At 65.6% G+C, this 114493-nt stretch carries 100 protein-coding genes and 1 pseudogene (2 of these 101 only partly in view); 50 read left to right on the top strand and 51 right to left on the bottom strand.

Annotation, left to right across the window (positions count from 1 at the left end; genetic code table 11):
• From WI560_RS27155 to WI560_RS27130, 6 genes and pseudogenes are all read right to left on the bottom strand, one after another.
• Positions 1-1045, bottom strand: the 5' portion of a protein-coding gene (locus WI560_RS27155; protein WP_375305658.1) for an efflux RND transporter periplasmic adaptor subunit. The gene continues 62 nt to the left of window position 1, outside the view; 1045 of the gene's 1107 nt are visible here — the first part of the coding sequence; it begins with the start codon at positions 1043-1045; its stop codon lies beyond the left edge, outside the window.
• Between the two features lie 86 nt (positions 1046-1131).
• On the bottom strand, positions 1132-1995 hold the full coding sequence (locus tag WI560_RS27150; RefSeq protein WP_375305657.1) for a class I SAM-dependent methyltransferase: 864 nt from the start codon (positions 1993-1995) through the stop codon (positions 1132-1134).
• A 151-nt stretch (positions 1996-2146) separates the two neighbouring features.
• Positions 2147-2215 (bottom strand): annotated as a pseudogene (locus WI560_RS27145) (hypothetical protein); the annotation flags it as partial.
• A gap of 64 nt (positions 2216-2279) precedes the next feature.
• Positions 2280-3197: an alpha/beta fold hydrolase gene (locus WI560_RS27140; protein ID WP_375305656.1), complete on the bottom strand. Its 918-nt coding sequence runs from the start codon at positions 3195-3197 to the stop codon at positions 2280-2282.
• Positions 3198-3335: 138 nt separating this feature from the next.
• On the bottom strand, positions 3336-3713 hold the full coding sequence (locus WI560_RS27135; protein ID WP_092188432.1) for an antibiotic biosynthesis monooxygenase: 378 nt from the start codon (positions 3711-3713) through the stop codon (positions 3336-3338).
• 58 nt (positions 3714-3771) lie between these two features.
• Positions 3772-4668, bottom strand: a complete 897-nt coding sequence (locus WI560_RS27130; protein WP_375308923.1) for an NAD(P)/FAD-dependent oxidoreductase — start codon at positions 4666-4668, stop codon at positions 3772-3774.
• 375 nt (positions 4669-5043) lie between these two features.
• Between WI560_RS27130 and WI560_RS27125 the strand changes: the two genes are divergently transcribed.
• On the top strand, positions 5044-5727 hold the full coding sequence (locus WI560_RS27125) for a TetR/AcrR family transcriptional regulator (protein ID WP_375305655.1): 684 nt from the start codon (positions 5044-5046) through the stop codon (positions 5725-5727).
• A gap of 291 nt (positions 5728-6018) precedes the next feature.
• On the opposite strand, the gene WI560_RS27120 is transcribed toward WI560_RS27125, so the two are convergent.
• From WI560_RS27120 to WI560_RS27100, 5 genes are all read right to left on the bottom strand, one after another.
• Complete coding sequence (locus WI560_RS27120) at positions 6019-6975, bottom strand: hypothetical protein (RefSeq protein ID WP_375305654.1); 957 nt, start codon at positions 6973-6975, stop codon at positions 6019-6021.
• Between the two features lie 131 nt (positions 6976-7106).
• Positions 7107-7580: an isoprenylcysteine carboxylmethyltransferase family protein gene (locus tag WI560_RS27115; RefSeq protein ID WP_092193479.1), complete on the bottom strand. Its 474-nt coding sequence runs from the start codon at positions 7578-7580 to the stop codon at positions 7107-7109.
• Between the two features lie 420 nt (positions 7581-8000).
• Complete coding sequence (locus WI560_RS27110) at positions 8001-8816, bottom strand: oxidoreductase (RefSeq protein WP_375305653.1); 816 nt, start codon at positions 8814-8816, stop codon at positions 8001-8003.
• Between the two features lie 94 nt (positions 8817-8910).
• Entirely contained in the window at positions 8911-10017 is a 1107-nt protein-coding gene (locus tag WI560_RS27105; protein ID WP_375305652.1) for an alpha/beta fold hydrolase, read from the bottom strand.
• Between the two features lie 155 nt (positions 10018-10172).
• Positions 10173-11069 (bottom strand): NAD(P)/FAD-dependent oxidoreductase, encoded by an 897-nt coding sequence (locus WI560_RS27100; RefSeq protein WP_375305651.1) that lies wholly within the window; start codon positions 11067-11069, stop codon positions 10173-10175.
• 111 nt (positions 11070-11180) lie between these two features.
• Between WI560_RS27100 and WI560_RS27095 the strand changes: the two genes are divergently transcribed.
• A complete protein-coding gene (locus WI560_RS27095; protein WP_375305650.1) occupies positions 11181-11864 on the top strand; it encodes a TetR/AcrR family transcriptional regulator in 684 nt (227 codons plus the stop codon).
• Positions 11865-12171: 307 nt separating this feature from the next.
• Here the strand turns inward: WI560_RS27095 and WI560_RS27090 are convergent, their stop codons facing one another.
• Positions 12172-12582 (bottom strand): hypothetical protein, encoded by a 411-nt coding sequence (locus WI560_RS27090; RefSeq protein ID WP_375305649.1) that lies wholly within the window; start codon positions 12580-12582, stop codon positions 12172-12174.
• A 136-nt stretch (positions 12583-12718) separates the two neighbouring features.
• Between WI560_RS27090 and WI560_RS27085 the strand changes: the two genes are divergently transcribed.
• Both WI560_RS27085 and WI560_RS27080 read left to right on the top strand, forming a co-directional pair.
• Positions 12719-12952 (top strand): helix-turn-helix domain-containing protein, encoded by a 234-nt coding sequence (locus tag WI560_RS27085; RefSeq protein ID WP_375305648.1) that lies wholly within the window; start codon positions 12719-12721, stop codon positions 12950-12952.
• A 411-nt stretch (positions 12953-13363) separates the two neighbouring features.
• On the top strand, positions 13364-13729 hold the full coding sequence (locus WI560_RS27080; RefSeq protein ID WP_375305647.1) for a helix-turn-helix domain-containing protein: 366 nt from the start codon (positions 13364-13366) through the stop codon (positions 13727-13729).
• Between the two features lie 35 nt (positions 13730-13764).
• Here the strand turns inward: WI560_RS27080 and WI560_RS27075 are convergent, their stop codons facing one another.
• Positions 13765-15150 (bottom strand): tyrosine-type recombinase/integrase, encoded by a 1386-nt coding sequence (locus tag WI560_RS27075; protein WP_375305646.1) that lies wholly within the window; start codon positions 15148-15150, stop codon positions 13765-13767.
• A gap of 253 nt (positions 15151-15403) precedes the next feature.
• Here WI560_RS27075 and WI560_RS27070 point away from each other — a divergent pair, with 253 nt between their 5' ends.
• Positions 15404-15937: a 2'-5' RNA ligase family protein gene (locus WI560_RS27070; RefSeq protein ID WP_375305645.1), complete on the top strand. Its 534-nt coding sequence runs from the start codon at positions 15404-15406 to the stop codon at positions 15935-15937.
• A 61-nt stretch (positions 15938-15998) separates the two neighbouring features.
• On the opposite strand, the gene WI560_RS27065 is transcribed toward WI560_RS27070, so the two are convergent.
• Positions 15999-16952, bottom strand: coding sequence for an alpha/beta hydrolase (locus tag WI560_RS27065; protein ID WP_375305644.1), 954 nt, complete (start codon positions 16950-16952; stop codon positions 15999-16001).
• 198 nt (positions 16953-17150) lie between these two features.
• On the bottom strand, positions 17151-17579 hold the full coding sequence (locus tag WI560_RS27060) for a UPF0158 family protein (RefSeq protein ID WP_375305643.1): 429 nt from the start codon (positions 17577-17579) through the stop codon (positions 17151-17153).
• Positions 17580-18436: 857 nt separating this feature from the next.
• On the opposite strand from WI560_RS27060, the gene WI560_RS27055 reads away from it, so the two are divergent.
• From WI560_RS27055 to WI560_RS27045, 3 genes are all read left to right on the top strand, one after another.
• Positions 18437-19597: an alpha/beta hydrolase family protein gene (locus tag WI560_RS27055; protein WP_375305642.1), complete on the top strand. Its 1161-nt coding sequence runs from the start codon at positions 18437-18439 to the stop codon at positions 19595-19597.
• A gap of 232 nt (positions 19598-19829) precedes the next feature.
• Complete coding sequence (locus WI560_RS27050; RefSeq protein ID WP_375305641.1) at positions 19830-21320, top strand: amidohydrolase family protein; 1491 nt, start codon at positions 19830-19832, stop codon at positions 21318-21320.
• Between the two features lie 4 nt (positions 21321-21324).
• Entirely contained in the window at positions 21325-22254 is a 930-nt protein-coding gene (locus WI560_RS27045; protein ID WP_375305640.1) for a CobW family GTP-binding protein, read from the top strand.
• Positions 22255-22302: 48 nt separating this feature from the next.
• Here the strand turns inward: WI560_RS27045 and WI560_RS27040 are convergent, their stop codons facing one another.
• From WI560_RS27040 to WI560_RS27030, 3 genes are read right to left on the bottom strand one after another with little or no spacing between them, the layout of a single operon-like run.
• Complete coding sequence (locus tag WI560_RS27040) at positions 22303-22461, bottom strand: hypothetical protein (RefSeq protein WP_375305639.1); 159 nt, start codon at positions 22459-22461, stop codon at positions 22303-22305.
• Complete coding sequence (locus WI560_RS27035; protein WP_375305638.1) at positions 22448-22921, bottom strand: hypothetical protein; 474 nt, start codon at positions 22919-22921, stop codon at positions 22448-22450. Before WI560_RS27035 ends, WI560_RS27040 begins: the two co-directional genes overlap by 14 nt.
• Positions 22922-22932: 11 nt before the next feature.
• Complete coding sequence (locus WI560_RS27030; RefSeq protein WP_375305637.1) at positions 22933-23433, bottom strand: hypothetical protein; 501 nt, start codon at positions 23431-23433, stop codon at positions 22933-22935.
• A 284-nt stretch (positions 23434-23717) separates the two neighbouring features.
• Between WI560_RS27030 and WI560_RS27025 the strand changes: the two genes are divergently transcribed.
• From WI560_RS27025 to WI560_RS26995, 7 genes are all read left to right on the top strand, one after another.
• Positions 23718-25400 carry a methyl-accepting chemotaxis protein gene (locus WI560_RS27025; protein ID WP_375305636.1) on the top strand — a complete coding sequence of 561 codons (1683 nt, stop codon included), beginning with the start codon at positions 23718-23720 and terminating at the stop codon, positions 25398-25400.
• 286 nt (positions 25401-25686) lie between these two features.
• Positions 25687-28992 carry a carboxyl transferase domain-containing protein gene (locus tag WI560_RS27020; RefSeq protein WP_375305635.1) on the top strand — a complete coding sequence of 1102 codons (3306 nt, stop codon included), beginning with the start codon at positions 25687-25689 and terminating at the stop codon, positions 28990-28992.
• 271 nt (positions 28993-29263) lie between these two features.
• Entirely contained in the window at positions 29264-31123 is a 1860-nt protein-coding gene (locus WI560_RS27015) for a sigma-54-dependent Fis family transcriptional regulator (protein WP_375305634.1), read from the top strand.
• 398 nt (positions 31124-31521) lie between these two features.
• A complete protein-coding gene (locus WI560_RS27010; protein WP_375305633.1) occupies positions 31522-34602 on the top strand; it encodes a hypothetical protein in 3081 nt (1026 codons plus the stop codon).
• A gap of 167 nt (positions 34603-34769) precedes the next feature.
• Positions 34770-35018: a hypothetical protein gene (locus WI560_RS27005; RefSeq protein ID WP_375305632.1), complete on the top strand. Its 249-nt coding sequence runs from the start codon at positions 34770-34772 to the stop codon at positions 35016-35018.
• 629 nt (positions 35019-35647) lie between these two features.
• Positions 35648-36535: a LysR family transcriptional regulator gene (locus tag WI560_RS27000; protein WP_375305631.1), complete on the top strand. Its 888-nt coding sequence runs from the start codon at positions 35648-35650 to the stop codon at positions 36533-36535.
• 362 nt (positions 36536-36897) lie between these two features.
• Positions 36898-38085 (top strand): FAD-binding protein, encoded by a 1188-nt coding sequence (locus WI560_RS26995; RefSeq protein ID WP_375305630.1) that lies wholly within the window; start codon positions 36898-36900, stop codon positions 38083-38085.
• A 30-nt stretch (positions 38086-38115) separates the two neighbouring features.
• Here the strand turns inward: WI560_RS26995 and WI560_RS26990 are convergent, their stop codons facing one another.
• Both WI560_RS26990 and WI560_RS26985 read right to left on the bottom strand, forming a co-directional pair.
• Positions 38116-38670 (bottom strand): flavin reductase family protein, encoded by a 555-nt coding sequence (locus WI560_RS26990; RefSeq protein ID WP_375305629.1) that lies wholly within the window; start codon positions 38668-38670, stop codon positions 38116-38118.
• A 57-nt stretch (positions 38671-38727) separates the two neighbouring features.
• Positions 38728-39825, bottom strand: coding sequence for an LLM class flavin-dependent oxidoreductase (locus WI560_RS26985; RefSeq protein WP_375308922.1), 1098 nt, complete (start codon positions 39823-39825; stop codon positions 38728-38730).
• Positions 39826-40069: 244 nt separating this feature from the next.
• Here WI560_RS26985 and WI560_RS26980 point away from each other — a divergent pair, with 244 nt between their 5' ends.
• The 3 genes from WI560_RS26980 (at position 40070) to poxB (ending at position 43474) form a co-directional block, all read left to right on the top strand.
• Positions 40070-40984 carry a 2-dehydro-3-deoxygalactonokinase gene (locus WI560_RS26980; protein ID WP_375305628.1) on the top strand — a complete coding sequence of 305 codons (915 nt, stop codon included), beginning with the start codon at positions 40070-40072 and terminating at the stop codon, positions 40982-40984.
• A gap of 13 nt (positions 40985-40997) precedes the next feature.
• Entirely contained in the window at positions 40998-41630 is a 633-nt protein-coding gene (locus tag WI560_RS26975) for a 2-dehydro-3-deoxy-6-phosphogalactonate aldolase (protein ID WP_375305627.1), read from the top strand.
• Positions 41631-41737: 107 nt separating this feature from the next.
• The gene (poxB, locus tag WI560_RS26970) at positions 41738-43474 is read left to right on the top strand and encodes a ubiquinone-dependent pyruvate dehydrogenase (protein WP_375305626.1); all 1737 of its coding nucleotides are present in this window, start codon (positions 41738-41740) and stop codon (positions 43472-43474) included.
• A 6-nt stretch (positions 43475-43480) separates the two neighbouring features.
• Here poxB and WI560_RS26965 read toward each other — a convergent pair whose 3' ends face one another.
• The gene (locus tag WI560_RS26965; RefSeq protein WP_375305625.1) at positions 43481-43837 is read right to left on the bottom strand and encodes a hypothetical protein; all 357 of its coding nucleotides are present in this window, start codon (positions 43835-43837) and stop codon (positions 43481-43483) included.
• A gap of 67 nt (positions 43838-43904) precedes the next feature.
• The gene (locus WI560_RS26960) at positions 43905-44813 is read right to left on the bottom strand and encodes a PaaI family thioesterase (protein ID WP_375305624.1); all 909 of its coding nucleotides are present in this window, start codon (positions 44811-44813) and stop codon (positions 43905-43907) included.
• 141 nt (positions 44814-44954) lie between these two features.
• Here WI560_RS26960 and WI560_RS26955 point away from each other — a divergent pair, with 141 nt between their 5' ends.
• On the top strand, positions 44955-45275 hold the full coding sequence (locus tag WI560_RS26955; RefSeq protein ID WP_257178188.1) for a hypothetical protein: 321 nt from the start codon (positions 44955-44957) through the stop codon (positions 45273-45275).
• Between the two features lie 41 nt (positions 45276-45316).
• On the opposite strand, the gene WI560_RS26950 is transcribed toward WI560_RS26955, so the two are convergent.
• On the bottom strand, positions 45317-46786 hold the full coding sequence (locus WI560_RS26950; protein ID WP_375305623.1) for an amidase: 1470 nt from the start codon (positions 46784-46786) through the stop codon (positions 45317-45319).
• A gap of 609 nt (positions 46787-47395) precedes the next feature.
• Between WI560_RS26950 and WI560_RS26945 the strand changes: the two genes are divergently transcribed.
• The 5 genes from WI560_RS26945 (at position 47396) to WI560_RS26925 (ending at position 55923) form a co-directional block, all read left to right on the top strand.
• The gene (locus WI560_RS26945) at positions 47396-49735 is read left to right on the top strand and encodes a Tex family protein (protein WP_375305622.1); all 2340 of its coding nucleotides are present in this window, start codon (positions 47396-47398) and stop codon (positions 49733-49735) included.
• Between the two features lie 374 nt (positions 49736-50109).
• Positions 50110-51234 carry a hypothetical protein gene (locus WI560_RS26940; RefSeq protein ID WP_257232180.1) on the top strand — a complete coding sequence of 375 codons (1125 nt, stop codon included), beginning with the start codon at positions 50110-50112 and terminating at the stop codon, positions 51232-51234.
• Between the two features lie 57 nt (positions 51235-51291).
• Entirely contained in the window at positions 51292-52485 is a 1194-nt protein-coding gene (locus WI560_RS26935; RefSeq protein ID WP_375305621.1) for a hypothetical protein, read from the top strand.
• An 11-nt stretch (positions 52486-52496) separates the two neighbouring features.
• A complete protein-coding gene (locus WI560_RS26930; RefSeq protein ID WP_375305620.1) occupies positions 52497-55046 on the top strand; it encodes a hypothetical protein in 2550 nt (849 codons plus the stop codon).
• A 145-nt stretch (positions 55047-55191) separates the two neighbouring features.
• On the top strand, positions 55192-55923 hold the full coding sequence (locus tag WI560_RS26925; protein WP_375305619.1) for a DsbA family protein: 732 nt from the start codon (positions 55192-55194) through the stop codon (positions 55921-55923).
• Between the two features lie 21 nt (positions 55924-55944).
• Here the strand turns inward: WI560_RS26925 and WI560_RS26920 are convergent, their stop codons facing one another.
• Both WI560_RS26920 and WI560_RS26915 read right to left on the bottom strand, forming a co-directional pair.
• Positions 55945-56316, bottom strand: coding sequence for a response regulator transcription factor (locus WI560_RS26920; RefSeq protein ID WP_375305618.1), 372 nt, complete (start codon positions 56314-56316; stop codon positions 55945-55947).
• The gene (locus WI560_RS26915) at positions 56313-57179 is read right to left on the bottom strand and encodes a S1C family serine protease (protein ID WP_375305617.1); all 867 of its coding nucleotides are present in this window, start codon (positions 57177-57179) and stop codon (positions 56313-56315) included. The genes WI560_RS26920 and WI560_RS26915 overlap by 4 nt, the downstream gene beginning before the upstream one ends.
• Before the next feature lie 177 nt (positions 57180-57356).
• On the opposite strand from WI560_RS26915, the gene WI560_RS26910 reads away from it, so the two are divergent.
• Complete coding sequence (locus WI560_RS26910) at positions 57357-58325, top strand: VOC family protein (protein WP_375305616.1); 969 nt, start codon at positions 57357-57359, stop codon at positions 58323-58325.
• Positions 58326-58329: 4 nt separating this feature from the next.
• Here WI560_RS26910 and WI560_RS26905 read toward each other — a convergent pair whose 3' ends face one another.
• On the bottom strand, positions 58330-59466 hold the full coding sequence (locus tag WI560_RS26905) for a diguanylate cyclase domain-containing protein (RefSeq protein WP_375308921.1): 1137 nt from the start codon (positions 59464-59466) through the stop codon (positions 58330-58332).
• 176 nt (positions 59467-59642) lie between these two features.
• Here WI560_RS26905 and WI560_RS26900 point away from each other — a divergent pair, with 176 nt between their 5' ends.
• From WI560_RS26900 to WI560_RS26890, 3 genes are all read left to right on the top strand, one after another.
• Positions 59643-60518, top strand: coding sequence for a dihydrodipicolinate synthase family protein (locus WI560_RS26900; protein WP_375308920.1), 876 nt, complete (start codon positions 59643-59645; stop codon positions 60516-60518).
• Positions 60519-60683: 165 nt separating this feature from the next.
• Positions 60684-61790: a S1C family serine protease gene (locus WI560_RS26895; protein WP_375305615.1), complete on the top strand. Its 1107-nt coding sequence runs from the start codon at positions 60684-60686 to the stop codon at positions 61788-61790.
• A 129-nt stretch (positions 61791-61919) separates the two neighbouring features.
• Positions 61920-64244 (top strand): xanthine dehydrogenase family protein molybdopterin-binding subunit, encoded by a 2325-nt coding sequence (locus WI560_RS26890; protein WP_375305614.1) that lies wholly within the window; start codon positions 61920-61922, stop codon positions 64242-64244.
• Positions 64245-64447: 203 nt separating this feature from the next.
• Here the strand turns inward: WI560_RS26890 and WI560_RS26885 are convergent, their stop codons facing one another.
• From WI560_RS26885 to WI560_RS26875, 3 genes are read right to left on the bottom strand one after another with little or no spacing between them, the layout of a single operon-like run.
• Complete coding sequence (locus WI560_RS26885) at positions 64448-65644, bottom strand: acyl-CoA dehydrogenase family protein (protein WP_375305613.1); 1197 nt, start codon at positions 65642-65644, stop codon at positions 64448-64450.
• Positions 65645-65659: 15 nt separating this feature from the next.
• Positions 65660-66799: an acyl-CoA dehydrogenase family protein gene (locus tag WI560_RS26880; RefSeq protein WP_375305612.1), complete on the bottom strand. Its 1140-nt coding sequence runs from the start codon at positions 66797-66799 to the stop codon at positions 65660-65662.
• A gap of 5 nt (positions 66800-66804) precedes the next feature.
• Complete coding sequence (locus tag WI560_RS26875) at positions 66805-67656, bottom strand: enoyl-CoA hydratase (RefSeq protein WP_375305611.1); 852 nt, start codon at positions 67654-67656, stop codon at positions 66805-66807.
• 266 nt (positions 67657-67922) lie between these two features.
• On the opposite strand from WI560_RS26875, the gene WI560_RS26870 reads away from it, so the two are divergent.
• The 6 genes from WI560_RS26870 (at position 67923) to WI560_RS26845 (ending at position 73188) form a co-directional block, all read left to right on the top strand.
• Positions 67923-68531, top strand: coding sequence for a LemA family protein (locus WI560_RS26870; protein ID WP_375305610.1), 609 nt, complete (start codon positions 67923-67925; stop codon positions 68529-68531).
• 134 nt (positions 68532-68665) lie between these two features.
• On the top strand, positions 68666-69559 hold the full coding sequence (locus tag WI560_RS26865; protein WP_375305609.1) for a TPM domain-containing protein: 894 nt from the start codon (positions 68666-68668) through the stop codon (positions 69557-69559).
• Positions 69560-69564: 5 nt separating this feature from the next.
• Entirely contained in the window at positions 69565-70062 is a 498-nt protein-coding gene (locus WI560_RS26860) for a TPM domain-containing protein (protein WP_375305608.1), read from the top strand.
• 347 nt (positions 70063-70409) lie between these two features.
• Positions 70410-71384, top strand: coding sequence for a hypothetical protein (locus WI560_RS26855; RefSeq protein WP_375305607.1), 975 nt, complete (start codon positions 70410-70412; stop codon positions 71382-71384).
• Positions 71385-71476: 92 nt separating this feature from the next.
• Positions 71477-73000, top strand: coding sequence for a hypothetical protein (locus tag WI560_RS26850; RefSeq protein ID WP_375305606.1), 1524 nt, complete (start codon positions 71477-71479; stop codon positions 72998-73000).
• A gap of 23 nt (positions 73001-73023) precedes the next feature.
• Positions 73024-73188, top strand: a complete 165-nt coding sequence (locus WI560_RS26845; RefSeq protein WP_375305605.1) for a hypothetical protein — start codon at positions 73024-73026, stop codon at positions 73186-73188.
• Positions 73189-73376: 188 nt separating this feature from the next.
• Here the strand turns inward: WI560_RS26845 and WI560_RS26840 are convergent, their stop codons facing one another.
• The 3 genes from WI560_RS26840 to putA form a co-directional block, all read right to left on the bottom strand.
• Positions 73377-74024 (bottom strand): glutathione S-transferase family protein, encoded by a 648-nt coding sequence (locus WI560_RS26840; RefSeq protein ID WP_375305604.1) that lies wholly within the window; start codon positions 74022-74024, stop codon positions 73377-73379.
• A gap of 186 nt (positions 74025-74210) precedes the next feature.
• Positions 74211-75416 (bottom strand): CaiB/BaiF CoA transferase family protein, encoded by a 1206-nt coding sequence (locus WI560_RS26835; RefSeq protein WP_375305603.1) that lies wholly within the window; start codon positions 75414-75416, stop codon positions 74211-74213.
• A 117-nt stretch (positions 75417-75533) separates the two neighbouring features.
• The gene (gene putA, locus WI560_RS26830) at positions 75534-78545 is read right to left on the bottom strand and encodes a bifunctional proline dehydrogenase/L-glutamate gamma-semialdehyde dehydrogenase PutA (protein ID WP_375305602.1); all 3012 of its coding nucleotides are present in this window, start codon (positions 78543-78545) and stop codon (positions 75534-75536) included.
• Positions 78546-78658: 113 nt separating this feature from the next.
• On the opposite strand from putA, the gene WI560_RS26825 reads away from it, so the two are divergent.
• Entirely contained in the window at positions 78659-79120 is a 462-nt protein-coding gene (locus tag WI560_RS26825) for an Lrp/AsnC ligand binding domain-containing protein (RefSeq protein WP_257197898.1), read from the top strand.
• A 172-nt stretch (positions 79121-79292) separates the two neighbouring features.
• On the opposite strand, the gene WI560_RS26820 is transcribed toward WI560_RS26825, so the two are convergent.
• The 4 genes from WI560_RS26820 to WI560_RS26805 form a co-directional block, all read right to left on the bottom strand.
• Complete coding sequence (locus WI560_RS26820) at positions 79293-79493, bottom strand: cold-shock protein (protein WP_008563500.1); 201 nt, start codon at positions 79491-79493, stop codon at positions 79293-79295.
• A gap of 209 nt (positions 79494-79702) precedes the next feature.
• Positions 79703-80011 carry a cytochrome c gene (locus WI560_RS26815; RefSeq protein WP_375305601.1) on the bottom strand — a complete coding sequence of 103 codons (309 nt, stop codon included), beginning with the start codon at positions 80009-80011 and terminating at the stop codon, positions 79703-79705.
• Positions 80012-80023: 12 nt separating this feature from the next.
• Entirely contained in the window at positions 80024-81223 is a 1200-nt protein-coding gene (locus tag WI560_RS26810; RefSeq protein WP_375305600.1) for a molybdopterin-dependent oxidoreductase, read from the bottom strand.
• Between the two features lie 311 nt (positions 81224-81534).
• Entirely contained in the window at positions 81535-83268 is a 1734-nt protein-coding gene (locus tag WI560_RS26805; protein WP_375305599.1) for an adenylate/guanylate cyclase domain-containing protein, read from the bottom strand.
• A gap of 385 nt (positions 83269-83653) precedes the next feature.
• On the opposite strand from WI560_RS26805, the gene WI560_RS26800 reads away from it, so the two are divergent.
• Positions 83654-85219, top strand: a complete 1566-nt coding sequence (locus WI560_RS26800; protein WP_375308919.1) for a glycosyltransferase family 39 protein — start codon at positions 83654-83656, stop codon at positions 85217-85219.
• Positions 85220-85339: 120 nt separating this feature from the next.
• Here WI560_RS26800 and WI560_RS26795 read toward each other — a convergent pair whose 3' ends face one another.
• Both WI560_RS26795 and WI560_RS26790 read right to left on the bottom strand, forming a co-directional pair.
• Positions 85340-86368 carry a YcjF family protein gene (locus WI560_RS26795; RefSeq protein ID WP_375305598.1) on the bottom strand — a complete coding sequence of 343 codons (1029 nt, stop codon included), beginning with the start codon at positions 86366-86368 and terminating at the stop codon, positions 85340-85342.
• Positions 86365-87834: a YcjX family protein gene (locus WI560_RS26790; protein ID WP_375305597.1), complete on the bottom strand. Its 1470-nt coding sequence runs from the start codon at positions 87832-87834 to the stop codon at positions 86365-86367. The genes WI560_RS26795 and WI560_RS26790 overlap by 4 nt, the downstream gene beginning before the upstream one ends.
• Positions 87835-88012: 178 nt before the next feature.
• Here WI560_RS26790 and WI560_RS26785 point away from each other — a divergent pair, with 178 nt between their 5' ends.
• Positions 88013-88708, top strand: coding sequence for a hemolysin III family protein (locus WI560_RS26785; protein WP_257178162.1), 696 nt, complete (start codon positions 88013-88015; stop codon positions 88706-88708).
• A gap of 66 nt (positions 88709-88774) precedes the next feature.
• Entirely contained in the window at positions 88775-89569 is a 795-nt protein-coding gene (locus WI560_RS26780) for an SDR family oxidoreductase (RefSeq protein WP_375305596.1), read from the top strand.
• A 143-nt stretch (positions 89570-89712) separates the two neighbouring features.
• Here the strand turns inward: WI560_RS26780 and WI560_RS26775 are convergent, their stop codons facing one another.
• Complete coding sequence (locus tag WI560_RS26775) at positions 89713-90174, bottom strand: MarR family winged helix-turn-helix transcriptional regulator (protein ID WP_375305595.1); 462 nt, start codon at positions 90172-90174, stop codon at positions 89713-89715.
• 76 nt (positions 90175-90250) lie between these two features.
• On the opposite strand from WI560_RS26775, the gene WI560_RS26770 reads away from it, so the two are divergent.
• Positions 90251-91027: an SDR family NAD(P)-dependent oxidoreductase gene (locus tag WI560_RS26770; RefSeq protein WP_375305594.1), complete on the top strand. Its 777-nt coding sequence runs from the start codon at positions 90251-90253 to the stop codon at positions 91025-91027.
• 170 nt (positions 91028-91197) lie between these two features.
• Here WI560_RS26770 and mdlC read toward each other — a convergent pair whose 3' ends face one another.
• From mdlC to WI560_RS26750, 4 genes are all read right to left on the bottom strand, one after another.
• The gene (gene mdlC / locus WI560_RS26765; protein ID WP_375305593.1) at positions 91198-92820 is read right to left on the bottom strand and encodes a benzoylformate decarboxylase; all 1623 of its coding nucleotides are present in this window, start codon (positions 92818-92820) and stop codon (positions 91198-91200) included.
• A 167-nt stretch (positions 92821-92987) separates the two neighbouring features.
• Positions 92988-93839, bottom strand: coding sequence for a MaoC family dehydratase N-terminal domain-containing protein (locus WI560_RS26760; RefSeq protein ID WP_375305592.1), 852 nt, complete (start codon positions 93837-93839; stop codon positions 92988-92990).
• 14 nt (positions 93840-93853) lie between these two features.
• Positions 93854-94957 (bottom strand): CaiB/BaiF CoA transferase family protein, encoded by a 1104-nt coding sequence (locus WI560_RS26755; RefSeq protein ID WP_375305591.1) that lies wholly within the window; start codon positions 94955-94957, stop codon positions 93854-93856.
• Positions 94958-94966: 9 nt separating this feature from the next.
• On the bottom strand, positions 94967-96136 hold the full coding sequence (locus tag WI560_RS26750) for an acyl-CoA dehydrogenase family protein (RefSeq protein ID WP_375305590.1): 1170 nt from the start codon (positions 96134-96136) through the stop codon (positions 94967-94969).
• 125 nt (positions 96137-96261) lie between these two features.
• On the opposite strand from WI560_RS26750, the gene WI560_RS26745 reads away from it, so the two are divergent.
• Positions 96262-97182: a LysR substrate-binding domain-containing protein gene (locus WI560_RS26745; protein WP_257178154.1), complete on the top strand. Its 921-nt coding sequence runs from the start codon at positions 96262-96264 to the stop codon at positions 97180-97182.
• A 291-nt stretch (positions 97183-97473) separates the two neighbouring features.
• On the opposite strand, the gene WI560_RS26740 is transcribed toward WI560_RS26745, so the two are convergent.
• Positions 97474-98748: a cytochrome P450 gene (locus WI560_RS26740; RefSeq protein WP_375305589.1), complete on the bottom strand. Its 1275-nt coding sequence runs from the start codon at positions 98746-98748 to the stop codon at positions 97474-97476.
• Positions 98749-98927: 179 nt separating this feature from the next.
• Entirely contained in the window at positions 98928-100190 is a 1263-nt protein-coding gene (locus WI560_RS26735; RefSeq protein WP_257196465.1) for a cytochrome P450, read from the bottom strand.
• Positions 100191-100482: 292 nt separating this feature from the next.
• Here WI560_RS26735 and WI560_RS26730 point away from each other — a divergent pair, with 292 nt between their 5' ends.
• Both WI560_RS26730 and WI560_RS26725 read left to right on the top strand, forming a co-directional pair.
• Entirely contained in the window at positions 100483-101637 is a 1155-nt protein-coding gene (locus WI560_RS26730; RefSeq protein ID WP_375305588.1) for a DUF898 family protein, read from the top strand.
• Positions 101638-101640: 3 nt separating this feature from the next.
• Positions 101641-102753: a M48 family metallopeptidase gene (locus WI560_RS26725; protein WP_375305587.1), complete on the top strand. Its 1113-nt coding sequence runs from the start codon at positions 101641-101643 to the stop codon at positions 102751-102753.
• 12 nt (positions 102754-102765) lie between these two features.
• On the opposite strand, the gene WI560_RS26720 is transcribed toward WI560_RS26725, so the two are convergent.
• From WI560_RS26720 to WI560_RS26705, 4 genes are all read right to left on the bottom strand, one after another.
• On the bottom strand, positions 102766-102978 hold the full coding sequence (locus WI560_RS26720; RefSeq protein WP_375157100.1) for a hypothetical protein: 213 nt from the start codon (positions 102976-102978) through the stop codon (positions 102766-102768).
• 78 nt (positions 102979-103056) lie between these two features.
• The gene (gene upp / locus WI560_RS26715; RefSeq protein WP_375305586.1) at positions 103057-103686 is read right to left on the bottom strand and encodes a uracil phosphoribosyltransferase; all 630 of its coding nucleotides are present in this window, start codon (positions 103684-103686) and stop codon (positions 103057-103059) included.
• Positions 103687-103821: 135 nt separating this feature from the next.
• The gene (locus tag WI560_RS26710) at positions 103822-105060 is read right to left on the bottom strand and encodes a URC4/urg3 family protein (RefSeq protein ID WP_375305585.1); all 1239 of its coding nucleotides are present in this window, start codon (positions 105058-105060) and stop codon (positions 103822-103824) included.
• A 7-nt stretch (positions 105061-105067) separates the two neighbouring features.
• Complete coding sequence (locus tag WI560_RS26705) at positions 105068-106324, bottom strand: GTP cyclohydrolase II (RefSeq protein ID WP_375305584.1); 1257 nt, start codon at positions 106322-106324, stop codon at positions 105068-105070.
• 317 nt (positions 106325-106641) lie between these two features.
• Here WI560_RS26705 and WI560_RS26700 point away from each other — a divergent pair, with 317 nt between their 5' ends.
• Positions 106642-107766: a pyridoxal-phosphate dependent enzyme gene (locus tag WI560_RS26700; protein ID WP_375305583.1), complete on the top strand. Its 1125-nt coding sequence runs from the start codon at positions 106642-106644 to the stop codon at positions 107764-107766.
• 180 nt (positions 107767-107946) lie between these two features.
• On the opposite strand, the gene WI560_RS26695 is transcribed toward WI560_RS26700, so the two are convergent.
• Positions 107947-108762 carry a DUF2927 domain-containing protein gene (locus WI560_RS26695; RefSeq protein WP_375308918.1) on the bottom strand — a complete coding sequence of 272 codons (816 nt, stop codon included), beginning with the start codon at positions 108760-108762 and terminating at the stop codon, positions 107947-107949.
• A gap of 206 nt (positions 108763-108968) precedes the next feature.
• A complete protein-coding gene (locus WI560_RS26690) occupies positions 108969-109466 on the bottom strand; it encodes a L,D-transpeptidase (RefSeq protein WP_373569409.1) in 498 nt (165 codons plus the stop codon).
• A 377-nt stretch (positions 109467-109843) separates the two neighbouring features.
• Here WI560_RS26690 and WI560_RS26685 point away from each other — a divergent pair, with 377 nt between their 5' ends.
• From WI560_RS26685 to WI560_RS26655, 7 genes are all read left to right on the top strand, one after another.
• Complete coding sequence (locus WI560_RS26685; protein WP_375305582.1) at positions 109844-111391, top strand: acetolactate synthase large subunit; 1548 nt, start codon at positions 109844-109846, stop codon at positions 111389-111391.
• 40 nt (positions 111392-111431) lie between these two features.
• A complete protein-coding gene (locus WI560_RS26680) occupies positions 111432-111950 on the top strand; it encodes a hypothetical protein (RefSeq protein ID WP_257196454.1) in 519 nt (172 codons plus the stop codon).
• 33 nt (positions 111951-111983) lie between these two features.
• Positions 111984-112106: a hypothetical protein gene (locus WI560_RS26675; RefSeq protein ID WP_375305581.1), complete on the top strand. Its 123-nt coding sequence runs from the start codon at positions 111984-111986 to the stop codon at positions 112104-112106.
• 76 nt (positions 112107-112182) lie between these two features.
• The gene (locus WI560_RS26670) at positions 112183-112524 is read left to right on the top strand and encodes a hypothetical protein (protein ID WP_375305580.1); all 342 of its coding nucleotides are present in this window, start codon (positions 112183-112185) and stop codon (positions 112522-112524) included.
• 185 nt (positions 112525-112709) lie between these two features.
• On the top strand, positions 112710-113195 hold the full coding sequence (locus WI560_RS26665) for a hypothetical protein (protein WP_375308917.1): 486 nt from the start codon (positions 112710-112712) through the stop codon (positions 113193-113195).
• A gap of 58 nt (positions 113196-113253) precedes the next feature.
• Positions 113254-113736, top strand: coding sequence for a transcription elongation factor GreA (gene greA / locus WI560_RS26660; RefSeq protein WP_375305579.1), 483 nt, complete (start codon positions 113254-113256; stop codon positions 113734-113736).
• A 97-nt stretch (positions 113737-113833) separates the two neighbouring features.
• Positions 113834-114493, top strand: the 5' portion of a protein-coding gene (locus WI560_RS26655; protein WP_375305578.1) for a hypothetical protein. The gene runs 18 nt beyond the window's last position; 660 of the gene's 678 nt are visible here — the first part of the coding sequence; it begins with the start codon at positions 113834-113836; its stop codon lies off the right edge, out of view.

Here is a 114493-nt window from a genome sequence, read left to right as displayed (position 1 = left end):
GGGCGACGATCTTGGCGCCCTCTTCCACACCGCCGGTGATGATGACGTCGCTGCTGTCGTAGGACTTCACCACAACCGGCCTCAAGGTGAGCGCCCCGTTGTCGTCGACAACGTAGAAGGAGGGCTTGCCGCCTTCGTTGAACAGCGCCGACAGCGGCAGCCGCGCGACGCGCTCGGTCGCGGCGTCCGACAGCGTCAGCGTCGCCGTCATGCCGAGCGAGACCTTGTCGTCGGCCTCGGGCAGCGAGAATTTCGCAAGATAGGTGCGCGTGGCCGGATCGGCCGTCGGCGCGATCTCGCGCAGCTTCGCGGTATATTTCTTGCCCGGCTCCGACCAAAGAGTGACGCTGGCGGCGCCCGACTTGGCACGTCCGACCAGCGTTTCAGGGATCGCGACGACCGCTTCCTTCTCGGCAAAGCGGGCGACACGGATCGAAGCCTGGCCCGCGGCGACCACCTGGCCGGGCTCGATCAGCGTTGCGGTGACGACGCCACGGGCATCGGCAACCAGTGTCGCGTAGGAAAGGGAATTCTTGGTCAGCTCGACCGAACGGATGGCGCGGTCGAGACGCGCACGGGCCTCGTCGGCGGCGGCGCGGCTCGAATCCATCGCCGCATCGGTGGTCCAGCCTTTGGCCTTCAAATCCTTGGCGCGCTGCTCGGCAGCGGCGGCCTGGGCCAGCACGCCTGTGGCAGCCGTCTGTTCGGCAACCGCCTGTTCGGCCTGGAGCTTCAGATCGACTTCATCGAGGGTCGCGAGCGGCTGGCCGATTTCGACGGTCTGGCCGACTTCGACGAGGCGCTTGGCAACCTTGCCGGCGACGCGGAAGCTGAGGTCACTCTCAATCCGCGGCTTGATGGTGCCGACGAAGCTCCGCTCCGGCGTCTCGGAATCATAATGCACGGTCGCGACCAGAACCGGCCGCGGCGGCTCGGCCTTCTCGGCCACGGTGTCATTGCAGCCGGCCAGCGAAGCGGCCGTCAGGGCCAGCGACACGCCTGTCAACAGCCTGGAATAGGTCAACAAAACCGACCGGACGAACATCGAAGAACACTCCTGCGTCTCGAATGAGAAGACTGTCGACTAATCAAAAAAAGTGCTTGCTCTCATGGCCGCCGATCTAATCCCTGTCAGCTTGTGGGATTGCGCGCCGTGACGATCCACGTCGCTCTGTCGATCATCACCGATCGCTCGCCGGGGCAGCCCGCAAAGGCGGCACGAACCGCGGCCAATGCGCGGGCCCGGATGTCGTCGGGCTGGTCAGCCAGCAGGCGCGACAGCGGGCCGACCTCGAACGTCATCTTCACAGCATCGTCGATCGCCGCGTCCCGCGTCGCGCCCTCGCCAAACGGGATGGAAGCATCGAAGGGCGCGAAAGCGATATCGGTGAAGCCGGCCGCCGTCAGGATGCGAGCCACCCGCGCCCGGTCGCCGAACGAGAATGGGCCGGGCGCTTCGGGATCGGGCGGCGCCATCGGCGGGACGATGCCTTTGATCGCGTCCATCGGCAGGCGCACCCAATCGTTCTCGGCCAGGCCACGCCAGCAGACGAAAGCGACCCGCCCGCCCGGCTTGAGCGCACGGCGCATATGAGCGAACGCCGCCGTAGGATCGTCAAAGAACATCACTCCGAAGCGTGAGAACAGGATGTCGAACGCGCCCTCGGGCAGCTCGGCGCTGCTGGCGTCGGCCACCTGGAACTGGACCGGTGTATCCTGTGGCGCCAGCGCGCGCGCTCGGCCGATCAGCGCTTCGGATATGTCCACGCCCAGCACATGGCCCCCCGCGCCGACGCGGGCGGCCAGAGCCAGACTCGACGCGCCCGCGCCGCAGCCGACGTCCAGCACGCGCTCGCCCGTCGCGGGCGCGGCGGCTTCGATCGCGGTCTGGCCGAACACCGCCGCCATGGCGTCGAGCCGGGCCTGGTGGGCGACCCAGCGCTCCCCGCTTTGGCCATTCCAGTCGGCCACCTGATAAACTTTCTTCTCTGCCATGCCACAATCCTTGTTCTGATTTTGGTCTTAACTCGGAATCCTTTGATCGAGACGAGGGGTCCGGATCGCTGCCAAAGCGCGCATCATCTCGAATAGATGCGATTACGCTGACGATCTTCTTGCCACGGGCCTCTATCGCACCACCGCTGATCTGCTGGCTTATGCGCTCCGCCAACAGAAACGCGCTGCCAAGACCGATTTCGCGCAGCAACACCACAAACTCCTCGCCCCCAAAACGCGCGACGTTGTCGACAGTCCTGACTTCGGCCTGGACGAGTGATCCTCTACTCGGCCCATGCCGCGATCCGTTCGGCGATCACCTCGGGGGCCTCGATGTGCAGGAAGTGACCGACGTTGGGGACGACCTCCATCGCGCGCCAGGCGGCGAACCGATGTCGGTCATCGACTTGCGCAGGGAGGATGCAGCCGTCGTTGGCACCGTGAAGCTGCAACATGGGCACCGTGATCGGCCGAGACATACGGCGCGTCGCCCCAAGCATGCCAGGCCGCAGCATCGCCCGGTAGTACTTCAGAGGCGCGGGCATGCTCGCCCGCAGGTGCTCGTGTAGCTCCGCCTTGAGAGCGGGATCGAGCGAGAAGCCGGGCGACCACTGTTGCCAGAGGCGGTCGATGAAGGCGAGATCGCGGGCGGTGGCGATCCAGCCGCTTCCCGGCAGTTGAAAGAGCCCCATGTAAGAGCTCCGGCGCAGCTGAGCGGGGTCCGTCAGCCGGCTCATGAAGGTGAGTGGGTGCGGGATTGCGAGCGTGACCGCGCGTTCGATCCGCTCCGGCGCGGTGACGCAGGCATCATATGTGATCAGCGCGCCCCAGTCGTGGCCAACCAGCTCCACGGCTCGCCCCGGAGACCAGCGGTCGATCAGCGCGAGCACGTCGCCGGTGAGGGCTGCGAAGTCGAACGGTCCCGCCGTCGGGGACGGCGCGTAACCGCGAAGCCAGGGTGCGACGACGTGACGGCCACGGCGGCCGAGCTCGGCAAGGAAGGGCTTCGCGGTCGGCGGATGGTCCGGGAAGCCGTGCAAGACGATCGTCGGTTCGCCATCGGGATCACCACCCTGCAACGCGTGAAAGGTGCCGTGTGGCAGGTCGAAGGTGACGTGTTCGAACTCCATGCGTGGGGCTTCTCCAACAGCGGTCGGACGAGAGATGCCGATGCTGGCTTCGGTGTTTCTGGTTTTGGACACGTGCATCTCCTCAGGCGTCAGGTGAACTGCGGGGTCAACCGGCCACTCGGTTCTCGATGACACCGGTTCTGTGCTCTCAACCCAGCATCGACTGCTGGGCGAAGATACCCGCCATCGCGCCGTGCCATATTTCCGGAGTCAGGCCGTGCAAAAGCCGGGGACGGCGACCTTCTGGAACAGGTGCGGGGTGGCTACGACGGATGGTGGATAGGCCGAAACCTTCGCGACGAATTCGGGACGGGAGAAGGCTTCGCGGAGCGTCTCTGTGGATTCCCACACCACATAGTTCAGGAAGATCGGGCTATCGCCGATCGCTCGGTGCAGTTGGGTAGAGATGAAGCCACGCTGCTTCTTCAGGGTTTCGCCAGCGGCTATAAAGGCGTTTAGGAAGCCCTCTTCGTCACCGGCACCGACCGTGAATATGTTGATGAGCACGATTGGCGCGGCCGAGATGCCAAGTTGGCGCTCAAGCGGGAATTCATCGTTTAGCGGCTTGAATTTCTTTAGGACTTCCATGTGGAGTATCCCCGTCTGATGTGAAAAACGAAACTGGCGTGTTCGATGCTGCTTGCTCTCAAACCACCATCGACTGCTGGGCGAAGATACCCGCCATCGCGCCGTGCGATGATGCCAGGGTGACCGATGGCGGCGTGATGGGATTGGCAAGGTCGCCGGCGGCGTAGATGCCGGGCATGCTGGTTTCGCGGCGATCGTCGACCTTGAGGATGATGCCGAGGGGGGTTTTGACCGTGGCGAGGCCCAGTGATTCATGCAGGCTTGCGGACGGCTTGTTGCGCGGGTGAGCGAACAGGATGTCGACCGCGACATCGGGGCCCGCATCGAGCCTGACGGTGGCGTTATGGGCCCCGCGTTGGGCGATCCCGGTGATCCGGCCATCGACGACGGGTACGTTGCGGCGCGCCAGATCGGCCCGGATATCGGGCGGAATGTCGTGACCATCGGCGAAGAGGGTCAAATTGTCGGTCCAATCGCGGAACAGCCTGACCTGGTTGTGCGACTGCGGGCCGGACCAGACGAGGCCCCAATGCTGGCCGGCGACTTCAAAGCCGTCGCAATAGGGACAGGGCACGATGGACGTGCCCCAGCCTTCGGCAAAGCCCGGAACAGCAGGCATCTGGTCAGTGAGGCCATAGCTCAGGATCAGACGGCGCGCTCCAAAGCTTTTGCCATCGGACGTGAGGACGGAGAAATTGTCGATGGCGCCGGAGATGCTGTCGGCCCGGGCACTGACCAGCTTGATCGTGGGATAACGCGCCAGCTGCCGTCGCGCCTCGGCCAGGATGTCCAGCGGCGGCTTGTGATCGTGGCCGAGCAGGCCGTGCGAGTGGCCGGCGAAGCGGTTGCGCGGCAGACCGGTATCGAGAACGGTGACCTTGCGGCGGGCGCGGCCGAGCTGAAGGGCGCCGGCGAGACCGGCAAAGCTGCCGCCGATGATGATGACGTCATCCATGGTGATACGCTCCGTGTTGTGGGTGGAGGGGGTCGGCTGGGGCCCGTCGGTGGCCTGGGCGCGGGGGAGGCCGATGGTGGAAAGCGCGGCCAGCTTCAGCAGGGTCCGTCGTTGCATGGGATCTCTCGTGTCAGGTCGGCGCAATATCGTCAGACGATACGCGCTCGAGACGGGCAGCGAGCAGGGCTTCGGCTTCGCCGAGAAAGTCGCCCATCACTGTGTTGGCCGGCCGGACAATGCCGCATTCGAGATCGCCGGGCGCCCGGGAAGCTTGATTTGGAGGACAAGTTGAAACCTACCCATTGGCTTGCACATTTAGGATACTTCATAGTATCGTAATTCTGAATTAGAATACTGTCAAGTACCGGAATTGCCGTGACCGAAAACAAACAGGGCCGGCGCGGCCGGCCCGCCAACGAGGCGCTTGGCCAAACGATCGTCGACGCCGCGCGCGAACTCTTTGTGGAATTGGGTTTTCAGGCGACGACATTGGACAAGCTCGCCCGGCGGGCGAAGATATCCAAGCTCAGCATCTACAGGCATTTCGAGAACAAGGAGGCGCTGTTCAGCGCGGCCATCGCGGCCGGCTGCCATCAGTCGTTTACACCACAGATCCTTCTTGAGGGCGGCGACGGTTCGGTCGAAGATCAGCTCATGGCGGTGGGATCATTGCTGCTTCGCACGCGGTTGAGACCGGACGTCCGCAGTGTCGAAGCCATGGTCATGGCCGACAAGACGAACCAAAAGTCGTTAAGCAGGCTCCATTTCGAAGCCGGCCCCGCCCATGTCATCGCCCAAACCGAGGTCCTGTTGCGCCAGTTGCACGCGAAGGCGGTTCTGAACGTGCCCGATCCTCACCGGTCCGCCCGCTTGTTTGCCGCGCTTTTCAAGGGATCCGATCTCCCGATGATCGGACGCTTCGATGAGGCGAGAGCAGAGGACGACAACGAAATCGAATCCTATTGCCGGTCGGCCGTCGCCATGTTCATCGCCGCGCACGGTGGCAACGACCGCGCGGGCGGATGTTGGCCTGCCCCGAGCTCAGAAGACAAAATGTGAATCGTGCGTGACCGATGTGGTCAAAACAACCGCGACCGGTTTGAAAATCATTGAGGCGCGCGGCAAGCTCCAGCAGGCGACGCCGTCTGAAGGGTCTGCCTTTCGGCAATGACCCGAACGCGCTATGCAAAACGTTGGTAGAATTCCAGCTCCATGACGCCCGCCCCCGCTACATCACTGCGGCCCAGCGCTGTGATGCTGCGGAAATAGTCCTGGATCGCGGGCGTGTTCAAGCTGCCGCCCGCGAAATCCGTCTCGATCGCGCCGGGCGCGACGAGGGGCTCGTGTCGGTCAGGGAGCGTCGATTGACCGCAGCTGGAAGGTCGGCGTCTGGCCCTTCTTGGAAGGATCCATGAGGTAGCCAATCTGGCCTTCAGCTACCCAAAGCTTGTCGCCGACGCGCGCGACGCCTGTTGGTCCAGCGAATTCCTTGATCGTTTCGATTTGGGCCCTGTCCCCGACGATCGTGACCTTAGATAGCGGACCGGCGCCTTCAACCATCACAAATCCGGTCTTGTCTGCCCTAAGACCGTCCGGAAACTTGATCGGGCGTGACGTCTCAAGCTTCGTGACGGCACCCGCGACTCCCGATTTGGATTCGATGCGGAAGAGTTCGCCGCTTTGGAAGGTGTTGACGTACAAGGCGCCATCCGGTCCGAACGCAATCCCATCAAGCCCCCCCTTCAGCTTGTCGTCCTGGACCCAGACGTCCAGCTCGGAATATCCCTTCTTCAAGCGGAGTATCTGTGGCTGCAGAGTATTCGTGACGTAGAGAGCGCCGTCCGGTCCAATCGCGAGATCGTTGCAGAGCGAAGGTTTCGCGGGCAGTTGGGCACTGATTTTTCCCTCCCCGGTTTTGAGGTCAAATCCCTTAACGAACGAGCCTTCGATCGTGTTTGGACCTTTGACGCCGAGCGGGGTGGCATCGTTCGAACAGACCCAAAGAAGCCCTGACTTCTCATCGGCGAGAACGCCGAACGTCGATCGCGTATCGAATGTCCCCGGCTTGATCCAGGCTTCGGCCTCGGAGGCGCCCGGCTTGACGCGCGCGATTCCGCCGTTCGTCAGGCTGCTGGCAAAGAGCGTTCCATCCGTTGTGGCTGCCAGACTTTCCGGGAACGGCGATCCTGATAGGATCACGGTCTGCGATCGGGCCTCACTTGCAACCGAGGCCGCGACTATGCCTACCACCGCTGCGATGACCAGGCGGGACAGGTCTTGAAATAGGTCTGATTTGTTAGCGCGCATGCGTTCCTCCAAGCTGATTATATGGTCGACGTCACTTCTGAGGGATGTTGAGCCACTCAATCAAAGATTGTCATCTTGCGAGAGGGAAGACGGTGGTGCTCGGGCAAGCACCGCAAGCAGCGCCGGAATAGTCAGAGCCAGCGGCGAACCTCGGCCTTGTAGCGGCGGTAGTCGTCGCCGAACTTCGCTTCGAGATAGCGCTCCTCGCGGGCGATCACCTGCGTCTGGATCGCGATCAGAACCAACGGGAGCAAGGCGAAGGCGATCGGCCCGTCGAAGCCGATCGCAAGGCCGGCATAGATGAGCGCCATGCCGAGATACATGGGGTTGCGGGTCCACCGATAAGGACCGGTGGTTGCGAGGAGGGTCGTTGGCTGCGACGGCCGAGCGTTGGTGCCCAGCCGCCGGAACAGCCCCGCCGCTGCAAGCATCATCGCCGCGCCGGCAACGAACAGCAGCGCGCCCGTCGCGACCAGCAACCGCCAGTCGATGCCGAAAGAGCGCAGGGTGACGAACCGCTCCGCCGCCAGCCCCAACAGCAGCGCTCCCAGATAGACGAAGGGCGGAGGGAAGCGCACACCCGCGCTGTCCGGTTCGACGGCCATGCTCATCTCCAATCCGTGCTCTCAAACCAGCATGGTCTGCCGGGTGAAGATACCCGCCATCGCGCCTTGCCATGATGCCTTCAGCACAAACCTGTTGACCTGTAGGGCTTGGACAGACCCTAGATCGTCTCTCTGACGCGCTGTTTCTCCAAAGCTGATGACTTCGTCGACTTAGTACGCTTCTCGCAAGTGTCCTTGCTGAACGACCTTTTGCTCCCGAAGCTGACGACATTCCGAAATTTCGTTCGGGGTAGTGAGTGGTCCAACGCACAAACGCGTCGGCCTGGCAAAAGCGGAAGTGACTGTCACACATCTCCGCTTCCCCGACGGGCCAATTCCGGACAAAGACTGCGCTGACCAATCCGGGCCCAAGCCCATCCTTTGCCCAACCGACGCTCGCGCCGCCGTCGCATGGATGCCTCAGACCGGCAGCTCGTTCTGCTTCCGCAGGCTTTTGTCGAAAGCCGACGCGGGGACGAAACGGCGCAGCAAACTGACCTGTTTCGCCATTTTTCCCGCTGCATAGCGTCTTCTCGGAACGGCAGCGGTCGCTGCCTTCAAGATCGTCTCGGCGACGACTTCGGGAGCATCTCCTGCTTCTATCGCTTTTCGCATGGTCGCATTCATGCCGGCTCGCGCGGAGTCATAGATGTCTAGCAACTGATCCGGCTTGGCGAGATTTTCTTCAAACGACGTGCGCGTATAGGCGGGCTCGACCAACACAACGCGAATTCCAAATGTCCGTAGCTCGTGATCAAGCGATTCGGAGTAGCCTTCGATGGCGTGCTTGGTCGATGCATAGAGTGCGGAATAGGGAGCCGGGATCAGGCCGAGCACCGAACTCACATTGACGATTCTGCCGCTGCTTTGGCGTCGCATTGCCGGCAAGACCGCGTTGGTCATGCGGAGAACGCCGAAGACGTTGACATCGAACAGCGCCTGAGCCTGTGCAGTCGAAGACTCTTCCGCGCCACCGATCAAGCCGATGCCGGCATTATTGACAAGCAGGTCGATACGCCCGGCCTTACCCAGCACTTCATCGACAAGTTTCGCGACGGACACATCATCGGTCACGTCGCAGGTCAGCATGGTAATGCCGTCGGCTCTTCCGGAGGCGGCGCGACGGCTGGTGCCGACCACGCGATATCCCGCGTTCTGCAGGGCTTTGGCTGTTGCGTATCCTATGCCGGAGGATGCGCCTGTCACCAGGGCGACGCCGGAATTGGTCTTGTTCATGGAAATCACTTCCATCTTTGTGTTGAAAGGGTATTCACCCCACCCTGATGGGGTTTCCGCTGGACGAGACGGTGCTAGGTGCCTCGGCACGGCGTTACGGTTTCTCGGCAAGCCACGCGACGAAGTTGCGTGCGTGGTCGGCCCAAAGAGCCGGACGTGTCATCGAGAGGTGGCCGGCCGATCCATCGGAGACGTCACGTACGACGAACCGCCCGCCGGGGACGATGCGGATGTCGTGCTGAAGCGTCTGAAGGCTGTCTCGATAGAACTCATCGTCGGCAAAGTTCACCGCAAGCACCTTCGCCTTCACGCGGCTCAATCCAGGCCGGGTGTCAAAGTCGCGCGATGCTTCCAAGGCGTACATCACATCGTTGGCATCGACCGGGACGGCTTGCTCTCTCACGCTGCGAACGAAGGCATCCGCGCTTTCGGTGGTGGCTGCTGCCTCTTGCAGGCGGGGTACGCCGTCGATCAAGAGGCGCGCGATCGCGAGCCCGTTGGTCGCGGAGGGCGGCTGCTGTTTGTAGTTGCCGCCCGCCCAGGCTGGGTCGGACTTGATGGCGTCCACCACCATCCTACGCCACAGGAGGTTTCGTCCCGCGATCGGCGATGGAAAGCATGCGATGGGCATGATGCCGTCCATCGCGTCCGGATAGGCTTCCGCCCACTGCCAAGCGTTCATGCAGCCCATTGATATTCCGACGATGGCGCGCAGACGCGCAATCCCGAGCACCTCCGTCACCAGCTTATGCTGGAGGTCGACCATGTCGCCGTAACCATAGCGCGGAAAGGACGCCCGCAATCCGTCACTCGGCTTGCTCGACCGACCATGGCCGATAGCATCGGGCAGGATCACGAAATATCGGTTGGCATCGAAGGGTGCGCCCGGCGCAAACAGCGCTGTCCGAAACTCTGGCGTCAGCAAGGCCTGACCGCTGGCGCTGGTCCAGTGGAGCATCAGGACTGCATTGTCGATCGCGCCGTGACTATTCCGGCGAGGCTGGCCGAGCGTGGTGTAGTTCAGGCGAAGCTCGGGGAGCGTCTCGCCGGCGCGGAACCGGTAGTTCGCAAAGATGGCGTTCGCCTCTTTGGGCGGGGCCTCGTAAGATTGTGCGGCCTGCGCCCCGGCATCCGAAGCCTGCGCTATCGACAAAGCGGCGACAGCCGCCGCGGAAAGCGCGATCTTCAACAAGGTCGTCATCTCTGGACTTCGTTTCACGGGTACTTCTCCTGCATCAGGCAACGGCCCCTCCGGCGTTTCCCATCGGAAGGCTTTCCGTCCAGCGCCGGAAAAGGGCGCGCCGGACTTCGAAGGACAACCGCGCCCGCGGCAACCGGAGAAGGGAATCTGTGCTCTCAAACCACCATCGACTGCTGGGCGAAGATACCCGCCATCGCGCCGTGCGATGATGCCAGGGTGACCGATGGCGGCGTGATGGGATTGGCAAGGTCGCCGGCGGCGTAGATGCCGGGCATGCTGGTTTCGCGGCGATCGTCGACCTTGAGGATGATGCCGAGGGGGGTTTTGACCGTGGCGAGGCCCAGTGATTCATGCAGGCTTGCGGACGGCTTGTTGCGCGGGTGAGCGAACAGGATGTCGACCGCGACATCGGGGCCCGCATCGAGCCTGACGGTGGCGTTATGGGCCCCGCGTTGGGCGATCCCAGTGATCCGGCCATCGACGACGGGTACGTTGCGGCGCGCCAGATCGGCCCGGATATCGGGAGGAATATCGTGACCATCGGCGAAGAGCGTCAAATTGTCGGTCCAATCGCGGAACAGCCTGACCTGATTGTGCGACTGCGGGCCGGACCAGACGAGGCCCCAATGCTGGCCGGCGACTTCAAAGCCGTCGCAATAGGGACAGGGCACGATGGACGTGCCCCAGCCTTCGGCAAAGCCCGGAACATCAGGCATCTGGTCGGTGAGGCCATAGCTCAGGATCACACGACGCGCCCGAAGGCTTTCGCCATCGGACGTGAGAACCTTGAAATCGTCGATGGCGCCGGAGATGCTGTCGGCCCGGGCACTGACCAGCTTGATCGCGGGATAACGCGCCAGCTGCCGTCGCGCCTCGGCCAGGATGTCCAGCGGCGGCTTGTGATCGTGGCCGAGCAGTCCATGCGAGTGGCCGGCGAAGCGGTTGCGCGGCAGGCCGGTATCGAGAACGGTGACCTTGCGGCGGGCGCGGCCGAGCTGCAGGGCGTCGGCGAGACCGGCAAAGCTGCCGCCAATGATGATAACGTCATCCATGGTGATGGGCTCCGTTGGAGGACAGGTTGCAACCTACCCGGCTTGCATATTTCAGATACTTCATGGTATCGTAATGCAAGAGTTAGAAAACTGTCAAGTACTGGAATTGTGGTGACCGAAAACAGACAGGGACGGCGCGGCCGGCCCGCCAACGAGGCGCTTGGCCAAACGATCGTCGACGCCGCGCGCGAACTCTTTGTGGAATTGGGTTTCCAAGCGACGACATTGGACAAGGTCGCCCAGCGGGCGAAGATATCCAAGCTCAGCATCTACAGGCACTTCGAGAACAAGGAGGCGCTGTTCAGCGCGGCCATGGCGGCCGGCTGCCAGCAGTTGTTTGCACCACAGGCCCTTCTTGAAGGCGACGACGGTTCGGTCGAAGATCAGCTCATGGCAGTGGGATCATTGCTGCTTCGCACGCTGTTGAGGCCGGACGTCCGCGGTGTCGAAGCCATGGTCATGGCCGACAAGACGAGTCAAAACGCGTTAAGCAGGCTCCATTTCGAAGCCGGCCCCGCCCATGTCATCGGCCAAATCGAGGCCCTGTTGCGTCAGTTGCACGCGAAGGCGCTTCTGAACGTGCCCGATCCTCACCGGTCCGCCCGCTTGTTTGCCGCGCTCTTCAAAGGATCCGATCTCCTGATGATCGCGCGCTTCGATGAGGCGAGAGCAGAGGACGACAACGAAATCGAATCCTATTGCCGGTCGGCCGTCGCCATGTTCATCGCCGCGCACCGTGGCAACGACCACGTGGGCGGATATTTGCCCCGCCCAAGGTCAAAAAACAAAATTTGAATCGAGCGTGACCGAGTCAGCCAGCAGGTCAAGGCAGGCCAGCCGATCATGGAAATTGACGAGTCGGCCGTACGGTCCGACTAACGTCCGCTTTGGGTCCAATCGCGTCACTTTGGCCGCGTGCCGTTCTTTTCTGGTCTACCCCTGTGAGCGGACATCGTCAGACGGCCCCGGCATGTCTCACACGGGCGCATTCGCGGACATGCCCGATCCCGGGCTTCGAGGTTCGCTTGACCCAATAGAAGGCATCAGAACACGCCCCTTCGTTTCGATGAGTGAAGGGATCCTTCTGACTAAACGGAAGCTGTTAGGGGGCCGCCAGTGCGCGTGCGATTGCCTCCTTCACGAGGCTGATTGAACGTTCAAGTCGATGCAGAAGAGAATTCAGATCAGAAGAAGTGACCTCTTCTAAGTGTAGATTGTCGTCCGCAACGGACTGAGCGATAAGCTGGTCAATCGAGCCGGCGATGGAGGGCAGGCCGTCGCTTATGTCTTCGCAAGCAATTCCGCGCACACTCAATCGAATGTGCCCGTCCGGCGCCACTGTGACGTTGAGCTTTGCGGCCTTTAGTATTGTCGTCTCGACGATCGAGGCGGGAAGTTCCAGCGCGCAGACGACATTCCCGGTTTCGCGACAGCGAAAGCCAGCACGATAACCCGTCGGGCCAAAGGGGCCGGCGCCATCAACTGCGAAGAATGCTTCAAATGTGCCCGTCATCTCTCGTCATCGGTTCCCGTCAGGAGCACGACGGGCAAAAAAACTCGCTTAAGTCACGGCACGGCAGTAAGCCGCGATCGATCATACATATTATAGTTGATAAACTTAAATTGTGTAATCGATTTTCTTTCCGCGCATGGATATGCGCCGGCTGGTTGGCCAAAATGTCAAAAGAATTCGGCTTGAGAAGAAGCTGACCCAGGAGCAGTTCAGCGACATTTCCGGGTTTAGCCAGCAATATCTCAGTGGGCTCGAGTCAGGACACCGCAATCCGACAGTTGTGACACTGTACGAGATTGCGAAGGCGTTAGGGGTCAGTCATTTGGATTTGCTGCAGCCACCACAGTCCCGACAGAAGCGCGGCAGCTGAGGTGGTTTGCCTTGATTGCCCGCGAGCTTGGCGTCGAACGTCGGAAACTCTTGAAAAATTAGTGGCTAGTTTAAGCCGCCTACTAACGGTCCGTTCTCGGGACTGCGAGTTCACCTGATAGCTCACGTCTTATTGTACTGTTTCGTCACGCGTCTCCAAGCTTGCCACAGCTTGCTCTACGAGCGGTCGCGTAGATTGAAATAGCCGTGCCTGATCCGCGCGATTTTCGCGCCCATTGAAGTTTCTCCGTTGTTGCGCATTGTATGATTCCAACTCGCCTTTTCCGAGAGCAATAGATGTGACGAGCGGCAATCTCAGTGAGCTTGATATCTGCGGCCCCCACCTTGCTAATCGTTGCTGGTGTTCGCGACAGTGACGCCATTGCTCGAAGAGCCGTGTCCGAGACCACCGATGCTCGAGGCTGTCGGCTGCGGTCCCCCTGTCTGTTGGGACTTTAGTTCCCACGGACACAAAAGGAGCTCTAACGGCTTTTCACGACAAGGAGAATCTACCATGGGCGCCCGATCGGAGTACGACGGACGAGAGCAGTCGCAATCCGCTTCGTTCAACGCAGCAAGCAGAGGATCGAAGTCACTTCCCTTCGCAGAGCGGCTCAGCTGTACGATCGACGAAGCCTGCGAAGCGACCGGATTGGGGCGCACAAAGCTTTACGAGCTGATAGGGGCTGGCCAAATCGTCACCACAACTATTGGGCGTCGGCGGTTGGTGATGGTGCGATCACTCATCGCGCTCCTAGGCGCGCGTATGTCGGCGTGAGCTATTGTCGCTTCGGTCCTCTCTTCAAGCAACGTTCATGCCCGTCTTCCCATGGGCACCACATTTTCGCCGCTCCTAGGTACCAGCGGCACAACTGCAGCCCTAGCGAGCTCTTCGAGAGCTGTCGCAATGTATTTCGCGTAATGCCGCTCGATCATTTTGACGGAGGTGTTGTGCAGTTTAGCGACGTGCTGGATCGGTAATCCCTTTCGGAGACCGCGCACAATGCTCGAGTGCCGCAAAGCATAGGGAATAACGTCAGGCATAGCGGTGCGTTCGCGAATAGCGCCCCAAGGGCGTGTAAGTTCAGCTCTTTTCCACGGGCCGCGTTTGGACCTTTTCCATTCGATGCCGTTGGGCGCCTGCTCGTGGATCCAGCGCTCGAATAGCGTCGCATCGCTCGGTCGTCCAACGATCGCGGGCAAAAGCGTCTCAATGACATCGTCACCTACCGGCACGGGGACTGAGCCGCCATTGCCGCCACGACCCTTGTACGAGCCCGGCACCATTAGACGCCGCTCAGAGGCCTGTAGGTCGCCCACACGCATACGCCTGACCTGGGCGTACCGCGCGCCGGTCGCCGCTAAACATACGACGATCTGATACAGATCGCCGTCGAATTCCTGCTCCCTGTCAACTTCCAACGCGGCTTGAAGTATTTTTGCGACCTGCTGATCCGTGAGGATCTGGTTGTCTCGAGCAACCGATGTCTCATCATCGTCATCGATCCGCTCGGCTTTGAAGCCCGCTTTCACGTCGGTGAGGAACGTGGGGTTTAGCTTCTTTCGATCCGCGGAAAGCCGGGCCCATGAGGCGTTGAGAGCGGCCTTCAGGTCATTCATAAGCCGCTGCTTTGTCGTGACCTTAAGTCCCTTCGGTAGGCCCTCACGCCACGTCAGCATATCGTCTTCCTTCAACGCGTGCAGACGCACCGTCGCGAGAGGAGCGGCTTCCATAGCTTGCTGCTTGCCGCGCTTTTCTTGACCGAGAACGTATCGCCGCAGCCTGTTGCCGGCATCGGATCGCATGTCGCGACCTGTTCGCCGCCTTTCTCGAGCGTCGCGTTCCTCGATGTAGGCCTCAACGGCCGATCGCACGGTAGGGGCCGGCCCCGCCGCTTGCGCCGCGGCTTCTGTCCTGGCCTGTGCGACTGCTTCTCGCGCTGCCTTGTTGGCCTGCTCGAAAGTTCGGACTCCATCGGCCGGCTTGTCGTTGACGTCGTTGGCGATGCCGATAGAGGCCTGCTTGTAGCTGGCGCCTTCGTGGTGGTTGCGCCAGCGGACAAGCCAAACGCCGCTCTGTTTTCCTTTGCGATAGCCCAGGTGAGCTTCCGCATCGAGGCGGCGCCAATGCAAGCCAAGTCCTAGCCTGGAGCGCGCCTTTGCTGTCGTAATTTGAGCCTCTATGAGCGCCTTCGACACGTTTCACCACACTGGCACACGTTGAATATCCGTCGAATATGCATCGCCGTGCAGCGGCGGACAATAGTGAACCATCCGTATTTAACCTATTGATTTTATTGGACACCGGCGGATAGCCGCGGACCAGCGCGGACCCATTATTTGGCCCTCTCAAGGCTGAAACAGGGGTTCGATTCCCCTAGGGAGCGCCATTGTCTCGAAGCCGAGACTTCCCCTGATCTCGATTTGATCGTTCCACCCCTCGGGTGAACTTGTGGCATTGGCGATCAATATCCGGGCCGGCAACGCGTCAGCAGGCGAGATCGAGCGGTTGTGGGATCAGGTTGCCGTGTTCGAGGTTGAGCCCTCGATGCGCGCCCTCGGCTATCGGCCGCATTTTACATTTGCCATCTACGACTCGTCGGCGGTTGACGAGAAGGCTGCGTGGGATGCGATGCTGGCAGCTGTTGCCGGCCAGACGCAACTGCGCATCGAGTTCAAACGAATTCGCTGGTTTGAAAGTTCTCCGCTCGTTCTCTGGGCGGAGCCGGAGGTCGACGAAGCCCTGGCTCGCATCCACGCCGTCATCAGCGCGGCGATCGATCCGGCGCATTGTCGTCCTCACTACCGGCCCGGCGCCTGGACCCCCCATTGCACACTCGGCACCGCCGTTGCCGATGAGCGGCGCGAAGATGCGATTGCCTTCGCTCGGACGTTTGATCGCAGCATTGGAGTGCTGTTCGACGTGGCGGACTGCGTCGTCTTTCCGCCGGTGCGGATCATCGCCGAACGGAAATTGCAGCGGTAATCGGTCGTCACTTCGGCGCCCTTGATTGCAAATGCATCAGCTCATGCCGTGCTGCCACCCCTCACGCCGTCGTCCCGTCGATCGACCGCCGGATCACCTGCTGCACTTGCCCGTTCGACAGAAACAGGTCGTGGTTGACGATGCCCCAGCCTTCCGCCGAGGCATCGACCACGCGGACGCCGAGCCGTGCGATGGCGGCCTTCTCGGCGGCGCCGACGCGGGTCATGCCGCCGGCGAGCTGGCCTGACAGCGCCAATGCGCGGTCGTTGGTCGCGGCGATCACGGTGATCTTGCCGGCCAGCGGGCCGATGCGCTGGACCGCCGACGAGAACACGTCCATGTCGATATCAGGGGCGGCAAACACCACCGCGCCGATCTTGCCCGTGACCGTCTCGCCGTATCGCGCATGGAGCTGGCGCAGGCTCTCTAACGTCAGCATGGTTCCCATGCTGTGCGCAACGATGTGCACGCGGCCCGTCCCCGGCGCCGACACCAGCGACGAGAGCACGCGCTCGAAATCGTCGCGCGACCACATCGCGCTGTCCCGGTCATAGGCGTAGTCGAACAGCCCGGCCTTGGACGGCCAGGCGAACACCATGGTACGGCCGCGGAACTTGATCGCATCGGAGAGATAGGCGCCGTCCAGCACCGCCGTCTCGAACGTCTGCTTGAAACCGTGCACATAGATCAGCACGTCGCCTCCGTCGGCCTGCGCGGCGAGGTCGCCGGCGTCGGCCGGCACCGGTTCGATCCGATCAAGACGCCAGCCGCCAAGTCCGACCGAGGCGAGCGACAGGCGGCTCTCGTCGGGCGCCGCCAGCTTGGCCCGCGCCACCGTCATGCTGGTCGCGCGCTCCGGACCGAACCAGGGCTTGCTGCGAGCCCCGTTCGCGGGCTTGCGCGTGGTGGCGACAAGCAGAGTGGGATCGACCGAGAGCGACGAGGCATCGTAGCGCGCGCCGGTCGCGCCGAGGCCGGCGCATCCGCCGAGCGCGAGCGCGCTGCCTGCGGACATGAGTCCGCCGAGCAAAGCGCGGCGCGACAGTTTGGGATGTGTTTGAATGAGATGTCGGCCTATCAAGAGGAACCCTGGAACTTCGCCCCCCACAGCGCGCCCAGCCCGCTCACTGAATGACAAAGGGGGCGAGATGACGGCGGAGCCGCCTCGCGCGAAGTCGACGTTCAGGCGGAACGGCGCCAACCGAACGTCAGTTCAATCCGTGATCTCGATGGCATTGACCTCGCACCAGTCGCGCAAAGCCTGATCCCTCGCCTCGTCCCTGTAGTGATGCCAGGCGTCGGTGGCGCGTCGTCGCGACACCATGCTCTTGAAGTTCTGGTAGGCGCCGCGTCTGCTGAAGATGTCGCGAACCTCGTGGACATCGTCCGGCAGGACCTCGCGCGCGAAAGCCAGCACGAGGGGCTTGCCAAGGTCGAGATCCCGCGCGGTCGGAACCTGCAGATATTTGGACTCGTCTTCGATATCTTCAGGCAATTGATCGTCCTCGAGGTCCTGCAGGTCGTCGTCCTCGAACTGGTAGTAGATCTTGCCTGTCTGCCTGCAGACGAACGTGCAGCATCCACCGGAGCCGGTGTCGGCGAACTCGAAGGCCTGGATGATGTCTGCGAAGCGAACTGGCATGGCCGCTCCCCTGCGGCGCAAGATACAGCTCAGGCGATCATAAGAAAAGTGGAGCAAAGCCTGGCCCGTGCCGCCCGTCAGGCGAAACACCGCCATTGCTCTGTCAACCCCTCCGTCCAAAAGCATTCCACTTTACCGAAATTCGGATTTGTCGTATGTGTCGGCCATTCCAGCCCGCCACCAAAGGGGCGGTCGTACGTCGTTTCGAGCGCGGGCTGGGAGTTGCGGTGGACGCGGGCGGCGTTAAAGGCGGAGCTTACGCGTGCAGGGCGAGATCAACCTCGTGAGCAGGCGTGACCCGCAAAGACGAACGGCGCTGCTTGCGTACGGCGAAACCGTGTGGTCCTGGCCGTCGTTGCTACGGTCAAGCTTTCGCGGAGATGCTGGCGAGCCCAACCGGGCAGGCTGCATCATCCAATTCGCGGGGCGAGGGAGGCCAGAAGGAAAGTTCGGCTCCCGGGAGAGCGCGGCATAGGCCGTCAAACCATCGCGCAGGGAAGGCTTGGTTTCGGCTGCCCTGTGTCTCCCCTGTGCACTGCGTGTGCATCTGTTCAGCACGGGGGTCTTTACGGGTGCCGGCCGGCGCCCGGCCTTCCCTGCGCCCTTTCCTTCGAGAGGTGTGAAGAGAAGCACAGCTCGGGCAGATCATGCCGCGAGAGCGCGAACGCGTGCCCGATCAACCTGCGACAATCGTGCAGGGTTCACGGGCCGGTTTCAGCCTGGCGCGAGGCCTGGCGCAACCGAATCTCAACCGTACCCATGTAGGCCTCTCTTTTGTCATCCACGGTCTCCTACCACGGGTCTCTTGCATGAAATCGGCTTGGCGTTTCTCTCTCTTGCTTGTCGTCCAATTCCTCATGGCGGTTTCCGCCCACGCGCAGGAAGGCCAGGTCGTCAAATTGTCGGCCGGCATCGAATACCAGCGCATCGCGCGCTGGGATGCCGATCAGCTCAACAAGATCCTGCAGGTGGGTACGCCTGCTTTTGCCGGCATCACGACGGCCTACAGCCCGGCGCGCAATGCCGTTCGCCTCTATCGCGTAACCTATTCGTCCGTCGTGCCCGAGCGCGGCAACAAGCCGACGATCGCGTCCGGATTGCTTGCGATCCCCGAGGACAGCGGCACCTCGTTCCCATTGGTGTCGTATCAGCACGGCACGGTCTACGGGAAGCAGGAGGTCCCCTCCTTTCCGCAGCAATCGCCGGAAACGCAATTGATGATCGCCCAGTTCGCAGGTCAGGGATACGCCGTGATCGGCGCCGACTATTTCGGGCTCGGAACGTCGTCGGAGCCGGAAGGCTACATGGTGAAGGCGAGCCACCAGCAGGCAACCTACGACATGTTGATGGCAAGCCGCGCCGTGCTCGATCATCTCAAGCTCGCCACGACCAAGCTGTTTCTCGCGGGCTGGTCGCAAGGCGGGTTCGTGACCATGGCCATGCTCGAAAAGCTCGAGCAGGCCGGGGTCAAGGTCGACGGGGCCGTGACCGCGAGCGCGCCGGCCGACGTGTTCGTCGCGCTGAATGGCTTTCTCAATTTCCCGCGCAAGAACGACGCGAGCTGGGTCAACTCGCTGTTCATCCTCTCGGCCTTTTCCTTCGAAAACTATTACGGCGTGCCGGGACTGGCGCGCTCGCTGATCGCCGAACCCTATTATGAGCTGGCACGCAAAGCCTACATGCGCGAGCCCTTCAATCCCGCCGACGTGCCGGCCGACCTGCACAAGCTGCTGCGGCCCGATTATTTCGATCCGCAGTTCTTTGCCGCCTCCGCCTATGGCCGCCTCGTGGCGCAGACGCAATCCTATCGCTGGCTGATCAAGAGCCCTGTGCGCAACTATTATGGCGAGAGCGACGAGGCCATCAGCGTCGGCCTCGGCCAGCTGCCCATGACCTACCAGCGCGCGATCGGCAGCGGCAACCCGGTGGTGGAGGCGGTCTCGACCGGCCAGACCAGCCATCGCGGCACCTTCGCCACCGCCGTGCCGCAATGGAAGGCGTGGTTCGACGGGCTGTAGCGCGGATCGTCGGGCCTTCATGGTTTGAGACGCCCGCGTTGCGAGCCCGTCACCATGAAGGTCGATGATCCGTTTCCGCGCTCGCACTCCTCATCCTGAGGAGCGCGCATTCGCGCGCGTCTCGAAGGATGGCTGCACACGATGATGCATGCCGCACGAGCGTCTCCGGAACTAGTCGTTGCCGCGTAAATCTGTCTTGATGGGCGACGTTCCGATTTTCTGGAGTGACGATATGAGCGGCTTGGTGATCTCTGGCGGCCGGGTGGTGGATCCCGCAAGCGGCATGGACGCAGTCGGGGATGTGGCGGTGGTGGACGGCAGGATCGCCGCGGTCGGCGCATCGCTCGGCGGCGCCGAGCGGGTGATCGACGCGAGCGGGCTCGTGGTCGCGCCCGGCTTCATCGATCTGCACGCGCACGGCCAGTCGATCCCTGCCGACCGCATGCAGGCGTTCGACGGCGTTACGACCACGCTCGATCTCGAGGCCGGCGTGCTCCCGGTCGGGTCCTGGTATGAGCGGCAGGCCCGGAAGGGGCGCGTGCTGAATTACGGCGCCGCCACCAACTGGGCCTTCGCGCGGATCGGCGCGATGACCGGCTCCAACGCCGAGAGCTCGCTGGAGGCGTTCGGCAACGCCATGCGCGACCGCCGCTGGATGGACAACGTCGCGACCGACGTCGAGGTCTCGGGCATTCTCGAGCGCCTCGGGCGAGGGCTCAACGAAGGCGGCATCGGTATCGGCATCCTCAATGCTTACGCGCCGGGCGCCGGCGTGCAGGAGTTGACCGCGGTCTGCCAACTGGCCGCGGCCAGGAACGTGCCGACCTTCACCCATGTCGCCTTCATGTCGCGGATCGACCCAGAGAGCGCGGTGGAAGCCTATATCCGCCTGATCGGCTATGCCGGCGCCACCGGTGCGCACATGCACATCTGCCATTTCAACTCGTCGAGCAAGACCGACGTCGAGCGTTGCCGCGCGCTGATCGAAAAGGCGCAAGGACAGGGCCTGCCGATCACGGTCGAGGCCTATCCTTACGGTACCGGCTCGACCGTGCTGGCCGCCGCCTTCTTCAGCGACCCCGAATTCGTCGAGCGCAACGGCACCGGCTACGATTCCGTGCAGCGCGTGACCGACGGCTATCGCTTCCACGACCGCGAGGAGCTGCTGAAGGCGCAGGCCGAGGAGCCGTCCTCGCTGGTGCTCTGGCACATCCTCGACACCGAGCACAATGCGCATCACCGCGACCTGCTCGACATGTCGGTGCTCTATCCCGGCGGCGCCATCGCCTCCGATGCGATGCCGTGGACGACCTCTGACGGCAAGACCTACACCGGCAATGCCTGGCCGCTGCCTGACGATGCCACCTCGCATCCGCGCTCGGCCGGTTGCTTCACGAAATTCATCCGCGAATGGGTGCGCGAGCGCAAGACGGTGTCGCTGCTGGAAGGCGTGCGCAAATGCGCGCTGATCCCGGCCGAGATCTTGTCGCAGAGCACGCCGGCGATGCGCAGCAAGGGCCGGCTTGCTAGAGATGCCGATGCCGACATCGTCGTGTTCGACTACGAAAAACTCTCGGACCGCGCCACCTTCACGGCGATGAACCGTCCCTCCGACGGCGTGCGGCACCTGATCGTCAGCGGTGAAGTGCTGATCAGCGACGGCATTCTCGACGTCGCGGCGCGGCCGGGCAAACCGGTGCGCCGCCCCGTCGTCGAGGGCTGACCCCATGCCGGTCCCCATTCTGCTGGTCACGGGCTTTCTGGGGGCGGGCAAGACCACTGTCGTGAACCATCTGTTGGCGCATGCGCAAGGACGACGCATTGCCGCTGTCGTCAACGATTTCGGCGCCATCAACATCGATGCGGAGCTGATCGCGGGTGCCAGCGACGGCGTGGTCAGCCTCGCCAATGGCTGCATCTGCTGCTCGCTGGAGGGCGATCTCCTGCGCACGCTCTCAAGGCTGCTGCGGCGCGATCCGAAGCCCGACTATATCGTGATCGAGACCAGCGGCGTCGCCGATCCCGCCGACATCGTGCGCAATCTGATGGATCCGGTGATCCTGCGCGAGGCGCTGCTGGAGACGGTGCTGTGCGTGATGGACGCCGGCACACCGCCGGCCGCCCTCGACGATGCCCTCCAGCGCTCGCAATTGCGCGTCGCCGACATCGTGGCGCTCAGCAAGCTCGATCTGGCGGACGAGGGCGCGGCGACGCGGATGCGCGCCGCCATCCGCGCGCAACGCGTTCCCGCCGTGGTCGTCGATGCACCACACGGCGCAATCCCGTCCGCGCTGCTGTTTCCCGCCCATGTCGACCGCGCGTCAGTGCCGCGCAGCCCCGGGCCGAAACGGCCGGCGGAGGACCGTTTCGAGACGCTGAGCTGGACCTCCGAACGCCCGCTCTCGCTGCCGCGCCTGCAGCAGGCGATCGCCACGCTGGCGCCGAAGCTGGCGCGCGCGAAAGGCCTGTTCGAGACGGTCGAGCAGCCCGGCCGCCAGATGGTGTTTCAATTCGCCGGCGGCCGCGCCACGCTGGCCCCCGGCGATGCGCCCGCGTCGGACGTGCCGCGCGCGCGGATCGTCTTCATCGCCGAACTCGGGATGCTCTCGCGCGCCGAGCTCGACGGGATCATGGCGGCGTGCGTTGCGAACGAGTAGGGCGGTGCGCGCCGATCGCAGGCGCATCGGCTCAAATCGGGCGACGCCTCAATCCTCGACCGGCAGCGCATCGCCGTGCACGTACCAATCGGCGCGCGACGTCCAGTGCACGTGGGGGTCGGGTGTCGCATCCAGCTTCTCGTCGAACGCGCCGGCGTGGATGATCGCCTCTGGTCCAGGGCCCGTCGAGGCCTCAGCACAGGGCAAGCGCGTTGACCGCCCGTGTCGCCGCGTCTTCCTTGCCGGAGCCGACCAGCTGGCAGACGATGGATTCGAGCTCGCCCGGCTGCTTGCGGCGCGCGACTGCCAGCAATTGCATCAATCCGGCCTCGTCCTTCGACAACCGCCGGCAGGACGGCGGCATGAAGCACAGCTCGCATGGCCGGCCGCTGCGCAGGATTCGGACCAGCGCGGCAGCGCGTGCCACCAGCAGCGGACTGTCGGAGACGCCCGGCGCCTCGTCGGCAAAGCGATAGGCCGCTTCCCAGCAATCGGACGCGCCGGTCGTATAGGCCGCCCCGATGAACCGGAACAGCGACAGTGCGACCCGGCAGAACTCGTCGCAGCTTTCGACGCAGGGACGCATTGCAAGCGCGGCCTGGAGCGGGCAGAGCCGCGGCTGGCCGGCGTCCGGGGCCGTCGCAGAACCGCAAATATCGGAGCTCATGAACGATCTCGTCAGTGCAGCGTCGGGCTTCCGACTAGCCAGCTCTTCATCGCCATGGTGCGGTCATGGTCGAAAGACCTCACCTGGCGGTCGGGCAGGATGAGGCCGGCCATGCGGAAGATCGTCGCGAGCCCCCGCACGGGCGGCAGGGCCCAATCGGCGCCGACCGGCGGCAGCCAGCTCTCGAACCGCTCGCGCACGACGTCGATGCGTTCCTGTTGTGCGGCGGCGATGGCATGCAGGATTTCCCGCTCGCTTTCCGACACGCGCGGGCAGGTCGGGCAGTGCACCTCGATGGCCGTATGGGCCGTGCAGGCGAATATCTCGATGATGGATTCCAGCGAGGCCACGGCATCGCCCACGCGGAAATGGTCGTACACCTCCTGGATGTCGGTGGCGGTCGGAACGGCACCTCCGCTGCGTGCCTTGGCCCGGAATCCCCAGAGGAAGAGCCGTTCCGCCGCGCTCAGGGCGGGCAGGTCGAGAGACCTTGGTGATGTCGATGGATGCATGGAGCCTCTGGCCCTTGGCTGCTCTCACGCCACGGCTGGCGCTGGTTGTCTGCATCGATCGTTCTGCCAGAGCCCCCGCCAAGTCAACGCGCGGAAGGCCGATATCGAGGTGTTCTAGATTTGAAGAGGTTTACGTTCGAATGCAGGGGCCAGGTCGCCGGACGACGACAGCGATGCGCGGCGGCGGGCCCGCGGTGGCCGCCGTCGGAATCGGAATGCTTAAGGCTTTGCTAAGGGGGGCGGGATAAATTGGCATATCTGTACCGCCAATTTTGCGAGCCCCGATGATTTTCTCCCGCATCAGTTTCAAGCTGGTCCTCATTGTCGGCATCAGCCTGCTTGGCATGATCGCGCTGGCACCAATCGCGCTGTCGACCCTGCGCACCCAGATGGTGGCCGATCGCCAGGCCAAGACGCAGCAGATGGTCGACGTCGGCTACGGCATTCTCGCCCATTATCAGAAGCTCGAGAGCGAAGGGAAACTGCCGCGCGAGCAGGCCCAGGCCGCCGCAACGGCCGAGATCAAGAGCTTGCGTTACGACAAGGTCGAATACTTCTGGATCAACGACATGACCCCCAAGATGGTCATGCATCCGATCAAGCCGGAGCTCGACGGCAAGGATCTGTCCGGCATGAAGGATCCCGCCGGCAACGCCCTGTTCCTGGGTTTCGTCGACGTGGTCAAGAAGCAGGGCGCGGGCTTCTACGGCTATCTCTGGCCCAAGCCCGGCTTCGACCAGCCGGTCGGGAAAATCTCCTATGTGAAGGGCTTTGCGCCCTGGGGCTGGATCATCGGCACCGGCATCTATCTCGACGATGTCGACACGGCGTTCCGCCAGAACGCGATGACTTTCGCCTATGTCTGCCTGGCGGTGCTGGTCGTGGTCCTTGCAGCCTCCTTCCTGATCGGCCGCAGCGTCACCGGACCGCTGGCCCGGATCACCGCGCTGACCGAGCGCCTCGCCGCCGGCGACAGCGCCTTCGAGGTGCCCTACATCGATCGTCGCGACGAGGTCGGCGGCCTCGCCAAGGCACTCGCCGTGTTCAAGGACAATGCGTCGGCCGTTCGCCAGATGCATGCCGAGCAGGAAGAGATGAAGCGGAAAGCTGATGACGAAAAGCGCAAGGCGATGACCGACCTCGCCGGCAAGTTCGAGGCGAGCGTCCAAGCCGTCGTCCGCGACGTCTTCAACGAGGCGCGCGCGATGCAGCAGGCCGCGCAGGGCATGTCGGAGACCGCGAACAAGGCGAGCGACCGCGCCAGCTTCGTCGCATCCGCCTGCCAGCAGGCATCGACGAACGTGCAGACTGTGGCCTCCGCCGCCGGTGAGCTGTCGTCCTCGATCTCGGAGATCAGCCAGCGCGTCGCGCAGGCAGCGACCGTGGCCGACAAGGCCGCCGCCGACGGGCAGCGCACCAACGACACCGTGCAGGGGCTGGCTGCGGCCGCGCACAAGATCGGCGAGGTCATCGACCTCATCAACCAGATCGCCTCGCAGACCAATCTGCTCGCGCTCAACGCTACCATCGAGGCGGCGCGGGCCGGTGAGGCCGGCAAGGGTTTTGCGGTGGTCGCGAGCGAAGTAAAATCGCTGGCGAGCCAGACCGCGAAGGCAACCGACGAGATCGGCGCGCAGATCACCGCAATCCAGGCCGAAACCAACCAGGTCGTCGGCAACATCGAAAGCATCCGCGCCACCATCATGGAGGTCAACGAGATCTCCTCGTCGATCGCCGCCGCCGTCGAGGAGCAGGGCGCCGCCACGCAGGCGATCGCCCACAGCGTGCAGGAAGCCGCGTCCGGTACCGACCGGGTCTCGCAGAACATCTCCGGCGTCACCGAGGCCACCGCGGCGACCGGCCAGGCCGCCGGGCTCGTGCTGCAATCGAGCGGGCGGCTGACGCAGAAGCTGCAATCCCTCGAAAACGAGGTAAGCACCTTCGTCGCGGGCGTACGCGCGGCGTAGCGAAACGCACTACGTGGCGCCTGATATTTCCGCGCCGCGGCATCGGCCGCGACGCCGGTGCTGTTTTTCTTGACATGACCTCTGCCGTGCTCGACGTGTAACGACGTCGATCGACGGCACCTGCGTGCCATCGCGAGAAGAAAAGCAACACGGGAAGAACGTCATGAACGCGGGCCGCGACGAGAAGGACGACCTCGCCACCTTTGCGCGGCCCGTGGGACGAGGCCTGGCCGAAAAGCAGGATCTCGATCCCAATCGTTCTGCTGCCGTCTGAGTGAGAGATATCATGTCGTTCAAGAAGCTCCTGATCGCCAATCGCGGCGAGATCGCCATCCGCATCGCGCGTGCTGCGGCCGATGCCGGCATCGCGACGGTTGCGATCCATCCCGCCGACGATGCGCTGTCGCTGCATGTGCGCGCTGCGGACGAGGCGGTCGAAATCCCCGGCCGCGGCGCGCGGGCCTATCTCGACATTGATGCGGTGGTGACGGCGGCGAAAGGCGCCGGCTGCGACGCCGTGCATCCCGGCTATGGCTTCCTCAGCGAGAACGCGGCATTTGCCAAGGCCTGCGCCGATGCAGGTCTTACCTTCGTCGGCCCGAAGCCGGCGGCGCTCGAGCTGTTCGGCGACAAGGTCGCGGCACGGCAATTGGCAAAGCGCTATGGCGTGCCGATCATCGCCGGCACCAGCGGGCCGTCGAGCCTCGAGGAGATCACGGCGTTCTTCACCTCCCTCGGCAGCAACGCGGCGATCGTGATCAAGGCGATGGCCGGCGGCGGCGGCCGCGGCATGCGCGTGGTGGAGAAGGCGTCCGATCTCGCGGAGGCCTATGCGCGCTGCCAGTCGGAGGCCAAGGCCGCCTTCGGCTTCGATGGGGTCTATGCCGAGCGCCTGATCCGGCAGGCGCGCCATATCGAGGTGCAGATCATCGGCGATCGCCACGGCGCCATCTCCCATCTCTGGGAACGCGAATGCACCATCCAGCGCCGGCACCAGAAGCTGGTCGAGGTGGCGCCGAGCCCCTCGCTGAGCGATCCCCTGCGCGGCCGCATCATCGATGCGGCGAGGCAGCTCGCGGCGGCCGCGGCCTACGACAATCTCGGCACGTTCGAGTTCCTGGTCGACGGCACCGCCGAGGACAGCTTTGCCTTCATCGAGGCCAATCCGCGGCTTCAGGTCGAGCACACCGTGACTGAAGAGGTGCTTGGCCTCGATCTCGTCCGCGCCCAGCTCGCCGTCGCTGCGGGGGCTTCGCTGGCGTCCCTCGGCCTCGCGCAGGAATCCATCCCGAAGCCGCGCGGTCATGCCATGCAGCTTCGCGTCAACATGGAGACGCTGGACGTGTCAGGCGCGACGCATCCGACCGGCGGTGTGCTCGCCGTGTTCGAGCCGCCCTCAGGGCCCGGCGTCCGCGTCGACAGTTTCGGTTACGCCGGCTACAAGACCAGCGCCGCCTTCGACTCGCTGCTGGCAAAGGTCATCGTGCATACGCCGGGCGAAGCCTGGCACGATGTGGTCGCCAGGGCATCGCGTGCCTTGCGCGAGTTCCGGATCGACGGCGTCGTCACCAACATCGCCTTCCTCCAGGCGGTGCTGGCGCATCCCGATTTCAGGACCAACCGCATCGCGACCGATTTCATCGACCGCAACATTGCAAAGCTGGTCGAGGCCGCCGATGGCGCGGCCAAGCCGCTCTACTTCGCGGCGGTGGAACGAAGCGGCGCGCACGCTGCTGAGGCGCATGTCGCGCAAGTGGTGCCCGAAGGCGCGGTGATGGTCGCGGCGCCCTTGCAGGGCACCATCGTCACCATTCAGGTGAAGGAAGGCGAGATCGTGCGCCCGGGCCAGCAGCTCGCGGTGATCGAGTCCATGAAGATGGAGCATCTCGTCATGGCCGAGCAGGGCGGCCGGGTCATGAAGCTCGTCGCCGGCGACGGCGTCACGCTGCTGCATGGTGAGCCGATCCTGTATCTGGAGCCGCTCGACGTCGCGGCTGATCGCACGACGGCCGAAGCCGATATCGATCTCGATCACATCCGCCCGGATCTTGCCGAGCTGATCGCCCGTCAGGCCAACACGCTGGATGCGAACCGCCCGGCCGCGGTCGAGCGCCGCCGCAACACCAACCAGCGCACCGCGCGCGAGAACGTCGCCCAGCTCGTCGACGAAGGCTCGTTCATGGAGTACGGCAGCCTTGCGATCGCGGCACAGCGCCGCCGACGCAAGCTCGACGATCTCATCAAGAACACGCCGGCCGACGGCCTCGTCATGGGCGTCGCCACGGTCAACGCCGAGAAGTTCGGCCCCGAGGGCGCACGCTGCGTCGTCGTGGCCTATGACTACACCGTGCTCGCGGGCACGCAGGGCCACATGAACCACAAGAAGATCGACCGCATGCTGACGCTGGCGGAGGATTGGCGCGTGCCGCTGGTGTTCTATGCCGAAGGCGGCGGCGGCCGGCCCGGCGACACCGACCGGCTCGGCATGACCGGGCTCGACGGCCCGTCCTTCGTGCAGTTCGCAAGGCTGTCCGGGCTCGTTCCGGTGGTCGGCGTCGTCTCCGGCTATTGCTTCGCCGGCAACGCCGCGATGCTCGGCTGCTGCGACGTGATCATCGCCACCAAGAACGCCTCGATCGGCATGGGCGGTCCGGCCATGATCGAGGGCGGCGGCCTCGGCGTCTATCACCCGGCCGAGGTCGGCCCAGCCTCGTTCCAGGCGCCGAACGGGGTCATCGACATCCTGGTCGAGGACGAGGAGGAGGCGACGCGTGTCGCGCAGAAATATCTGTCCTACTTCCAGGGCGCGGTGACGGAGTGGGAAGCCGCCGATCAGCGCCTGCTGCGGCGCGCCATCCCCGAGAACCGGCTGCGCGTCTACGACATCCGCAGCGTCATCGACCTCGTCGCCGACAAGGATTCCGTGCTGGAGCTGCGCCGCGACTACGGCGTCGGCATGATCACCGCGCTGATCCGTATCGAAGGCAAACCGTTCGGCCTGATCGCCAACAATCCGCGCCATCTCGGCGGCGCCATCGATGCCGATGCCGGCGATAAGGCCGCGCGCTTCCTGCAGCTCTGCGACGCCTTCGATCTGCCGATCGTCTCGCTCTGCGACACGCCCGGCTTCATGGTCGGTCCGGAGGCCGAGAAGACCGCGATCGTGCGCCACGTCTCGCGCATGTTCGTGACCGGCGCGAGCCTCACCGTGCCCTTGTTCGGCATCGTGCTGCGCAAGGGCTATGGTCTCGGCGCGCAGTCGATGATCGGCGGCGGCTTCCACGCCTCGTTCTTCACCGCGGCCTGGCCGACCGGCGAGTTCGGCGGCATGGGCCTGGAAGGCTATGTCCGCCTCGGCTTCCGCAAGGAGATGGAGGCGATCTCCGATCCCGAGGAGCGCGAGACCTATTATCGCAACAAGGTCGCCGAGCTCTATGCCAACGGGAAGGCGGTCTCGATTGCTTCGGTGTTCGAGATCGACAACGTGATCGACCCCGCCGAGACCCGGCGCTGGATCATGGCCGGCCTGCGGACGGTGCCGAAGCCGCCGGCGCGGACGGCGAAGAAGCGGCCGTGCATCGATACGTGGTGAGGGCGGTGCAGCAATCGGTTCTGCCTGCGCATCTAGGCATTCTGCTTCGATACCGTCATGCCCGGGCAGAAGCGCGAAGCGCGTCTTCGCGCTAGATGTCCCGGGCATCCACGTTCTTTCGCACGCGCGGCAATACGGGGATGGCCGGGACGAAGCCCGGCCATGACGGCGTTGAGGCAGTGTGTCTTCATTCCCCAAAACCGGTTCCCGATTGACATCCCCGCCTGTAGTGCCAGACTTTGCACAATAATACAGGGTGGAGACGTCCGCGATGGCCAGCCTGTCGGCCTCGAACCATGTCGCCCGCGTCTTGTCCGTCGCCAATCATGTGGCCGACGTCGATGCCTCCGCGCGGATTGCCAGTTCCTGGCGGCGGTGCCTCGTCAACCACAAGCTCGATCCGGCGCGGCAGGGACCGCCGCAGACCTTCACCGAGGCCGAGGTTCGGCATGCCGCCGAGCCGATGGAGGAGACGATCAGGCTCGTAACGCCCGAGCTCGACGATCTCGCCCGTGCGCTGCGTGACGCCGGCTATTGCGTCAATCTTGCTGATGCCAATGCAACCATGCTGTTCAGCCGCCTGCCGGGCGAAGCCGACGCACGGATGTTTCTGGACTGGAAGATCTACACGGGCTCGAATTTCGCCGAGACGTTCGAGGGCACCAATGGGCTCGGCACCGCGCTGGCCGAGGAGAAGCCGATCCTGGTGCATCGCGACGAACATTTTCGCGCGCAGTGGCACATGTTCTCCTGCGCCGTGGCGCCCCTGTTCGACCAGGCCGGCCGGCTCGCCGGCGCCGTCAACATCACCTCCTGCCGCGAGGATCTGGAGCGCACCGCGCATCAGCTCGCGCTCGCGGTGACCATGCAGGCGACCCGGCGAATGGAGGGCGCAATCTTCCGGGCCCATTTCCGCAGCGCCTGGATCGCCACCGTGCCCGGTGACGGCGGCAGCGGCCTCATCGCCTATGACGACGACCGCCGCGTCGTCGGCGCCTGCCGCTCCGCCCGTGCGCTGCTGGGCCTCACCGACGGCATGATCGCCTCCGGCATCGACGTGTCCCGCTACGTCCGTTTCGATCATCAGGCCGGGCGCGGCACCGACGAGTTCGTCGAGCTGCGTCGGGCGGATGGCAGTCCGTTGGGCCAGGGGCATCTGGCGCCGCCGATGCGCGCAAGGCCCATCGCACCGCGCCGTGACGCGCCCGTAGATCGCTTCGACGCACTGCATCGGCTCGCCGGCCGCGATCCCGAAATGGTCAAGAGCGTGAAGCGGCTCGGGGCCGTCATCGATCGCGATCTGCCGGTGCTGCTGCAGGGCGAGACCGGCGTCGGCAAGGACGTGTTCGCGCGCGCCATTCACGCGGCGAGCAACCGGGCGCGCAACAATTATGTCGCGCTGAATTGCGCGGCGATGCCGGAGAGCCTGATCGACGCCGAGCTGTTCGGTTACGAGGCCGGCGCCTTCACCGGCGCGCGGCGCGACGGCTCGAAGGGCCTGATCGTGCAGGCCCATGGCGGCACGCTCTTCCTCGACGAGATCGGCGACATGCCGATCGCACTGCAGACGCGTCTGTTGCGCGTGCTGGAGAACCGCGAGGTCTGGCCGCTCGGCGCGCTCAAGCCGGTCGCGGTCGACATCCGCCTGATCAGCGCCACCCACCGCGATCTCGGCCGCATGGCCGAGGAGGGCGCCTTCCGCGCCGATCTCTATTTTCGCCTGCGCGGCCTGGAGGTGCGTTTGCCGGCGCTGCGCGAGCGCGCCGACCGGGACGACATCATTCGCCAGATCGCGCGCGAGGAGGCGTCGAACTGTCGCTTCTCGGACGAAGCGTGGTCGCAGCTCTCGGCGTATCCCTATCCCGGCAATATGCGCCAGCTTCGCCACGTGCTGCGGCTCGCCGGCTGCACCGCGGAAAACGGCGTCATCACCGATGCGGACCTCGATCTGCCGTCGTTCGGCGGACGGACGGCAGAGCCGGATCTTGCCAGTGCCGAACGCGCGACCATCATCGCAGCCTTGCACCGGCACGGCGGCCGCGTCACCGAAGCGGCGCGCGCGCTGAAACTCAGCCGCGCCACGCTTTACCGGAAGATCAAGCTCATGAGGATCGACGCTGGCTCGCGGTAGATCGACCGGCCGAAGCCACCGCGAGTTCCATTGGCAACCTCGCGCGGCGCGCGAATAGTTCTTCAGGACAATCGGTTGCTTGCTGGCTCGAAATAAAGTTCGACCAAGCTCATGCTCGCGGCGGTCATTCTGCAGCAGTCGTCGCTCGGCAGTATGTTGCCGGCGCGAAACCTTGCGTTGAGTCAATGTGTGAGGTGAGCGACTAGGCCTAGCCTGTTCCATACGGCGCAAGATGCGCGCATTTTGGGGCAGGGTCCATGTCGCATATCATTGTCGATCCCGTCGGTTCCTACTCGTGCATCCGCAACCGGTTCCGTCGGCTCGTCTGCCATTTTATCGCAGCCGCGCTGCTCGGAGTGTCATCCTTGTCTGCTCCGGCGTTCGCTCAAGGCGGTCCGATGATGCCTGGAGATGCCGTCGTCACGGGCTTTTCCGGCTTCAAGCCAATCGACATGCAGGGCGCGCCACCCGATCCTCTTGCGCGATTCTTCATCGACGCCGAAGGCAGCTCCATGCAGGTGCTGCGGCTGCAGCCGGACGGAGCGCCGCAGGGGCAGTTGATCCCGGCGCAGCCGGTCATGCAGGTCAATGCAGGACAGATCGGGCAGGTCTTCGCCATCACGCTGGCGCCACCCGTCAACGCCGCGCCAGGCGCTACGCAGGCTGTGCCCGACATCTATCTCGGCGCCACTTCGGCCTTCGGCATCCAGATCGTGAAGCCGGGCTCGACCGGGCAACCGCAGCGAACGCGCATCGGCGACCCTGCGGCGCAGTGGATGGTAGGCCAGTTCGGCACCGCGCTCGGCGGCGGGCCGGGAACCATCTATCGGATTGACGGTCAAACCGGCGCTGCCTCGCTGTTTGCCAGTCTCGACAATTCGGGACCCGGACTGGGCGATGTCGTCTATGACCCGGTCACGCAGCAGTTCCTCGTGTCGGATCTGGACACCGGCCTGATCCATCGGGTCGACGTCAATGGCCAGCTCCTCGACAACTTCGATCACGGCCTCGCCGGGCGGCCCGTTCGTGGTCTTCCGCCAGTGCCGGACGACGGCAAGCGGATGATGATCCAGGATCCCGCCTTCAACAGCGAGAATACGGCGACATGGGGATTCACGCCGCCGCCTCGCATGGTCTATGGCATGGCGGTGTTCGCCGGCCGGTTGTATTACGCGGTCGCTGACAAGCCGGAGATCTGGTCGATCGGTATCCGTCTCGAAGGCGATTTCGCCAACGACCCGCGATGGGAGTTCGACGTGCCGGGCGTGCCGCCAGGCGCACTCGTCACCGATCTTGCCTTCGACAATCAAGGGCGGCTTCTCCTGGCGCTGCGCGGTGCACCGCGCGGCAGTTACGACTATTCTGTCTTCGCCGAAAAAACCAAACAGACCGACGTCAAGCGCTTCCGCCGCGAGGTGCCGGATGATCCGGCTACGCCGGGCTATTGGGTCCCCGCGCCTGAGGAATACGCGATCGGATTCCCCGAGCCTTTCCGCAATGCGAATGGCGGCGTGGCGCTCGGTTATGGCCATGAGCCATCCGGCGCCATCAATCGAAGCTGCTCGTCCTTCGTATGGTCAACCGGCGAGAACCTGCGCAACAACCCGGCGCTCGCTGCCGGCGGTCCGCTCGAGGTGCATGGGTTGCAGGGCAATTCCGCATCTCTGGTGCGGCCACAGAATGCGCCGCCCACCACAAGCTATTTCGTCGACTATGACGGCACGTTCGGAGATCCCGAGCGTGCCGGTCACGTCGGCGATGTCGAGATCTGGCAGACCTGCGACCGCGCAGCCGCCTTGCCGGAAGGCACGGGCGATCTCGGAATGTTCGGTTTCTGGGGCGGCGCGATCTACTGGCCGGTGCTCCCGCCGGATTGGACGCCGCCGCCACCGCCGCCGCCACCCTTCGACTTGCGGCTGGAAAAGAGCGCGCACTCGACGTCTTGCGTGCATCATATGGGACCTGGCTTGTGGTGCCTGTTCACCGTGCGCGTCACCAATCTCGGTCCGGGCGACTATTTCGGCCCAATTGCGGTCGATGACACCCTTCCCGGTGTGCCTCCCGGTGCGACTGTGCACGGCCTGCCGCCGTGGGCCTGCGTGCCGGCTGGTCCAGGCATTCATTGTACGCATCCTGCGATGCTGTTGCATCCAGGCGACAGCGTCGATCTGCTCGTATCGGTGCATCTGTCTCCCAACTTCACCGGTTGCTCGATCAACAACAATGCGGTCATCGCCTGGCCGCCCGGTGGGGGCGACATCAATCCCGGCAACGACGCCGACAGCGACAGCATGGTCGTGCCCGGTCCGAACTGTGGCGGTACGAACCTCCAGATGGAGAAGACGAAATCGGGAACGGACTGTACGGCTGCCGCCGGCATGCTCGATTGCCGCTTTGCCATCATCGTCCACAACACCGGGCCTGGTGCATATTCCGGCAACGTCACGGTGTCCGACACCGTGCCGGCCGGCACGATGGCCTACTTTGATGGCGCGCCGCCCTGGATTTGCGGCGGCGGGCCGCCGACTTACACCTGCACGCTCCCTGGTGCGAACATTCCGCCCGGCGGCGTGGTGCATCTCGTGATGCATGTTCGGCTGCCGCTCGCAGCAGCCGGTCATGTTCAGGGTTGCACGATTCCGAATGAGGCGCGGATCATCTTCCCCGCGAGTGGAAGTGCGCAGAACAGCAATGCTGCCGACGATGTCGGCTTGGCGACGCTCGCCGTGCCGGCAAATATCTGTCCAATCCTGATCTCGGCACCGCAGCCACCACCACCACCGCCGCCGGCGCCAAAGCCCCCGCCGACATGCCCGCCCGGCTACGTGGCCAAGGGTACGAGTTGCGATCCGCGGCAGCCGAGTTGTCCGGCCGGTTGGACGACGACACCGATCGCCGGCGTGTGCTGTCCGCCCGGCCAGCCCTGGAATGGCCGGCAGTGCGGCGAGCGGCCGTCGCCGCCGCCGCCGGCGCGGTGCCAGCCTGGTTGGACACCGACGCCGGTCGCGGGCATGTGCTGTCCTCCCGGCCGGCCCTGGACCGGCAAGCGTTGTGGCCGGGAAGAGCCGCCGCCTGCCGAACGGTGCCGGCCTGGTTGGACACCGACGCCGATCGCGGGCATGTGCTGTCCTCCGGGTCAGCCCTGGACCGGCAAGCGTTGCGGCCGCGAGGAGACTCCGCCTCAGCGCGTCTGTCCGGAAGGGACGGTCGGCACGCCGCCGAACTGCCGGCGCATCGAGCGGCACTGTCCGGCGGGGATGGTCGGCACGCCGCCGGACTGTCGTCGCATCGAGCGGCGCTGTCCCGCCGGGATGGTCGGCACGCCGCCGAACTGTCGTCGCATCGAGCGGCACTGTCCCACCGGGATGGTCGGTACGCCGCCGAACTGTCGACAGGTTCAGCGCAGGTGCCCCAGCGGCATGCAGGGGACTCCGCCAAATTGTCGGTTGATCCCAACACATCGCACTCCGATCGAATGAGTGCGTGGTGTGCCGGCCTTCGTGCCGGCACATTCCGTCCGGCGCTGGATTTGTGGAGGAGTGGCAAATGCGAAACTTGGCTTTCGGGCTGTTCGCGACCTTGCTGGCAGTGATGACCGTTGCTGCGAGTCCATCGCCCGCGTCTGGCCGGCACTATGCTCGGAGCCATGAATACGATCGAATGTACCCATCGTCCGAGCTTTATCGAATGCATCGAATGCAACGGGCTCGCCGACCGCCGCCGCAAGTCCCGCGATGGCCGTGCGATCCCGGACCCCGGGGTGAGTATTGTCGACAGTGGTATTCGCAACATCCGCCAGGAGGGCGCTGATCTGATCCGGAGGCATCCGCCGCAATCCGTCGGCAGCACAGGACCAGCAACACAATCGCGGACGCTTGATGGTGAGCTGCAATGAACACTGGATTCATCGCTCGGCCGAGTCGTAGGGCTCTCTTGCGGATCATGCTCGTCGTGGCCGCTGCCAGTGTCGGTGCGGCGGAGGCGCGGCAGGTGCACCCGGTACCGACCTCCAGGTCGGGTGCCGGTTACGACGGATATTGGAATGTCCTCATCATGACCGAGACCGGCACATGTGATCGCACCTATGGTTTTCCTGTCCAGATCGCGGGTGGGCGCGTGCTGTCAGGAGGCGTGGCCGAGGTTGCAGGCAGCGTCGGTCGCAACGGCCCTGTCGTCGTGCGGGTGTCATCCGGTGGTTCGTATGCCAACGCTCGCGGCAGGCTTGGGGCTGGTTTCGGCAGCGGCCGCTGGAGCGGCCGCGGGTCTGCAGGCTTCTGCGGCGGCCGCTGGCAAGCGAGGCGGGGTTAGGTCCGTCTGACCTGCGATCGGACTTGGGCAGGCGGCGCCCCGCTCGGACCCGAGAACGAACCATTCGAGACGGCGCACTTGATCTGCGCGGTGGGTCGCCACAATCCATGGGGTCCATGCGCGGGTTCCCGGCGTTTGCTGGCCGGCCGCCCCGCTGCCGCCTGCGGTGCTTCCGACATACATGTCCCCGCATCGTAGGAGAGAGGAGACGGCTCGATGGAGGAGATCGAAGTCTTTCTGGCTGTCGTCGAGGCCGGCAGCCAGACCGCGGCTGCGCGGCGGTTGGGGCGCTCGCTCCAGTCGGTCAACCGGGCGCTGGCTGCGCTGGAACGCAGCGTCGGGGTCGAGCTGGTGCGGCGGACCACGCGGCAGTCGGTGGCGACGGAGGCGGGGCTTGCGTTCTATCGCCGCGTCAAGCCAGCCTTTGCCGAGATCGGCGAAGCGCGTCTGGAGGCGGCCAACCGCCGTATCGAGCCGTCGGGGTTGCTCAGGATCGCCGCGCCGATCCAGTTCGGGGCCACCCATGTCGTGCCGGCGATTGCCGAGTTCATGGCGCGCTTTCCGCAGATCGAGGCCGACGTCAACATGTCCGACCGGCCCATCGACGTCGTCGGTGACGGCTTCGATCTCGCCGTCCGGATCAGGGAATTGCCCGACTCCTCGCTCAAGACTCGGCGGCTGGGAGAGTTGCGCACGGTTGTCTACGGCGCGCCCGATTATTTCAAGCGCCACGGCCGCCCGCGCCAGCCCGGCGATCTTGCCGATCATCAATGCATCCTGCGCAGGACTGCTCAGGGCGAAGCCGATATTTGGCGGTTTCGGATCGACGGCCGCTTGACCACGGTACAGGTGAATGGCCGTTTTCGCACCGACAGCACCACGGCGGCGCATGCTGCCGCTCGTCATGGCATCGGTGTCGGATATGGTCCGTTCTGGCAGATCCGCGATCTCGTCGACCAGGAGGCTCTCGAAATCGTGCTCGCGGATTTCGAGGCACCGCGAACGCCCGTGCGTGCAGTGTTTCCACCCAGCGCCATACCGCCGGCCAAGACGCATCTCTTCGTCGATCTCCTGGCCGAGAGGCTGAAGCTCGAGCGGCTTTGAGCGACGTCCGGAACGCATTCTACCGATTGGTGGGAATGTCTATCTCGCGCCGCGCCCGTTGTCCCGGCGCCGGGGCCATCGCAGCTTGACGCGCAAGGGCACTTTCGCCCTGCGAGAAGGACTGCGCCATGACTCCCAACAGACGGACACTGCTCCATGCGGGCGTCGGCGTCACCGCGACGCTGGCTTCCGCTGCTCTTGCCGGACAGCCGCCCGGAACGCGCGATTCGCAATCGCCCGGGCCCCTGCTCGCGAGCGATGCAGAATCTCGCGCGGCGGCCGCGCAGGATTTCGGCCACATCGTGGATAGACGGCCTCGGGCCGTCTGCAAGCCGGCGACGAGCGGCGAGGTCGCTGACATCATGCGCTGGGCCAAAGACCAGGGGTTGAAGGTTGCGGCGCGCGGGCAGGGTCACGCAACCTACGGCCGGGCCATGGCCGAGGACGGCATCGTGATGGATCTCGGCATGCTGGCCACGATCCATTGGATCGAGCCGGATCGCGTCGTGGTCGATGCCGGTGCGACCTGGCACAAGGTGGTGGATGCGACCTTGGCCAAAGGGCTCGTTCCGCCGGTCCTGACCAATTACCTCGAACTGTCCGTCGGCGGCACGCTTGCCGTCGGGGGAATCGGGGGATCCTCATCCCGGTACGGTCTCCAGACCGATCAGGTTCTGGAACTCGACGTCGTCACCGGCGAAGGCGTGGAACTGACCTGTTCGCCGACCTCGCATCCCGAGCTCTTCGATGCGGTTCGAGCCGGACTTGCGCAATGCGCGATCATCGTCAAAGCGACGCTTCGGTTGATGCGCGCACCCGAGCGGGTTCGCCGATTTCAGCTGTCCTATCCCGACCTTGCCTCGCTCACGGCAGATCAACGGCGCGTTCTGGAAGAGGCGCGCTTTGATCAGTTGCAGGGGGCTGTCGTGCCCGACGGCACCGGCGGCTGGCGCTATCAATTGGAGGCGGGCGTCTTCTACGACGGCAAGTTGCCTGATGACGAGGCCTTGCTCGCGGGCCTGGCGGACAAGCGCGAGACCGTCTCCGACCTGACTTTCGGCGAGGACGCGAACGCGTTCGCCAAGCTCGAGAAGATCCTGCGGGCGAACGGCCAATGGCTCAATCCGCATCCCTGGCTCCTGACCTATCTGCCGGGCAGCAACGCGCCGAAGATCGCGAGCGATGTCATTGCCGAACTGAACAGCGATGATCTGGGCCCGTTCGGGCGCATCACCTGCTATCCGATGTTCACTGACCGATGCCGCACGCCTCTGCTTCGGCTTCCTGACGAAGGCGTTGTGTTTCCGTTCAATTTGATCCGTATCCCGGCGTCGGCAGACAGAGCGAATGCGGAGCGGCTGGTCATGCGAAACCGCGAGCTCTATGAGCGTATTCGCAGCGCAGGTGGGGTGTTGTATCCAGTGAGCGCGTTTCCGATGTCGTCCAGCGATTGGACGGATCATTTCGGTGCGCGATGGCCGCTCTTGCGCAAAGCCAAGCAGAGGCATGATCCCGGCAGCCTTCTCACTCCGGGCTATGAGCTGTTCTAGATCGCCGATCCGGCATCGGCCGCGGCATCGTCAGGAGAAATCCGTCCAGCTCAAATGCCGCGCGTCGAGGTCGCCGATCGTCACGCCCTCGCGCATCTCCCGCGGCGTATGGAAGTTGCTGCGCAAGTACACGAGCGGCGTCGTCATGGCCGAATGCGAGACGTCGCGCACCTCGCCGACGAAGATCGAATGCGTGCTGGTCTCGAACTCCTGCGCCAGCACGCAGTCGAACGCGGCGACCGCGTCGCTCAGCACCGGGGCGCCGGTCGCGCCGCGCCTCCACTGCCCGAAGGCGAAGCGGTCGTCGCCGTTGATGCCCTTCTGGCCGCTGAAGGTGAGCGCGAGCAGCGCGTGATCCTCGTGCAGGAAGTTGATCGCAAACGCGCCTTCCTCGCGGATGCGCGCATGGGCGCTGGCATTGCGGTTGACGCAGACGATCAGCGAGGGCGGATTGTCCGACAGCGAGCAGGCCGACGTCACCGTCAATCCCGTGCGCTTGCCGTGCTCGGCCCCCACCGTCACCAGTGCCACCGCGCCGGCGCATTGGCGCATCGCCTGCTTGAAGTCCTTGGCATCGACCGTCACGCCGACATCTCCGAAATGAATGCGGGTGCGGCACGATCGCGCCGCACCCGCGATGCGTCAAGCCGCCTTCTTTGCGGAGCCGAGGTGCGCAAGGCGCGGCATCACCTCGTTCTTCAATAGCGCGAGCGAGTGGTGCCACGCTTCCGGCTTGTGCTTGTAATCGAAGCCGAACACGCAGAGCACGCCGAAGCCGCCAACCTCGTCGTAGATCTTCTCGATCTTCTCGGCGACCGTCGCGGGCGAGCCGACGATCCAGTTCCGCTTGGCGCAATATTCGACCGTGACGTCGCTGTCGGGCACGTCGGGCGCGTGCTTCAGATAGTCCTTGAAGCCGAAATGGCCGAGCAGCGGCAGGAAGTACTCACCCATCATCCGGCCCATCATGTCGCCGGTCGAGAGCTTCCATGCCTCATCATCGGTGTCGGCAACGAACACCTCGCGCACCAGCCGCCAGTCCTGCCGGTTCGGCTTGCGCCCGGTCTTGGCGGCCCCGATCTCGACCGAGTCCCAATGGCTGGAGACATAGGCCGGGTTGAGGTTGAGGCTCATCGGGATGAAGCCGCGCTCGCCGGCGAGCTTCAGCGTGTCCGAGTTCTTCGACAGCCCGGCGACGCCGATCGGCGGATGCGGTGCCTGCAGCGGCTTGATGTGCGGCTTGAGGAAGTCGAACATCGTGTCCGGCTTGGAGACCGTCCAGAACTTGCCTTTGTAGGTCCAGGGCGCGGGATCGCTCCACATCTTCAGGATGATCTCCAGCGCCTCGCGGGTCATGTCGCGGTTCTGCCCGCTCATGCCGTCGACGTTGAACATCGCCCAGTCGCTCGGCAGGCCGGATGCGGCGACGCCGAAATTGAGCCGGCCCTCGGAGAGATGGTCCAGCATCGCGACGCGGTTGGCGAGCTCGGCCGGGTGGTGATAGGGCAGCAGGAAGCCGCCCGGTCCGATGCGAAGCTTCTTGGTCTGCATCAGCGCCTGCGCGATCAAGAGGTCGGGCGTGGGATTGGGTTCCCAGGGCGCGGTGTGATGCTCGCCGATCCAGGCTTCCTGATAGCCGAGCTCGTCGAGCCAGCGCAGGACCTGCAGATCCCAATCGTGTCCTTCCTTCAGGCCGCACTCCGGCGGATGCGAAGGCATCGTGAAATAGCCGATCTCCATGGGTTTCCTCATCTGATGTTGACGCGTCTTGTCGCGCGTTGACGGAGTTGAGCGGAGAGGCTTCAGCAAGCGCTGTGCCAGCGCCATGGAGGCTCGAATTGGAGAGAAAGGGCTGGTTTGCCCGCGCAATAGCCGGTATCTCGACCAAGGCCCGCACGAGTTCGTCTCATTGTCGCGAGACGGCGTCTTGCAGGTGAGACAATAGATGAGACAAGAACCTGACCGTGGACGAGGGCAGTTTCGCATGACCGATCCCGCTTATGTCGCGGTGGACTGGGGCACCAGCAGTTTTCGCCTGTGGCTTGTCGATCGTGCCGGCCAGGTGCTGGCCGAACGCCGCAGCGATGAAGGCATGCTGGCCGCCGCCAAGACCGGCTTTCCCGCGGTGCTGCAATCGCATCTCGCGGCGGTCGAGGCGCCGGATCATCTGCCGGTTCTCGTCTGCGGCATGGCCGGCGCCAAGACTGGCTGGATCGAGGCCGGCTATGTCGACACGCCGGCGCCGCTTTCCGCCGTCCTGAACCAGGCCGTGCACGTGCCCGGACAGGCGCGCGACATCCGCATCCTGCCCGGCATCGCACAGCGCGATGCGGCCGCGCCCGACGTCATGCGCGGCGAGGAAACGCAGCTGCTGGGCGCGCTCGGCCTCGATGCGGTGGGCGAGGCGCTGGTCTGCATGCCCGGCACGCATTCGAAATGGGTGCGCGTCAGGGGCGGCATCGTCGAACGCTTCTCCACCTTCATGACCGGCGAGCTTTTCAGCGTCGTCGCGCGCGAGACCATCCTGTCGCTCGCGGTCGCGGGCGCCGACGAAGCCGAGGACGTCGCGAGCTTCAAGACGGCGGTCAAGGCCGCGTACGCGGCGCCGGCCTTCGCCGCGAATCTCCTGTTCACGGCGCGCTCGCGCCAGCTGTTGTTCGGCGGCACGCCGGCTGCGGCGCGCGAGACGCTGTCGGGCACGCTGATCGGCGCCGAGCTGGCCGCCGGCCTTTCCGGCGCGGTGCCGCAAGCCGGTGTTACGCTGATTGTCTCGGGCCGGCTTGCGATGCTGTACCGGCAAGCCTTCGATGCGCTGTCGGTCGCGGTGCAGCCGGTCGATGCGGACGAAGCCGTCCGCCGCGGCCTGTCGATGGCGGCTGCTGCGATCTGGACGAAATAGAAGGATATTCGAGATGAGCGTTGCCTTTCCGTCGATGAAGCGGCCGCTGGTCGCGATCCTGCGCGGCGTCAAGCCCGAGGAGACCGAGGCCATCGTCGGCGTCCTGATCGAAGCCGGCTTGACCGCGATCGAGATTCCGCTGAACTCGCCCGATCCGTTCCGCTCGATCGCGATGGCGGTGAAGCAGGCGCCATCAGGCGTGTTGATCGGCGCCGGCACGGTGCTGTCCACCGCGGATGTCGATCGCCTCAACGACGTCGGCGGTAGGCTGATGGTCTCGCCGAACCTGGACACGCAGGTGCTGGTGCGTGCACATCAATACGCCATGGTCACGCTGCCCGGCGTGTTCTCCCCGACCGAGGCCCTGCTTGCCGCGCGCTCCGGCGCGTCGGGCCTGAAATTCTTTCCGGCGAGCGTGCTTGGTGCCGCCGGCATCGCCGCGATCCGCGCCGTGTTGCCCTCAGGCGTGATGATCGCCGCCGTCGGCGGCGTCTCCGACCAGAATTTTGCCGAGTACATCAAGGGCGGCGTGACCGCGTTCGGGCTCGGCTCCAGCCTCTACAAGCCCGGCATGAGCGCCGCCGATGTCGCCGCGCGTGCCAAGGCGACGGTCGAAGCTTACGATCGGGCGATTGCGAAAGGCTGAGCCGCAATAAACCAGCTGTGAACCCGTCACCGCCTATTGTGCCTCATATTGCCGCAATGCCGATGTTGACGCATCGCGCAGTGTGACCGGCGCAGCAGGAGACCGACATGGCGATCAACAACGTGGCCGATCTGTTCGTGGCAACGCTCGAGCAGGCCGGCGTCAAGCGCATCTATGGCATCGTCGGCGACAGCCTGAATGCGCTGACCGAGGCGCTGCGCCGCCGCGGCACGATCGAATGGATCCATGTCCGCCACGAGGAGGTCGCCGCCTTCGCCGCCGCCGGCGAGGCCGAGATGACCGGCAGCCTCGCGGTGTGCGCGGGCTCCTGCGGTCCCGGCAATCTGCATCTGATCAACGGGCTGTTCGACGCGCATCGCAGCCGCGTGCCCGTGCTGGCCATCGCGGCGCAGATCCCGACCGCCGAGATCGGCGGCGGCTATTTCCAGGAGACGCATCCGCAGAACCTGTTCCGCGAATGCAGCCATTATTGCGAGCTGGTGTCCGACCCCAGCCAGCTTCCTTTCGTGCTGGAGAATGCGATCCGTGCGGCGGTGGGCCTGCGCGGCGTCGCCGTCGTCGCCATGCCGGGCGATGTCGCATTCCGCAGCCCGCCGAAGCGCGCGCTGTCGACGACGCGCGGCCTTGGCGTGGTGGCGCCGAAGGTGGTGCCGCAGGCCGGTGAGCTCGAGGCGCTCGCGGATCTCCTCAACGGTGCCGAGCGCGTCACCCTGTTCTGCGGCCGCGGCTGCGCCGGTGCGCATGCGCCTCTGATGCAGCTCGCCGAGGCGCTGAAGAGCCCGATCGTGCATGCGCTGGGCGGCAAGGAGCACGTCGAGTACGACAACCCCTACGACGTCGGCATGACCGGCTTCATCGGCTTCTCCTCGGGCTATGCCGCCATGCACGCCTGCGACACGCTGGTGATGCTCGGCACCGATTTTCCCTACAAGCAGTTCTTCCCGACCGATTGCCAGATCGCGCAGATCGACATCCGCCCGGAGAACCTTGGACGACGCTGCAAGATCGATCTCGGCCTCGTCGGCGACGTTAGGCTCACCATCGAGGCCCTGCTGCCGCTCTTGAAATCGAAGACGCAGCGCAGGCATCTCGACGACGCCGTCGCGCACTACAAGAAGGCGCGCGAGGGCCTGGACTCGCTCGCCAGGGGCACGCCAGGGAGCAAGCCGATCCATCCGCAATATCTCGCCAAGGTCATCAGCGACCATGCCTCCGACGACGCGGTGTTCACCGCCGATGTCGGCACGCCGACGGTGTGGGCTGCGCGCTATCTCGACATGAACGGCCGCCGCCGGCTGATCGGCTCCTTCGTGCACGGCTCGATGGCCAATGCGATGCCGCAGGCGATCGGCGCGCAGGCAGCTCAGCCTGGCCGGCAGGTCATCTCGCTTTCCGGCGACGGCGGCTTCACCATGCTGATGGGCGACCTGATCACGCTGACGCAGGAGAAGCTGCCGGTGAAGGTGGTCGTCTTCAACAACGGCGTGCTCGGTTTTGTCGCGCTGGAGATGAAGGCGGCCGGCTTCGTCGACACCAATGTCGACCTCGAGAACCCGGATTTCGCGGCGATGGCGCGTGCGATGGGGATTTTTGCCAAACGCGTCGAGGATCCGGGCGAGCTTCCCGGTGCGGTCAAGGAGATGCTGGCGCATGACGGGCCGGCGCTGCTCGACGTCGTCACGGCCAAGCAGGAGCTGTCGATGCCACCGACCATCACCGCCGAGCAGGTCAAGGGCTTCAGCCTCTGGGTCTTGCGCGCGGTGATGAACGGCCGCGGCGACGAGGTGCTGGATCTTGCGAAGACGAATCTGCTGCCGCGATAGTTCGGCTTAGGCGGCTCGGTTTACCTCTCCCCGTCGGGGAGAGGTGAAGGTCTGCCAATGCAGCACGCTGCCGACCAGCAGGGCCGGCAAGAAGCCGAGCACGATCAGGAAATGCGGCAGAACCTCCGACGAGACGAAGGCGATCGCGATGTCCGAGATCAGCCAGAGCGCCGCGAACATCACCGCGAAGTCCGTTCGCGGGCAGCGCAGGTAGTAGAACACGGCGGTGATGAATATCGCGGGGCCGATCGCGACCGCGATCATGATCGCGGTCAGCTCCTTCGGCGTCACCGCGTCGAGCATCATCGAGGCGAGCAGCCAGAGTGCGGCGAACATGGCGACGATGTCGAGCGGATGCCGCAATCCAATACCTCTCGCGGGGACGCGCTATCGTTGTGGCCGCAGCCGTGGCCGTCAAGTTAAAATGCGTTCATTCGTCGTCACTTCCCGGCATCGGACGCAGCATGAAATGACCGAAGGCGGTGGCGATCGGCTTCGCCGCATCGTCCTGCCATGCGCGCGCCTCGAAGGCGACGATACGCCGGCCCTGCTTCACGATCGAGACATTGGCAAACGTGTCGAGCGCGCGACCCGATCGAAGGTAATTGACGGTGAGGCCGATCGGCTTTGGCGGCGCGGCGGTACCGAGCTCGCGCGCGACGCCGATGACGGCCGTGGTCTCGAGGAAGGCGCCCGTCATGCCACCGTGGATCGCAGGCAGGATCGGGTTGCCGATGATCTGCGGCGAGAAAGGCATCGTCAGCGTGCCGTCGTCGTTGACGCGGATGCCGAGCGCGCGCGCGAACGGGCTGCGCGCGAACGGCCCGTCCGGATCCTCCGGCGCCTCCAGCACCGGGACGCTGCGTGCATCCATCTGGCGATCGGCGAGCATGTTGGTACGGTTGGCGCCGATCATGAAGCAGGCGGTCGCGGTCGCGACCGGATCGTCTTCCGAGTCCTGATAGGCGGTGGAGCGCACGAAGGCGATCGAGCGCGTGGTGCGGTAGCAGACCGAATGCGCCTTGATGTCGAGGCCTGGCGTCGCCGGCTTCTGGTAGTCGATGCGCAGGTCGAGCGTCGCGATCGCGCGCGTGCCGTCGAGTGCGAGCTGCACCGCCATGCCGCAGCTCTCGTCCAGCATCGCGGTGACGACGCCGCCATGCAGCACCCCGGTCTCGGTGTCGCCGACGAAGACGGGCCGATAGGGCAGGCTCGACCAGGCTTCGGCCGGCGCGAAGCGGTCGAGCTGGAGCCCGCTGATATGGCCGTAATCGGAGCGGCGGCCCTTGATCGCCTCGGCGAGTTCCTCGAACGGGAGCGTGGTCGGTGTGGTGCTCATGGGGACGTTCTAGACCAGTGTCGGCCGCCGCGCAAAAAGCCCCGGATAGGCCCCCGCACCGCAGGCGGTTTGGCCTCGACAGAGCGGGCCGAAGCGCCGATGGTGGGCGCTTCGTACGCCAACGAACTGCAAGGAGCGCCCATGGCCGACCCCGAAACGCCCGCCGCCAATCAGGGGCCCGTCACCATATCGAGCTCCAGCGCGGAGCGGGCGCCGATCGTCTATTTCGACGGCGCGTCCTGCTTCGGCCATCACAACGGCGCGATCCAGATCGAGCTCGCTGCGAACCTGTTGATGCCGGTCGGCGCCGCCGTCAGGGTCGACGTGGTCCAGACCGCGCACCTGCGTTGCAGCGTCGCCGCGGCGCTGGCGCTGCGCGAAGCGCTCGACAAGGCGCTAGCGATGTACCAGCAGGGCCAGAAGCAGCCGATGGCGGAGGAGATCCCGGCGGTGAAGAACTGAGATCGCATCCGGGCTACCAAGCGGCGCGGAACGGCTCCGCCTCAACCGACATGCACCTTCGGCTTCTTGCCGCCGTTCCACTTGCCGTCGAGCGCGCGCTCGATCTGGGCGGCGAGTTGCAGCAACAAGCCGTCATTGGCCTGCTTGGCGATGGCCTGGATGCCGAGCGGCAGGCCGTGGTCCTGCGTTGCCATCGGCATCGAGATCGCCGGCATGCCGCAGAGATTGGCGAGCGGCGTGAAGGCGAAGAAGCGCCAGAGATTGCCGAACCAGTCCAGCACGTCGGGATTGTCGGCGATGGTGAGATATTCCCTGGTGCCGACCTTCGGCGTCGGCAGCGCGGTGATCGGCGTCAGGATCACGTCCCACTGCTCGAAGAAGGCGCCGAAGCCGCGCGAGGTGGTGTTGAACACGCCCTGCATCTTCGCGCGCTCGGCGAAGCTGGTGTGGCGGCCGGCCTCCCAGATCCGGATGTTCATCGGCTCGATCAGATCTTCCGGCGGCTTGTCCAGCCCGCGCGCGGCGAGCATGTTGGAGATCACCACCGCGAAGTTCGAGATATAGCAGGTGGTCTGCGCGGCGAAGGCGGCACGGAAGTCGAGCTCGGGCAGCGCATGATCGACGTGATGGCCGAGGCCTTCGAGGAAGCGGCCGGCCTTCTCCAGCTCGGCGGCGATCTCGGGCGTCGCGGTATAGTCGCCCCAGCTGTGCGACAGCGCGATGCGCAGCTTGCCGGGATCGCGCTTGATCATCTCGGAATAAGGCTGCGCCGTGGTCCAGAACGGCATGAACTCGCCGGGCGCGGGTCCCCTTGCATGATCGACGAAGGCGGCGGTGTCGCGCACCGAGCGCGACTGGCAGCCCTGGATCGAGACGAGGCCGGTCAGGTCCGACATGTGGGGCGCCAGCGAGAACACGCCGCGCGAGACTTTCAGGCCGATATTGCCGTTGACGCCGGCGGGAATGCGGATCGAGCCGCCGCCGTCGGTCGCATGCGCGATCGGCACCACGCCGGCGGCAACCATCGCGGCGCTGCCCGCCGACGAGCCGCAGGTGGTGTAGTCGGTATTCCAGGGATTGCGCGTGACGTAGACGGCCGGGTTGTCGGCCGAAGAGCACACGCCGAATTCCGGCGTCGTGGTGCGTCCGATCAGGTTGAGGCCGGCCTGGCGGAATTTGCCGGTGAGGAACGTATCGGCGCTAGCGCGATTGCCGCGCATCAGCAGCGAGCCCATCTCCTGCAGCCGGCCCTTCATGGTCGGCCCGAGATCCTTCATCAGGAAGGGCAGGCCGGCGAAGGGGCCTGCGAGATTGGCGCCGTCCTTGCTGGGATCGGCGATCACGTCCTCGAACAGCTCGACCACGCCCGAGAGCGCCGGATTGACCTTGGCGACGCCCGAGGCGGCCTGGCGCGCCAGATCCTTCGCCGTCAGCTCGCCTTTGCGGACGCGGCCCGCCAGCGCGACGCCATCGTGCTGCGCCCATTCACTCCAGCTCATCGGCAAAGTCATGAAATCCAAATCCCCTCAAGGTGCGCCGCCAGCTTTTTCGCAAGGGAGGGCCTGAATCAACTGAGCCGGCGCGAGGGGCAGGGTTGCGCGGGGCGGAGGGGTCGCGGGGCGCCGTCTCAATCCGGCAGCGGTGCGAGAATTGCAACCACACATTCGCTGCCATCGCCGGCCGGGTTGCGACGAATGATGGCGGAAGTCGAAGAACCAAGTGCTGTCTCATATTCCGTCATTGCGAGAGGCCCTTACGACTTCGCTCGCAATGACGGTGCGGAGAGAGCAGGCGCAAGCTCCGCTCGTGCCCCGGACGCAGCGCAGTGTCGCTTCGACGATGCGCTGCAGAGCCGGGGCCCATCTCGCTATAGCTGTGCCGCCTCCTGGATCCCGGCCGGCGCTGCAACGCTATTCGCGTTGCAGCGCCGGCCGGGACACGTGAAGCGTCAGTCACGCGCCTCCCCACGAATGTGGCGAGATCGCATCGGTTCGAGAAAAAATCCCTTGTCGACGGCCCTCCGCCGTACCTTGATGAATCAGCCCCGGTTGGTCCATAAGCGGCGTCCCGTGGCCGGTGCTTCGCCGCCGCACCACGGGCTTGGATAGAGGGAATCTCGCGTGGCAAATATCAACCAGAAAATTGCGCAGGAGCTTGGGGTCCGCAGCGAGCAGGTCGAGGCGGCGGTGACGCTGCTCGACGGCGGCGCCACGGTTCCCTTCATCGCGCGCTACCGCAAGGAAGCGACCGGTGCGCTCGACGACGCGCAATTGCGCACCTTGGAGGAGCGTCTGGTCTACCTGCGCGAACTCGAAGACCGCCGCAAGGCCATCCTCGAATCGGTCCGCGAGCAGGGCAAGCTCGATGCCGCGCTCGAAGCCTCGATCATGGCTGCCGACAGCAAGGCGCGCCTCGAAGACATCTATCTGCCGTTCAAGCCGAAGCGCCGCACCAAGGCGGAGATCGCCAAGGAAGCGGGCCTCGAGCCGCTCGCCAATCAACTGCTCGCCGAGCCCGGCAACGATCCGAAAGTCGTGGCCGAAGGCTTCATCAATGCCGAGAAGGGCGTTGCCGATGCCGCCGCTGCGCTCGACGGCGCCCGTGCCATCCTGGTCGAGCGTTTCGACGAGGACGCCGACCTGATCGGCGCATTGCGCGAGGAGATGTGGACCAACGCGCGCATGGCCTCCAAGGTGCGCGACGGCAAGAAGACCGAGGGCGAGAAGTTCGCCGACTATTTCGACTTCTCCGAGCCGCTGACCAAGCTGCCCTCGCATCGCATCCTCGCGATGTTCCGGGGCGAGAAGGAAGAGATCCTCGACCTGCAAATTCAGGCCGAGGCCGAGGCGCCGCCGCCGGGCGTGCCCAGCGCCTATGAATTGAAGATCATGAAGCGGTTCGGCATCGCCGACCTCAAGCGCCCCGGCGACCGCTGGCTGGTCGATACCGTGCGCTGGGCCTGGCGCACCAAGATCCAGGTGCATCTGAACATCGATCTTCGCATGCGGCTGTGGAACGCGGCCGAGACCGAAGCCGTGCGCGTGTTCGCCTCCAACCTGCGCGACCTGCTGCTGGCGGCGCCAGCCGGCACCCGCGTCACCATGGGGCTCGATCCCGGCTACCGCACCGGCGTCAAGGTCGCGGTGGTCGATGCGACCGGCAAGGTGGTCGATACTGGCGTGATTTATCCGCACGAGCCGCAGCGGCAGTGGAACGAGTCGCTGGCGACACTCGGGCGCCTGGCGATGAAGCACAAGGTCGAGCTGATCGCGATCGGCAACGGCACCGCCTCGCGCGAGACCGACAAGCTCGCGACCGAGCTGGTCAAGGGGCTCGCAGAGCTGAAGATGTCCAAGATCGTGGTGTCCGAAGCCGGCGCGTCGGTCTATTCGGCCTCCGCCTTCGCCTCCGAGGAATTGCCTGATCTCGACGTCACCCTGCGCGGCGCGGTGTCGATCGCGCGCCGGTTGCAGGATCCGCTCGCCGAGCTCGTCAAGATCGAGCCCAAGGCGATCGGCGTCGGCCAATATCAGCACGACCTCGGCCAGGCCAAGCTCGCCAAATCGCTCGATGCCGTTGTCGAGGATTGCGTGAACGCCGTCGGCGTCGACGTCAACACCGCCTCCGCACCGCTGCTCGCGCGCGTGTCGGGCGTCGGCGCCGGCCTTGCGCAGAGCATCGTGGCACACCGTGACGCCAACGGCCCGTTCAAGTCGCGCAAGGCGCTGAAGGACGTGCCGCGGCTCGGGCCGAAAGCATTCGAGCAGTGCGCGGGCTTCCTGCGCATCCTCGGCGGCGAGGACCCGCTCGATGCTTCCGGCGTGCATCCGGAAGCCTATCCGGTGGTGCGCCGCATCCTCGCAGCCACCAAGAGCGACATCAAGGCGCTGATCGGCTCGAGCGAGATCGTGCGCACCTTGAAGCCGAAGGATTTCGTCGACGAGACCTTTGGTTTGCCGACCGTCACCGACATCCTGCGCGAGCTGGAAAAGCCGGGCCGCGACCCGCGCCCGGCGTTCAGGGCCGCAGTGTTCAAGGAGGGCGTCGAGGAGATCAAGCACCTCAAGAAGGGCATGATCCTCGAGGGCACCGTGACCAACGTCGCCGCGTTCGGCGCCTTCGTCGACATCGGCGTGCACCAGGACGGCCTCGTGCACATCTCGGCAATGTCCAAGACCTACATCAAGGATCCGCGCGAGGTGGTGAAGCCCGGCGACATCGTCAAGGTCAAGGTGCTGGACTTCGAGGTCGCGCGCAAGCGCATCTCCCTGACGCTGCGCCTCGACGACGAGGTCGGGCCCAAGAAGGATGCCCCCGGCATGCAGCGCGACAACGGCGCACGCAACCCTTCGCGCATGACCTCGTCGGCCCCGCGCAAGCAGGAGTCCTCTTCCGGCGGCGGCGCCCTCGCCGAAGCCTTGCGCCGCGCGGCCGAGAAGAACGGCGGCAAGCGGGTGTAGCAGCCAAGCAGCCCGACATAGGCCAGCCTCCATCCACGTCGTCATTGCAGGTCAGCGACGACGTCGCCCGCCGCGCAATGGACTTGGCGTCAGCTCGTCGCCGTCGCAGCGCGCCTCCACGGTGCGGAGATCGCGCTGGGCGACAACGGGCCGGGACTGACGGTGCAATTACGGTTTCCGTCGCCCACGAGCTGGAGGTGCGTTGATGCCGATCGACGTCTCGATATCGCGGGGTCATTGAGCCACCTCAATATGGGCCGAGGCGGATCGGCCTAGCCTTCGACCGCAATCTTGCTGCCTCAGGTTGCGGGGGGACGATGCGCATCGAATTTCCAACCGACTGGCGAAGGTATGGTGCGGCGGTCGTCACCGCGATGCTGCTGCTCGCGTCACCGGCGCGCGCGGGGTGCAGCCTCGAGGACCTCGCCAAGTCTTTCTACGGCACGCTCAAGGCAACGTATGATTGCGAGTCGCTCTGTTCCGACAGCGAGACAAACTGCGACATCGCGATCGCGCTGGATCTGGCCCTCGCCGGCGTGGCGATCCAGGGCTCGGACACGGGCAAGGGACAAGATCTGGTCGATCAGTTTTGCGCGCAGGCGACGGGCTCCGGCGACGTGATCGCCGACAAGCTGCAGGCGATATTCGGCAGCTCCATTCCGGCCGACATCTACAAGAAGCTGAAGGAGAACAGCTCGGCCCAAAAGATCGCGAAATGCTCCTGCGAAACCGAGCAGAGCACGAATTCCATTGGTTTCGACCTCGGCGAATGCGCTCAGGATTTGCTGTGCGGCGGGTTGGGGATTGGGTGCAACTGCACGCGGCCGCCGCCGCAGAAGGCTTATTGCGGGTCGGTCGACGTCAAGCATTGCCAACCCATGGGTCACTTCGACCAGATGAAGGATCCAGCCTGCATCCCGTACAGCTCCATCTCCAATTGCAATCCGAACTGGCAGAAGTGCGGATACGGCGACAACATCCCGACGGTCGCGAAAGCGGACACGCCGGACGGAACACTGGCCATCTGGCTGCCGCCGACGCAGGAGAATACCGGCTGCGACCCCGTCCAATCCTGCTTCTGTCCCAAGCCGATGGTCCCGGCTTGGCATGAGGTGCCAAATCCAGGGACCGACGTGCATCGCTGGCTGTTCGCCTGCGATTGCCCGTATGAAGCCGATAATCCGGATCGCCAGACGCATCCCGGCCCGATCCTGCCGAGCGGACTGTCACAGTGCCTCTGCGACAACACGAATCAGCCGGCAAATCTCGGCTTCGCGCCGTTCGGCATGTGCCCGCCGCCGGCATGTCCCGCGGGACAGATACGCATCGGCCAGAGCGGCGAATGCGTGAAGCCGTGCGCGGATCCGACCCAGGGCATGGCGTTCGACGGCAGCTGCTGCAACCCCGCGCAGATGACGACCTGCGGGCAATGCTGCCCGCCAGGGACGATACCCGATTCGAACAGCGGCACCTGCGTGCCCAAGCCAATCGTGAAGTAAGGGGCTGCAATCGTGAAGCCTCGCCGACACGACTCGATCTCAACCGGTGGCCGCGCGATGCGGCGGTCATCCGCACCAGCGTTTCGCCAGGTCGGTTCGAGCGCCTCGTGGATTGCGGCCGTCATCGCTGCCATGATCGTGATGGCGTCGCCAGCACGGGCGGGCTGCAACCCCAGCGACATATTCGATGCCGCCAAGCAGTCGGTGAGCGGACTGTCGGATTGCGCAGGGGCCTGCGCGGACGGCGTTGGCTGCGCTGCGGCGGCTGCGGCGACCGGCGTCCTCACCGAGGTCGCCGCGGCGGCGGGGCAGGGTGCGGTCGATTCGTTCTGCAGCAAGGTGCAGGGCACCGCCTCGCAGATCCTCGGTCAACTGCAATCGGCGGGCGGCTCGAAGATCGGGCAGAACGTGCTCGGCGAGCTTGCCGATGTGCTGTCCGCTGTCGGCTCGCCGGCGAAGGTCATGCAATGCGCCTGTGCGACCGAGCAGGGAGTCGGCGCGCTGGGCAGCGACCTTGGCGACTGCATGGAGGACGCGTTGTGCTGGCTTCAGGATCAACTGGGGTTCGGCTCCTGCGACTGCACGCGGCCGCCGCCGGCGCTCGCCAGTTGCCCGTCGATCGATGTCAAGAAATGCAAGGAAGACCACAGCTACTCGGGAATCTGGAATCCGGCATGTATTCCCTCCGGCTCCATCGGCTACTCCAACCCGAACTGCAAGAGCTCCGGGAGTTACATGGAGCCCTGGCAACATACGTTGACGTGTACCACGACGGCCGAGGGAACTCTTGTCGTGACATTGCCTCCAACTGCCGAGGGTACCGGTTGCGGAGGTGCCTACTACTGCTTCTGCCCAGCACCGATGAAGGCCGACTGGCACCAGGTTCCTAATCCCGGCTCCGGCGACGCCCGTTACGCCTTTTCGTGCGATTGCCCGGATGGCACGCATCCCGGCGAAACGATGCCGAACGGGATCTCCTCCTGCCTGTGTGACAACACGAACCAGGCCGCGATCTTCGGCTTCGCGCCGTTCGGCATGTGTCCACCGCCGGCGTGCCCCACCGGACAGGTCCGCATCGGGGGAGTCGGCGATTGCGTAACACCGTGCGCCGATGCGAGCCAGGGCATGACCTTCGACGGCAGCTGCTGCAATCCCGCTCAGATGACCTCGTGCGGGCAGTGCTGTCCGCCCGGCACCTTGCCTGACCCGAAGAGCGGCACCTGCGTCCCCCGACCTCAGCCCCCGAAATGAGGCGACACAACATGATGGATCATCGTCGACACAAATCGCTCGTCGTCTCAGCCCGCGCGATGCGCTGCATCGCGATCGCATCGAGCCTGGTTCTGGCGCTCGGCAGTGCGGCCTCGGCTCAGGCGCCGCGCGGCGTCTACGCGCCGGGGCAGGCTGCGGTCACCGGCTTCTCCGGTGGGCTCCGTCCATTCGAGATCGAGCTCGGCCAGGACGCCGATGCGCGCTCGTTCATCGATCCCGACGGACCCTCGCTGCGTGTCGTCGATCTCAGCCGCATGGGCGGTCCACCGGAGGCGCAACTCGTCGGAGCGCCAAAGCCCTTCACGGTGAGCGCGAAATGGATCGGGCAGGTGTTCGGCGTCGCCCTGGACGACCAATCGCCCGCCAACATCTATGCCGCGGCAACCTCGGCCTACGGGCTGTCGATCGTTGCGCCCGGAAGCGATGGCAAGCCGCAGCACGTCAGGTTCGGGACAAACGGTGCGGCTTTCATGCCGGCGCAGTGGGGACCCGGAGGCGGGCCCGGGTCGATCTGGAAGATCGACGGCCTTACCGGCGAGGTGAAGCTGTTTGCGAATGTCGTCACCGCCGGAAGGGCGAACTCGGGCGCAGCGCTCGGCGGACTGGCCTACGATCCCGCTACGAAGTCGCTGTTCGTCGCCGACCGCGAGACGGGTCTCATCCATCGCTTCGGCATGAATGGCGCTGATCTCGGCGTCTACGATCACGGCACAACCGGCACCGCCGCCGTCGGGATTGCGCCCTCGCCGGCAGCTGCCGGGTCCGGCATCAATCTGACCAGCCCGCAATTCGACAGTGCGCGGCCCGAGACCTGGGGCTACGCAGAGCCGGGACGGCGGGTGTTCGGCCTCGCGGTGCGCGATCATCGTCTCTACTACGCGGTCGCCGAGGGATCGCGGATCTGGTCGGTCGGCCTCAATGCCGATGGTTCGTTCGGCCCGGACATCAGGATCGAGGTGGCGGCGTCGCTCGCGGCCGGCGCCACCGAGATATCGCGCATCACCTTCGATGACGCAGGACGGATGTATCTCGCCGAGCGCCCGGCACCGACCGGCGCCCAGGATTTCGAAGCGCTGTCGGTGCCGTCGATCGGCCGCGTGCTGCGCTATACGGTGATCGGCGTCACGGAGGCAAAGCAGCCGATCTGGCAGGCCGTGCCGGACGAATATGCGGTGGGCTTTCCCGAGACCTTCCGCAACGACAATGGCGGCGTCGCCATCGGTTACAGCTACGACCAGCACGGCAACATCAATCCGCGCTCCTGCGGCGGCTTCGTCTGGACCACCGGGGAGCAGTTGCGGCACGCCACCGATCCCAAGCTCGCCACACAGATCGGTCAGAGCGATATGCTTGCAATCGACGGGCTCCAAGGCAATCCGGCCTGGCGCATCCGCCGTGACGACGCGCCGCCGCGGCTCAGCTATTTCATCGACTATGCCGACGCGCCGCCGGATCTGTCCGCACGGGGACATCTGGGAGACATCGCCATCCTGCGCACCTGCGCCGAACAGCCGGCACAACTTCTGCCGGGCTTGCGCCCCGTCGGCGTGCCGCTGCCGCCGCCGCCGCCGCCGAGCTTCCGAGCCTGTCAGACCCATGTGTGCGGCCCCGGGGGCAAGCCCGTATGCCCGATCAATCAAGTGTGGAGCAACGGCGCCTGTGCCTCGGACTGCGCAAAGTCCGAGACTCTGGTCAACGGCAAGTGCTGCTCAGCGGTTGATCTTCGGCCCGGCGGCGCTTGCGGCAATCCCTCGACCGACATCGGCAAGCCGATGTGCGGAACGACGCAAACGGCGATCGGTCCCAACCACGAGTGCTGCGAGAACGATCACATCTATACCGGTTCGGGCGGGGCGCAGCTTTGCTGCGCGGGTGCTCTGGTCAACGGCAAGTGTCAGCAATTCATTCCCAAGATTCCGGGCGGGATATGTCTGGACTGCTGTTCGCCGGGTTACGTGAAGATCGCGGGCAAATGTTGCCTGAAGAGCCAGGCGACCTCGAAGGGGGTGTGCTGTCCGGTCGGCCAGACTCCGAGCGCCGACGGAACGCAATGCCAACCGAAGTTCAAGATTCCGAAGATTTCGCTTTGTTGTGCCGCCGGCTATGTGCCAACCGCGGCGGGAAAGTGCTGCGCGGCCGGAAACCTGACGTCGAGCGGCGAGTGCTGTCCTGCCCCGGTCAATCCGAACGATCGCTCGCAGTGTGTCGCACAGAGCGGCAAGAAGTTTTCGCCGCAGCAACCCTGCGCGGCAGGCGAAACGCGTGACGACAAGGGCACCTGCGTGGCGCGCACGCCGAAGCCTGTGCCGGTCAAGCCTTCGCCCGTTCCCGTGCCGCGTCCGTCGAAGCCGAAGGCGCCTGGAGAACGTGAGCCTTCTACGAGCCGTCCGATCAGCTGTCCGGCCGGAACCGTCCCAGGGCCGTTCGGGAAACGCTGCTTGCCGGCCGGACCTCGCCGGGTTGCGCCGCCTCAGCCTAGCCGGGTTGCGCCGCTTCAGCCCGGCCGTGTTGCGCCGCCTGTGCGGCAACGGGAGCGCTAAAATGCTGTTGAGAGGTAAGTGGAGGAATTCGGCAATGCCAACGATGATCGACAGACCAAGGCTTGCGTTACACCGGCTCCACGGAGCCGCGCTAGGCATATTCGTCGCTGCCGCAATTGCGGTGCCGAGCACGGCGTACGCAGAGATGCAACGTAGGGACGTCGACGAGGCCATCCAGCAATATCTCGCCGCGCACCCGGAAGCCCTCGGCCCGGCAATCGAAAAATACCTGGCCGATCACCCCGAGGCGGTGCGCAATGCGCTCGTGGCCCTCATTGCCAAGCGCAACGCCACCGCGCAGACCGCACCGACGCCTGCGGCGAGCAACATCAGGCAGGTGATCAGTGACAACGCCAAGGCGCTGTACACCGCGCCGCTGCAGACGACCCTCGGCGCCGCCGAAGGCGCCCGCACTTTGGTCGAGTTCTACGACTTCAACTGCGGCTATTGTCGTAAGGCCCTGGGCGACACGCTGGCGCTGATCGCCGACGAGCCGAGCGTGCGCATCGTGCTCAAGGAGCTCCCGATCCTGGGCCCCGACTCCGTCGAAGCCGCCAAGGTCGCGATCGCGCTGCAGATGCATCATCCCAGCGCCGCCGAAACGCTCGAGTTTCATCGCCGCCTGATGGCGACGCAGGGCCGAGTCGATCGTGCCGCGGCGCTCGCGGTCGCCGCCGATCTCGGCTTCAACGCCGGGGAGATCGAGAAGAATGCGGCCAGCGCCGAGGTGAGCGAGGCCTTGCAGCAGAACATGCGCCTCGCCTCAGCGCTCGGCATCAACGGAACGCCCGGCTATGTCGTCGGTGACAGCGTGATCCCCGGCGCGGTCGGCGCCGCAGCCCTGAAAGCGCGCATTCAGGCCGCGAAGGTACCGTGATCGCCTGAGCGCGCGCCGACCCTAAAGCTCGATCACGCCGCGACGGGCGGCGTGAGCCACCGCATCGGTGCGGCCGGTGGCATCGAGCTTGTCGAGCAGCGAGCCGACATGGAACTTGACGGTGTGCACGGAGATGCCGAGCCGGCGCGCGATCATCTTGTTGGAGGCGCCCTCGGCCATCAGTGCCAGCACGTCGAGCTCACGCTGCGTCAGTGCGATGTCGTCAGGCATGATGCGCGGATCACGCGCGACGATCGTCGCCGCGGCAGATTCGCCGGGCGCGGCAAGGCGTAGCCCGGCGACATTGCCGAGCAAAGCCGCCAGGCGGCCCGCGAGCGCGGGATCGTCGATCTCCAGGGACACCACGATCTCCGGGGAGCTGTCTTCACTCACGTCTCCGGCCTCTCGCCGACCGTGACCTTGAAGCCGGCCGGCTCGCCGCCGCGGCGCACCGCGAGGTCGATCACCGCGCCGACGCTCGAAGGTCCAAGCGTCCGCGACAGCGCGCGCACGCCCGACAGCTTCTGGCCGTTGACCGCGACGATCACGTCGCCCTGACGGATGCCGGCTGCGGCCGACGGTCCGGTCTTGTCGACATTCATCACCATCGCGCCGACGCCGTCGTCGAGCCGCACCGGCTGCAGCCCGAGGCCGAGATAGCCGCGCGCGATGCGGCCGCGCGCCTCCAGCTGGGAGGCGACCCGCTCGATCGTCGCCGTCGGGATCACCAGCACGCGCCGCGGGCCGAGCACCGCCGTGCCGAAGGCTTGTCCCGAGGCATCGAGCGCAAGGCCGCCCTGCTGGCTGTCGCGCAGGCGGACGTCGAGCTCGATCCGCGCATCGATCTCGCCGCCGCGCAGGGAACGCCAGCTCTTTCCGGACGCCGACACCATCCCGAGCGCCGCGCTCGGCGTGTCGCGGTTGGTGGCGACCACGACCGCCAACGCGCCCAGCGGCGGGACAATTGCCGCGAGCTGGACCGGGGTCGACGCGATGTCGGCGCGCAGCAGGGCGATGTCGGTGGTGTGGTCGCGGCCGGCGACCGTGGCGGCACTCGTGCGACCGTCCGGCAGGCCGATCTCGACCTCGCCCTCGTCGGCCAGCGCCTCGTCCGCGGTGACGATCAGGCCGCTCTTCCAGACGAAGCCGGTCGAGCGAAAGCGATGCGAACGCACGGAGACGATCGAGGGTGCGGTGCGCGCCACCACGTCCGCGAGGGCGGATGAGAATGACGACAGGGGGCTCGGATCGGTCATGGCGTGCTCCTGTGATTGCCCTCAATCTGGGATGTCGCGGGCAATTGCGAAACTGGCCGGGTGGCCAGGACAGGGACTGCCTCCGTAAAGCCGACGAACATGTGATTGGGAGGGCCTCACGGGAACGTGTAGCAATCCCGGGATTACGCCCCTTGGCCTCAAGAATTGCGAGCCGTCATGACCGTCGACCTCACCCGCCGCACCCTGCTGCAACTCGCCGGCGCGACCTCGCTTGCGGCGGCCGCCACGGCGGCGGCACGCGCCGAAGGCATGCAGCAAGGCGGCGGGCCGACCTATGCCAGCCGCACGCCGATGCGGGTCGGCATGGTGACGCTGCGGGTGAAGCACCTCGACACGATCGCGGATTATTATCGCGACGTGATCGGCCTCACCGTGATGGAGCGGTCGGCGACTGCGGCAAAGCTCGGCACGGGTGGCGTCACGCTGGTGGTGTTGGAGGCCCGGCCCGATGCGGCGATCGAGCCGCGCAACGCCGCCGGTCTCTATCACACCGCCTTCCTGATGCCGACCCGCAAGGACCTGGCGCGCTGGCTGGTCCACGCCGCTTCGCACCGCGTGAAGCTGTCGGGCTTTGCCGATCACCTCGTCAGCGAATCCGTCTATCTCGACGATCCCGAAGGCAACGGCATCGAGGTCTATGCCGATCGCGATCCCTCGCAATGGCAGTGGAGCGAGGGCAGCGTGAAGATGGCGGCCGACGAGCTCAACATTCCTGACCTGCTCTCGCTGACCAATCCACGCGTGCCCGATTATGCCGGGGCGCCCGAGGGCCTGCGCATCGGTCACATGCATCTGCGGGTCGGCGATCTCGCGCAGGCCGGCAATTTCTATCATGGTGCGATCGGTCTCGATCCCACCCGCAGCCGCAGCGGCGCGGCATTCCTGTCGTCCGGCCGCTATCATCATCACCTCGGTATCAACGTCTGGCAGAGCCAGGGCGCGGGCCAGCGCGACGATCAGACGACCGGCCTTGCCTGGTTCTCGCTCGTGACCGACAAGCCGGACATTCTCGCCGCCCAGGAGCAGCGCCTGCGCAAGGCCGGCGCGAAGGTCACGACGCTTGCGGACGGCCTGGAGGCGGTCGATCCCTGGGGCACGCGGATACGCTTGCTCAAGGCTTTATAGTTGTTCAGCCTGCCGCGCGCTGGACGCCGGCGTATTCGTCCGACCAGACGCAACGTCCGCCTCCCGCACGCTTTGCCGTATAGAGCGCACGATCGACCCGTTCCAGCAATTGCGAGGCCGAGCCCGCAGTGATGGTCCCGGTACTGACGAGAATGCCGGCGCTTGCGCCAATGCAGACCGGAATGTCCGTCAGCAGGAACGGCATCGACAGCTCGCCAATGGCCTGACGCGCCAGCGCGAACGCCTCCTCACGACCGGCTTCGCCGGCCCTGACAGGTCGGAGCATCATGAATTCGTCGCCGCCAAAGCGTGCCGCGATGCCGGTGTTGCCGACGCACGACGCCAGCCGCTCGGCCACTTGGCGCAGCAGATCGTCGCCGGCCTGATGGCCGTGACGGTCGTTGATGGGCTTGAAGCCGTCGAGATCGATGGCGACGATCGCGAAATCGCTGCGCGTCTCGGCCAGGGCCTGGAAGAACGCGGCGCGGTTCGGCAATCCCGTGAGAAAGTCGTGCGTGGCCTGCCGCGCCAGCCGATGCTTGGCCTCGACGCGTTCGACGAACGCGGCAGACAGGTGCTTCGAGGCCTCGCGCAGGGTCAGCCAGAAGAACACCAGCATGATCGCGCCGATCTTGTAGGCGAATTCGGGTCGGAGCAGGCCGCCGACAATCGTCGGCAGCAGGAGGATGGCGGCCGTGTTCAGGATGATCCAAGGGCGGATCGCGGCGCGCGAGACCATGCCGACGCAGAACGACATCGAGAGGCCGAACGCGATCCACGCGCCTGGGTCATCGTCGAGTTCGAGCGCACGATAGGAGAGCAGGCCTAGCGCAAGGCCGAATGCCGACGCGCCGGCGCCGTAGAGCCGCTCCCAGCGAACCACGTCTGCGTCCGACAACTGCGTGGCGCGAGATTTGTAGCGAAGCAGGGAATAGACGCGGGCGGCCGCGGTGACGAAGATTAATCCCGAAATGACGGCGTAGCCTATGTCACCGCTCATGGCCGTCAGCGCCACGGCGCCCGTTACGGATGTCACGCCGATGGCGGACACTTGCGGCAATGACGTGTACAGGAGATCGACGAGCTCGCGCCGGATGCGCGGATCGGGATGCAGATACCTGGACAGCATTGTGAGAGGCATGCGGGCACCATCGTCATCACTCCCTAATACGGAGTAGGGCGATGGGCGCGGCATCATGGCCAGTTCGCAACATCCTTAAGAACTGGTCAATGCCCGCCTTGCTGGCGATTTCCTCACATGTTAGCAGCAATCAACGGGGCCTTTGGCGGGCTCCGATGCTTGGACCATCGACCGACATGTCCGAATTCCACGGCGTCTTCCCCTATCTCGTCTCGCCCGTCGATGCCGGCGGCAATGTGCGCACCGAAGTCCTCCGCAGGCTCTGCGACGACCTGATCGGCGCCGGCGTGCACGGGTTGACGCCGCTGGGCTCGACCGGCGAGTTCGCCTATCTCAATGCCGCCCAACGCGCCTCTGTCGTGCAGACCACGATCGAGGCCGCCAAGGGCCGCGTGCCGGTGATCGCCGGCGTCGCCTCGACCTCGACTGCGGATGCGGTGGCGCAGGCGAAGGCCTACCAGAAGTCTGGGGCCGACGGCATCCTGGCGATCCTGGAAGCGTATTTCCCGCTCACTGATGCCCAGGTCGAATCCTATTTCCGCGCCATTGCTGATGCCGTCGACATTCCCGTCGTCATCTACACCAACCCGCAATTCCAGCGCTCCGATCTCACCCTCGACACCATCGCGCGCCTCGCCGAGCATCCGCGCATCGGCTACATCAAGGACGCCTCGACCAACACCGGCCGGCTGCTCTCGATCATGAACCGCTGCGGGGATGCCTTGCGGGTGTTCTCGGCCTCCGCCCATATCCCGGCCGCGGTGATGCTGATTGGCGGGCTCGGCTGGATGGCAGGCCCGGCCTGCATCATTCCGCGCCAGAGCGTTGCGCTCTACGAGCTCTGCAAGGCCGGTCGCTGGAACGAGGCGATGGTGCTCCAGCGCAGGCTGTGGCGCATCAACGAAGCCTTCGCGCGCTTCAACCTCGCCGCCTGCATCAAGGCCGGGCTCGCGATCCAGGGCTACGATGTCGGCGACCCCGTGCCGCCGCAGGCACCGCTGACCGCCGAGGCGCGCAAGGTCGTGGAGACGGCTTTGCGCGAGCTGACATAGCGCTTGCCACGCGGCAATTTGCCCCGGCGACCTGTCGGGAGCAAAATGGCTCTTACCTGACAGAGAAACTTCCGTGCGCTTGCGGCGTTGCCGCGTGAGCGACCTCTGTCGCCCACGCATGTGCACCTCAGAGCCCGCATCCAGCACAAGATACGGTGATCACTTATGAACCGTCGCTATGCGATTGCCGCGGCAGCCTTCGCCGCCCTGCTGCTCGCCGTCACGGCCGCGAAGATCCTGCATGTCCCGATCTCCTATGTCCCATGGGCGGCGCCCTCCGCGCGCGCCATCGAGCAGCGCGGGCCCCTGTCGGATGGCGAAAAGGCGACCATCGACATCTTCGAGCGCGTGTCGCCCTCGGTCGTTCAGGTCGCCGTGAAATCGGCCGCCAGTCCTCTCATGGGCGACGAAGGCCAGGGTGGCGGCGGCGCGTCCGGCACGGGCTTCGTCTGGGACCGCGAGGGTCATCTCGTGACGAACAATCACGTCGTCGCCAATGGCAGCGAGATCGCCGTGCGCTTTGCGTCGGGAGAGGTCGCGCAGGTGGACCTCGTCGGCAGGGCTCCCAATTACGATCTCGCGGTGCTGCGAATCCGCAGCGTGCGCGAGCTGCCGGCGCCCGTGGGACTCGGCAGCTCGAGCGACCTGAAGGTTGGCCAAGCCGCCTTTGCGATCGGCAATCCGTTCGGGCTGGATCAATCGATGACCTCCGGCATCATCAGCGCGCTCAAGCGCAGGCTTCCGACCCATGGCGGCCGGGAGATCGCCAACGTCATCCAGACCGATGCCGCGATCAACCCCGGCAATTCAGGCGGTCCCTTGCTGGATTCCGCCGGCCGTCTGATCGGCGTCACGACCGCGATCATATCGCCGTCCGGCTCGAACGCCGGCATCGGCTTCGCGGTGCCGGTCGACGTCGTGAACCGGATCGTCCCCGAGCTCATCCGCAACGGCCGGGTGCCGACGCCCGGTATCGGCATCGTGGCCGCCGGCGAGGATGTTGCCACCCGGCTCGGCGTCGAGGGCGTGATCGTGGTGCGGACCGCCCCCGGCAGCCCGGCCGAGCGGGCGGGGATTCGCGGCGTCAACTTTTCGACAGGAGCAGTCGGAGACATCATCACCGCGGCCGAAGGCAAGCCGGTTCGGCGCCTCTCCGACCTGACCGACGCGCTGGAGCAGGCCGGGGCCGGCAAGACCGTCCGGCTCACGGTCAAGCGCGGCTCGGACAGCCGTGATGTGGATGTAGGCATCATCGATATCGACCGGTCCTAGCCGGCCGATCCGCAGCCGCCGCATGGGGCACGGAGGCGCATTGCAGATGTGCCGGGGCTCGGTTGTCTGGCCCGCAAAATCCGTTAAAACCGCCGCGGTCGCTTTTGCGGATTTCGAGGACACAGCGGAATGAACATTCTTCCCGGCAATTTGCGTTTCGGAGCGGGGCAGCCCGTCAAGCGTTTGGAAGACCAGAGACTGCTCACCGGGAAGGGGCAGTTCATCGACGACAAGCCGGCCGACGGCGCGCTGTGGTTGCACGTGCTGCGCTCGCCGCACGCCCACGCCAGGATCGTCTCGATCGACACTACCGCCGCAGCCGCGATGCCCGGCGTCACCGCCATCTATACCGGCGCCGATCTCGTCAAGGACGACATCGGCGCGATCCCGACCCTGAACATCTTCAAGCGCCCCGACGGCAAGCCGATGACGGTGCCGCCGCGCCGGCTGCTGGCCCATGAGGTTGTGCGCTATGCCGGCGAGGCCGTCGCCGCGGTGGTGGCGTCCTCGCGGGTGGAGGCGCAGAGCGCGGCCGAAGCGATCGTGATCGAGTACGACGTGCTGCCCGCGGTGGTCGATCCCGTCGAGGCCGTCAAGCCCGGCGCGCCCGTGGTGTGGCCGGAGGCGCCAGACAACATCGTCGGCGCCATGTCTTACGGCGATGCTGCCAAGGTGGACGAGGCGTTCGCCAAGGCGGCGCATGTTGTCGAGCTTGATCTCGTCAGCCAGCGCCTGGTGCCTTCCGCGATGGAGCCGCGCTCGACCATCGCGGAGATCGACAAGAAGACGGGACGCCTGCTGCTGCACGTGCAGTCGCAGACGCCGGCCTCGACCCGCGACGTGCTGGCGGAAGCGGTGCTCAAGCGTCCCAAGGACAGCGTCCGCGTCCTGGTCGGCGACATCGGCGGCGGCTTCGGCCAGAAGACCAACCTCTATCCGGAAGACGGCATCGTCGCCTATGCCGCAACCAAGCTGAATAAGAAGATCCGCTGGCGCGGCGACCGCACCGACGAGTTCGTCGGCGGCACCCATGGCCGCGATCTCACTTCGACCGCCTCCTTCGCGCTGGATGAGAAGGGCAAGGTGCTGGCCTATCGCGTCAGGTCGATCGGCTGCACCGGCGCCTATTCTTCCGGAGCGGCCAACATCATCCCGCTGGTGCTCGGGCCGTTCGTACAGACCGGGGTCTACGATCTGCCGCTGGTGCATTTCGAGGTGCAGTCGGTGATGACCCACACCGCGCCGGTGGGCGCCTATCGCGGCGCCGGCCGCCCCGAGGCGGTGTTCATCGTCGAGCGTCTCTTTGACGCCGCCGCGCGAAAAATCGGCATGGATCCGCGCGCGATCCGCAAGGCTAATTACATCAAGCCGGCGCAGCTGCCCTACACCAATGCCGCCGGCCAGGTCTACGATTCCGGCGCCTTCGCCCACATGCTCGACCGCGCGGTGAAGCTCGCCGATTGGGACGGCTTTGCCGCGCGCAAGAAGGCGGCGAAAAAGAAGGGCCTGCTCTACGGCCGCGGGCTCACCTCCTACATCGAATGGACCGGCGGCCGCGCGCATACCGAAAAGGTCACGTTGCAAGCGACCTCGCAAGGGCGGGTCGTGCTGCATTCCGGCACCATGGCGATGGGGCAGGGCTTGCAGACCACCTACACCCAGATGATCTCCGACACGCTCGGCATTCCCATGGAGAAGATCGACGTGGTGCAGGGCGACACCGATCTCGCCACGGGTTTTGGCAGCGTCGGCTCGCGCTCGCTGTTCGTTGGCGGCACGGCGGTCGCGGTTTCCTCCAACGATCTGATCCAGAAGGCGCGCGAGAAGGCGGCCAACGTGCTGGAGACCTCGATCGAGGACATCGAGTACCAGGGCGGCATGCTCACCGTGGTCGGCACCGACCGCCGCATCAGCCTGTTTGATCTCGCCGAGAAGGAGAGCGGCGCCAAGCTCAGTGTCGATTCCGAAGGCGAGGTGGATGGTCCGAGCTGGCCGAACGGCACCCATATCTGCGAGGTCGAGATCGACCCCGAGACCGGCGTGTCCAAGGTCGTGCGCTACACCACGGTCGACGACGTCGGCGTCGCGGTGAACCCGATGCTGGTCACCGGGCAGATCCATGGCGGCGTGGCGCAAGGCATCGGCCAGGCGCTGTATGAAGGCGTGTCCTACGACGCCGACGGCCAGCTGCTGACCGCGAGCTATCAGGACTATTGCATCCCGCGCGCCGACGACGTGCCGCCGATCGTGGTGACGCTGGATGATTCCGCGCCCTGCCGCACCAATCCGCTCGGCGCCAAGGGCTGCGGCGAATCCGGCGCCATCGGCGGGCCGCCCTGCGTCACCAACGGCGTGATGGACGCGCTCGCCGAGCTCGGCATCACCCAGCTGAATACGCCGCTGACGCCGCAGAAGGTGTGGCAGGCGATCCGGGACGCGAGGGCGGCGGGGTAGCGTTGTCGCGCGGGCTGCCACCACACACGCAACTGTCGTCCCGGGGCGCGCGAAGCGCGAGCCCGGGACCATAACCACAGGCGTTATTGTGGCGCGAAGCTGGTAACTCCGAGTCCCCGTAACCACATCTCCCTGTGGTTATGGGTCCCGGATCTGCGCTCGCGCTTGTCCGGGACGACACCGAGTGTGTTGGGACAGCCGAGCTAAATCCCCAGCATCATCTTCGCGATGATGTCGCGCTGGATCTCCGAGGTGCCGCCGAAGATGGTGTAGGCGCGCCCGTTGAGATATTCCGGCACCATCGTCAGCATCTCCTCAGGGATAACAGGCTCGTGGTTGAGCTTGTAGAGCGGGCGCATCGGCTCGACGGCAAGCGCGTCGTGGCCGATCACGTCGGCGCCGAGCCGCGTGACGGCCTGGCGGATCTCGCTGTTGCGCAGCTTCAGGATCGAGGACACCGCGCCGGGATTTTGCCCGGTCTGCAGCGCCGAGAGCACGCGCAGCTCGGTCATCTCCAGCGCGTCGATGTCGACCTCGACCTCGGAGATGCGCGTTGCGATGTCTGGGCTGTCGATGGCGCGTCCGGTCAGGTCCGACTCGGCAAGGTCCGCGATCGCCCTCAAGCCCTCGCGCAACTTGGCCGAAGCGATGCCCGCGCCGCGCTCGAACTCCAGCAGATATTTGCCGTAGGTCCAGCCCTTGCCTTCCTCGCCGACGCGGTTGGCAACGGGCACGCGGACGTCGTCGAAGAACACCTGGTTGACCTCGTGGTCGCCGCCGATGGTGAGAATGGGACGGGTGGTGATGCCCGGCGTCTTCATGTCGATCAGGATGAAGCTGATGCCGTCCTGCTGCCTGGGACCGTCGCTGGTGCGCACCAGCGCGAACATGCGGTTGGCATGGTGCGCGTGCGTTGTCCAGATCTTGGTGCCGTTGATAATGTAATCGTCGCCGTCGCGCACGGCGCGCGTCTTCAGCGAGGCGAGGTCGGAGCCCGAGCCCGGCTCGGAATAGCCCTGGCACCAATAATCCTCGCCGGAGAGAATCCGCGGCAGGTAGAAGTTCTTCTGCTCCGGCGAGCCGAAGCCGATGATGACTGGCCCGACCATCTTCACGCCCATCACGTTGACATTGGGCACGCCGGCCCGCGCGCATTCGGTTTCAAAGATCCAGCGTTGCGACGGCGTCCAGGCCGGCCCGCCATATTCGACTGGCCAGCCCGGCGCACCCCAGCCCTGGGCGTGCAGCGCGCGCTGCCAGGCCATGCCGATGTCGGGGTCGGAGAACACCGACGGCGTCAGCGCACTCGCGCGCTTCATCTCCTCGGTGAGATTCCTGGCGATGAAGCTGCGCACCTCACTCTGGAAAGCGCGCTCCTCGGCATTGAACGACAGGTCCATGATGCTCTCCCGATGTCAGGCCTTGCGGCCGAGTTCGGCGTGGCGGGCATAGTGATGCGCGCTGCCGCCGAACAGCGTGTCGAAGGCGACGAGGCGCTTGAAATAGGCGCCAACCTCCAGCTCCTCGGTGACGCCCATGCCGCCATGGAGCTGGATCGACTGCTCGCCGACGAAGCGGGCGCATCTGCCGATCTTCGCCTTCGCGCCCGACGCCGCCCGGGCGCGCTCGGTCGGCGCAGCGTCCACCTTCAGCGCGGCGCGCAGCGCCATCGAGCGCGCCTCGTCGACCTGCATGGCCATGTCGGCGAGCCGGTGGCGGATGACCTGGTTGGCCGAGAGCGGCCGGCCGAATTGTTTCCGGATCTTGGTGTATTCGAGCGTGGTGTCGAGCAGCGTCTGCATGATGCCGACGGCTTCGGCACCGAGCGCGGCCATCGCGCGGTCGACGGCCCATTCGATCGCCGGCAGCGCGTCGTGGCCGTCGCCGAGCAGGGCGTCTTCGGGCAGATGCACGTCCGACAGCTCGATGTTGCAGGCGCGTCCGCCGCCGAGGCGCGCGTAGTCGGAGATCGCAAGGCCCGGCGCCGTTGCCGGCATGGCGAACAGGCCGATCCGTCCCGAAGGGCCATGATGGTCGTGCATGAGCGCGGAGACGATGATCTCGTCGGCGGCATGGCCGTCGAGCACCGCGATCTTGCTGCCGGACAGGCGCCAGCCCTGCGCCGTCTTGGTCGCCGATGTCGCGACCTTGGCGAGGTCGAACCGCGCCGCGCGCTCGGAATGCGCAAACGCAAGCTTCAGTGATCCGTCGGCGACCTTGGGCAGGCTCGACTGCTTCTGCTCATGGCTGCCGCATCTGGCGATCAGTGCGGCGCCCAGCACCACGGTCGCCACATAGGGCTCCGACACCAGCCCGCGGCCGAAGGCTTCCATCAAAATGCCGATCTCGACCGCGCCGCCGCCGAGCCCATCGAATTCCTCGGGCAACGGCAGCGCCAGCCAGCCAAGCTCGGCGAACTGCTTCCACACCGCGGGGCTGAAGCCGAGCGGATCGTTCGCCATCTTGCGGCGGTGAGCGGCATCGTAGCTTCCGGCCACGAAGCGCTCTGCGCTGTCGCGCAGCAGCTTCTGCTCGTCACTGAGATTGAGATCCATGTTGTTTACTCCGCCGCCGCCGGCTTGCGCACGGAAGGATGCAGGCCGGACGGATCGACGATCATGCCGAACTCCTGAAGATTGTGGGCGTGGCAGAGCTGATGCAGCGCGAAGGCCTGGTCGATCGCGGCGGGCTGGCCCATCACGTCGACCGAGCGGTTGACGGCTTCCTTGGTCATCTTCAACGCGAAGGACGGCTTTGTCGAAATCCTGCGCGCCAGCTCCAGCACCCGTGACGACAATTCGCTGCGCGGCACGACTTGGTTGACCATGCCGAGCTGGTGCGCCTCCTGCGCGCTCCAATTGTCGGCGGTGAACAGGAATTCCTTGGCCTTGCGCGGACCCAGCTCCCAGGGGTGCACGAACCATTCGACGCCGCAGACGCCCATGGTGACGACGGGGTCGCAGAATTGCGCGTCGTCGCTGGCGACGATGAGATCGCAGGCCCAGGCCAGCATCAGCCCGCCGGCGATGCACTTGCCGTGCACCTCGGCGATGGTGGGTTTCGCCAGATTGCGCCAGCGCCGGGTGATCTGGAGATAGATTTCCTGCTCGCGCGCGAAGCGGCCATGGGCGTTCGGCTCGGCGAAACCGCCCCAATTTCCGATCGGCGGGAAATCGACGCCGGCCGCATTCTTGCCGCCGGGGCGCAGATCGTGGCCGGAGGAGAAGTGCGGGCCATTGCCGGCGAGAATGATCACCTTGACCGCATCGTCCTGCACCGCCGCGTCGAAGGCGGCGTTGAGGTCGTAGGTCATCTGCAGGTTCTGCGCGTTGCGCGCCTCGGGCCTGTTCATCACGACCCGGGTGATATCAGGCTCGGGCCGCTCCACGAGGATGGTCTCGAACGAGGTCATCGCGTTCCCTCTGACGATTTTCGTCTTGTTGCGGGGAGTTGACTATGTCGGCCCGTGCGAGGCAAGAGGCTTGCGTCAGCCGGCTGGGTGGACTCCTCGCAGTCATTCCGGGGCGCGAAGCGAACCCGGAATCTCGAGATTCGGGGTTCGATGCCCGGGGACCACGCTTGCGCGGTCCCGTCGCATCGCCCCGAATGACGGAAAAATCTCGACACTCCGCGGAGCCGTTCTGGTAGTTTGCGCCAGATTCCACCGGGAGAAATTTAATGCGCAAGATCCTGACCGTGCTGGCGGCGCTGGCCTCGCTAAGCCTCACCAATTGCGGCTACAACGCGATCCAGAGCGAGGACGAGCAGATCAAGGCCGCCTGGTCCGAGGTCGTGAACCAGTATCAGCGCCGTGCCGACCTCGTGCCCAATCTCGTCAACTCGGTGAAGGGCTTTGCGCAGCAGGAGAAGGACGTGCTGCTCGGCGTCACCAACGCACGCGCCAAGGTAGGCAGCATCCAGGCGACGCCCGAGGTGCTGAACGATCCCGCCGCCTTCCAGAAGTTCCAGGCGGCCCAGGGCGAGCTCTCCAGCGCGCTGTCGCGGCTGCTGGTCGTGACCGAAAACTATCCGCAGCTGAAGTCCGACGCCCTGTTCAAGGATTTGATGTCGCAGCTGGAGGGGACCGAGAACCGCATCACGGTAGCGCGCAACCGCTACATCAAGTCGGTGCAGGATTACAACGTCACCATCCGCTCCTTCCCGAGCAACGTCACCGCGATGGTGTTCGGCTACAAGGAGAAGCCGAACTTCTCGGTCGAGAACGAGAAGGCAATCTCGACCGCGCCGAAGGTGGATTTTAACACCGCTCCCGCGCCGTCGAAGTAGCGGCGCGTTCGACTCAGATGCGCGCCCAACCCACCGCTGTCATTCCCCGCGAAAGCGGGGAATCCAGTACGCCGCGGCTCCGCCGGATCCCGCTGGCGTCTCTGGAATACTGGATCGCCCGGTCAAGCCGGGCGATGACAGCGAGAGTGTGGTCGGCGATTGTGGTATTCGCGCTGCTGCTCCCCTTCGCGCTCCCCGCCTCCGCCGACGTCGCCGTTCCCCAGCTCACCGGCCGCGTGGTCGATCAGACCGACACGCTCTCCAGCGCCGACATCGCCGCGCTGTCGCAAAAGCTGCAGGACTTCGAGAGCCGCAAGGGCAGCCAGATCGCCGTCCTGATCGTGCCGACCACGCAGCCGGAGACGATCGAGCAGTTCTCGATCCGGGTGGCGGAGGCCTGGAAGATCGGCCGCAAGAAGGTCGACGACGGCGCGATCCTCGTCGTCGCCAAGAGCGACCGGCACTTGCGCATCGAGGTCGGTTACGGCCTCGAAGGCGCTCTGACCGACGTCACGTCGCGGCGGATCATCGATGAGGTCATCACGCCGAAGTTCAGGGCAGGCGATTTCGCCGGCGGCATCTCCGACGGCGTCGACCGCATGATGCGGGTGATCGAAGGAGAGCCCTTGCCGTCTCCCTCGCGCACCGCGAACTTCGCCCACAATCTGGACGACCTCGTACCGGTGTTTGCCGTGGCGCTGTTTGCCTCGATCGGCGTGGGCGGCTTCTTCCGGGCGATCCTGGGACGGTTGCTCGGATCACTGGTGACCGGGGGCATCATTGCGGCGGTGACCTGGGTCATCCTCGGCTCCGCAGCGCTCGCCGCCGCCGTCGGCGTGCTCGGCTTCATCATCGGTTTCATCGCCGATCTGTTTTCGGCGATCACGCCGGGCACCGGCCGCTCGCGCGGCGGCTCCTGGTCGAGCGGCTCGTCGGGAGGCGGCTGGAGCAGCGGATCGTCGAGCAGCGGCGGGTTCAGCGGCGGCGGGGGCAGTTTTGGCGGCGGCGGCGCCTCGGGGAGCTGGTAGCGGTCATGAGCATCAAGCGCATTGCCAGACATCTCGTGCAGTATCATTGGCGGGCAAGGCAGATATTTCCGCCAGACGTCCTCGCCCGCATCGAGCAGGCGATCAGGCGCGGCGAAGCCACCCATTCCGGCCAGGTTCGTTTCGTGGTCGAAGGCGCGCTCGACGGCGTGCCGCTGTTTCGCAACCAGCCGGCGCGGGCGCGTGCGCTCGACGTGTTCTCGCACTTACGCATCTGGGACACCGCGCACAACAACGGCGTCCTGATCTATCTCCTGCTCGCCGATCGCGACGTCGAGATCATCGCCGATCGTGGCATCGACGCGAAGGTCGGCGCGGCGGGCTGGGAGAGCATCTGTCACGCCATGGAGTCGGAGTTCGCCTCCGGCCAATTCGAGCGCGGCGTCATCGGCGGCATCGAAGCGGTGTCGCGCCAATTGGCGCGGCATTTTCCGCCGCAGGCCTCGCCCGCGAACGAGCTGCCGGATGCGCCGGTCGTGATGTGACGGACTGTGATGTGAGGGGCGGGTGCTGCCCGCTCCGTCATTGCGAGGAGCCGTTGCGACGAAGCAATCCAGACTGCTGGATTGCTTCGCTGCGCTCGCAATGACGATGTGGCTAGAGCGGGCGCTCGATCTATCACCGGCGCGTAGCCTCATTCCTCCGCCGTTCATCTTGCCCCGGTTACAAATTGTTTCACGCCCGCCACACCGGTTCCATCTTCCCGGCCTAATTCGGCCCCGGATAATTTCCTAAAACTTCGGTAAGCGGGTCCCAAGGTAAGGATTTCGCAAGCAATGAAAGTTACCAAAAGGTCAATCCAGAGCGGAGTATTTGAACCGTGAGCGAACCAATGGCTGAGCAGGCTGCCCAGGACAACAGCGTCGTCGAAGCCGGGACGACCGTGCCGCAGGCTGTCGAGGCTGCCGGGATCGACGCCCCCTCGATCGCGCCTGACCACGAGGCGCCGCCGAAGCCCGACCCGGTGAAGGTCGAGCCACCGAAGATCGAGGTGCCGAAGATCGAAGCCAAGGTCGAGCCCAAAGCCGAGAGCAAGCCGGAGCCGAAGCCCGGCAAGCTCATCGTCATGGCGCCCTCGGAGCGCAGCTGGGACCGCGAGGATTCTGCTCCGCATATGAAGGCGGACGCGCTGCGCGAGGCCGGCAGCAAGCGGCGCCTGTCGGCGATGGCCGCGGTGGTGGCGATCGCAGCCGGTGTCGGCGCGATCAGCGGCGCGCTCGCAACCGCCGGCATGATGCATTTCGCAAACCCCGCCCAGGCGCCGGTGCAGGTCACTGATACCAGCGCGCTCGATGCTTCGGTTGCGCGGATCGATGCCGATCTCGTCGCGCTCAAGGCCAATGTCGAGCACAGCTCGAAGACGGGTCTCAGCCAGTTCAATCGCGCCAACGACCGTCTCGACAAGCTCGAGAAGGCGCAGGCCGAGCCGCTCGCCAGGATCGCAAAGCTGTCGGAAGCGGTCGACAAGCTGCGTGTCACGCCGCCCGCCGCGCCGGCGCAGGCTGCCGCAGCTGCGGCGCCCGCGAAGGAGATCACCGGCTCGGTCGCGCCGACCCAGGTTGCGACCGCCGCCGCAGCGGCCCCGGTGGCTGCCGCTCCCAAGCCCGAGGTCGGCCGTCTGCCGACTATCGAAGGCTGGCGGCTGCGCAACGCCGGCAACGGCGGTGCGCTGATCGAGGGCCGCGATGGCCTCTACGAGGTCTATCCCGGCGACCCCATCCCCGGCGTCGGCCGCGTCGATGCGATCCGCCGCCAGGACGGCCGCTGGGTGGTCGTCACCAGCAAGGGGCTGATCGTCGCACGCTGAGCGTCCGATATTCGACTTCGAAGAGGCGTTTCACCAGCATGTGAGGCGCCTTTTTGCTTGAATAGGTGTCCCGGCGCGGTGTTACCTAAGGCATGAGCCGCGCGCTGCGAATTCTCGTTGCTGCTGCCGTGTTGCTTGGCGGCGCCGCCTCGTCGTCGGCCGCGGAAACCGCACAGCTGACGCGCGGCACAGCAATCACCGATCCCGATCTGTTGCGCAAGCTCGACGACGGCGACGTCCTCACGATCGCGCGCCTGCTGGCGCCGGAGCGCAAGGCGGACGGTCCGCTGACGACCGACCGGCTATTCGCGGCGCTGCCGCAGCTCAAGGAGATTCCTCCCGCGATCGACGCGGAGCTCGAGCGCTACATCGCCAGGCAGAAGGCGGCTTGGCCGACCGAGACCATCGGCACCGGCGAAGGTTTCGACGTGCAGCTGTTCGATCGGGCCAATCTGACATCGCCCGACACGCGCTTCGTGCTGGCCGGCATCGTCAATCGCATGGACCGCGCCTATGTCGCCGAAGAATCTTGCGGCGAGATCCGGTTGATCTACCGGCTGACGCGGTTCGACGGCGGCAAGCCCGCGACGCGCCTGCCGATGACGTTCAATCTGGTGCTGAAAGCGCGGGATGCGCGCCAGAGGGAGGGGAACGGCAAGCCGGTCAGCTGCGCCGAGATCGCGCGGCGCTGGCTCGACAACGGCAACTGGCAGGAGCTGATCGGTGGCCGGGACGATGCCATGCTCGACCGCATCGAGACCAACATCCAGCTCTCTGTCGCGCCGAAATCGGCGCTACACGATTTCCGCTCCGACTATCTGCTCAAGGTGTTCAAATACGACGCCGCGACGAAGACGTTCGCGGAGGCGGTGCTCGAGAACCAGATCGACCGCGCCCGCATCCTTGCCGACGAGGCGCTCCGGCGCGATTTCAAGCACTGGCTGCTCGCACCCGGGAATCTGCGCGAATTCGATCGCGGCACGGTGCTGATCCCGGAAAGATTCCTGGCCAAGGCTGCGGTGGTGCCGACGCCCGCCGGCCTCGACGCTTCCGCGCTGCAGCCCGAGTTCGGCATGGTGCAAGGAGAGGAGAAAGGCGAGGGCGGCGACCCGGTCTTCACCGATGACGACGTGGTCGGCGCGCTGAAGCAGGCCGCCGCGCGCGGAGACATGCAGAACATCCGCTCGGTCGCGGGCTTTCAGCGTCGTCTCAATGACGTCACCTGCTCAGGGTGCCACCAGACCCGCGGCATCGGCGGCTTCCATTTTCCAGGCGTCGACTGGCTCGCCGACAAGCCGTCCAACGCGGCCATCGTGCCGGCCTCGCCGCATTTCGTCGGCGATCAGCTGCGTCGCCGCGACATCCTGACCGCCTTCGCCGCGGGTAAACGTCCTGATTTCTCACGCGGATTCGCCAGCCGGCCGCAGACCCGCGGCAGCCGCGAGCTCGCTGGAAGCGAGTATCAGGACGGCTGGGGCGCGCATTGTTCCCTTGCAGATGCGGGATCGGGAACGCCGGACAAGAGTTTTACGTCATGGAACTGTGCTAACGGTCTCAGCTGTCAGGCCGCCGCGGCCTCGCGCCGCATCGGCATGTGCTTCATCAAGACGCGTTAGCCAACAAGCGATTTGGATGATTCATGATGGATACGGGCAACGCCAACAAGGCGCGCAATCGCCAGATCGCGCAGAACGAAGAAGCCAAGCAGGTCGCCGGCAGCGCCCGCGTCAGCGTCTGGGCGATCGCGATGGCCGTCGTCGTCGGCGGCATCCTGTTCACGCTCGGCTGGCTGTCGCTGCGGTAGGATCTGTCGACTGAGTCTCGGAACGAGCCGCGAGGGTCGCGTCGCCCCGCTTGCGGGGAGAGGCCGACGCGCGAAGCGCGGCGGGTGAGGGGGACTCTCCGCGAGTCTCGCCGTCACCGTCCCCGTGGAGACTCCCCCTCACCCCAACCCTCTCCCCGCAAGCGGGGAGAGGGAGAAGAAAGAGCCCCTCATTTCGCGTAATTCGTCATCCGCTTGCCCGGCAGCAGCTCATAGGCCGGCTTCCAGCCGGGCAGGGCGGCGATGCGGCCGAGCCAGGCGTGGATGGCGGGATGGCTCGTGGCGAAGTCGAACCCGTGCTCGTCGCTAGGGTAATGCAGGTAGGCCATCATCGAGATATCGGCGACCGTCGGCCTTGCGCCGATCGCGAAGTCGTTGTGCTGAAGATGCCCGTCGAGAATGCCGAGGAAATCCTCAAGCCGGCGGCGAAAATGCTTCAGCACCTGCTGATCGTTCTTCTCGGTGAAGGCGCGCATGAAACGATAGGTCGCCATGTAGCCGGTGAGCTTGTGGTTGTCCCAGAACAGCCAACGCAGCAGCTCGAAGTTTTCGTTCTCGGTCTCGGCGCCGAAGCGGCCATATCGCTCGGCGAGCTTGAGCAGGAGCGGCGCGGTCTGCGTCATCTTCACGCCGTCGATCTCGAGCACGGGAATCTCGCCCATCTCGTTCACCGCCTTGCGCCATTCCGCCGTGCGCGTGACGCCGCCGGCAAAATCGGTCCAGACCGGCTCGAACCTCTCGCCGCACAGCGTCAGCATCAGCGCCAGCTTGTAGCTGTTGCCGGATTCCGGGAAGTAGTGCAGGCGATAGCTGGGCATGGGACCTCGCGACGTTGATGTCTTGCCGAATATTATACCGGGATGGTCCTGCGCCGTCATTGCGAGCGCAGCGAAGCAATCCAGCAATGCATCTGCGCGCGCGAGCTATTTCGCTATCGTCGTCCCGGACAAGTGCAGCGAAGCGGAGCGCTGAACCGGGACGACAGTGGAGTGCGAGGCGCCGCCTTAGCCGACAGCCCCCGAACCCCGCAGCTGCTTGATCGCCGCCTCGTCGTATCCCGCCCCGCGCAAAATCTCGTCGCTGTGCTCGCCGACGGCGGGCGGCTTGCGCGGCTGCACCTTCTTGGTGCCGTCGATCCAGATCGGGCTGCTGATGGTGAGCATGGTGTCGTTCTCGAACGGCACCAGCACCTCGTTGTCGAGCATCTGCTTGTCGTTCGGGATGTCGTCGAGAACGGCGACGACGCCGAACACGAGGCCATTGCCGTCGAGGATCTTGCGCCATTCGGCGAGGTCCTTCGTCGCAAAGGTCTCGTCAAAGATCCTGATCAGCTCGACCGAGCGGGCGTGGCGGTCGGCCTTGGTGGCGAAGCGCGGATCGGCGATCAGGTCCTCGCGCCCCAGGCACTTGGCGAGCGTCGGAAACTGCTTCTCCTCGCTCAGCAGGGACAGGATCAGCCAGCGGCCGTCCTTGCACTGGTAGTGGTTGGCGACCGCATTCAGCGCGCGCTCGCGCGAGCGCCGCTCGCCGAACTTGGCTCCGCAGAGTTTTGCCTGCGCCAGCACGCTCGCGGCCCACACCCCGTTCGCCATCAGATTGGAGGCGACATGCGAGCCCTTGCCGGTCTTCTCGCGCTGGTACAGCGCGGTGACGATGGCGCCGTAGAACGCCATGGCGCAGGGATGGTCGCCCATGCCGGCGACCGAGCGCGCCGGCGTGGTGTCGGTGTCGGCGCGGACCAGATCCATCAGGCCGGAGCGCGCCCAATAGGCGTTGCTGTCGAAGCCGGGCTTGTTGGCCTCCTCGCCCTTCTCGCCATAGCCGGTGAAGGAGGCGTAGATGAGCCGGTCATTGAGATGGGCGAGATGGTCATAGGTGATGCCGAGCTTGGCCCGCACCGGCGGCGGCATGTTGGTGATGAAGACGTCGGCTTCTGCCACCAGCTTGTACAGCACGGCCTGCGCCTCCGGCTTGGCAAGGTCGAGCGCGATGCTCTTCTTGTTGCGGGCTTCCAGCAGCCAGGCGAAATTGTGCTCGCCGGTCGGATAGCCCGGCAGGTTCGGCAGGTTGCGATAAGGGTCGCCGGCGCCGGGCGGCTCGATCTTGATGACGTCGGCGCCGAAATCCGACAGCACGGTCGCGGCCGCGGGCGCTGCGATGAAGCTCGCGCAGTCCAGAACCTTCAGGCCGGCAAAAATGCCCTTATCCATCGCAGCGTCGCTCCCTTGGCTTCGGTCGTTTCCCGCGCGCTGGAATTGCCGCGGGCCGGTGGTAGGAGCCATTAGACCGATGTTTCCGCGGGATGCAACGGCGCCCGGCGCAGGGCCTCACTCCTCGCCCGCAAGCAGCGCAGCGTTGCCGCCGGCAGCAGCGGTGTTGATGGTCACCGTCTGCTCGGTGGCGAAGCGCGCGAGGTAATGCGGGCCGCCGGCCTTGGGGCCGGTTCCGGAGAGGCCGTTGCCGCCGAACGGCTGCACGCCGACCACGGCGCCGATCATGTTGCGGTTGACATAGATGTTGCCGATCTCAGCGCGATCGATGATGGCTTCGACGGTGTCGTCGATGCGGGAGTGGATGCCGAGGGTGAGCCCGTAGCCGGTGCGCTCGATCGCCTGCAGCACGCGCCCGAGGTGTTCCGCACGATAGCGCACGACATGCAGGATCGGGCCAAAAACCTCCTCGGTGAGCTGGCCGGCGTCCTTGAGCTCGAAGATGTGCGGCGCGACGAAGCAGCCCTCCGGTGCGTCGCCCGCAAAGTGGAGTTTCGCCTCGCGCTTCATCCGCGCGACATGCGCATTGAGGCGCTGCTTGGCCTCGAGGTCGATCACCGGGCCGACATGGGTCGCGACATCGGAGGGATCGCCGATCTTCAATTCGCGCGCAGCGCCCGCGATCATCTCGATCATGCGGTCGGCAACGTCCTCCTGCACGAACAGGAGACGCAGCGCCGAGCAGCGCTGGCCGGCGGAACGGAACGCGGAGGTGACGACGTCGTCGGCGACCTGCTCGGGCAACGCGGTGGCATCCGCAATCATCGCGTTGATGCCGCCGGTCTCGGCGATCAGCGGCACGATCGGCCCGTCCTTGGCGGCGAGCGTCCGGTTGATCAGGCGGGCGACCTCGGTCGAGCCGGTGAAGACGACGCCCGCGATGTCAGGATGCGCCGTCAGCATCGCGCCGATCTTGCCGTCGCCGGTGACGAGATGCAGCGCGGTTCCGGGGATGCCGGCCTCGTGCAACAGGGCGACGGCTTCGCGCGCGATGCGCGGCGTCTGCTCCGCCGGCTTTGCCACCACGCTGTTGCCGGCCATCAGCGCGGCCGCGACCTGACCGAGGAAAATCGCCAGCGGGAAATTCCATGGCGAGATCGCAACGAAGACGCCGCGGCCGCGCATCGCGAGCGCATTGCTCTCGCCGGTCGGGCCGGGCATCGCGGTATCAGCGCCGAACAGCTTGCGGCCTTGCGCAGCATAATAGCGGCAGAAATCCGCGGCTTCCCGCAGCTCCGAGAGCGCATCGTCGAGCGTCTTGCCGCCCTCGGCTTGCAGCAGCGCGATGAAGCGGACGCTGCGGCTCTCCAGCAGATGCGCCGCCTGCTCCAGTGCCGCCGCGCGCGTGGCCGCCGGCGTCCGGCTCCAGGCGGCAAAGCCCCCGCGCGCCGCAGCGACTGCCGCATGGGTCTGATCCGGCGTGGCATCGGCGATGGGCTTGAGGTCTACGGCCTCGGCCTTCACGCCGGCCAGCAATTGGTCGAGCGCGAGGCGCGCGCCGAATTCGACGCCGCGCGAATTGCGCCGCTCCGGCGCGAACAGGTCGGCCGGCAACGGAATCCTGGAATGAGCTGCCGCCTGCGGCCGGACAATGGCATCCGCCGGACGCTGCAGCAGTGCCGTCACCGGCACGCGATAATCGGCAGCCTGCGCCACGAAGGAGGAGTTGGCGCCGTTCTCCAAGAGGCGCCGCACCAGATAGGCCAGCAGGTCGCGATGGCTGCCGACCGGCGCATAGGTGCGGTAAGCGATGTCGGGCTTCTCCTTGGCGAGCTGCTCGTACAGCGCCTCGCCCATGCCGTGCAGGCGCTGGAATTCGAAGCCGCCGCCGCTCGCGGCGAGCTCCAGCACGGTCGCGACCGTCAGCGCGTTGTGGGTGGCGAATTGCGGGAAGATGCGCGGTCGCAGGGCCAGCAGCTTCGTCGCGCAGGCAACGTAGTTCAGGTCCGTCATCGCCTTGCGCGTGAACACGGGATAGCCAATGAGCCCGCGCTCCTGCGCGCGCTTGATCTCGGTGTCCCAATAAGCGCCCTTGACCAGGCGCACCATCAGCCTGCGGTCATGCGCGCGCGCAAGTGCATCGACATGGTCGATCACGGCGGCGGCGCGCTTCTGATAGGCCTGGATCGCAAGGCCAAATCCGTCCCAGCCTTTGAGCGAGGAATCGGCGAGCGTTGCCGCGATCACGTCGAGCGACAGTTCCAGCCGGTCGGCTTCCTCGGCATCGACGGTGAAATTGAGGTCATGGGCCTTGGCACGCTGCGCCAGATCGAGCAGCAGCGGCACCAGCTCGGCCATCACCCGCGCGCGGCTGATCGCCTCGAAGCGCGGATGCAGCGCCGAGAGCTTGACCGAGATGCCGGGCCGGTCGGGCAGGGAATGAGTGCCTGCGGCCTTGCCGATGGTTTCGATCGCGCTGGCATAGGCATCGAAATAGCGCGTCGCGTCGGCCGCCGTGCGCGCGCCTTCGCCGAGCATGTCGAAGGAATAGCGCGACTTCTGGCCGGAGCGCGGCTGCGCCCGCTCCAGCGCCTGCTCGATGGTCTCGCCGAGCACGAAATGATTGCCCATCAGCCGCATCGCCTGGCGCGTCGCGGTGCGCACCGCCGGCGCTCCCAGCCGCTTGACGAGGCGGCCGATGGTGCCGTCGGGCGTTTCGCCGGGCTGGATCACCCGCGCGGACAGCCCGAGCGCCCAGGCCGAGGCGTTGACCAGGAAGGCCGTGGACTTGGTCTCGTGGTGGATGAAGTCACCCTCGCCGAGCTTGTCCTCGATGAACTGGTTGGCGGTGCGGGCGTCGGGCACGCGCAGCAGTGCCTCGGCCAGCACCATCAGCGCGAGGCCCTCCTTGGTCGAGAGCGCGAACTCCCGCAGCATGTCCTCGACCCCGCCAAGATTACCTGCAAGCCGATCGTCGCGCTTGCGGATCGCCTCGATCAGCCGGGTCGCGGTCCGGTCGATCCGGGCTTCCTGCGGCGGGGAGAGATGCGACGCCGGCAACAGCTGCGCAGCAAGCTCGGCATCGTCCGGCGAGTAGGGGGCGGCAAAGGGAGGCGGGATGTTCGGCATGGCGTGTCCTGTGGCTGAGTTCAGGATAAAGCCCGCGTGACCGTAGTTCGATAGACAATCTAGCAAATTTGCCTTAGAAAACGAAGATCGATGGGCATATGACCTCAGATAATATGGAACTAGATAGGATCGACCGGAGAATCCTCTCGATTTTGCAGGAGGATGGGCGGATCGCCAATGTCGACCTCGCCGAGCGCATCGGGCTGTCGCCGACCTCGATCGGCGAGCGGCTGAAGCGGCTGCAGCGCGAGGGCTTCGTCGAGGGCTACGGCGCGCGGCTCAACCCGCATCGGCTCGGCCTTGGCCTTCTGGTGTTCGTCGAAGTGCTGCTCGACAAGACCACGCCCGACAATTTCGAGCGGTTCGCGCGCGCGGTGAAGCTCGCGCCGGAGGTGCTGGAGTGTCACATGGTTGCCGGCGGCTTCGACTATCTTGTGAAGGCGCGGCTCGCGGACATGTCCGCCTATCGACGCTTCCTCGGCGAGACCCTGCTGTCGATGCCGGGCGTGCGCGAGACGCGGACCTATGCGGTGATGGAAGAGATCAAGCGCGACGCACCGTTGCCGGTGGGCTGACGAAATGTCGTCGCGATTGTCATTGCTGCGGCGTCGAACAAGCGGTCTTCGCAGGAAAAATAGCTATCCTCGTGCAATCGCAACGCCTGTCGTCGAATGCACTGGCCGTCTTCTGAAATTTTCTTGGCCCGCTCCCGGAAGGTGATCCGGGAGGCAGCAAAGGCTGGCGGGCTTATACTTTGAGGTTCTCTGCGGAAGTCTTGCCCCGGTTTGCGATCTCTTCGTATTCCACCGTCTGTCCCTCGTTCAGGGTCGACAGACCGGCCTTCTGCACTGCCGAGATATGCACGAACACATCCTTGCCTCCCGACGCAGGCTGGATAAATCCATAACCCTTCGTCGGGTTGAACCACTTGACCGTACCTTTAGCCATCACGACTTCTCCGCGGGTCTTCCTCCGAAATCTCCGAACCGCCAGTCCCCGCCAACCGGCCGGTTCGGTCCTAACAGGATACGCGGAATGTGGCGGGCTTGGTAGCTCAAACCACATCGGCATTTCGCCGAATTCCGCTCAACTTCGCGGCGCTTTTGCCGGTTTTGCCCGTTTCGCGGTCAAACAGCCCGCGTGCTGCGCGCTGTCAGTCAATACGTCGCGGCCAGGAAATCGACGATCTTGCCGACATCTGCATCGTCGATCGGCGCGCCATAGACCTTGATCATCTTGGTCACCTCGGCCTGCCAGAAGCCTTTCCTGTCCTTCATCGGCGGCTGCGTCTTGATGTAGTCGGCCGAGTGGCAGGCGCTGCAATTGCCCTTGACGACCTCGAGGCCGGGGCCCGGCTTGAACGCGGCGACCTCATCAGGGGTCTTGTAGTTGACCGGCGCGGCAAGTGCCGAACCCATCGCGGCGACAAGGCCGAGCGAGACGGCGAGGAGAACGGTGCGCTGCATGATCATTCTCCCTCAGGCGGCCGTCACGCGGACGGTCTCGACCACGTTGCGCAAATAACCCGCCGGGTTCCAGCGCGGCGTGTCCGGCTGCGTCTCGCCGCCATTGCCGGTGGCGCGCACCTTGAGCTCAACGCTGCCCGCCGCGAGCTTCACCGGCAACTTCCATTCGCGGAAGGCGTATTTGCCGAGATCCTTGCCGAGCTTGGCGTTCACCCAGCTCTTGCCGCCGTCAGTGGAGACCTGGACCTCCCTGATGCCCTTGCCGCCGTCAAAGGCGATGCCGCGCAAGGTCACAGCTCCCGCCTTCAGCTTGGCGCCGTCAGGCACGCTGGTGATGAAAGAGCGGATGGTGAAGCGGTTGATCGGGATGGTCGCCTTCGGCGCGGTGCCGGGCTCGACCGCGTTGTTCGGTGTATCCGGAATGCGATAGGCCGACTTCATCCAGAAGCCGTCATAGACATTGTCGATGACGGTGATCTCGTTGAGGTGCTTGACCCAGTAGGTGCCGTAATAGCCGGGCACGATCAGGCGCAGCGGGAAGCCGTTGAGGAACGGCAGATCCTCGCCGTTCATGCCGTAGGCCAGCATGACCTCGCCGTCATTGGCGTGATCGATGTCGAGCGCCTTGACGAAGTCAGGCGTCTTGTCGCTGACCGGCCCGTCCATGCCGTTGAATGTGACCTGCTTGGCGCCGCTCTGCACGCCGGCCATGTCCAGCACGGCTTTCAGCGGCACGCCGCGCCAGCGCGCACAGCCCATGGCGCCGTTGGCGAGCTGGCCGCCGGCGACGCGCGGCTCGAAGAAGCCGCGGCTGTTGCCGGAGCACTGGGCGACGGCGACGATCTCCGTCGACTTCATCTTCCGGATGTCCTTCAGCGAAAGTTTGAGCGGCTTGTCAACCTTGCCCTTGACCTCCAGCGTGAATTTGTCGGGATCGAGATCGTAGGGCAGGTCGGAGAGGTGATAGCGCACGAAGAACGCGTTGTTCGGCGTGATCGGACCGTCGTTGAAGATCGCAAACGGCGTCTCGAGCTGCGGCGGCCGGCTGGTGAGGCCGATCATCGGCCGCTTCTGCGGGTATTTCACCAGCGGCCGTTCGCCATTGGCGAACGGAAGCGTGACGGTGCCGAGTGCCGACGCCCTCGTGGCATTCAGTGTGGCCGCAAGAGCGGTCAAGCCCGCTCCCTTGAGCAGGTCGCGTCGATCGAACATCCTCGTCTCCTCCCGGAGCCTTTCTTCTGTCAGCGGCCATCACCGCGGACCCGCGCTCATCTGTTGCAACGATCGGAACGAAGTCAATTCGTGCTTTCGCAGCAGGCCCATTCCGCTGCGTCGCAGCAGGCCGGTGTTACGCGGCGATGAGATTGAGCCCAAGCTGTAGCCGCGACGGTGGTGCACCACCTCTCCCGCTTGCGGGAGAGGTCGGCACGAAGTGCCGGGTGAGGGCTCTCTCCTCTAGGGGGCTGTCCCGTTGCGGAGACACCCTCTCCCCAACCCTCCCCCGCAAGCGGGGGAGGGAGACCTTACGCCGCGACGCGCTCGCTGCGATCGACCAATGCCGCCAGCTCCCGCGCATCCGCCACCACCCGCACGGCAAGCGGCTCGTCGCGGCCGCGGATCGCGACCTCCTGGTGCGGCAGGGCATCGTCGGGGAGGCCCGCGCTGCGGCTGATCTCGTCCGAGACGATCGCCTCGCAGGCCAGCGTCTTGGTCATGTCCTGGAGGCGGGCGGCGACGTTGACGGCATCGCCCAGCGCCGTGAAGACGATGTGATCGCGATAACCGATGTCGCCGATGATGACCTCGCCGCCGTGAATGCCGATGCCGAAGCGGATCGGCTGGCGAAGATCATGGCTCAGGAGCCGGTTCAGTTCGTCGAGTTGGGTGGCGATGCCGCTTGCCGCCTTCAGCGCTTGCCGACAGGCGGTTTGCGGATCGGCCGTGAGCCCGAACAGCGCCAGCATGCCGTCGCCGACGAACTGGTTGGGCTGGCCGCCATTCTCGATCACCGCCTGCGACACCGCGCCGAGGAAGCGGTTGACGATGAAGACGGTGTCGAACGGCAGCCGTTTCTCGGCGAGCTGCGTCGAGCCGCGCATGTCCACGAACAGGCTGACGAGATAGCGCTCCTGGCCGATGCTCGCCGGCGCCGAGGCGTGCGCGGTCGCCGTCGTCGCTTGCGGGGTGAAGAGCTGGAAGAAGGAGAGGTCCGACGTCGGCCGCAACTGGCAGGCCAGCCGGATCGAGGGATCGTTGGTGCCGACGCGCGTCAGCACGAAGGCTTCGCGCTGCGACGGCTCGGGCAGCGTGGCATGATCGCCGATGATCCGGATGCGGCAGGTCGAGCAGCGGGCCCGGCCGCCGCAGACGCTGGCATGCGGCAGATTGTGGCGCAGGCTCGCCTCCAGCACCGAGAGGCCCTTGGGAACCCGCACCGTCTTGCCGTTGCCGTAGGACAGCGCGATCACGCCGCCGCGGCGCTCCCGCCAGGCGCGCACGCCGCGCGCCGCCAGCGCCAGGCCCACCAGCCCGAAATAGGCGATCGTGAAGCCGCCGGTGATGCGATCGAGCGTCGCGGCCTCGGCCGTGGTGCCGACCTGGCGTCGGGTGAGATTTTGCGCGCGCCATTCGCCGTCTTCGGCTTCGAGCGCGACGCTGCGGCCGCCCTGGTAGATGCCGAGCAGCGACAGCGTCGGGATCAGCACGGCGGCGGCGAGCAGATAGGGCGCCGCGCGGGTGAAGAACGGTTTGAGGCGCAGCCAGAAATAGATGCCGATGCAGCCATGGACCCAGGCGATCACGAGCAGGATCGTCATCTGCCAGAGCCGGCCGGGCGCGGCGACGAAGAACAGGTAGAGCTCCTGCGGGTAGAGCTTCTGGTGATCGTACAGCGTGTAGCCGAGCCGCACCCCGACCACGTGGCCCATGACCAGAGCAGGGATGCTCAAGCCCAGCGCGAGCTGCAGCGGCTCGGTCGTCCGCCAGCGGAACTGGCGGCGCTGATACAGCGCGTAGATGCCGAGCCCCATATGCGTCAGCGCAGCGGTGTAGAACACGATCGCGACGGGCAGGAACTGCCAGAACAGGATGTGGTAGGTGACCCCGGCTTCCATGGCCTCGACCGAGATATTGCCGAGCGCATGGTTGAGGAAATGGCTGATCACATAACAGAACAGGATCACTCCGCAGACGAGCCGCACCTGCCGTACGCTGGTCGCGCGGACGAGTTCGGACATCTGTGCAGCAGCGGTGGCCATGATTCGGGTTGTATCAGCTCGGAAAGCAGAACGGCCAGCCTAGCGTTTAATTCCCGGGGGTGACAGGTCACATGCGCGGCAAGCCCCACTGTCGTCCCGGACAAGCGCGCCCCCAGGCGCGCGCAGATCCGGGACCCATAGCCCCAGGGAGATGTTTGGGGCCGGTTGGCAACCGCGAGTTTTCGCCAAACTCCTCCCTGTGGTTATGGATCCCGGGTCGCGCTTCGCTCGCCCGGGACGACACCTGGGTTGGGGCCCCCCCGCATTGACTCCCCCTCCCGGGTTGGCGAAAAGCGCGGCCGTGACGATCGCTGCCGATATCCCTGTGAAGCCAGACGGCGCCGAACGCCGTCTCATCCTTGTTGCCGTGCTCGTCATCGCCGCGATGACGCTGCTGCGTATCGTCTACGCCTCCGCGATCGAGCTGCGTACCGACGAGGCCTATTACTGGACCTGGTCGAAGGAGGGCGCGCTCAGCTTCCTCGACCACCCTCCGGGCATCGCCTGGCTGATCCGCCTCGGCACTGCGATCTTCGGCGACACGCCGCTCGGTGTCCGCTTCGGCGGCATCGTCGCGATGCTGCTGACGCAGCTGTTGCTCGCAGACATGGTCCGCCGCCTCACCCATGATGTGCGCGCGATCGCGCTCGCGGTGCTGATGCCCGAGGCCGCGCTCTATTACGGCCTGCTGATGGCCAAGGTCGCGCCCGATGTCGCCATGATCCCGTTTGCGGTGGCGATGATGTGGTCGCTGGTGCGGTTGTCGCAGAGCGGCGACGGACGCTGGTGGCTGGCGGCCGGCCTGTTCGCCGGCCTCTCGATGCTGTCGAAATTCACCGCGATCATGTTCGCGCCGGCGGTCGCCGCCTTTCTGCTGGTGCCGGATTGGCGCTGGCGCTGGTTGCGCAGCCCCTATCCTTATCTCGCCGTGCTGGTTGCCACCCTCGTGTTCTCGCCGGTGCTGATCTGGAACGTGCAGCACGACTGGGCCTCGTTTCGCTTCCAGGGCGTACGCGCCACCGCCAGTTACGGCATCTCGCTGCGGACGCTCGGCGATTACATCGGCCTGCAGTTCGGCCTGGTCGGCTTCGTCATGCTGCCGGTGGTGCTGACCGGGTTGGTGCTGACGGCGTGGCGCGGCTATCGCACGCGCGAGCCGGTCGCGATCCTGCTGTCGACCGCGGTGCTGGTGCCGTTCCTGTATTTCCTCGCGAAGTCGACCACGCTGCGGGTCGGCGATACCTGGCCGATGTTCATGTGGCCGGTCGGCTTCGCCGCTGCCGCCGTGAACCTCGTGGCGATGATGAAGGAGGATTGGTCGGCGCGCATGCTGAGATCGTCGCTGTTCTGGGCGAGGACCGCCATCGTCTCCGGCATCGCCTTCGTCGTCATCGTGTTCCTCTACTACGTCGCCGCGCCGTGGAATCTGCTCGGCAGGATCGACCCCATCGGTGCCGAGGCCGGCTATGAGCAGGTTGCCGCACGCGCGCAGGCCGCGCTGGACGAGACCGGCGCGACCTGGATCGCCACGACCGATTACCGCACCTACGCCATGATGCGCTGGCTGTTCAGGGGGCGCGTGCCCGTCATCGAGATCAACGAGCGCGGCCGCTTCCAGGGTTTCGCCGATCCCGGCATGGACCGGATCAAGGGCCACGCCGGCATCTATGTCGGCCGCGAGCCGGACAACCGTTCGCCGCTGTGGCAGAACATTCCGGCGAAACGTGAACAGCTCGGTCAGGTCGAGCGGCGCTGGCGCGGCCTCGTGATGGATACCTACGCGATCGAAAAGCTCTCCGGCTGGACCCCGGAGCTGTCGCCGCCGAAGGACTCGCCGCTGTTTCAGTGGAAGGTGCTGGCGGGGGAATTCAGCGCAAAGCTCGCGCGGTTTCTCTTACCCTCCCCTGGAGGGGGAGGGTCGATCGCGCGCAGCGCGAGCGGGGTGGGGTGATCTTTCCGCACGGGCACTGTTGGAGGTGGAGAGACCGTCACCCCACCCCGGCTCATATTTCGCTGCGCTCAATATGAGCCGACCCTCCCCCTCTAGGGGAGGGTAAGGAAGAGCGGCCCACTACTCCTCCCCATCCTTCTTCCGTAGCAGATCGCTCGCCAGATCCGACAGCTTCGGCGGCGGCAGTGCGGCGAACGGCAGCGGGCGCGTGACGTCGATCGCGGCGAGGCCGAGCCGCACCGTCAGCAAGCCGTTCAGCACGCCTTCGCCGAGCCGCTGCGACAGCTTCGCCGCGATGCCGTGGCCGAGCATCTGCTGCACCAGGCTGTCGCTCGCGGCCATGCCGCCGGTGATGGCGAGATGGGCGATGACGTGGCGCAGCAGGCGGATCATGCCGAGCGCGCCGGGGCGGCCGCCATAGAGAAAAGCGAGCTGGCGGATCAGGCGCAGCGCGGCGACGAACACGAACAGCACGTCGATCGCGGCGCGCGGGCTCACCGCGGTCACGATCGACACCTTCTGCGCGGCCGACGACACCAGCCGCCGCGCCTCCGCATCGAGCGGCGACATCAACTCGCGCTCGGCGAGCCGGATCATGTCGGCGCCGTCGATGATCTCGCCGGCATGGCTTTCCAGCGTGGCGCGTGCGCGCGCCAGCTGGGGGTTCTGGTGCGCGATCTTGAGCAGGTCCTGCACGATGACGCGGCTCTCCTTGCGGTCGTCGCTGGCAAGGACGGCGGCTGCGCGCTCGTGCAGTTTCTCGATCGTCGCAAGACGCGCGAGGCCGAACGCCTCGCGTCCGATCACCACGGCCAGCGCCAGCGCGGTGACGGACGCGAAAGCGAGGCCGACGAAGCCGAGCGTTTCGCTCCGCGCGAACAGATCCTCGATCAGATGGACCACGCCGAGCCCGGTGCCGAGCAGCGTCAGCCCGGCAAGCCCCGACCAGAACAGCGTGCCCCACGGAAAGCCGCGCCGCGCCGGCCGCGCCGCCGCGATGGGCACCGGCAGCGCCTGCGGATCGTGCTCAGGCGTGATCTGGATGGTGGCGCGGCCGAGCCGTGCTGTCTCGTCGGCCTCGGTGACGACGACGCCGGGATCGTCGAGCCGGAACGTCGCCGGCCGCCGTGGCTTCGATCGGTCGTTCATGCGAGCTTGTCTCCGATCAGGAACTGCAGGGCGCGGTCGAGGCGGATGTGTGGCAGCGTCGGCGGCTCGGTGCCTTCGCGCTCGAGGGTTGGCGGACGGAAGCGCAGGAAGCGGAAATCGCTTCTCTCGGCAGCCTCGGTCGCAAGGCCGCGGAACGCATCAGTGCCGTTGAACAGCGGCTCGGGGTCCAGCGGCAGGTCGCCCGGAAAGGTCGCCACTTCCGTGTTGCCGTCGAAGAACTCGCCGCCGGCGCTCTCGCCGGCGGCGGGCGTTCCCAGGATCGACGGCAATTTGTCGCGGCCGCGCGCGACCTGCGCTTCCCGCGTGGCGCGCACGGCGGCCAGCGCCACCACGTCGATGGAAGCGCCGGTACTTTCCGCGCGCGCAACGGCGCCCGAGACGGCGCGGCGCAGCACGGCCTCGAGCCGGTCGTGGCTGGAATGATGCAGATGGTCCGCCTTGGTCGCCGCGAACAGGATGCGGTCGATGCGCGGCCGGAACAGGCTGGACAGCAGCGTGCTGCGGCCGATGTTGAAGCAATCGAGAATGCCGGCCAGCGCGGCTTCGAGATCGTGCAGCGCCTCGGGACCGGAGTTGAACGCCGACAGCGCATCGGCCAGCACGATCTGGCGGTCGAGCCGGGCGAAATGATCGCGGAAGAACGGCCGCACCACGACGTCCTTGTAGGCCTCATAACGGCGCACCATCATCGCCCACAGCGATCCCTCGCCCGCCTGGCCGCCGATGGGCACGTCGAGCGGCGCGAAGGTCAGCGCGGGGGAGCCTGCGAGATTGCCGGGCATCAGGAAGCGGCCGGGCGGCAGCAGGCTCATCGCGAAGCGCTCGTCGCGGCAGGCGCGCAAATAATCGGTGAAGAGTCTTGCAGCGGCGAGCGTCGCCTGCTCGTCCTCGCGCCCCTCGGGCTTGAGTGTTGCGAGATGGGCGTGCCATTCGCCGGCGAGATGCGCGCGCGGCGCCTCGCGCGACAAGGCCAGGCTCTCCGACGACCATTGCTCGAAACTCTTTTGCAGCAGCGGCAGGTCGAGCAGCCATTCGCCGGGATAGTCGACGATGTCGAGCGTCAGCGTGCGGTCGGCGCCGTTCGGGCGCTGGTACTCGATCACGAGCCGGAGCTCGCTGATGTCGACGGTCGAATTCGGCCAGCGCCGTTCCTCGACCAGCGCGCGCAGATGGCTCTCATAGGCAAAGCGCGGCACGGCATCGTCGGGCTGCGGCGCCAGATGCGCCCGCGCGATCCGGCCCGAGGCATAGGCGTCGAACACCGGAAACCGTCCGCCGCGGGTGAGGCCGTGGACCAGCGCGGTGATGAACACGGTCTTGCCGGCCCGCGACAGGCCGGTAACGCCTAACCGCACCGTCGGATTGAAGAAGTGCTCGCCATAGTCGATCAGCGCCTGCGCGGACAGCCGCGCTTCTTCGACCATGTCATGGAAACTGAATGCCATCTGAACGTTAGAGGATCCGGGGCGGGAGGAATGTGCGGCCGTTCACAAAAGTGGCAATTGCGTGAGGAAAATCAAGCTCCATACTTCCACCGCCTTTATCGGAGAATCAGCCGTTTGAACGACGCGCCGATCCCGAAACACCCATAGCAGAGGGCACCACCTCTTTTTGCGGATTGCCATGACCGTCTTCCAACTGAAACAGCTTGCCTCCAGCTCTGTCCACGCCGCGGCCGACGCGATGGGCTGGCATTACGACCGCGCCGAGCTCATCGCCGACGGCGTCGTCCACGCGATCGGAGTGCTCGCCGGCATCGTCGCCGCCACCGTGCTGGTGGTGCTGACGGCGATCTATGCCGATGCGACCGACGTTGTCGGCGTCTCGATCTACATCGCCGGCCTGCTCTCGATGCTGGTGTTGTCGGCGACCTATAACCTCTGGCCGGTGTCGCCGGCCAAATGGCTGCTGCGCCGGTTCGACCATTCCGCGATCTATCTCCTGATCGCAGCGACCTACACGCCGTTCATCCTGGAGGTGAAGGACAGCGGGTTTGCGCTGGTGCTGCTCGCCGGCGTCTGGTGCGTCGCCATATCAGGCATCGTGCTGAAGCTTTGCTACCCTGGCCGCTTCGACCGCGTCTCGGTCGGCATTTATCTCGCAATGGGCTGGAGCGGGGTGATGCTCTACGACGCCGTGGTCCGGGCGCTGCCGGCGCTGGCGCTGGGCTTCATCCTGGCCGGCGGACTGCTCTACAGTTTTGGCGTGATCTTCCACGCCTGGCGGCGGTTGCGCTTCCAGAATGCGATTTGGCACGGCTTTGTCTTGGCCGGCGCGGCATGCCATTATACCGCGGTGCTCGACCTCGTGTTGAGCTGAGCAAGCTCCGCGCCGCGGAATAAGTGCGCGCGGTGTCAAGCGGTATGAGACAAGAGGAGACGTCGCATGCAGGTGACCGGCAAGGTCGTGGTCGTCACGGGCGGCGCAAACGGCATCGGCAAGGCGCTGTGCGAGGCGTTTCATAACGCGGGCGCGGCCAAGGTCGTGGTCGCGGACATGGACGCCGCCAATGCAAGGGCTGTCGCCGCCATGGTGGACGGCGCGGCCTTCAAATGCGACGTCGCGCAGGAAAAGGACATCGCGCATGTCATCGAGGAGACCGAGCGCCAGTTCGGTCCCATCGACCTGTTCTGCTCCAATGCCGGCATCGGCGGCGGTTTCGATCCGATGTCGGAGAATGCCGGCGGCGCCTCCGACGAGCCGTGGCAGCGCAGCTGGGCGATCCACGTCATGGCCCATGTCTATGCGGCGCGGCATCTCGTGCCCCGCATGAGGGCGCGCGGCGGCGGCTATTTCCTCAACACCATCTCGGCCGCTGGGCTGTTGTCGCAGGTCGGCAGCCCCGCTTATTCGACGACCAAGCACGCCGCGGTCGGCTTTGCCGAGAATCTCGCGATCTCGCACAAGGCCCACAACATCAAGGTCTCGATCCTCTGCCCGCAGGGCGTCGACACCAACATGCTGCGCTCGATCCCCAAGGGTCCGCAATCCGGCGACGGCGACCTGACGCCGGAACAAGTGGCGAAAGACGTGCTCGCCGGCCTCGAGCAGGAAACGTTCCTGATCCTGCCGCACCCCCAGGTGCTCGGCTACATGCGCAAGAAGACCGAGAATTACGACCGCTGGATCGGCGGCATGGCCAAGATCCAGGCCAGGATGCGGGAGGATTTCGGGAAGTGAGGGAGGTAGGCTGTCGCCCCGATTGACGCTGTCATGCCCCGCGAAGGCGGGGCATCCGGTACGCCGCGGCCTCTCGACTCAATCACAACCGTCTCGGAGTACTGGATCGCCCGCCTTCGCGGGCGATGACACCGAGGTTGAGGTCACACCACCGGCGCCATCTCGTCCTCCACCCGGCTCTGCCTAAGCGCCCGCGCGTAGAGCATCATGCCCTCGCGCACCTTGCGTTGCTCGGCGTCAGTCAGCGCCGCCAGCGCGCCGCGTACCTGCTGACGGCCGAAGGCGTGCAGCGCCTCCAGCGTGCGCCGGCCCTTTGCAGTGAGCGAAAGCCTCTTGCTGCGTGCATCCGTCTCGTCCGGTGTCTCGCGCAGCTCGCCGCAATCGATCAGCTTGCGCACCAGGCGGCTGACGCTGGATTTCTCAAGACGCAGGAAATCGCCGAGCTCGCCCGAGGTCAGGGGGCCGCGGATGCCGATCTCCAGGATGGTGTGCACCGCCGAGGGCGGATAGTCCGACGCCGCCACCGTCGCATCCATGAAGCCGAGCTCGCGCACCATCAACCGCGAGGCGGCGCGGATGTCGTCGATCAGCGTAAGCTCCGTCATCCTTGACTCCCGGCATATAGTTGTATCATACAACTATATGGGCGCAACGGCGCGCGCAAGCGTTTTGGAGTGGACCATGAGCGGAGCTTTGCCGAGGGCGATGCGAATGAGCGGCAAGGTCTGCCTGGTCACCGGCGGCGGAAGCGGCATCGGCCGCGCCACCGCGCTGCGGATGGCATCCGAGGGCGCCGAAGCAATCCTGGTTGCTGGCCGCCGCGAGGCCGAGATCGAGGCGACCGCCGCCTCGTGCCGCGAGCTCGGCACGGAGGCGATTGCGCTCAAGACCGACATCACGCGCGAGGACGAGGTCGAACGGCTGATCCGCACCGCCGTCGAACGCTGCGGCCGGCTCGACGTCGCCTTCAACAATGCCGGATTCCAGGAGCGCCGCGCGCCGCTGGAGGAGCAGGGCACCGAGATCTACGACAGCGTGTTCGACACCAATGTCCGCGCGCTGTTCCTGTGCCTGCGGCACCAATTGCCTGTCATGCTGGCGCAGGCGCGCGGCAGCATCGTGGTCAACGCCTCCGTCAGCGGCGTGCGCAATCCCAATCCCGGCTTCTCGCTCTACTCGGCCTCCAAGGCCGCCGCGATTTCGCTGACGCGTTCAGTGGCGCTGGAGAACGCTCCGCGCGGCATCCGCATCAACGCCATCGCGCCCGGCCGTGTCGTCACCGACATGATGCTGCGCGCCGGCGTCGGCGACGTCGCGACGGTGAGCGCAGGCCTGCCGCTGCGCCGGATGGGAAGTCCGGAGGAGGTGGCGGAAGCCGTGGTCTGGCTGTCGTCGGATGCGTCATCCTACGTCGTCGGGCATGTGTTGGCCGCGGACGGGGGATTTCTGGCGTCGTAGTTGGCCGCGCTCGCGCAACAAACTCGGTGTCGTCCCCGCGAACGCGGGGACCCATACCTCCAGGAAGAAGTTTGGCGAAGACTGGCCGTGTTTCTGCCTGCGGTAGTGACACCTGCGCTTGACCGAAAGATCACGCGGTTTGGACCCCTGCGTTCGCAGGGGCGACAGGCTCAATGCTTCTGCCCGTATAGCACCGGCACCGCCGAATCCACGACGACCTCGACAAGGCTCGTGCCCTCGAATGCCATCCCGCGCTTCAGCGCCTCGCCAAGCTCCGCGGCCTTCGTCACCCGCACCGCATGGCATCCCATGCCCTCGGCGAGCCGGACGAAATCTATCCCCGGCAGCTCCAGCCCGGGCACGCCCCGCACCTGCATCACCTGGCTGAACGAGCGCATCGCACCGTAGCCGGAATTGTTGAGGACAATGACTGTGAGCGGCAGCTTGCGCTGCGCGGCGGTCCATAGCGCCTGGATCGAATACATCGCCGAGCCGTCGCCGATCAGGCACACCGTGCGCTGCTTCGGCTTGCCGAGCGCCATGCCGACCGCGGCGGGCAGCGAATAGCCGAGGCCGCCGCTCGCCATGGTGTAGAAACTGTCCTGGCCGGGCATCGGCAGAAACTTCTGCATGGCCGGCCGGTGCGAGGGCACTTCCTCAACCAGCGAGGCGCCGTCCGGCATCGCCTGCAACAGCGAATGCAGCAGGAACTCGACCGGCAGTGGATCGGCGGCTTGCGGCGCCGGCGGCAGCGTGCGGCCCTTCGGTGTGGTGCGCTTGCTTTCGGGGAGCAGGTCAAGCAGCAGGCTCAGCGCCGGCTTCATCGTGGCGATGATGCTGGTGCCGACCGGAGTCACGGCTGCCGCGTCAGGATCGTCCGTGATCTGGAAGATCGTCGCGCCGCCGTCGAAGATCGCGGCATGGCCCTCGACATGGAAGGTGAACACCGGTGCGCCGATCACGACGACGAGGTCGTGCGCGCGCAGCGCGTCGGACAGCTGTGCCGGCGAAGCGTGCAGGAAGCCGGCGAATTGCGGATGCCGCTCCGGGAAGGAGCAGCGTGCCGAGAACGGGCTGACCCAGACGCTCGCCTTGGCCTTTTCGGCCACACGCACCATCAGGTCCACCGCGCCCGCGCGGTCGACGCCGGGGCCGACCACGAGGGCAGGGTGCTTTGCGCTGGCGAGCGCGGAAACCAGCGCCTTCATCGCGTCAGGCTCGGGGCCGATCTCGCGGCTGACCTTGCGCGCTTCCACGGGGGTGGTCGCGTGAGCCCAATCATCGATCGGGATCGACACGAAGGTCGGCCCGCACGGCGGCTGCATCGCGGTGTAATAGGCTCGCGCGATCGCGGCCGGAACGTCCTCCGGCCGCGCCGGCTCGACGCTGTACTTGACGTAGGGCCGCGGAAACTCCGAGGCGCGCTCGGCATAGAGGAACGCCTGCAAGGGCAGGATCGAGCGCGCCTGCTGGCCCGCGGTGATCACCAGCGGGGTCTGGTTGCGATGCGCCGTGTAGATGTTGCCGAGCGCGTTGCCGACGCCGGCCGCCGAATGCAGGTTGACGAAGCCGGCATTGCGTGTCGCCTGCGCGTAGCCGTCGGCCATGCCGACGGCGGACGCCTCCTGCAGCGCCAGCACGTAGTCGATGTCGTCGGGCCAGTCGGACAGGAACGGCAGCTCGGTCGAGCCGGGATTGCCGAACACCCTGTCGATGCCGAAGCCGCGCAAGAGGTCGAGCGTCGCCTGCTTGACGGTGACGGACTTGCTGCCGGTCTTGCCGTTCTTGGCCATGGTTTCCGTCCCCTTCTTATTCCTCATCCTGAGGAGCGCGTCTTCGCGCGTCTCGAAGGATGAAGGCCCGGCTGGTGGCCTCGCCCTTCGAGACGCGCGCGAAGGGCGCGCTCCTCAGGGTGAGGGTCTAACTTCCCACATCGCTGTTCGCAACGATGCGGACGGAGCTACCACACCGCCGTGCCCTTCATCGTCGGCTGCCCCTCCGCGTTCGCCGTCCACAGCTCCATGCCCGCCTCGGTCTCGTTGGCGTTGACCGAGAACTCGCTGCCCTCGAACAGCGGCTGCAGCCCGCGATAGGTGAACTTCTTCGGCGCCTTGCCGCCGCGCAAGCGCGCCGCCATCTCGATGATCAGTGCCGCCTGCAGCGGTCCGTGGAAGATCAGGCCCGGATAGCCCTCGACCTTGGTGACGTAGTCGCGGTCGTAATGGATGCGGTGGCCGTTGAAGGTCAGGGCGGAATAGCGGAACAGCAGCACGGGATCCGACACATGTGTCTCGCGGTGCTGCGCCTTCGGGGGCGGCGGAGGAGCCTTGCCGCCAGCCGGCGCGCTGCTGGTCATCTCGCGATAGACGATATCCTGCCGCTCGCGGATGGCGGTGCCGCGCGGCGAGGAAATGCTGTGCTCTACCGAGACGAAACACAGCGTGCCGGTCGAGCCTGACTTCACCTGCACATCGGCGATGCGCGAGGTCCGGGTCGATTCATCGCCGACGCGCAGCGGCTGCAGGAACTCGATCTCGCCGCCGGCCCACATCCGGCGCGGCAGCGGCACCGGCGGCAGGAAACCGCCGCGGGTGGGGTGGCCGTCGGGGCCGAGCATCGACATCGGAAACACCGGCTGCGCCAGGCACCAATGCACCGTGAACGGCGCGGCGTCGCCCTTCCTGGGCTCGCCGATGTCCTGGAACAGCGTCGCGCGCAGGCCCATGACGAGCTGCGCGGTGACGATGTCGGTCGCCTCCGTGCTGCGGCCGATCCATTGCCGCAAATGATCGATGTCGAGCTTCTCGGTCATGACGCCTCGCTCTGTTACTTCTTGGACTGCGGATTTTCGCCGATCGCGGGCACGGCGCCATAGCTGCGCGTCTCGCCGACGATGATCGGCGCCGGCGCGGGATAGCTGACACGGCCGTTCGGCGTGTCCACCTCGATGCGGCGCAGATGCGGATGCTTGGCGAGATCGGCCATGGTGTTGACCTCGGCAAAGGCGATGTCGGCATCCGACAGCCGCTTCAACAGCTCGTCGCGCGTCATCTTGCCGAAGATGTCCGCCACCGTCTGGTCGGTGAAGTCGCGGTTGCGTACGCGCTCGACCATGTTGGCGACGCGGGGATCGGCCGGCAGGTCCGGCTGATCCAGCACCTTGGCGCACAGCGTCTTCCACTCGCGCTCGCTCTGGATCGAGATCAGGATGTCCTTGCCGTCCTTCGACGTGAACACGCCGTAGGGCGCGATCGAGGGATGGCGCAGGCCCATGCGCTTGGGCGGATTGCCCGCTTCGGAGTTCAGCAGCGGCACGGTGCACCAGTCCGCCATCACGTCGAACATGGAGATGCGGATGTCGGCGCCCTTGCCGGTGCGCCCGCGCGCGATCAGCGCCTCCAGGATCGCCGCATGCGCGGTGGCGCCGGTGGCGACATCGACGATCGACATGCCGACGCGCGAGGCGCCATCAGGGTTGCCGGTGATCGAGGCAAGGCCGCTCTCGGCCTGGATCAGCAGGTCATACGCCTTGCGATGCGCGTAGGGACCCTCGTCGCCATAGCCGGTGATGGTGCAGGAGATCAGCTTGGGATAGTCCTTCAACAGCCGCTCGCGGGAGAAGCCGAGCTTGTCCATCGAGCCCGGCTTGAGGTTCTGGATCAGCACGTCGGCGCTGGCGATCAGCTTCTCCAGCTCGGCGCGGCCTTCCGTCGTCGTGAGATCGACCACCGCCGATTGCTTGCCGCGGTTGAGCCAGACGAAGTAGCTGCTCTGGCCCTTAGCCGCCGCGTCATAGCCGCGGGCGAAATCGCCCTCGGGCCGCTCGATCTTGATCACCTCGGCGCCGGCATCGGCCAGGCGCGAGGAGCAGAACGGCGCCGCCACCGCCTGCTCGACCGCAATCACCCTGATCCCGTCAAGTGCTCCCATGGCCGGACCTCAATACGAGCGCGGCATGCCGAGCACGTGCTCGGCGACGTAGGACAGCACGAGGTTGGTCGAGATCGGCGCGACCTGATACAGCCGCGTCTCGCGGAACTTGCGCTCGACGTCGTACTCCTCGGCAAAGCCGAAGCCGCCATGGGTCTGGATGCAGGCGTTCGCCGCTTCCCAGGACGCGTCCGCCGCCAGCATCTTGGCCATGTTGGCCTCGGCGCCGCAGTCGAGCCCGGCCTCGTATTTGCGCGTGGCTTCCTTCACCATCAGCTCGGCCGCGCGCATCGAGGCGTAGGCCTTGGCGATCGGGAACTGGATGCCTTGGTTCTGGCCGATCGGCCGTCCGAAAACGCTGCGCTCCTTGGCGTAGTTGGTCGCCTTGGCGATGAACCATTTGGCGTCGCCGACGCATTCGGCTGCGATCAGGATGCGCTCGGCGTTCATGCCGGAGAGGATGTAGCGAAAACCCTTGCCCTCCTCGCCGATCAGATTCTCCGCCGGCACCTTCATATCCGTGAAGAACACTTCCGTGGTGGCGTGGTTCATCATGGTGCGGATCGGGCGGATCTCGAGGCCGTTGTTCTTGGCCTCGCGCATGTCGACGATGAACACCGAAAGGCCGTCCGTGCGCTTCTTGACCTGCTCCTTCGGCGTGGTGCGCGCCAGCAGCACCATCAGGTCGGAATGCTCGGCGCGGCTGGTCCAGATCTTCTGGCCGTTGACGATATAGCTGTCATTGCCGTCCTTGCGCGCGAAGGTCTTCAGCGAGGAGGTGTCGGTGCCGCTGGTCGGCTCGGTGACGCCGAAGGCCTGCAGCCTCAATTCGCCGCTCGCGATCTTCGGCAGGTACTTGGCCTTCTGCTCGGCATTGCCGTGCCTGAGCACCGTGCCCATCGTGTACATCTGGGCATGGCAGCCGCCGCCGTTGCAGCCCGCGCGCTGGATCTCTTCCAGGATCGCCGCCGCGGCCGACAGCTTCAGGCCCGCTCCGCCATATTCCTCGGGGATCAGCACCGAGAGGTAGCCGGCCGCGGTCAACGCGTCGACGAAGGCCTTCGGATAGGCCATCTCGCGATCGAGCTTGCGCCAATATTCGCCGGGAAACTGCGCGCAGAGCTTTGCGACGGCGTCGCGGATATCGGCGTAATCTTCGGTGTGGTGTTCATCGCTCATGGCGTTTCCCGTTGGTAGCGGCAGTTAAGATAACGCCGGCCGATCCCAAGGCGTTGTGAAAACAACGCCAGCCCCCTATGCTCATTTGTTATAGCGTATGGAGTAGCCTTCCAGGATTGGCAAGCATGGATTTCCGGCAGCTCAGGACCTTCAGTTGCGTGGCGGAGCTCGGCAGCCTGTCCAAGGCGTCCGACACGCTGCGCGTGGCGCAGCCGGCGCTTTCCAGGCAGATCAAGCTGCTGGAACACGAGCTGCGCACCGAACTCTTCACCCGCAACGGCCGCGGCATGGTGCTGACCGAGGCCGGCCGGCTGCTGCTGGCGCGCACCTCCGGCATCGTGCGGCAGATCGACCAGATCCGCGACGACATCCAGTCGTCCCAGGGGCCGCCTTCGGGCCAAGTCGTGCTCGGCCTCGTTCCTACCGTCAGCTGCGTGCTGTCGGCGCGCTTTGCGCGGCGCTGCGTCGAAAAATTTCCCGGCATCTCGCTGCGCATCGTCGAGAGCTACAGCGGCCATCTGGTCGAATGGCTGCATCGCGGCGAGATGGACCTCGCCATCCTCTACGGCCGCTCCGCCGATCTGCATCTCAACGTGGAGAGCCTCGGGCGCGACAACATCGTCGCGGTCGGCCCGCGCGGCTGCGGCCTTGCGCGCAAGAAGAGCGTCGATGTCGGCTGGCTGTTGCGGCAGCGCCTGGTGCTGCCCTCTCATTCCCACGGCCTCCGCGCGCTGATCGAGCACGCAGCCGCCCAACGCAAGATCAAGCTCAACGTCCAGCTCGAGGCGGATTCCTTCCGCGTGCTGACGAGCCTCGTCGAGGAAGGCCTCGGCTTCGCCCTGCTGCCGCCCTCGTCGGTCCATGGCGAGGTCGCGGAGGGACGGCTGGAAACCGCTTCCGTCTCGAAGCCGATGACGCGCGAGCTCATTTTCGCTTCTCCGATCGACCGGCCGGTCTCGACGGCCTCGCTCGCCGTCACGGCGCTCCTGCGCGAGGAAGTCGCCGCCTGCCGCAAGGACGGCGTGTGGGACATCAAATTGAGTTAGATGTGCCGATGTCGTAGAACAGTCAGGCGCCGACTTGCCTTCGCATCTGGCGCGAGCTGTCATGCCGGAATTTTATAGCCGGAAGGCGTGTGGAGCCTGCCGTGCGTCAGGGGCCATGCGCTCTTCGCCTCGCCCTCGGTGTCATTGCCCGCGAAGGCGGGCAATCCAATATTCCAGAGGCGACGCGGCTGGAACCGAGGGGCTGCGGCGTACTGGATGCTCCGCCTTCGCGGAGCATGACAGCGGAGGGTGATGAAGCAGCCTGACCTAAAAGCCTTCGTAGTAGCGCGCCTACCCCGGAATCCGCACCGGCAGCGTCTCATACCCCTTGATGAAGCTGGAATAGATCCGCTTGGGCTCGCCGACCACCTCGATGCGGTCGAAGCGCTTCAGCATCTCATCCCAGACGATCTTGAGCTGCAGCTCGGCGAGGCGCATGCCGACGCAACGGTGGATGCCGAAGCCGAAGGAGAGGTGGGTGCGCGGGCGCGGACGGTCGATGATGAACTCGTTCGGCCGGTCGAACATCTCCTCGTCGCGGTTGCCGGAGACGTACCACATCACGACGCGGTCGCCCTTCCTGATCTGCTTGCCGCCGATCTCGGTGTCCACCAGCGCGGTGCGGCGCATATGCGCCAGCGGCGTCTGCCAGCGGATCACCTCGGGCACCATGGAGTCGATCAGATCCGGATTGGCGCGCAGCTTGTCGTACTGCTCCGGGTTCTCGTTCAGCGCCAGCACCGAGCCGGTCATGGTGTTGCGCGTGGTGTCGTTGCCGCCGACGATGAGCAGGATGATGTTGCCCATGAGGTTGTCGGGGTCCATGTGGCGCGTGGCGTCGTTATGGGCCATCAGCGACAGCAGATCGTTGCGCGGCTCCGAGTTGACGCGCTCGTTCCACAGCCTCGACATGTAGGCGTAGCACTCGTCCATCTCGCGGCGGCGCTCTTCGGCGGAGGCGACGATGCCGCTCTTGGGCAGCGCGGTCGAGACGTCCGACCAGCGCGTCAGCTTGCGCCGCTCTTCCCAGGGGAAGTCGAACAGGGTCGCCAGCATCTGCGTCGTCAGCTCGATCGAGACGCGCTCGACGAAATTGAAGGTCTCGTTGCGCGGCAGGTTGTCCAGCACGGTCTGCGAGCGCTGGCGGATCAGCTTGGCGAGCTCGTCCAGATGCGTCGGCGTGAACATCGGCGACACCGTCTTGCGCTGCGCCGAATGCTTGGGCTGGTCCATCGCGATGAAGCTCGGCCAGTCGTAGCCTTGCGGCACGTCTCGGATCGAGATGCCGCCGAGCGTCGAATCCGAGGAGAAGATGCCGTGGTTGGTGTCGACATGCATAATGTCGTTGTACTTGACCACCGACCAGTAGGGCTCGATCGGCGCGTTGGTGCAGTAATGCACCGGCTCCTCCTTGCGCAGCCGCTCGAACCACGGCCACAGCGTGTCGTCCTGGAACAGCCGCGGCGCGCCGGGATGGAATTGCGACAGCGGCGTCGCATAGGCCTCCTCGCGGGCCCTGCGCATGCGTTCGGCCTTGTCCACCTTAACCGGCGCTTGGATGTTCATCGTCGTGCTCCAGTGTTTCTCTTCACTTCGCCTCTCCCCACTCGCGGGGAGAGGCCGGATTGCATCGAAGATGCAATCCGGGTGAGGGGGACTCTCCGCGAATCCGTCTCTCAGCGTGTGTGCGGAGAGAGCCCCTCACCCCGACCCTCTCCCCGTAAGAACGGGGAGAGGGAGATGTCCTAAGCCGCAATCTTCACCGGCAGCTCTTCCAAACCCTTAACGAAGCTCGAATAGACCCGCTTGGGTTCGCCGACCACGTCGATATGGTCGAACCGCCCAAGGATCTCTTCCCAGATAATCTTGAGCTGGAGTTCGGCAAGCCGCAAGCCCACGCAGCGGTGAATGCCGAAGCCGAAGGACAGATGGGTGCGCGGGCGGGCGCGGTCGATGATGAAATCGTAGGGCTTTTCGATCGCCTCCTCGTCGCGGTTGCCCGAGACGTACCACATCACGACCTTGTCACCCTTCTTGATCTGCTTGCCGCGGAACTCGAAGTCGGAAAGCGCGGTGCGGCGCATATGCGCCAGCGGCGTCTGCCAGCGGATCACCTCCGGAACGAAACTGTCGAGCAGCGCCGGATTCTCGCGCAGCTTGCGATATTGCTCTGGATGCTGGCTCAGCGCGAGAAGCGAGCCCGACATGGTGTTGCGCGTGGTGTCGTTGCCGCCGACTATCAGAAGGATGAGATTGCCGAGGAAGTTCTTGGCATCCATGTCGCGCGTCGCGGCGCCATGCGCCATCATCGAGAGCAGGTCGCTCTTCGGCGGCTGCTCGGCGCGTTCCTTCCAGAGCTGGGAGAAGTAGGCCGCGCATTCCCCAAGCTCGGCCAATCGCTCCTCGTCGGTGGCGACGAGGCCGTCAGGGCCGGGAATCGTGGTGGCGATGTCGGACCAGCGCGTCAGCTTGCGGCGGTCCTCCCAGGGAAAGTCGAACAGCACCGCCAGCATCTGCGTCGTCAGCTCGATCGAGACACGGTCGACCCAGTCGAACACCTCGCCGCGGGGCAGGTTGTCCAGGCACTCGGCCGAGCGCTTGCGGATGTTGAGCGCGAGATTGTCGAGGTGCGTCGGCGTGAACATCGGCGCCACGGTCTTGCGCTGCGCGGCGTGGCGCGGCGGATCCATCGAGATGAAGCTCTCGCGGCGCAGGTCCGGATCGATGTCGCGGATGGTGATGCCGCCGAGCGCGGAGGCCGAGGAGAACACCGAATGGTTGGTCTCGATCTCCATGATGTCGTTGTAGCGGGTTACCGACCAGTACGGCCCGAACATCGAGTCCTTGCAATAATGCACGGGGTCTTCCCGGCGCAGGCGATCGAAATAGGGCCAGAACGTATCGGTCCTGAACAATTCAGGATCGCCCGGATCGAATTGCTCCAGCGGCAACGAACTGGCGCGATCGCGCAATGCGTCGAGCTTGGCCGCGCTCATGGTCCCATGCATGACCGTTCTCCCTGGCACGAACCGCGCGTTCTCGTTGAATTCTGCGCTGCGGTATTTGATTTGCAATTACAGCCGGTTGTCTGCGCCGGAGCAAGGGAGAGTTTTGCCACATCCAACTTTTGCGAGAGGGCCGCGGGACGTTCCTTAGCGTGATCCCCCGCACACCGTTCGTCGTGAAATCGTGCCAGAAACCGATTGGAATCGAGGTAAATCGAACCCGGCCGTGTTGGGGATCGACCAACCTCTGATCTATAGTTTGATTGGAATAGACCGACATCCCGAGGTTGCCGCCGTGAACGACATGCAATGGACCCCGATCGGCTCCGAGCCCATTCCGCCGCCGCTGCCGCCGACGCGGGTCGAGTTTTCTGGCAACCGCTCCGACTTCCGAAAGATGGTCACCAAGGGTGCCATGCTGGAGCTCGTCACCTTCGGCTTCTATCGGTTCTGGCTCGTCACCGACATTCGCCGTCATCTGTGGGCGCACACCGCGATCGACGGCGATGCCGCCGAATATACCGGGCGGGCCAGGGAGCTTCTGGTCGGCTTCTTGTTCGCGCTCGCGATCCTGGTGCCGATCTACCTCGCCTATTTCCTTGTTGGCATCGAGTTCGAGCGCTGGCAGAGCTTTGCCTCGGTGCCGCTGTTCATCGGCTTCTACGCCTTCGGTCAGTTCGCAATCTTTCGCGCGCGACGCTACCGGCTGACGCGCACGGTCTGGCGCGGCGTGCGGTTCTGGATGGACGGCTCGGGCTGGGCCTATTCGTTCCGCGCCATGGCCTGGGGTCTGCTGGTGTTGTTGACGCTCGGCCTGGCGCTGCCGTGGCGCGAGGCCGCGCTCGAACGCTACAAGATGCAGCACAGCCATTACGGCGATCTGCGCGGCGATTTCGAGGGCGATGGCTGGACCTTCTTCAAGCGCGCCTGGTGGCTGTGGCTGCTCAGCCCGATCGCGGTCGTCATCTTCCCGCTCGCGCCGTTCTTTTATGCCGAATTCAAGGCGCGCGAATGGCGCTGGTGGCTCGATGGCATCCGCATCGGCGGCGTCAGCCTGTCCTCGGACCTGCCTCATGACGCCTTTTACGGCCTGTACTGGAAGGTGGTCGGCTGGTGGATGCTGCTCACGGTCGCCTTCGCTGCCTATATGGGCGTCGGCGGCTTGCTGCTGGTTCAGCTGAGCGGCGTTCCGGCCGAGGAGATCTTCGCCGGTGACAACGGCACCAAGAGCATCCCCATGGTGGTGATGATGGTAGCAGGCTATTTCGCCCTGGCGCTGGCGATCAACATCGTGATGCGGGTCTATCTCCAGCGCGATCTCTGGGCCAAGGTGCTGGAGACCGTTGCGGTGCACGACATCGCGGCCGCGGCGGATGTGCGCGGCAGCGGCCAGCTTGCCAGCGCGCTCGGCGAAGGTTTTGCCGACGGGCTCGATGTCGCGGGATTCTAGGCTGTGAGTGAAACATTTGCCGCGACGCCGGCGCAGTCAGCGAAGCCGACCATCTTCTTCGACGGAACGTCGAGCCGCAGGCGGCAGGTCACGCTGACTTTCGGCGATGCGCTCGAGATCGCCGAGGAGGGTGGGGCGCCGGTTCGCTGGGCTTACGCCGACATTCGCCGCGCCGACAGTCCGTCCGGCATCTTGCGCCTTTCGTGCATCGCCGCGCCGCCATTGGCGCGGCTGGAAATCCGCGACGCTGTGCTTGCGGCAGACGTGACGGCGCGCTGCATGCGGCTCGACGAGCACATGACCTCGCGCCGCGGTGTCGCAAAGATCGTCGGCTGGTCGGTGGCCGCGGCCGTCTCCATCGTCTGCGTCGTTCTGTTCGGCGTGCCGCTCGCTGCCGACCGTCTGGCGCCGCTGGTGCCGAAACCCGTCGAACGGCGCATCGGCGACGCCGCCGAAGTGCAGGTGAAGACCATCTTCGGCCGCAATGCGTGCGAAGATCCCGCCGGCAAGGCCGCCTTCACCAAGCTCGTCAACCGCCTGCGGGATGCCGCCGGCCTCGACGACGATTCCATGACCGCGGGGGTGCTGCCGACCTCGGTGCCGAACGCGTTCGCGCTGCCGGGCGGCAAGGTCTACGTGCTCAAGGGGCTGCTCGACAAGGCCGAAAGCCCCGACGAGCTCGCCGGCATCCTCGCGCACGAACTCGGTCATCTCAAGCATTACGACAACATGCGCGGGCTGATCTACAACGGCGGCACCTCGTTCCTGATCGGCCTCCTGTTCGGCGACGTCACCGGCTCGTCCGCGGTGATCTTCGCCTCGCGCAGCCTGGTCGAAGCCTCCTATTCGCGCGAGGCCGAGACTGCCGCCGATACGTTCGCGATCGAGGTCATGCACAAGCTCGGCCGCTCGCCGAAGCCCGCCGCCGAATTGATGTTCCGCATCACCGGCAAGGAAGGCGGCTCGACGCTCACGACCATCCTCGCCAGCCACCCGCCGACCGAGGACCGCCTCGCGCGCATGACCAAAGAAGATCGCCCGGCCTCCGGCCCGCCGCTGCTGACGGACAGGGAATGGCAGTCGCTGAAGCTGATTTGCGGCAGCGGGAAGGTGTGAGCGGACCGCCGATCACTTCGCCGGCGCAGCCGGCGCGTTCGAGCCGGTGGTGACGCTCGGCGCATTGTTCGGACTGGTCGACGTCGCCTGCGGTCCGACCTCGCGCCCATTATAGAAGAAGACGGTTGCGATCACGGCGATCACGAAGATCGCGCCGATCGCCCAGCCGGCCGGGCTGTTGCGGCGCGCTCTGTCGGCCCTGCGGTCGTTGTCCTGATAGGTCATCGAGCTCTCCATGCTGAAAGCAGGAGAACCGCGCGCGGTCGAAGCTGTTCCTAAGCCGGCGGAACGCCGCCGAGAGACCTATCGCGTTCCGTAGGCGCGGTCGCCGGCATCCCCAAGTCCCGGGAGAATAAAACCGTTGTCGTCGAGGCCTTCGTCCACCGCCGCGGTCCAGATCGGCACGTCCGGATGCAGTCCGCGCAGCCGTTCCAATCCTTCCGGGGCTGCGATCAGGCAGGCGAGGCGGATGTCCCTGGCGCCGCGCTCCTTCAGCCGGTCGATGGCGGCCACGGCCGTGTTGGCGGTCGCGACCACCGGCGTCACCACGATGGCGAGGCGCTCGCTGAGATCGGACGGCGATTTGAAGAAATACTCGACCGCGGCAAAGCTGTGCGGCTCGCGATAGAGCCCGATATGGGCGACGCGCGCGGTCGGCACCAGGTCCATCATGCCGTCGACGAAGGTGGTGCCGGCCCGCAGCATCGGCACGAACACCAGCTTCTTGCCGGCGATCTTGGCCGAATGCATCGTCGCCAACGGCGTCTCGATCACGGTGTCAGTGAGCGGCAGATCGCGCGTCACCTCGTAGCAGAGCAGCATGCCGATCTCCTTGATCAGCTCCCTGAACGATTTGGTCGAGATGGACTTGTCCCGCACCAGCGTCAGCTTGTGCTGCACCAGCGGATGATCGACGATCGTGATGCCTTCCATGATTCAATCTCCTGAAATTCATCGAGTCGTCATTGCGAGCGTAGCGAAGCAATCCAGAGTCTCACCGCGGAGGGATTCTGGATTGCTTCGCTGCGCTCGCAATGACACGAGTGGTCGCAAATCTTCGTTCATGCTTTAAAACACAGTGCCGTCACTGATCACCTTGAGCGGCGGCGAGCCGTCGGGACGGCGGGCGAAAGCGATGGCGCGGCCGGCAGCCCAGGTGCCGCCTTCCAGGATGCTGGCGAGCGGCAAGGTCTGCGGCGTGCGGCCGAGCTTGGCGCGAACGAGGTCGGCGAGCCGGTCCAGCAGTGCGACCGTCAGCGCCCGCCATTCCACGACCAGCAGCGAATCCACCGCATGCGCGCGCCCGGCATCGGCGCCATCGCGCAGGCGCAGCACCTCGTGATCGACGAACAGGCCGCCATTGCGATATTCGGCCAGCCCGGTCAGGCCGTCGATCTCGGTGACGTCGAAGCCGGCGCGCTGCAGCGGCTCGATCAGCGAATAGCTCAGCCATTGCGACAGCTTGTGCAGCGGCACGAGGCCCGCCGTTGCGTCGTCGGCCTTGATCGCGGGATGGCGCCAGCAATCGCCGAGCGGCACGCCCCCAAGCTCGAGCCGCGAGGGCCAGATCGGTCCGAGCTGGTTCAGCATCGCGGCGAGGATCGCAGGCGCGGCAACGGCGCCGCCCTTTGCCTGCGCCGCGATGTGATCGAACAGGCCGCCCGGCCGTGGCGTGTCGCGCAGGCCGAACACGTCTGCGCGCTCCGCCGCCAATGTGCCCAGGCGCCGCAGCAGGTCGACGCGTCCCTCGAGGCCGAGCAGCGGATTGGCATCGCTGACCTGAAAGGCGGAGGTGAGGGAGGCGAGCGGCAGTCTTGCCAGCACCTCCGCATCGGCCCTGAACGGCCCACGGGCGTCGCCCGAGAACAGGCCGCCCGCGAACATGTCGAGGCTCGCGATCGCAAGTCCTTCCGAACGGCCGATGGCTTGTCCCGTCACAGCATCGCGATATCGCCACGCCGCGCCCGCGCCGGCATCGAGCAGCACGCTGACGATGGCAAGGTCGAATTCCGCCCGCGCCCGTGCCGCGCGGTCCGGCCACGATGAAGCGTCCGCAAGCCGCGCCCAGCGGTCGACGCCGCCGGTCACAAAATGCCGCCAGCGCGCATGGAACGGAATCTCCAGCGTCGGATAGGCCTGTCGCGTCACCGCGAGCACGGCTTCCGCGACACCATCCATGCGGTCGAGATCAACAGTGAAGTGGTGCAAGCCGCCGGCAAGGCCGATATCGAGCATCTGTCCGGCACGCGCGCGCACCGCTCCTGCGCTGAGCAGGGAGCGGGCCTGTCGTTCCAAAGCGTCCGCCATCGCGCGATCAGTATTTTTCCAGCGAACGTCCGACCACGCCATCGACGTCCTTCTCCGGCGCGATGTCGGTCGAATAATAGCCGGCGGCCTTCTTCGCGGCGATCTCGACATAGGCGTCGGCCGGGATCAGCTCCGGCGGGATCGGCACGCGCTCGACGATGTCGATCCCCTGCGAGGTCAGCGCATCGTATTTCATGTCGCTCATGGACAGGAAGCGGTCGATGCGCTTGAGCCCCAGCCAGTGGATCGTATCCGGCATCAATTGCTGGAAGCGCGCGTCCTGCACGCCGGCGACGCATTCGGTGCGCTCGAAATAGGCCGCAGCGGCGTCGCCGTCCTCCTGGCGCTTGCGCGCGTTGTAGACCAGGAATTTGGTGACCTCGCCGAGCGCGCGGCCCTCTTTCCGGTTGTAGACGACGAGCCCGAGCCCGCCCTCCTGCGCGCCGCGCGCGGATTCCTCGATGCCGTGGATCAGATATGGCCGGCAGGTGCAGATGTCGGAGCCGAACACGTCGGAGCCGTTGCACTCGTCGTGCACGCGGCAGGTGATCCTGGTGCGATGATCCGGCAGCTTCGTCACATCGCCGAACATGTAGACGGTGGTGCCGCCGATCGGCGGCAGGAACACCTTCATGTCGGGACGCGTCACCAGTTCGGGGAACATGCCGGCGGTCTGCTCGAACAGCGTGCGGCGCAGCTCGGTCTCGCCAGTGCCGAAGCGCGTCGCAAGGCCGGGCAGGTACCAGACCGGATCGATCGCGATCTTCACCACGGAGACGCTGCCATTGGCGTGCACGACCTCGCCGTCGGCGCGCAGCCGTTTCGCGGCGAGCGCCTCGCGGATTTCCGGCAGGTCCAGCCGCGCCCGCGTCACCGCGATGCTCGGGCGGATGTCCGCGCCCTCAGTGATCTCCTGGCGAAAGTTTTCGGCGACCAGATGCCCCCAGGGATCGAGCGCGACGATCTTGGCCGGATCCTGCCACTGCTCGAACGGGCCGATGGTCGCGGCCGGAAACGTGTTGGTGAGGTCGGGCCGGCGGATCGGATCGAGCGCGCCGGCGGACACCGCGAGCGCACGGTACATCGCGTAGGAGCCACCATGGCTGCCGATCACGTTGCGATCGCCGGCGCGCGATACCGTGCCGATGACCGGGCCACGGGCGCGCGCCTCGGTGGCGCCCCAGTGGATCGGAAAGGCGGAGGTCCGGCCCGGCTCCGGATGGGAGGTCAGGCGGATGTGGTCGGTACGGTTGGCGCGGCTCATGTCCAGGCTCCCAAAAAGCCAACGGCCCGCCGCTCGGACGGGCCTGGCTCGCTTGCGAGGCCGAACCGGCGGCGCAAGCTCAATCCAACATATTGTAACCGCGGCGAGCGACAGACAAGTTAATCGTGCGCGGCGGCCGCGACCCATTCCCGCGCTCGTCGGGATCGAAGAGAGGCGCCAGAATGTTTCCTATATCTATGTAATTGCTGTCATTTTTGAAGGGGGCGTCCGGCGCCTCGGCGGCCCGAACAGGTGACTGGATAAAACCTGCATGTTCGGACATATCGACCGGATCGGCTCTGCCCCCGGAGACTCCCATGCCCGCCAGCTACATCGACCCCCGCAACGGACAGCTCTATCCCCTCGACCAGCCGCGCTGGTGCTCGGAGGAGCGCACGCCGCTGCTGGTGACGCCGGGAGCCGGCATCTCGCGTGACGATATCGATAGCCGCACGCGCTCGCTCTGGCGCTATCGGGCCGCACTGCCGGTCGAGATCGCAAATCCGATCACGCTCGGCGAAGGCTGCACGCCGCTGGTTCAGCAAAATTGGGGCGAGCTGCGCCCGTTGTTCAAGCTGGAATGGTTCAACCCGACCGGCAGCTTCAAGGACCGCGGCTCCGCCGTGATGCTGTCCTTCCTCCGCCAGATCGGCGTCTCGGCCATTCTCGAAGATTCCTCCGGCAATGGCGGCTCGTCGATGGCGGGCTTAGGGGCCGCCGGCGGCATGCGCGTGAAGATTCTTGCGCCGGCCTCGACCTCGCCGGCCAAGATCGCGCAGGTGCGCGCCTATGGCGCGGCGGTGCAGCTCGTCGAAGGCCCGCGCGAGGAATCCGAGGCCGAGGCCATCCGCCAGTCGAGCCAGACGTTCTATGCCAGCCACAATTGGCAGCCGTTCTTTCTGGAAGGCACCAAGTCGCTCGCCTACGAGATCTGGGAGGATCTCGGCTTTCGCGCGCCCGACAACATCATCGTTCCCGTCGGCGCCGGCAGCAGTCTCCTGGGCTGCGCCTTCGGTTTCCGCGAGCTCAAGAAGGCCGGCCAGATCGCGAAGCTGCCGCGGCTGTTCGCCGCGCAGCCGCTCAACTGCTCGCCGGTCGATGCGAGCTTTCAGGCCGGCGTCGACACGCCGGTCGCGCGCGAGGTGAGCAAGACAATTGCCGAAGGCACCGCCATCAAGCATCCGCTGCGCCTGCGCGAGATCATCGCCGCCCTGCGCGAGAGCGGCGGCGGCACCATTGCGCTCACGGAAGCTGAGATCGTCGCCGCGCTGCGCCGCCTTGCGCGCCAGGGCCTGTTCACAGAGCCGACCAGCGCCAGCGCGGCCGCCGCATTGGACAAGCTCGCAGCCGCCGGCGCTATCAAGGCGAACGAGACCACGGTCGTCATCCTCACCGGCACGGGGTTGAAGGCGGCAACGACGGTAGCCGATCTGGTGCAGTAGAGGTGGATGCCGCTTACCCTCCCCTGGAGGGGGAGGGTCGATCGCGCGAAGCGCGAGCGGGGTGATCTCTCCACTCGGGCATCGCTTCGGTGGAGAGACTGTCACCCCACCCCGGCTCACATTCTCGCTGTGCTCGAATGTGAGCCTACCCTCCCCCTCCAGGGGAGGGTAAGCAACACCTCACTCCTTCAGATCGTTCACCTGCTTCACCCACGCCCGCACGTCCTTGAGCACGGCGGGCAGCACGGCCTTGACCTCGGCGAGGGTCATGCCTGCCTTGATGCGGGGGTCGTACAGCAGATTGAGGATGTACTGGTCGTAGACGTCGAAATAGCCCATCGAGACGTTGTCGTTGAACATGGTCCAGGGCACGCTGGTGGTGTCGTTGATCGGCCCGAGCGATTGCAGCAGCTCCTCATAGGCGCAGTCGAGAAAGACGAAATCGCCGTTGTCGACGGTGAGGATCACGTCGGAATGCTCGATCTCGAAATTGTCGTTCTTGCGGAAGCCGGACAGGCATTGCGGGTCGAGCGAGGAGCGGATCTCGCGCGCCTTCGCGGCGCCGTAGAAGCTGGTGAGGGTGCGGTAGACATCGCGATCGCGTACCAGCTTCACCCGCACATTGGCCGCTTCGGAGGTCGCAGTCATGGCGATGTCGAGATGCTGCACGCGCTTGCCGATGTCGGCCACGACCTTGGCCAGCTGCGCCTTGCGATCGGCGCGGTCGCTCTCGGCGTAAACGCGCACCGGTCCGTCGAACTTGCGGATGCGGTCGACGCGGCCGGCGAGGTGATATTCGGCGCCGAACGCCGTCTTCAGGAAACCGTCGACGATCTCGCCGTCGGTGAAGCTCTTCTTCTCGGCGCGCTGGCGCGCGGAGACCGCGGGCAATTCACCGGCGGCAGCCGCGACCGTGATGTCGGGCATCAACGTGAGCGCCGCCAACGCCAGCAGGGCGGAGCGAAGGGCAGCCGAGGACGGATTCAATGCGCTCATCATCCTGCGACGCTGCCGCATTCACGCCGCGCGCACAAGGGCGCAAGGTCACAGGTCTCGCGGTTCCCCGGCGTTGTCTGTCGCAAGGGAGTGAGAGTGCGTAGGGTGGGCAAAGCGGAGCGTGCCCACGCATCTGTGGCCGGATCGGAAAGATCGTGGGCACGGCGCTTCGCGCCTTTGCCCACCCTACGAGGGCTTGGCTCTCATCAGTTGTTCAGCACCACCACAGGGGTGCCGACCGCGACGCGGCTGTAGAGATCGCTGACGTCGTCGTTGGTCATGCGGAAGCAGCCGGAGGAGACCGCCTGGCCGATCGTCTCGGGCTCGTTGGAGCCGTGAATGCGATAGAGCGTCGAGCCCAGATACATCGCGCGTGCGCCGAGCGGGTTGTCGATGCCGCCCTTCATGTGGCGCGGCAGGTCGGGGCGGCGGGCCAGCATCTGCGAGGGCGGCGTCCAGTCCGGCCATTCCTTCTTGGCGGTGATCCTGTGCACCCCGCCCCAGCGGAAGCCGTCGCGGCCGACGCCGATGCCGTAGCGCAGAGCCTGACCGTTCCCAAGCACCAGATAGAGCCGGCGCTCGGCCGTGTTCACCACGACCGTGCCGGGCGCATAATTGCCGTTGTACATGACGGTAGTGCGGGGGATCGGGCTGGCGCCGCTGCCGAGAAAGCCGGTGGAACTGGTGCCCGTGAAGTCTATCATTCCCGCCGCGGATGCGTCGGCCGCGCCGGCCAGCACGAGCGCCATTGCGGCGATCTGCGCGGCAAAAAACCGGATCATTGCTTCCCCCAGAGAAAAATCGATTCAACGAAAGCCACAGGCCATATTTGCGGGCATTTCGCAAGCCACGGGCCCGTGAGGCAGGCATCCTTAACGGATGGTGTCACCAAATCGGCAACCGCGTCAATTTGCTCAAGAACGTCAGACTCCGTTCCAACTCCACCGGAACGGAGCATTAGCCAAACCCGCGCATCGTCCTGCGGGGCAGGGCCGCGATGCCGGCTCTTGCTTTGACGGGCCGCGCGAACAATGATTGATCGCATGGATCGCCGGAAGCGACCGGTTGCGGAGCAAAAAGAATGAACGGTGCGGAAAGCCTGGTGCGGACAATGGTCAAGGGCGGGGTGGACGTCTGCTTCACCAACCCGGGCACTTCCGAGATGCATTTTGTCGCAGCGCTCGATCGCGTGCCGGGCATGCGCTGCGTGCTCGGCCTGTTCGAGGGCGTGGTGACGGGCGCGGCCGACGGCTATTTCCGCATGAAGGGAACGCCGGCCTCGACCCTGCTGCATCTCGGCCCCGGCCTCGCCAACGGCCTTGCCAATCTGCACAACGCCAAGAAGGCCAATTCCGGCATCGTCAACATCGTCGGCCAGCACGCGGTCTACCACATTGGCTACAACGCGCCGCTGACCTCCGACATCGAGGGCCTGGCCCGGCCGATGTCGTCCTGGGTCCGGACCTCGCCGGATGCCAAATCGGTCGCCGCTGACGGCGCCGCGGCCATTGCCGCCGCCAAGAGCGCGCCGCCGCAGATCGCCACCCTGATCCTGCCCGCCGACACCGCCTGGAACGAGGCCGACGGCATCGCCGAGGTCCCGGCCGAGCAGCAGCGCGCGAGCTATTCACCGCAGGCGGTCGAGCAGGCCGCAAAGATCCTGCATGGAGACGGCGAGGGCACGCTGCTCTTGATGACCGGCAGCGCGCTGAGCGAGCAGGGCCTGGCGTTCGCCGAGCGCATCGCGAACAAGACCGGCTGCACCGTGATGGGCCCGACCTTCCGGCCCAAGATGGCGCGCGGCCGCGGCCGCTTCTCGATCGACCGCATCCATTACGTGATCGAACAGGCGCTGCCGATGCTGGCCAAGTTCCGTCACATCGTGCTGGTCGAGTCCGACGATCCCGTGGCGTTCTTCGCCTATCCGAACAAGCCGAGCATGCTCAAGCCGGAAGGCTGCGAGGTCCATCGCATGACCTCCTGGGGCGAGAACTCGGTCGGCGCGCTCGAGGCGCTCGCCGGCGCGGTGAAGGCCAGCGCCAGGGACGTCAAGCCGCAGGCCCTGCAGGAGCTGGTCAAGCCGACCGGCGCGCTGACGTTCGCCTCGATCGCGCAGGCGATCGCGTGCGCGATCCCCGAGAACGCCATCATGGTCGACGAGTCCCTGACCACCGGCCGCGGCTTCTTCCCGCCGACCGCGGCGGCGGCTCCCCACGACTGGCTGCAGAACATGGGCGGCTCGATCGGCTTCTCGACGCCGCTGTCGATCGGCGCCGCGATCGCCTGCCCGGATCGCAAGGTCATCACCATGGTCGGTGACGGCAGCGCGATGTACACGATCCAGTCGCTGTGGACCCAGGCCCGCGAGAATCTCGACATCGTCACCATCGTGTTCGCCAACCGCATCTACCAGATCCTGCGCGGCGAGTTCGACAATGTCGGCGCCGGCGAGCCCGGCCAGCGCGCCAACGACATGCTCAGGCTCGACCGTCCGACGCTGGATTTCGTCGCGCTGGCCAAGGGCATGGGCGTGCCCGGCCGCGCCGTCACCAATGCCGACGAGTTCAACAAGGCCTTGGCCGAAGCCGTCGCCGAGCCCGGGCCGCGGCTGATCGAAGTCCAGATGTAGGGGCGTACGCAGCGCGGAGCGCCGAGAGCCCGGAGGCACGATGCAGACCGAGCTGAACAAGGTGGTCGCGGCTGTCAGGGACTTCTACGCCCACGAGGGCTTCCTGTTCGAGAAGGACATCGGCGAGCGGGCGCTGACGCACCGCTTCGCCGTGCATCTGGAGAAGCAATTCGCCGGCTGGTCGGTCGACTGCAATTACGACCGGCTCGGCGAGCGCACGCTGCATCTGCCCCACGGCACCATCATCTCGACCGACGATCATCTGGGAAAGTCGATCTACCCCGATGTCGTCGTGCATCAGCGCGAGATCCCGAACAATCTGCTCGCCGTCGAGATCCGCAAGGCGAGCAATCACACGCCGCTGGAGCACGACCAGCACAAGCTGAGGGCGCTGACCGACGTCCACGTCTGGTTTCCCTACTGGATCGGCGTGCTGCTGGTGCTGGACAAGGACCGGGTGACGATGTCGGAGGTCTATGTCAGCAGCGCTGCCGACGACACGCTGTCGCGCTGGTTCGCGGCGCGGCTTGCGGAGGCCGGCCTCGGCGTCGCGGGGTAGCAGGCGCATTCATGCCGGCAGGACCCGCTCCGGGTGATCGCCGACGACCCGTCTGCCTTGCCGGTGACCTTGCTGGTCGCCGTGTCGTCCGAGACCGGCAGCGGACTGGCGAGCAATGTGATCTCGGCCACAGTTCTCGTGTGGGATCGGACCTAATGTTGACAGACTTGCACGCGTCGATGCCGCAGGCCTAGCTTTGGCCCGTTGGGATCAGGCAATTCTGGAGGTTCTGATGCAAAAGTCATACTTGCTGGCCGCGACAGCGGCGCTGGCGCTCATCATGCAGACACCGCTCGCGCTGGCCCAGACCGCGCCCGCCGCCGGCGGGACCGCCCCGCCTGCGGCGACAGCCACCGCGCCGGCGACGACGGCGGCACCGGCACCGGCTGCGACCACCGACAGCGCCAGCCAGCCGACCGACGCCAAGAAGAGCGCATCGAAGAAGCCGGCAAAGAAGAAGATGACGCGGCAGCAGGAAATCGATCACTCCGTCGACACCGGCACCGTGCCCGCGCGCTATCGCAGCTCGGTGCCCAAGCAGTACCATCAATATATTCCGTTCGATAAGCGGTGACGGATCGCGCGGCGGGATGCTGGGCGTCGCGCCGCTGGTGGCTTCGAAGAACGGGGCTTTCGAACGGCCGGGCCCTCCGACCAACGGTCTGCGACGAACCGCCTCTGCCCGGCGGACTCCGCTCGCAGATCCCCGGTGGCGGTCTGCGGGAGCAGTGCTAGAGTAGGCCGAAGCCGGGGGGAATGATGAGCGACGACGTGAAGGATGCTGGCCTTGTGGCCATGATCAGCAGCATCCTCGGAGGCAACAAGCGCGCAGACAATGTTGCACCGCCGCCGCTCGCCGAGGCGCCGCCGACAATGCCCGCGAACGGAGCGGAACCGGTTTCCGCGCCCGTCGCCGAGGCAACCTCGATCCGGCAAGAGGATGCGTCCGACGCTGCACCGGCCAAGATGGAGCCGGTCGAGCAGCCTGCAAAGATCGTCACGACCCGGGATGGCAGACAGCTGCTGCCTGCCGAAGCGATCGCCGATCTCGTGCTGGGCGAGTTGCGCAAGCTGGAGGATTTTCCGGCGACCGGGGCCTCGATCACGGTTTATGGCTACCGGCAATGGAACGCGATGATCACCTTCGCGCCGTTCTCGACCAGCTTCCAGAATGCAACGCGGTTCCGCCAGGCCTTGCCGGATATCGTCTTCAAGCTCCGTCGTTTCGTCGAACTTGAGATATAGTCCGGGACAAGCGGCGTCGCCTGGCGCCGCCCCGGAACGGTTCGACAGGATTGTTGCATTGAGCGTCGCCTTTACCAAGGAAGAAAGCGCCGAGACCGCGTCCGAGACGCTGTTGCCGGATCGCCCGATCTCGCCGCATCCCAACCTCGTGACGGAAGCCGGCCTGCAGGCGTTGCAGACGCAGCTTCGAGAGGCCCGCGAGGCCTATGAGACCGCGCAAGCCATCGAGGACGTCAACGAGAAGCGGCGGCAATCGGCCGTGCCCTTGCGCGACGCCCGCTATCTGACGGAGCGGCTGCGCACGGCGCAGCTCGTTCCCGATCCGGTGTCGAACGATATCGTTGCCTTCGGGAGCACGGTGACCTTCAGCCGCGCGGACGGCCGCGTGCAGACCTATCGCATCGTCGGCGAGGACGAAGCCGACCCGAAGGCCGGGACGATCTCGTTCGTCGCGCCGGTGGCGCGGTCGCTGATGGGCAAGGCGGTTGGCGATATCGTCGGGTCAGGCGCGCAGGAGATCGAGATTTTGTCGATCGCCTAGCAATGCGCGCTATCGACAGGAGCGATCTCATTCGCCTAAAGCATGATCCGGAACAGCGCGAGGCCGTCGTCTCCGCCAAACGAAGCGCGATGGTTGGATGAGACGGTTTCTATCGGGAGCGTTGCCGTTCTACGCGCTGGCCGGCCTTGCCGTGTGCATGTACCTCGTTCTGTACAGGACGAGCCTGTTCGACTTGAACGCGATCGTCCATGGCGCCACCGGGTCGGCATGGTTTCCGGCCTTCATGTTCGTCTGCGTGCTGCTGGAAGCGGTGTTCCCGTACTTCGGCTATTTTCCCGGAACGGCCTTGATCCTGATGTCCGTGGCGCTCAATCCCAAGGCCGTGGACGGCTCCGTCTTCACCGCGGCATGGCTCGCCATCATCCTTGGCGCCGTTCTCAGCTACGGACAGGCTCGCTTCTTCAGGCCGTTCCTGCAGCGGGTGGCCTCGAAGGCGGCCCTGCGCCGATGCGAGTCGCTGTTCGATGCCTACGGTCGTTACGCACGCATCGCCTTGTTCATTCATCCCAACGCCTGCGCGATGTATTTCACGGCGCTCGGGCTTCTCGGCCGCAATTTGACGCGGGAGCTGGCTTATCTCTGCATCGGAGCCGCGGCCGCCGTTGGCATTCTGTTCGTCATCGTGACCCGGCTGGTGTCGTCCGTCGGCCCCACCGATGACGGGGAGTTGCAGCTGCTGCTGGCGGCCGCGCTGGTCGCCATCGGCACCCTGGCCGGTCTCTACACGGCGTGGCGG

Source organism: Bradyrhizobium sp. A11 (assembly GCF_042077125.1).
Classification (GTDB): domain Bacteria; phylum Pseudomonadota; class Alphaproteobacteria; order Rhizobiales; family Xanthobacteraceae; genus Bradyrhizobium; species Bradyrhizobium japonicum_B.
The sequence above is the reverse complement of the archived record's forward strand: the minus strand, read 5'-3'. Positions and strand labels throughout refer to the sequence as shown.

Coding starts and splice junctions, on each gene's coding strand:
- WI560_RS27150 (WP_375305657.1), bottom strand. CDS start 1,995: ATGGCAGAGAAGAAAGTTTATCAGGTGGCCGACTGGAATGGCCAAAGC.
- WI560_RS27135 (WP_092188432.1), bottom strand. CDS start 3,713: ATGGAAGTCCTAAAGAAATTCAAGCCGCTAAACGATGAATTCCCGCTT.
- WI560_RS27130 (WP_375308923.1), bottom strand. CDS start 4,668: ATGGATGACGTCATCATCATCGGCGGCAGCTTTGCCGGTCTCGCCGGC.
- WI560_RS27120 (WP_375305654.1), bottom strand. CDS start 6,975: ATGCGCGCTAACAAATCAGACCTATTTCAAGACCTGTCCCGCCTGGTC.
- WI560_RS27115 (WP_092193479.1), bottom strand. CDS start 7,580: ATGGCCGTCGAACCGGACAGCGCGGGTGTGCGCTTCCCTCCGCCCTTC.
- WI560_RS27110 (WP_375305653.1), bottom strand. CDS start 8,816: ATGAACAAGACCAATTCCGGCGTCGCCCTGGTGACAGGCGCATCCTCC.
- WI560_RS27105 (WP_375305652.1), bottom strand. CDS start 10,017: ATGACGACCTTGTTGAAGATCGCGCTTTCCGCGGCGGCTGTCGCCGCT.
- WI560_RS27100 (WP_375305651.1), bottom strand. CDS start 11,069: ATGGATGACGTTATCATCATTGGCGGCAGCTTTGCCGGTCTCGCCGAC.
- WI560_RS27090 (WP_375305649.1), bottom strand. CDS start 12,582: ATGACGGGCACATTTGAAGCATTCTTCGCAGTTGATGGCGCCGGCCCC.
- WI560_RS27085 (WP_375305648.1), top strand. CDS start 12,719: ATGGATATGCGCCGGCTGGTTGGCCAAAATGTCAAAAGAATTCGGCTT.
- WI560_RS27080 (WP_375305647.1), top strand. CDS start 13,364: ATGCTCGAGGCTGTCGGCTGCGGTCCCCCTGTCTGTTGGGACTTTAGT.
- WI560_RS27065 (WP_375305644.1), bottom strand. CDS start 16,952: ATGTCCGCAGGCAGCGCGCTCGCGCTCGGCGGATGCGCCGGCCTCGGC.
- WI560_RS27060 (WP_375305643.1), bottom strand. CDS start 17,579: ATGCCAGTTCGCTTCGCAGACATCATCCAGGCCTTCGAGTTCGCCGAC.
- WI560_RS27055 (WP_375305642.1), top strand. CDS start 18,437: ATGGCGGTTTCCGCCCACGCGCAGGAAGGCCAGGTCGTCAAATTGTCG.
- WI560_RS27050 (WP_375305641.1), top strand. CDS start 19,830: ATGAGCGGCTTGGTGATCTCTGGCGGCCGGGTGGTGGATCCCGCAAGC.
- WI560_RS27045 (WP_375305640.1), top strand. CDS start 21,325: ATGCCGGTCCCCATTCTGCTGGTCACGGGCTTTCTGGGGGCGGGCAAG.
- WI560_RS27035 (WP_375305638.1), bottom strand. CDS start 22,921: ATGAGCTCCGATATTTGCGGTTCTGCGACGGCCCCGGACGCCGGCCAG.
- WI560_RS27030 (WP_375305637.1), bottom strand. CDS start 23,433: ATGCATCCATCGACATCACCAAGGTCTCTCGACCTGCCCGCCCTGAGC.
- WI560_RS27025 (WP_375305636.1), top strand. CDS start 23,718: ATGATTTTCTCCCGCATCAGTTTCAAGCTGGTCCTCATTGTCGGCATC.
- WI560_RS27020 (WP_375305635.1), top strand. CDS start 25,687: ATGTCGTTCAAGAAGCTCCTGATCGCCAATCGCGGCGAGATCGCCATC.
- WI560_RS27015 (WP_375305634.1), top strand. CDS start 29,264: ATGGCCAGCCTGTCGGCCTCGAACCATGTCGCCCGCGTCTTGTCCGTC.
- WI560_RS27010 (WP_375305633.1), top strand. CDS start 31,522: ATGATGCCTGGAGATGCCGTCGTCACGGGCTTTTCCGGCTTCAAGCCA.
- WI560_RS27005 (WP_375305632.1), top strand. CDS start 34,770: ATGAATACGATCGAATGTACCCATCGTCCGAGCTTTATCGAATGCATC.
- WI560_RS27000 (WP_375305631.1), top strand. CDS start 35,648: ATGGAGGAGATCGAAGTCTTTCTGGCTGTCGTCGAGGCCGGCAGCCAG.
- WI560_RS26995 (WP_375305630.1), top strand. CDS start 36,898: ATGCGCTGGGCCAAAGACCAGGGGTTGAAGGTTGCGGCGCGCGGGCAG.
- WI560_RS26985 (WP_375308922.1), bottom strand. CDS start 39,825: ATGGAGATCGGCTATTTCACGATGCCTTCGCATCCGCCGGAGTGCGGC.
- WI560_RS26980 (WP_375305628.1), top strand. CDS start 40,070: ATGACCGATCCCGCTTATGTCGCGGTGGACTGGGGCACCAGCAGTTTT.
- WI560_RS26975 (WP_375305627.1), top strand. CDS start 40,998: ATGAGCGTTGCCTTTCCGTCGATGAAGCGGCCGCTGGTCGCGATCCTG.
- poxB (WP_375305626.1), top strand. CDS start 41,738: ATGGCGATCAACAACGTGGCCGATCTGTTCGTGGCAACGCTCGAGCAG.
- WI560_RS26960 (WP_375305624.1), bottom strand. CDS start 44,813: ATGAGCACCACACCGACCACGCTCCCGTTCGAGGAACTCGCCGAGGCG.
- WI560_RS26955 (WP_257178188.1), top strand. CDS start 44,955: ATGGCCGACCCCGAAACGCCCGCCGCCAATCAGGGGCCCGTCACCATA.
- WI560_RS26950 (WP_375305623.1), bottom strand. CDS start 46,786: ATGACTTTGCCGATGAGCTGGAGTGAATGGGCGCAGCACGATGGCGTC.
- WI560_RS26940 (WP_257232180.1), top strand. CDS start 50,110: ATGCTGCTGCTCGCGTCACCGGCGCGCGCGGGGTGCAGCCTCGAGGAC.
- WI560_RS26935 (WP_375305621.1), top strand. CDS start 51,292: ATGCGGCGGTCATCCGCACCAGCGTTTCGCCAGGTCGGTTCGAGCGCC.
- WI560_RS26930 (WP_375305620.1), top strand. CDS start 52,497: ATGATGGATCATCGTCGACACAAATCGCTCGTCGTCTCAGCCCGCGCG.
- WI560_RS26925 (WP_375305619.1), top strand. CDS start 55,192: ATGCAACGTAGGGACGTCGACGAGGCCATCCAGCAATATCTCGCCGCG.
- WI560_RS26915 (WP_375305617.1), bottom strand. CDS start 57,179: ATGACCGATCCGAGCCCCCTGTCGTCATTCTCATCCGCCCTCGCGGAC.
- WI560_RS26910 (WP_375305616.1), top strand. CDS start 57,357: ATGACCGTCGACCTCACCCGCCGCACCCTGCTGCAACTCGCCGGCGCG.
- WI560_RS26905 (WP_375308921.1), bottom strand. CDS start 59,466: ATGCCTCTCACAATGCTGTCCAGGTATCTGCATCCCGATCCGCGCATC.
- WI560_RS26900 (WP_375308920.1), top strand. CDS start 59,643: ATGTCCGAATTCCACGGCGTCTTCCCCTATCTCGTCTCGCCCGTCGAT.
- WI560_RS26895 (WP_375305615.1), top strand. CDS start 60,684: ATGAACCGTCGCTATGCGATTGCCGCGGCAGCCTTCGCCGCCCTGCTG.
- WI560_RS26890 (WP_375305614.1), top strand. CDS start 61,920: ATGAACATTCTTCCCGGCAATTTGCGTTTCGGAGCGGGGCAGCCCGTC.
- WI560_RS26885 (WP_375305613.1), bottom strand. CDS start 65,644: ATGGACCTGTCGTTCAATGCCGAGGAGCGCGCTTTCCAGAGTGAGGTG.
- WI560_RS26880 (WP_375305612.1), bottom strand. CDS start 66,799: ATGGATCTCAATCTCAGTGACGAGCAGAAGCTGCTGCGCGACAGCGCA.
- WI560_RS26875 (WP_375305611.1), bottom strand. CDS start 67,656: ATGACCTCGTTCGAGACCATCCTCGTGGAGCGGCCCGAGCCTGATATC.
- WI560_RS26870 (WP_375305610.1), top strand. CDS start 67,923: ATGCGCAAGATCCTGACCGTGCTGGCGGCGCTGGCCTCGCTAAGCCTC.
- WI560_RS26865 (WP_375305609.1), top strand. CDS start 68,666: ATGACAGCGAGAGTGTGGTCGGCGATTGTGGTATTCGCGCTGCTGCTC.
- WI560_RS26860 (WP_375305608.1), top strand. CDS start 69,565: ATGAGCATCAAGCGCATTGCCAGACATCTCGTGCAGTATCATTGGCGG.
- WI560_RS26855 (WP_375305607.1), top strand. CDS start 70,410: ATGGCTGAGCAGGCTGCCCAGGACAACAGCGTCGTCGAAGCCGGGACG.
- WI560_RS26850 (WP_375305606.1), top strand. CDS start 71,477: ATGAGCCGCGCGCTGCGAATTCTCGTTGCTGCTGCCGTGTTGCTTGGC.
- WI560_RS26845 (WP_375305605.1), top strand. CDS start 73,024: ATGATGGATACGGGCAACGCCAACAAGGCGCGCAATCGCCAGATCGCG.
- WI560_RS26840 (WP_375305604.1), bottom strand. CDS start 74,024: ATGCCCAGCTATCGCCTGCACTACTTCCCGGAATCCGGCAACAGCTAC.
- WI560_RS26835 (WP_375305603.1), bottom strand. CDS start 75,416: ATGGATAAGGGCATTTTTGCCGGCCTGAAGGTTCTGGACTGCGCGAGC.
- putA (WP_375305602.1), bottom strand. CDS start 78,545: ATGCCGAACATCCCGCCTCCCTTTGCCGCCCCCTACTCGCCGGACGAT.
- WI560_RS26825 (WP_257197898.1), top strand. CDS start 78,659: ATGGAACTAGATAGGATCGACCGGAGAATCCTCTCGATTTTGCAGGAG.
- WI560_RS26820 (WP_008563500.1), bottom strand. CDS start 79,493: ATGGCTAAAGGTACGGTCAAGTGGTTCAACCCGACGAAGGGTTATGGA.
- WI560_RS26815 (WP_375305601.1), bottom strand. CDS start 80,011: ATGCAGCGCACCGTTCTCCTCGCCGTCTCGCTCGGCCTTGTCGCCGCG.
- WI560_RS26810 (WP_375305600.1), bottom strand. CDS start 81,223: ATGTTCGATCGACGCGACCTGCTCAAGGGAGCGGGCTTGACCGCTCTT.
- WI560_RS26805 (WP_375305599.1), bottom strand. CDS start 83,268: ATGGCCACCGCTGCTGCACAGATGTCCGAACTCGTCCGCGCGACCAGC.
- WI560_RS26800 (WP_375308919.1), top strand. CDS start 83,654: ATGACGCTGCTGCGTATCGTCTACGCCTCCGCGATCGAGCTGCGTACC.
- WI560_RS26795 (WP_375305598.1), bottom strand. CDS start 86,368: ATGAACGACCGATCGAAGCCACGGCGGCCGGCGACGTTCCGGCTCGAC.
- WI560_RS26790 (WP_375305597.1), bottom strand. CDS start 87,834: ATGGCATTCAGTTTCCATGACATGGTCGAAGAAGCGCGGCTGTCCGCG.
- WI560_RS26785 (WP_257178162.1), top strand. CDS start 88,013: ATGACCGTCTTCCAACTGAAACAGCTTGCCTCCAGCTCTGTCCACGCC.
- WI560_RS26780 (WP_375305596.1), top strand. CDS start 88,775: ATGCAGGTGACCGGCAAGGTCGTGGTCGTCACGGGCGGCGCAAACGGC.
- WI560_RS26775 (WP_375305595.1), bottom strand. CDS start 90,174: ATGACGGAGCTTACGCTGATCGACGACATCCGCGCCGCCTCGCGGTTG.
- WI560_RS26770 (WP_375305594.1), top strand. CDS start 90,251: ATGAGCGGAGCTTTGCCGAGGGCGATGCGAATGAGCGGCAAGGTCTGC.
- mdlC (WP_375305593.1), bottom strand. CDS start 92,820: ATGGCCAAGAACGGCAAGACCGGCAGCAAGTCCGTCACCGTCAAGCAG.
- WI560_RS26760 (WP_375305592.1), bottom strand. CDS start 93,839: ATGACCGAGAAGCTCGACATCGATCATTTGCGGCAATGGATCGGCCGC.
- WI560_RS26755 (WP_375305591.1), bottom strand. CDS start 94,957: ATGGGAGCACTTGACGGGATCAGGGTGATTGCGGTCGAGCAGGCGGTG.
- WI560_RS26750 (WP_375305590.1), bottom strand. CDS start 96,136: ATGAGCGATGAACACCACACCGAAGATTACGCCGATATCCGCGACGCC.
- WI560_RS26745 (WP_257178154.1), top strand. CDS start 96,262: ATGGATTTCCGGCAGCTCAGGACCTTCAGTTGCGTGGCGGAGCTCGGC.
- WI560_RS26740 (WP_375305589.1), bottom strand. CDS start 98,748: ATGAACATCCAAGCGCCGGTTAAGGTGGACAAGGCCGAACGCATGCGC.
- WI560_RS26735 (WP_257196465.1), bottom strand. CDS start 100,190: ATGCATGGGACCATGAGCGCGGCCAAGCTCGACGCATTGCGCGATCGC.
- WI560_RS26720 (WP_375157100.1), bottom strand. CDS start 102,978: ATGACCTATCAGGACAACGACCGCAGGGCCGACAGAGCGCGCCGCAAC.
- upp (WP_375305586.1), bottom strand. CDS start 103,686: ATGGAAGGCATCACGATCGTCGATCATCCGCTGGTGCAGCACAAGCTG.
- WI560_RS26710 (WP_375305585.1), bottom strand. CDS start 105,060: ATGGCGGACGCTTTGGAACGACAGGCCCGCTCCCTGCTCAGCGCAGGA.
- WI560_RS26705 (WP_375305584.1), bottom strand. CDS start 106,324: ATGAGCCGCGCCAACCGTACCGACCACATCCGCCTGACCTCCCATCCG.
- WI560_RS26700 (WP_375305583.1), top strand. CDS start 106,642: ATGCCCGCCAGCTACATCGACCCCCGCAACGGACAGCTCTATCCCCTC.
- WI560_RS26695 (WP_375308918.1), bottom strand. CDS start 108,762: ATGAGCGCATTGAATCCGTCCTCGGCTGCCCTTCGCTCCGCCCTGCTG.
- WI560_RS26690 (WP_373569409.1), bottom strand. CDS start 109,466: ATGATAGACTTCACGGGCACCAGTTCCACCGGCTTTCTCGGCAGCGGC.
- WI560_RS26685 (WP_375305582.1), top strand. CDS start 109,844: ATGAACGGTGCGGAAAGCCTGGTGCGGACAATGGTCAAGGGCGGGGTG.
- WI560_RS26680 (WP_257196454.1), top strand. CDS start 111,432: ATGCAGACCGAGCTGAACAAGGTGGTCGCGGCTGTCAGGGACTTCTAC.
- WI560_RS26670 (WP_375305580.1), top strand. CDS start 112,183: ATGCAAAAGTCATACTTGCTGGCCGCGACAGCGGCGCTGGCGCTCATC.
- WI560_RS26665 (WP_375308917.1), top strand. CDS start 112,710: ATGAGCGACGACGTGAAGGATGCTGGCCTTGTGGCCATGATCAGCAGC.